Source organism: Micromonospora sp. NPDC047812, assembly GCF_040704175.1.
Taxonomy (GTDB): Bacteria; Actinomycetota; Actinomycetes; order Mycobacteriales; family Micromonosporaceae; genus Micromonospora.
In genome coordinates this window covers 736,463-848,285 of the sequence record NZ_JBEYRY010000002.1, presented here as the reverse complement: position 1 = coordinate 848,285, position 111,823 = coordinate 736,463, and the positions used below count along the sequence as shown (strand labels likewise).

Genomic DNA, 111,823 nt, shown 5'->3' with positions numbered 1-111,823 from the left:
CAACGAGGGGCCACGCACCTTCAACGCCACCCTGGTCGCGCTGAACGGCGATCGGATCGCCACCGGCAAGGACTTCGAGCCGACCACCGGCCGGGTGAAGGCCGGCGCGGGCGTCGTGCACCTCGACTCCGGCGGCGCCCGGGGCCTCGCGGCCCGCCTGGAGGGGCGTCCGTTCACCGTCACCCGGGTCGAGGAGAAGCCCTACCGCCGCCGCCCGTACGCGCCGTTCATCACCTCCACCCTCCAGCAGGAGGCGGCCCGCAAGCTGCGGTTCTCGTCACAGCAGACGATGCGCACGGCGCAGCGGCTCTACGAGAACGGCTACATCACCTACATGCGTACCGACTCGGTGAACCTGTCGGAGACCGCCATCGCGGCGGCCCGCCGGCAGATCGTCGAGCTGTACGGCGAGCGCAGCGTGCCGCCGGAGCCGCGTCGCTACACCGGCAAGGTGAAGAACGCGCAGGAGGCGCACGAGGCGATCCGCCCGGCGGGGGACAACTTCCGCACCCCGGGCGACGTGGCCAAGGAGCTCTCCGCCGAGGAGTTCAAGCTCTACGAGCTGATCTGGCGGCGCACCATCGCCTCGCAGATGACCGACGCCGTCGGCTCCAGCGTCTCGGTGCGTATCCGCGCCGTCTCCTCCGCCCAGGAGGAGGCCGACTTCGGCGCCACCGGCAAGACCATCACCGACCCGGGCTTCCTGCGGGCGTACGTCGAGTCCAGCGACGACGAGAACGCCGAGGCCGAGGACGCCGAGCGTCGCCTGCCCAACCTGGTCAAGGACCAGCCGCTCACCGCCGACGAGCTGGCCGCGCAGGGCCACCACACCCAGCCGCCGTCGCGCTACACCGAGGCGTCGCTGGTGAAGGCCCTCGAAGAGCTGGGCATCGGCCGCCCGTCGACGTACGCGTCGATCATGCAGACGATCCAGGACCGCGGGTACGTGACCAAGCGCGGTCAGGCGATGATCCCGACCTTCCTGGCCTTCGCCGTGATCGGCCTGCTGGAGCGGCACTACCCGCGCCTGATCGACTACGACTTCACCGCCAGCATGGAGAACGAGCTGGACGAGATCGCCGGCGGCGACCACGCGGCCGTCGACTTCCTCACGGCGTTCTACTTCGGCAGCGCCAACGGCGCCGGCGACCGGGACATCGCCCGCTCGGGTGGGCTGAAGAAGCTGGTCACCGAGAACCTCAACGAGATCGACGCGCGCAGCGTCAACTCGATCCCGCTCTTCACCGACGACGAGGGCCGCGAGGTCGTCGTGCGGGTGGGCCGCTACGGGCCGTACCTCCAGCGGGCGGTGCCGGGCGAGCAGCAGGCGCCGGCCGCCGAGGGCGAGGAGGGCGGCGGTCAGGGCGACCGGGCACCGATCCCCGAGGGGCTGGCGCCGGACGAGCTGACCCCGGAGAAGGTGCACGAGCTGTTCCTCGGCGGCGGGGGCGAGCGCAAGCTCGGCGACGACCCGGCCACCGGTGAGCCGATCCTGCTCAAGTCGGGCCGCTTCGGCCCGTACGTGGCCAGCGGCGAGCGCAAGTCGTCGCTGCTGCGCTCGCAGTCGCCGGACTCGCTGACCTTCGACGAGGCGCTGAAGCTGCTCAGCCTGCCCCGGCTGGTCGGGGTGGCCCCGGACGGCACCGAGGTCCTCGCGAACAACGGCCGCTACGGCCCGTACGTCAAGCAGGGTGACGAGTTCCGCTCGCTGGACTCCGAAGAGAAGATGTTCACCGTCACGCTGGACGAGGCGCTGGCCCTGCTGTCCGCCCCGAAGGCCCGCCAGCGCCGGGCCGCCGCGCCGCCCCTGCGGGAGATGGGCGTCGACCCGCTGACCGAGAAGCCGCTGGTCGTCAAGGACGGCCGGTTCGGCCCGTACGTCACCGACGGCGAGACGAACGCGTCGCTGCGGCGCGGCCAGACCCCGGAGGCGTTGACCATCGAGGAGGCCTCCGAGATGCTCGCCGAGAAGCGGGCGAAGGGGCCGGCGCCGAAGAAGACCGCGGCGAAGAAGACCGCCGCGAAGAAGGCGCCCGCCAAGAAGGCCACGGCGGCGAAGAAGACGGCCGCGGCGACCAAGTCGACGGCGGCCAAGAAGACCACGACGGCCAAGACCACCACCGCCAGGAAGACCCCGGCGAAGAAGGCGACCCCCAAGAAGGCCACCACCAGCCCCGACTGAGCACCTCGGCTCGCCAGCCGGCAACTGCTGCCGCAAAAGATCTTGGCAGGCCCCGGCCCCGTGAAGGGCCAGCGCCTGCCAAGATCTTCTGCGTTGTCCACAGGGGCGGCGCGCGGCGGTGCCGCGTTGACAGGGTGGAGGGCGTGAGAGCGCGCTTCACGGAATCCCTGGCGGCGCTGGGCCGGGCGGTGCCCGGCGACGACGCCGACGAGTTGACCTGGTTGCTCTTCCGGCAGGACGAGGTGATCAGCCTCGACCAGGCGCTAAGACACCTGTCCCGCAAGGCGATCCGGCACCGGGTGACCAGCGGGCGGTGGCGGCACGTCCACCGTGCCGTCTTCGTCGCCCACAACGGGCCGATCGGTCCCGCACAGCTTCGGTGGATCGCGGTGCTGGCCGCCGGTCCGGGCGCGATGCTCGGTGGGCTCACGGCCGCCCAGGTGGGAGGCCTGCGCGGCTTTCCCGAGCCGGCGATCCATCTCCTGTTGCCGGCTGACCGACGGCGGGAGCTGCCGCAACGAGTGGTGGCACACCGGACGACCCATCTGCCGGAGCGAGACGTGCTCGCGGTCGGGCAGCCGCGTCGGACGATGCCCGCCCGTTCGGTCGTGGACGCGGCGCAGTGGGCGCGTACCGACGCGGAGGCCCGGGCGATCGTCGCGGCCGGCTTTCAGCAACGGATGGTGTGCGAGGAGGACCTGCGCGAGGTCCTCGACCGGATGCCACGGCTGAGTCGCCGGAAACTGATCCTGAGCGTCGTCACGGACGCGGCCGGGGGAGCGCACTCCCTGGCCGAGTTGGACTTCCTGAGCTTGACGCGCCGTGCCGGACTGCCCGAGCCCACCCGACAGAAAATCAGGTACGACGCCACCGGGCGGCGCCGCTACCTCGACGCGTACTTCGAGGAGTGGAGGATGCACGTCGAGATCGACGGCGGCCAGCATCTCGACCCGCGTGTCGCCTGGAGCGACATGCGCCGCCAGAACGACCTGTGGGTCGAAGGGGACCGCGTCCTCCGCTTCCCGTCCTGGGCTCTCCGCGTCCACCCCGCCGAGGTCATCGCCCAACTCCGCACGGCACTTCGCAGAGCGGGCTGGCGGGGCTGACGTCCGCAACGAGATCTTGGAAGCTGTCGGCCCCTGGAGGGGCCGTTCTTCGCCAAGATCGCGCCGAGTGCATTTGCGCGAGCAGGGCGACGAGGGTCAGCCCAGGATTCGGGTCAGGTGGGGGTTGGTGAAGAGGTGGTGCGGGTCCAGGCGGGCGCGCAGCGCCTGGAAGTCCGCCCAGCGGGGGTAGGCCGTCGCGAGCGACTCCGCGTCGCGCCAGTGCAGCTTGCCCCAGTGGGGTCGGCCGCCGAGGCTCGCGGCGACCTGCTCGAACGCCCGGAAGTACGGCTCGTACGGCATGCCGACGTACTGGTGGACGGCCACGTACGCCGACTCGCGCCCGTAGCCGTGGGAGAGCCAGATGTCGTCGGCGGCGGTGAAGCGCACCTCGACCGGGAAGAGCACCTTGAACGGCAGCCCGTCGACGATCCGGCGCAGCGCGTCGAGCGCCTCGCGCAGGGCGTCGCGCGGCAGCGCGTACTCCATCTCCACGAAGCGGACCCGGCGCGGGGTGCAGAAGACCTGGTCGGAGCGGCCGGTGTAGCGGCGCTCGGTGAGCGCGCGGGCAGAGACGGCGCTGATGCCGGGGGCGAGCGCCGGCACGGCGCGGCCGAGGCGGCAGGCCGCGGCGAAGAGGGTGTTGGAGAGGAACTCGTCGTCCAGCCAGCCGCGCCACCGGGGCAGCGGCCGGTCGTCGACGGCCACCCGGTCGTTGGCCTTGACCTGCACGCGCTCGGTGTACGGGAACCAGTAGAACTCGACGTGGTCGTGCCTGTCGATCAGCGAGGGCAACTCGTCGAGCACGGCCGCCAGTGGCGCCGGCCGCTCGTGCGCGCGCAGCACGAAGGCGTCCACGCAGCGCAGGGTCACCTCGACGAGCACACCGAGCGCGCCCAGCGACACCCGGGCGGCGGCGAAGACGTCGGGGTGCTCGTCGGCGGAGCAGCGCAGCACCTCGCCGGTGCCCGTGACGAGGGTGAGCGCCTCGACGAACGTCGACAGGCAGCCGTACCCGGCGCCGGTGCCGTGGGTGCCGGTGGAGATCGCGCCGGCGATCGTCTGCGCGTCGATGTCGCCCAGGTTGGGTAGGGCCAGGCCGTGTGCGGCGAGCAGTTCGTTGAGCGCGCGCAGGGTGATCCCGGCCGGTACGGTGACCAGTCGGCGGTCGACGTCGACGCGTACCCCGGTGTCCAGGTCGGTCAGTTCCATGCGTCGTCCGTCGGTGACCGCGACGCCGGTGAAGGAGTGGCCGCTGCCCACCGCCCGGATCCGGTCCCCGGTCGTCGCGGCGGCGCGGACGGCCTCGGTGACGTCGGCGAGGGAGGTGGGGCGCAGGATGGCGCTGGCGTTGGCGCGTTGGTTGCCGGCCCAGTTGGACCAGGCTGTCAGGGTTGGCGGTGCGGTACCGGCCATGCGCACTCCTTGACATGAATGTGAAGTGACTTCATATCAGCAACGTTGTCGCAGGTAAATACCGCAATCGAGGTTTGCTCGTTGTACCGGTAGTCACGAACCCGTGACGTGCAGATATGTTCATCCGTCGAAGGGGGGTGGCGAGTGTCCACACCAGCCGCCACAGCCGGGCCGCTGCGCCGCGTACCGGTGCAGGGTCGAAGTGTCGCACGGGTCCAGCGGATGCTGGACGCCTGTGCCGAACTCGTCGACGAGGTGGGGTACGAGGGTCTGACCACGACCCTGCTCGCCGAGCGTGCCGAGGTGGCGATCGGGTCGGTCTACCAGTTCTTCCCGGACAAGCGGGCGATCGTGCAGGCGCTGACCCTGCGCACGATGGAGTCCTACCTCCAGCGGCTCGACGAGCGGTTCGCCTCCGACGACCTGACCCACTGGTGGGACGGGGTCGACGCGGGCATCGACGAGTACATCACGATGCACCGCACCGTTCCGGGCTTCCGTACCCTGCACTTCGGCGACGTGGTCGACCTGCACCTGCTCGACGAGCAGCGCGACAACAACGGGGTGATCGCGGACCAGTTGGCCCGCGTGCTCGCCGAGCGCTTCGGGCTGGACGTGCCCGACCTCCGGTTCCACCTGGAGATCGCCGTGGAGGCGGCCGACGCGCTGATCAAGTTGGCGTTCCGCCGGCTGCCCGAGGGCGACGACCGCGTGCTGGCCGAGGCGAAGGCGCTGATCCGGGAGTACCTGCACCGTCAGGTCGACGCCCCGGCCGGCGCCGACCAGCCCGGCTGACCGGGATCGCGCCGGCACCCGGGGCCGGGCGGCGGCCGGGGCGCGAACGGCCCGGGGTGGCGGCCGGACAGGGTAAAGGTGACCCGGGGTGCGCCGGGCCGGTGGATCAGAGGAAGGCGTGGCCCTCGCCCCGGTAGGTGGGCACGGTGGCCACGACCGCATCCCCCTCGACCAGGTGCAACTCGTTGACGTGCTCGCACAGCTCGCCGGCCTTCGCGTGCCGGAACCACACCCGGTCGCCGACCCGCAGCGCGCCGGCCGCCGCGCCGGCCAGCGGGGTCTGCACCTCGCCGGCCCCCTCGGTGCCGATGAACCTGAGGCCCTCCGGCAGCCACGGCCGGGGCAGCCGGCTCTTCTCGGCCGGGCCGGAGGCGATCCAGCCGCCGCCGAGCACGGTGGCCAGGCCGGGCCCCGGGCGGCGGACCACCGCGCAGGCGAAGGAGGCCGCCGGGGTGGGGCGCCAGGCGCGGTACGCGTCGAACAGCGTCGGCCCGTACAGGCCCGATCCCGCGGTGACCTCGGTGACCGCGGGGTCGGCGCTGGTCGCGGCCACGCTGCCGGTGCCGCCGCCGTTGACGAACTCCAGGTCGGCGTGTTCGCGTACGGCGGCCACCGCCGCGCCCCGGCGGGCCAGCAACTCGCGGTACGACCCGCGCTGGGCCAGCCGGATCGCGGAGCCGAGCACCGCCCGCCCGGGCGGCGCGTCGCCGAGGCCGGCGATCTGCGCCTCGTACGCCATCAGTCCGACCAGCCGGAAGCCCGCGCGGGCCGCGACGGTGGCGGCGAGCGCGCCGGCGGCCCGGGCGCTGTGCACCGGCGACCGGCGCACGCCGACGTGCACCCGCCCGCCCAGCGGTCGCCAGGAGGCGTCCAGGTCCAGGCAGACCCGCAGCTCGGGGCGGCGTCCGGGCGGGCACACGGCGTCGACGAGGTCGAGCTGGTCGGTGCCGTCGACCATCAGCGTGACGGCCCCGGCGAGCGCCGGGTCGGCGGCGAGCGCGGCGAGTGCCCCCCGGTCGGCCGTGGGGTACGCCACCAGCGCGTCGTCGGTCACGCCGGCGCGGACCAGCCAGATCGCCTCGGGCAGGGTGAAGGCCATCACGCCCCGCCAGCCGGGTCGCGCCAGCGCCCGGCCGATCAGGTCCCGGGCGCGGACCGACTTGCTGGCGATCCGGACCGGCTTGCCGCCGGCCCGTTCGGCCAGCGCGGCGGCGTTGCCGTCGAAGGCCGCGAGGTCCACGACGGCGTACGGCGGGTCGAGGTGCGCGGTCGCCCGGTCGAGGCGCTCACGAAGTTTGTCGCTTTCGATGGCCACGTGTGCACGCTAACTGTCTGGGAGGCAATGCGAAATACCCTCGCGTCTGTCCGGGCTGCGGGCGGTGGTCGCGGCGGCCTAGGCTCGGCGAACAGGAGAATGTCGCGGCGGGGTGGGTCCCCGCCGGGTCTAGAGTGTTCCACCGGGACTGCCCAGCGATGGGCCGGCACGTGGAGGTACGGCCATCGAAAGCCAGTTCAACGGCGAGTCGCCCGGCGTGTCGTCGTCCTCGTCCAAGCCCGGTGGCGCCGCCGAGAAGCCCGGCGCGGACCACTCCGGTTACGCCGCCATCCGCTCGGTGCTGCGGATCACCCCGTTCCGCCGGCTCTGGATCGTGCTCGGCGCGGCCTCCTTCGGCGACTGGTTCGGCCTGCTCGCCACGTCGGTCTTCGCCGCCTCCCAGGTCGAGGGGAGCACCGCCCAGGGCGCCGCCTTCGGTGGCGTGATCGCCATCCGGCTGCTGCCGGCGCTGGTGCTCGGCCCGATCGCCGGCGTGTTCGCCGACCGCTTCGACCGGCGCTGGACCATGGTCATCTGCGACGTGCTGCGGTTCCTGCTCTTCGCCTCGATCCCGCTGGTCGCGCTGCTCGGCGCCCCCGGCGGGGCGGTGGTCGTCTGGGCGGCGATCGCCACGTTCCTGATCGAGTCGATCACGCTGCTGTGGATCCCGGCCAAGGAGGCCGCGGTCCCCAACCTGATCCCGCGCGCCCGGCTGGAGGCCGCCAACCAGCTCACGCTGATCACCACGTACGGCCTCACGCCGGTCCTCGCCGCGCTGGTCCTCGCCGCGCTCGACGGCATCGTGCGGGCGGCCACCGGGGGCGCGACGCCGGACTGGGCCGCGCCGGCCGACCTGGCGCTCTGGTTCAACGCGTTCTCCCGGCTGGCCACCGCGCTGGTGGTGGCGTACGGCATCAAGGAGATCAGCCAGGGGCAGTCCGCCGAGCGGGAGGGCACCGAGCAGAGCATGCTGCGCCAGTTCAAGGAGGGCTGGCGCTACATCGGCCAGACCCCGCTGGTCCGCGGCCTGGTGCTCGGCATCTTCGGCGCGTTCGCCGGTGGCGGCATCGTGATCGGCACCGCCAAGTTCTTCGCCACCTCGCTCGGCGCCGGTGACGCCGCCTTCTACCTGCTCTTCGGCGCCATCTTCATCGGCCTCGCGCTGGGCATCGGGCTCGGCCCGATGATCGTCAAGGACATGTCCCGGCGGCGCTGGTTCGGCATGAGCATCGTGCTGGCCAGCGCCTCGGTGATGGCCCTGGCCTTCGCCATCCACCTCTCCATGGCGATGGTCGGCGCGATCCTGGTCGGCGCGGGCGCCGGCATGGCCTTCCTCTCCGGCACCACCCTGCTCGGCGGGGAGATCGCCGACGAGGTGCGCGGCCGGGTCTTCGCGGTGGTGCAGATCGGCACCCGGCTGGTGCTGATCCTCGCGATCGGCCTCAGCAGCCTGCTCGCCGGCGTCGGCGGCTCGCGCCGGCTGGAGCTGGCCGACCTGGGCATCTCGATCTCGTCCACCCGACTGCTGCTGCTCGCCGCCGGCGCCGCCGGCATCTTCGCCGGGATCAGCGCGTTCGGGCAGATGGACGACAAGAAGGGCGTTCCCGTCCTGGCCGACCTCTGGGGCTCGATCCGGGGCCGCCCGCTGATGCCGGCCGAGCCGTTCGTCTCGGCCGGCCTCTTCGTGGTCTTCGAGGGCGGCGAGGGCGCCGGCAAGTCCACCCAGCTCGCCGCGCTCGCCGAGCGGCTGCGCGGGCAGGGGCGCGACGTGGTGGTGACCCGCGAGCCGGGCGCCACCGCCGTCGGCGAGCGGATCCGGTCGCTGCTGCTCGGCGCGCCCGGCTCCGACGTGCCGTCGCCGCGCGCCGAGGCGCTGCTCTACGCCGCCGACCGGGCGCACCACGTGGCCACCGTCGTCCGGCCGGCGCTCGTCCGGGGCGCGGTGGTGATCAGCGACCGGTACGTCGACTCGTCCCTGGCGTACCAGGGGGCGGGGCGCACGCTCCCCGTCGACGAGGTCTCCTGGCTCTCGTCGTGGGCCACCGGCGGGCTCAAGCCCGACCTGGTGGTGCTGCTGGACGTCGAACCGCACACCGGCCTGGCCCGGGTGGCGGCCCGCGCCGAGGCGGCCGACCACCTGGAGGCCGAGTCCGTCGCCTTCCACGAGCGGGTCCGGTACGCCTTCCTCGACCTCGCCGCCGCCGACCCGAAGCGCTACCTGGTGCTCGACGCGTCCCGCCCGGTCGAGGAGATCGCCGGGCAGGTGGCCCGGCGGATCGAGGAGATGTTCGGCACCCCCGGCGGCATCGTGCACCCCCGCCCCGCGCACGGGCCGGACACCTCGGTGCAGCCGGAGTTATCCGAATCGGAGCTGGTACCGATGGAGCACCGGACCTGATGCCCGACGTCTTCGCCGACCTGGTCGGGCAGGACGAGGCGGTCGACACGCTGCGCCGCGCCGCCGCCGCGGCGTCCGCCGTGCTGCGTGCCGCCGCCGTCCCGTCCACGACCGACGCCGCCGGGGACGGGCTCGACGCGCTCGCCGAGGAGTCCGACGGCGGTCAGCCGACGGCCGCCGTCGACGCGGGGGCGGGGATGACGCACGCCTGGATCTTCACCGGGCCGCCCGGGTCGGGCCGGTCGGTGGCGGCACGGGCCTTCGCCGCCGCCCTCCAGTGCGCGTACGGCACCGGCTGCGGCGAGTGCCCCGGCTGCCACACCACGATGACCGGCACCCACGCCGACGTCCGGATGGTGGTGCCGGAGGGGCTCTCCATCGGCGTCAACGAGATGCGGGCGCTGGTGCTGCGCGCCGCCAGCACCCCGTCGGGCGGGCGCTGGCAGGTGGTGGTCATCGAGGACGCGGACCGGCTCACCGAGGCCGCCGGCAACGCGCTGCTCAAGGCCATCGAGGAGCCGCCGCCACGGACGGTCTTCCTGCTCTGCGCCCCGTCCACCCACCCGGACGACATCTCGGTGACCATCCGGTCGCGCTGCCGGGTCGTTCCGCTGGCGCAGCCCGCGCCGGAGGCGGTGGCCGAGGTGCTGGTCCGCCGCGACGGCGTCGCGCCCGACGTGGCGCGGTGGGCGGCGGCGGCCGCGCAGGGGCACGTGGGGCGGGCCCGCCGGCTGGCCCGCGACCCGGAGGCGCGTAAGCGCCGGGAGGCCGTGCTCGCGGTGCCGCGCCGGCTGACCGGCGTGGGTGCCGCGTTCGACGCGGCCTCGGCGCTGATCGAGGCGGCCGAGGCGGAGGCCGAGGCGTCCGTCGCGGAGGCCGACGCGGCCGAGCGGGCGGCGCTGGAGACCGCGCTCGGTGCCGGCGGCACCGGGCGGGGGGCGGCCGGCGCGATGCGGGGCGCCGCCGGGCAGCTGAAGGACCTGGAGAAGCGGCAGCGGTCGCGGGCCACCCGGGCGCAGCGGGACGCGCTGGACCGGGCGCTGGTCGACCTGGCCGGCTTCTACCGCGACGCGCTCACCATGGCGCTGCGCGCCCCCGTGGCGCCGGTGCACACCGACACCGCCGCGCTGGCCGGGGCGGGCGCGCAGAAGTGGGACGCCGAGGGGGCGCTGCGCCGCCTGGAGGCGGTGCTGGAGTGCCGGGCGGCGATCGAGGCGAACGTCAAGCCCCGGATCGCCGTCGAGGCCATGATGCTCTCGCTCTGGAAGGGCTGAGCCCCGACCGGCCCGCCCGAGCCGGGCCGTGAGCGGTCGACCCACCCCACGGAGGTCTCCCCGGCCGGACCGGTTGTCCACAGGCATCGACAGGCGCAATTGCTGTGCGGTACGGTCCGGTGTGCCGTGGTGACGGTGGCGGCACGCACAGTGATGTCCTGGTCCGGGAGGAGTCCGCCGATGCCGCGGGGGGAGATCGACGAGGCCTGGATCGAGGAGGCGGTGCGGCGCTACCGCCGGATCGAGTCCCTCCAGACCGAGTTCGACCAGGCGGTGTCGACCGTCGAGGTCACCGTGCGATCGCCCGACGGGCTGGTCGAGGTGGTGGTCACCGCCGGCGGGCGGATCACCGACGTGCGCTTCCTGGGCCCGCTGCACACCCGCAACCCCCGCGACGTCGCCGGCTCGGTGCAGGCGGCGGTGACCGCGGCGGCCGACGCCGCCCAGTGGGCCCGGGAGAAGCTGCACAACGAGACCTTCGCCGCCTACCGGCCGCTGGCGGGAGCCTGAGATGGAGAGCCTGCGCGCCCTCGCCGCCCGGCTCGACGAGGCGAGCGAGACCATGACCGCCGTGTCCCGCACGGTCACCGCCGGCGATCCGGCGCAGGCCGCGTTCGGCGTCGACGCCCCCGGCCGGCCCGGCGAGATCGGGCGGGCCCTGCACCGGCAGTGGACCGCCGCCACCGGTGACCGGGCCCGGGAGGCGCACGTCGCCGCCCAGCGGCTGGCCGCCGCCGCGGCGGCGGTGCGGGCCGCCGCCGACCACTACGCCGACGTCGACCGCGACGCCCGCCACCGGCTGACCGGGGAGGCGTGATGGACGCGCTGGACCGCCTCGCCGAGCCCGGCCTCGACCTGCTCCGCCGGGTCGACACGGTGCTCGCCGCGGGGGCACCCGAGGGGCACCGCGTGTGGCCGCTGCTGCGCCGGATGCAGGTGCTCCCCGGCGAGGCCGTCCGCAACTTCCTCGACCTGCATCCGGCACCGCTGGCCGCCGCCGGCCACACCGCGCGCCGCCTGATGCGGGGCTACGACGACGCCTGCGCCGCGCTGACCGACCCGGTGCTCTGGTCCGGCCCGGCCGCGTCGTCGTACGGGCAGGCCCGGGCCGCCCTGCTGCGCCACCTCGACGAGGGGCCGGAGAGCCTGGTCGGCCGGCTGGAGTCGACGGCCGGCTACGCCGACGCGCTCGCCGACTGGGTGGAGGGCAGCCGGCTCGCACTGGCCCGGACGCTCGCCGACGTCCTCCGCTGCGCCGAGGCGGTGACCGTGTTCGCCGCGACGTCGACGCCGGCCGGCGCACCGGGGCACCAACCGGCGGCGGGTCCGGGCGGGACCGCGGCAGCCGAGATCGCCGCGCGGGTGCTGGCGGTGCTCTGCGTCGCGTACGACGGGGCCGAGACCCTGCTGCGCCAGTGGGCGCCGAGCCTCGCCGAGTCCCGCTGGCGGCCGCCGGTGGTCGACCGCCCCCGCTACGACACCCCTACCCGCGTCGGCTGGTGACCCGCCGGTGTGGACGTGCAGTAGTCGGTCGGCGACTGCCGGCCCGGTCGTCCCGGCCCGCGCGTCGTAGGGTGTGAGGCATGGGCATGCTCTGCGCGGTCAGCTTCCAGCGGTACGGGCGCCTCTACTACCTGGACCCGGGCGAGCTGCGTCCCCAGGTCGGCGACAAGGTGCTGGTGCCCACCGACGACGGGCCCGAGGTGGCCGAGTGCGTCTGGGCGGCGCAGTGGGTCACCGAGGAGACCGAGGGCTTCCCCCGGCTGGCCGGCCTGGCCGGCGAGGAGGACCTGCGCCGCGACGAGGCGGTGCGCCGCCGCAAGGCCGAGGCGAAGGTCGCGGCGAAGCGGCTGATCCGGGAGCACGCACTGCCGATGAAGGTGGTGGCGATCGACCACGTGCTGGGGGCCGCCGAGGGCGGCGGCGAGCGGAGCACCATCTACTTCACGGCCCCGCACCGGGTGGACTTCCGCGCGCTGGTCCGGGACCTCGGTGCCACCCTGCACTGCCGGGTGGAGCTGCGCCAGCTCTCCGCCCGGGACTCGGCACGGGTGCAGGGCGGCATCGGCTCCTGCGGCCGGGACCTCTGCTGCGCCACCTTCCTGACCGACTTCGAGCCGGTCACCATCCGGATGGCGAAGGACCAGGACCTGCCGCTCAACCCGCTGCGCATCTCCGGCGCGTGCGGCCGGCTGATGTGCTGCCTGAAGTACGAACATCCGTTGTACGCCAAGTTTGCCGAGTCTGCCCCGGCCATCGGCGCCCGCGTCACCACGCCGGAGGGGGAGGGCCGCGTGGTCGGCCACAGCGTCCCGAGAGACGCGGTGACCGTCCGCCTGGACGCCGACGGCTCACGCTCCATGTGCTCCCGCGCCGACGTCTGCGGCTCCCGCCGTGCCTACGAGAGCCGTGACCTGTCCGGCCCGGAGGGCACAGCGCGCTGACCGGGCTCCCCTCCCTCCCCTCCCCTCCCCTGACCCCTCCCCCTCCCCCCTCCCCCGGCCTCTCCGCGTCGATCATGAGGTTGGCGGCGAAGTCGATCGCGAACAGTGCCGCCAACCTCATGATCGACGCGGAGAGGCCGGGGGAGGGGTGGGAGAGGGGTCAGGGGAGGGTGGTGGGGGGTTCGGCCAGGCGGGGGCGCAGCGGCTGCTTCGGAGCCAGCCACGAGGAGCCGGGGGACTGGTCGGGGTTGATCTGCCAGTCGCGGGCCACCCGGTCGACGGCGATCGGGTAGATCGTCAGGGTGCCGTCGGGGTCGATGCGCAGCCGCAGGAAGGCCTTCGCGTCCTCGATGCCCTGGCCCGCGAAGAGCTCGTTGAGGTTCACCCCGAAAGCGCCGGCCACCAGCAGGTACGCGGCCACCAACTGGCTCGCCGCCAGCCCGCTCACCGGGCCGTAGAGCACCGCCGCCGCGACAGCCGGCAGCGGCCACGGCCAGTCGTAGAACGGCAGGGCCAGCCAGGCCCAGGTGCCGGCGGCGCCCAGCGCGATCTGGGCCAGCCCGTGGCCCACGCCGAGGATCCAGTGCCGGGCGTGCCGTTTGCCGCCGGAGCTGGGCGGCTTGGCGAAGAACGCCGCCGCGAGCATCGTGACGATCAGCATCGCCATCAGCGGCACGCTGAACAGCCGCTGGTCCGTCCCGCTCGGGTTGGTCACGACGCCGGCCATCGCCAGCATCAGCAGCGTGTGCAGGGTGCCCAGCAGGGTGGTGAAGCCCGGGTTGCGCAGCGGCAGGCGGGGGAAGATCCCCCAGGCGTACCGCCGGGAGCGGGCCTTCTCCGGGTAGCGGCCGGCCAGCTCGTACGGATGGGAGACGCTGGCCCGCCGGGCGAGGGTGTCGCGCGGCGGCACCTCGATCCGCTCGGGGAGCTTGTGCGTCGGGTAGAGGTACGCGCCGCCGCCCCCGCAGGTGATCAGCTGCCGGTCCGGTCCGGCGTACCGGGCGTAGTGGTGCAGGTCGCCGGAGATCAGCAGCCGCACCTGCGCCCCGGTGGGCGCGACGATCGTGCGGACGAAGTAGTCGATCGAGTCGTACGCCGTGGGGTGGTCGACGGCCTTGACCCATGTCGGCGCGGGCACGGCCAGGATCACCCGGCTCTCCGGGCCCAGCCGCTCGGCGACCCGGTCGAAGTAGGTGAGCTGCGGATCGTCCAGGTACGAGCCGGACTGGTCGTCGAGGCCGAGCAGCCACCAGCCGGCGGGCAGCTCCACCGCGAAGTACGAGCGGGACTGCCCGGTCTCCCAGCCGCCGAAGTGCCGGTCCCGGGACCGGACGAAGAGCCGCAGGAAGGCGGTCAGGCCGTCGTACCAGTCGTGGTTGCCGGGCACCGCGAACAGCGTGGGCCGCTCGGGCGGGGTGACCGGCAGCGCGGCCTGGTACGGCCCCTTGCACCGGTCCTCGTACGCCTCGAAGGCCGCCGACGGGTAGACCTGGTCGCCGCCCATCACCAGGGTCTGCGCGCGGGGCAGCCGGTGCCCGTCGACCTCCAGCTCCGGCTGGGCGAGCAGGTAGGCGACCGAGTAGGTGGCGTTGAAGCCGTCGCCCAGGTCGGCCACGTAGTCCAGCCAGAGACCGCCGTCCGGACCGACCTGCCGGGCGATGCCCGCGTCGAGGGAGTTCTGCAGCTCCCGCTTGTCCAGGTACGCCCCGAAGAGCATCGCCAGCAGCGTACGGATGCCGGTGCTGATCAGCAGGAACGGCGCGAGCCACGGCACGGGCTTGCGCGGGGTGAAGCCCAGCTCCCGGGGGTCGATGCCGCGCGGCCGGCGCGCCGCCCGCCCGCCGGCCGCCTCGCTCGTGTGCGCACTCTCCGGCGCGCCGTCCTGCGGATCCACGTCGGGGACGCGATCGTCGTTCACCCGCCGCAGCGTAGTCCCGGCCGGCGGAGGACGCTGTCCGGCGGACGACGGCTCGGGGCCGGATGTCCGAATGGGGATCCGGTTCGGCCGCCGGGCGGTTCGTGCCGTACACTTGGCGATCGTTGCCGCCTTAGCTCAGTCGGCTAGAGCGACGCACTCGTAATGCGTAGGTCGACGGTTCGATTCCGTCAGGCGGCTCGGGACGATGCCCTGACCAGCGGAGACGCGGGTCAGGGCATCGCTTGTATCGATGATGATTCGAGTCATCCCCCGAAGACTCCGCCACGCGACCAGGCGTCGCCGATGGTCTGACCAGGACCCTGGCGCGACGGGCAACTCTCGAGGCCCTGCTGCGCCGCGCCGCGCCGGCTGGCGGGTTCTGCTGGCGGGGATGGGCCGCCCGGTTCCACCGGGGCCTGCGCGCCCTAGGCGGTTGGGCCCGCCTTCTCGCCGAGCCCGGCTGGGCCATCGCTTCCGCTCCTGACAGGCCAGTATTCGGTACTACCGCATAGCGGTACTCGGTGCTACGGTATACCAGTACCCGGTATTACCAGATACCGGATCGGAGGGAGCCGCAGTGGAGGATCTGACCGAGATGCTGAAGGGCACGCTCGAGGGCTGCGTGCTCGAAATCATCGGCCGTGAGGAGACCTACGGGTACGCCATCACGCGCCGGCTGAACGAGCTCGGCTTCACCGACGTCATCGACGGCACGGTGTACACCATCCTGTTGCGCCTGGAGCGCAACGGGCTGGTCCAGGTGTCGAAGCGGCCGTCCGAGGTGGGTCCGCCGCGCAAGTTCTACACGCTCAACGACGCCGGGCGCAGGGAGCTCGCGACGTTCTGGACGAAATGGCAGTACGTCTCCTCGCGTATCGACAAACTCAGGGAGGGTGGGGCATGAGCTTCTGGGAAACCATCACGGGCAGCGATCTGACCCGGGAATGGAAGTTGTTTGAAGGCCGGGCGCAGGCGTTGCCGGCCGACTACCAGGCCGCGTGGAGACAGATCGTGGCGCACCTCTTCCCGTACGGAAGCTTCACGGGCCGCAACCTGACCCCGATCGCCGACGCCGCTCTCGGGTTGCTCGAGGAAGCCGCAGCCGACGGACAGCACATCGACGAGGTGCTCGGCGACGACATTGCCGGCTTCTCGACGGCGCTGGCCGGCGGGGCGGGGGCGCGCAGCTACCGCGACCGGTGGCGGGAGCAGTTGAACCGGAACGTCGCACGCAAACTGGCCCGGCTGGGAGACTGACATGAGCATCCAGGACATCATCGAGGGCAAGAAGCAGTGGCGGGCGCACGTCGCCCGGGTCAAGGCACTCCCGCCCGACTACCGGATCGTCTACCAGGAGATGCAGCGCTACCTGTTCAAGGTCGGGCCGACCGACCTGCTCGACGGGGGCCTGCTTCCCGGAATCGTCGATTTCTTCGAGGAGGGCGTCGCGGCCGGCAAGGGCGTCCTGGAAGTCACCGGCACTGACGTCGCCGCCTTCTGCGACGACCTGATCAAGGACTCGCGCACCTACGCCGACGTCTATCAGGAGTCCCTCGCCCGATAGTTCCAGCAGTGCGTGTACGCATAGATGTGCGTACGGTCCCATCACGCCCAACAAGACCATCCACGTGTCCGACGACGACCTGCCGCTCTTCCGCCGCGCCCAGGAACTCGCCGGCGGCACGCTGTCGGCGGCCATCGCCGCCGCGCTGCGCCGTTACGTCGAGGGGGAGGAGGGTAGGAAGCCTCCCCCAGTAGCGCGGAGGGCGATCTGCAGGGCGGCCTGGGCGGGAGTGAGGTGCGTGGTGTCGACGACCTCGGCCTCGGCATGCAGCCACGTGCGGGCCGCCTCGGCGTAGGGCTCAAGGTATCTGAGACGGAACGGGGACGGAACGGGGTGCTCCCCCCCGATACGCCCGCGGAGGGTGTCTTCGTCAGCGTGGAGGACGAAGTGCCTTACCGGGATGTCGTGTTGGGTGAGGCCCGCACTGATCTCGCGCCAGTACTGCTCGACCAGGACAGTCATGGGCACCACCAGAGTGCCGCCGGTGTAGTCGAGCACACGGCGGGCGGTCTCGACGACGAGTTGCCGCCACGGCGGCCAGTGCTGGAAGTTGTCAGTTTCAGGCAGCCCCGGCGTGATGTCCATGAGTGTCTCGCCGACCTTCTCGGCGTCGAAGACCCGGGAACCCGGGATCAGTTGCTGCACGAGGACGCTGGTCGTCGTCTTGCCCGCACCGTGTGTGCCGTTGAGCCATACGATCACGGGGCACATTAACGCGCGTGGGCGACCGTGCGGCGTCATGGACGGGACCCTGAGGCGGGACGATCGCCGTAGGGGTTGGGGCGGTCGGCTGCCGCTCGGCGGAGCTGCTTGCCCCTGGACTCTCGTGGGCACAACCGCCCGCAGTTCGATGACGACGAGGACGGACGAAGCCGGTCACCGCCGCTCGGCGCGCCGGTCGCCGAAGAACTTGAAGCCGAGGTCCGCGACCAGTTGGGGCCCGATCAGCCGAACCTTCGCGTCCGGGGCCGCCCGGCCCACCTCGTTCACGAAGCCGACAAGGCCCTCGCCCGACAGGATCTTCCAGGCCCGCCCGTCGCGCCGGACCACCTTGACCACGCCCCTGCCGGCTGGCGCCCCGATCTCCGCCAGCTCGTCGAGGGCGAGGGGGGTGATCACGCCAAACGCGGCCATCGATCCCTGAGTCCAGCTGGCCGTACCTGCACGAGATCGGCCGCTCCGACCTGGACGGTCCCCGCCGGGCGGGTGAGCGCGGGGGACGGGCCGGCCTGCTCCGGGGGAGCGCACGTGGGCCAGCCGGGTGTCGTACGGTCGAGCCATGTCCGCACCCGATGACGTCCTGGCTGCCATCCGCGACTTCGTGGCCCGCGTCGACGCGCTCGATCCGGGCGCTCCGCCGCAGGGCGAGTTGGTGCTCGGCCTGCGTGGCGCCGAGTCGAGGCTGGCGCTGAGCGCCCCCGTCGCCCGCGCCCTGGTGGAGGCGTTGCGGGCGTACCACGACCCGCGCGACCGGGGCCGCTGCGACCACTGCGGCGGCGGGCGGCTGGACGACAACTTCCTGTGCGGCGACTGCGGCCGGCCCAGCGGACTGTTCGGGAGGTTGATCTCCGAGCGGGCCGCCCGGCACACGGAGCAGCCTGCGGTTCCGGCGGCACCCGCCGCGGGTGGCCGGCACGCCCGCGACGACGGCCGCTGACCCCGCACAGGGGCCGCCCGGGCGGTGACGCGATCCGCCCGGTGGCGGCTGCGGCGACCAGGGCCGGGAGCTGCGGGTACGCCGACGGTCCACGGTTCCCTGTCGGGGGAGTCCGGCACAATCCGGCGGCTGGAGCGCCTGACTCACGCGCCCACCGTCGGGTGGGAACCGTGGGTTCCGGCCGACGGCATAAATACTGACCGTGCGCAGTCGTCAACCCTCCGGAGGCAGCCCATGCAGTACGCACCCGTCGTCGTCGCCCTGCCGATCGCCGATCGCCGGACCTCGTACCGCTTCTACTCGGAGGGGCTCGGCCTGGAGGCCGTCGGCGAGCTGGCCGACGACGGCGTCCCCGAGCCCTTGCAGTACGCCGTCAACGACGGTCTGCGCGTCATGCTGGTGCCCACCGGTGGCTTCGGCTGGGCCATCGGTGGCCGCGAGGTGGCCGGGCGCGGGCAGAGCGAGTGCGTCGTCAACCTTCCCGCCGCGACGCCGGCCGAGGTCGACGAGATCGTCGGGCGGGCCCGGGCCGCCGGCGCGGAGGTCGTCGTCGAGCCGGGTCAGCAGCCGTGGGCCTACACGGGCACCTTCGCCGACCCGGACGGTCACCTCTGGACGGCGTCCGCGGACGCGCACTGACGGCTGCCCGGCCCGACTCTCGCCGGGCCCGGGAGGCAGGGCGCGGGCCAGGCCGGGTTGCAGGGTGTGCGCCGGGCTCAAGGGGCAGGGCGTGCGCCAGGCCGGGTGGCAGGGCGTGTGCCAGGTCGCGGACGAGCGGACGGCCCGGGTCGCGAGGACCCGGGCCGTCCGCTGACAGGGGCAGGCGTGCGAGAGCTGAATCAGAGGGTGCGGTGCGGGTAGCCGGCGGTGCCGGGCTCCGGGACGACCTCGACCTCGGTCACCACGTACTCCGTGTCGGTCGTGGCGGTGGTCGGCCGGCCGTCCTCGTCGGTGTCGGAGCGCCGCTTCGCGGCCACGGCGGCTCCGGCCGCCGCCGCTCCGGCCACCGCGGCGCCCGCCGCCACGGCCTTACCGGACACGCCGGCGCTGCCGCTGTCGCCGCGGGTGGCGGCGGCGTGCTCGACGCCCGGTGTGCCGACACCGACGCCGCTGTCGACCGTGCCGCGCCATGCGCCGGTCTCCACGCCCCGTTCCTCGATGTACGTCTTGAACTTCCGCAGGTCGGATTCGGCCTGCCGCTCGATGATGTTGAGCTTGTCGCCGGCCTTCTCGAGCAGGCCCTCGGGCTCGTACTCCAGGTGCAGGCGGACCATCGTGCGGTCGGCGTCGACGGGCTGGAAGTAGACCGCGCCGGCATTGGTCACGCCCTCGGTGGCCGCCCAGGCCACCTTCTGGTCGGGCACCTGCTCCAGTACCTTGGCGTCCCACTCGCGCTGGACGCCACCGATCTCGGCGACCCAGTGCATCCGCCTGTCGTCGAGCTGGCGGACCTCACGCACGCCCCCCATGAAGCGGGGGAACTCCTCGAACTGCGTCCACTGGTTGTACGCGGTGCTGACCGGAACCTGTACCTCGATGGACTTCTCGACCTTCGTGGTCATGGGCAATCCTCCTCGTCAGGTCGAACCGCTCTCGTCGTTGGAAAGAGCCGTCCTCGTCAATAGGCCTCCTACCCCCGGCGAGGGCCCTCAACCGCCGGACCTGCCGGGACACCACATCGGACGTCGGCCAGGCACCGGGACCGGGCCGGTCAGCCGGCCTGCTCGGGGAGCCCGCGCAGGTGGCGGACCGGCGAGAACACCACCCACAGCACCCCGGCGAGTGCGCCCGCCGTGGCGATCCAGAGCGCCGGCCGTACGCCGAGGGTGGTGCCGAGCGTGCCGCCGAGCAGCGCGCCGATCGGCCGGATGCCGTAGTTGACGGTGCGCCGCGCCCCGGTCACCCGCGCCAGCAGCGCCTGCGGGGTGAGCGCGGTCTGCACCGAGCCGCCCACGATGTCGAGCATCATCACCCCGACGGCGGAGAGGAACTCCGCGCCGAAGAGCATCCCGAGCACCAGCGGGGTCGGCCCGCCGGCCAGCGGGACGAGCAGCAGGGGAGCGGGGAAGAGGACGAACGAGGCGACCAGCGCCGGGCCGACGCCGAAGCGGCGTACCAGCCGGCCGGTGACGGTCGCGCCGATCAGCCCGCCGACCGCGCCCGCGCCCAGCACCGCGCCCAGCAGGCCGGGCGCGAGGCGTAGTTCCTGCGTCGCGTAGAGCACGAAGAGCGCGATGAACATGAAGTTGAACAGGTTCACGGTGGTGGTGCCGAGCAGGATCGCGCGCATCATCGGCGTCCGCGCGATGAACCCCAGCCCCGCGCCGAGGGCGAGGCCGCCGCCGCGCGCGGGCGCCGGCTCCGTCGGCCGGATCCGCCCGAGGAGGTACGCGGACACCACGTACGACAGCGCGTCGGCGACCAGGGCGATCGGGGCGGTGAGCACCTGCACGAGGACGCCACCGATGCTCGGCCCGGCCACCAGGGACATCGCCCGGCTTCCGTTGACCAGGGTGTTCGCTTCCACGTAGTCGGGTCGGGCCACGATGGACACGAAGAGCGGCCCCCGGGCGACCTCGAAGAACACGGCGAGCGTGCCGACGGCGAAGGCCGCCGCGTAGAGCTGGGCCATCGTGAGTACGCCGAGCAGGTGGGCGACCGGCACCGCGACGAGCAGCAGCGCGCGGCCGAGGTCGGTGAGGATCATGACCCGGCGCTTGTGCGGGTACCGGTCCACCCAGGCGCCGGCGAGCAGCGGGAAGAGCAGGTTCGGGGCGAGCGCGGCGGCGGTCAGGTAGCCCATCTCGGCGGCCGTCGCGTCGAACACCAGCACGGCCAGCAGCGGCAGGGCCAGGGTGGAGATCTCGTCGCCGAAGTACGACACCGTCTGCGCGGACCAGTACCGGCGGAACACCCGCTCGCGCAGCAGCCGCGGCAGCGGACCGCGTCGGGCCGGGCCGCCGGGCGGGGCGGTGCCCGGGGCGACGGTGGCCCCGCCGCTCACGGCTGGCCGCCTGGTTCCTTGCCAGCGGACCCGCCGCGCGGGGTGCCCGCCTCGGCGGCGGTGGGGCCGACGGGCCCGCCGCGCGGGGTGGCCGGTACTGCGGTGGGGCCGGCAGGCCTGGCGTGCGGGGACGCCGTCTCGGCGGCGGTGGGGCCGACGGACTTGGGGCGTGGGGTGCCCGGTACTGCGACGGGCCGGGCGTGCGGGGACGCCGTCTCGGCAGGCGGTTCGGCGGGGGGTTCCGCCGGTGGTGGGTCGGTGAGGACGGCCAGCTGCACGAGGGTGACCTTCCGGCTGTCGGCCGGTCGCTTCGTGGGGTCGGTGACCCGGTCGTCGTACTCGGCGAGCAGCGCCTCGATGCGCTCGGTCAGCCGGCCCATCTCGTCGGCTGTCACGTACAGCGGCCGGTCGGCGAACCCGGTGACCGCCCGCCAGGCCGCCGGCTCGTCGGCCCGCCGGGCGAGGAACTCCTCGGCACGGCGGGTGTAGAGGGCGAGCTGCGTCGCGCTCAGGGCGTCGGTGGCGGCACGCACCTGCGGGTCGTCCGAGGCGTCGTCCCAGGAGGTGTTGTGCGCGGTGGCCCGCCAGGGCCGCTCCCGGGCGTCGGCGCCGGGCACCCGCTCGGCGAGCCCGTACTTGGCGAGCTGCCGGAGGTGGAACGAGCAGTTCGGCACGCTCTCGCCGAGCCGCTCGGCGGTCTGGGTGGCGGTCAGCGGGCCGTGCTGGCGCAGCAGCCCGATGAGGGCCATCCGCAGCGGATGCGCGTAGCCGCGCAGGGCCTTGGGGTCGGAGAGCTTCACCTCGGGCAGCGACATATGCTAAAGCTATCTTTATAAAGATGTCTATAGCAATGCCGCAGGGCGCACCACAAAGGACGACGCCTGCGCCACGCACCCGCCGCCGCCGTCCCGAAGGCATCAGTCAAAGGTGATCAGGACGCCATGGACGTCAAAAGTGCCCGGTAGCGTCCATGGCGTCCTGATCACCAGGGAAATCGCCGGGGGAGGACGCCTGGCGGGGCAGCGGAGTGGCCCCCGGGGCGCCCGCGCGGGCAGCCAGGGGGATGGCCCGGAGTAGGGGCGGCGACGGGGGGCCTCAGGCTCTGGGTGGCGGGGCGTGGGGCGGGGGCCTCAGGCGTTGGCGGCGGGCCTCGGGGCGGGCGGGGGCCTGCCGCGAGGCGCCGGGGCGGGTGGGGGCCTCAGGCGTTGGCGGCGGGGTCTCGGGGCGGGCGCGGGGCGGCTTCAGGTGTAGATGGTGGTGGCGTATTGCGGGCCGTAGTAGCGTTCCAGGTCGGCCAGGCTCTCGGCCGGGTTCTCGACCTCCTTGATCAGCCGGGCCCGGGACGGGAGCGCGTCCGGCTGCCAGCTCTCCGGCTGCCACAGTTGCGAGCGCAGGAACGCCTTGGCGCAGTGGTAGAAGATCTGCTCGATCTCCACCACCACGGCGAGGATCGGGCGGTGCCCCTTGACCACCATGTCGTCGAACCACGGCGCGTCGCGGACCAGCCGGGCCCGGCCGTTGATCCGCAGCGTGTCCGTGCGCCCGGGGATCAGGAAGATCAACCCGACGTGCGGGTTGTCCAGGATGTTGCGGTAGCCGTCGGCGCGCCTGTTGCCCGGTCGCTCCGGGATGGCGATGGTCCGCTCGTCCAGCACCATCGCGAAGCCGGGCGGGTCGCCCTTCGGTGAGACGTCACAGCTGCCGTCCGCGCCCGCCGTCGCCACCAGACAGAACGGCGACGCGGCGAGCCAGTCCCGGTCCCGGGCGTGCAGGACGGGCCGTTCCTTGGTCACCGCGCGCGGCATCGGCGCCCCGAGCAGCTCGCGCAGTTCCTCGTGCGAGGTGATCTCCACCGTCACGTGATCCTCCCCCGTGCGTTGACTCCGGTGGCGGCGTGTCCGCCATCAGTCAGCGTAGAGCGCGACCAGCGCGAGGTTTGTCCCTCCGGGGTGGGGGTACCGCCTCATTCGACCCGCCCGGAGAAACCGAGCAGTGGAGGCCCGATGGAGAGCCGACTCAAGGTGCTGGGTCATCCCGTCCACCCGATGCTTGTCATGTTCCCCGTCGGCCTGCTGGTCACCGCGGTCCTGTTCGACCTGGTGGACACCGTCGGCGGGCCGGACTTCCTCGGCGAGGTCGCGTACTGGAACATCACCGTCGGCCTGATCGGCGGCCTGCTGGCCGCGGCGGCCGGGACGTTCGACCTGCTGGCCATCCCGCCGGCCACTCGCGCGAAGCGGGTGGCGCTGACCCACGCCGCCGCCAACGTGGCGGTGATCCTGCTCTTCGCCGCGATCTGGGTGGTCCGGCTCAACGCCGACTCCCGGGCCGCCGGGGGCGCGCTGATCGCCATCGAGGTGGTCGCGCTGGCCATCCTCGGCGTCAGCGCCTGGCTGGGCGGGGAACTGGTCGACCGGCTCGGCGTCGGCGTGGACCGGGAGGCCGGGCTGGACGCGCCCAGCTCGCTGCGTCCCCCGGCGGCCACGCACCGGATCGGGGAGGCGCGATGAGCGGGCGCGGCGGGCGGATCGTCGAACTCGGCGGGGCATGAGCGAGCGCAGCGGAGGATCGGCATGAGCGAGCAGAGCGGCGGGGCTGGCCGGGGCTGGCGCGGCCGGCAGCAGGGCTGGGACCCGATGGGCGAGCTCCAGTCCCTGCGTTCGGAGCTGCGCCGGCTGGTCGGCGGCCGGACCGGGCCGCCGGACGTCGAGATGGCCGAGACCGCCGACGGCTGGGAGGTCGTCGTGCGGCTGCCCGGGGTGGCGCCGGAGGAGGTGGCCGTCGAAGTGGACGACCGCGAACTCTGCGTCCGGGCCCGCTCCGAGGCCGAGGTCAACGCCGACCACGGCATCCCCGGCGGCTTCGAGACCCGGGGCTTCGAGTACCGGGTCGACCTGCCGTCCCGGGTGGACCCCGACAGCATCGACGCGGTCATGGACCACGGCCTGCTCCGGGTGCGGCTGCCGCGGGCCGCCCGGCCCGCGCCGCGCACCATCACCGTCGGCCGCACCGGCCCCCGGTCCGCCGGCCCCGACGGGGGTACGCCGAGCGTCCTCGACCCGGCTGCGGACCGGGAGATGCACCGCCCGGACATCGCCGTCGGCGAGACCGACCGGGCGTAACGAGCCGCGTGGGCATCCCGAGCATGCTCGGCCCGGCCACCGGGCGCGTGCCCGGCGTCGAGCGGATCGCCGTGCTGCGCGCCAACGCGCTCGGGGACTTCATCTTCGTCCTGCCGGCGCTGGACGCGCTGCGGGCCGCGTACCCGGAAGCGGAGATCGTGCTGCTCGGCGCGCCGTGGCACGCGAAGCTCTGGCGCGACCGGCCCGGGCCGGTGGACCGCGTGCTGGTGGTGCCGCCCGTGCCGGGGATCCGGGGCCCCGATCCGGGCGAGCCGGAGTCGGCGCCGGACGACTTCCTCGCCGCGGCCCGCGAGGAGCGCTTCGACCTGGCGGTGCAGCTGCACGGCGGCGGCGCCAACTCCAACCCGTTCGTCGGTGCCCTCGGCGCGCGGGTCACCGCAGGGCTGCGGGCCGAGGACGCGCCGCCGCTGGACCGCTGGATCCGGTACGTCTACTACCAGCACGAGGTGATCCGCTACCTGGAGGTGGTCGGCCTGGTCGGCGCGGACGCCACCACGATCGTGCCGGCGCTGACCGTGACCGACGCCGACCGGGCCGAGGCGGCCGAGGTGCTCGGCCCGGCGGAGCGGCCGAGGGTGGCGCTGCACCCCGGCGCCACGGACACCCGCCGGCGGTGGCCCGCCGAACGCTTCGCCGAGGTGGCCCGCGAGCTGGTCGGCGACGGGTACGAGGTGCTGGTCACCGGCACCCCCGCCGAGCAGGAGGTGGTGGACCGGGTGGTCGCGGCGGCCGGCGTGCCGGTCCGGCCGCAGGTGGGCACGCTCAGCCTCGGCGGGCTGGCCGGCTGCTACGCCGGCTGCGAGCTGGTGGTCTCCAACGACACCGGGCCACTGCACCTGGCCGCCGCCGTGGGCACCGCGACCGTCGGCATCTACTGGGTCGGCAACCTGATCACGGTGGCGAACCTCCTGCGCGGCCGGCACCGCCCGATCAGCTCGTGGACGGTGCTCTGCCCGGTCTGCGGGGTGGACTGCACCCCGGGCATCTACCCGCACCGCCCCGGCGACGGGGAGTGCCCGCACCGGGACTCCTTCGTCATCGACGTGCCGGTGGTCGAGGTCCTGGAGGCGGCCCGGGAACTGCTCCGCCCGGAGCCCGGCGCCCCCTGAGCGCGCCCGCGTCCCCCGACGCCGCCGCGCCGCGTGCTGCGGCGCCGCGCTGCGTGCTGCGGTGCCGCCGCGTCGGGCGATCGACCGCTGCCGACGGCCGCGCCGCCGGCCTCAGGCCGGCTGGGCCGTCCCCTCCTCGGCGAGCACGACCTCCCACGCCTCCACCTCCCGGTCGGTCACCGTGGTCGGCGACTCCAGGTGGTACGCGCCGCTGGGCAGGACGCCGGCGCCGCCGAAGCGCGCCAGCACGGCGAGCTGGGCGGCGACGTCCTCGCCCTGGTGCTTCTCGTGCACCCGCCGCCAGAAGTCGAACCCGCCCGAGTCGACCAGCTTCGCCCGGTCGTAGAGCACGCAACCGCCGATCCAGGACACCTTGTACGCCCGCCAGGCACCCGCCGGCAGGTCCCGCTCGCGCGTGACGTGCAGCAGGTTCGCCGCCGAGTGGATCGACGCCCGGTCCCACTGCGGGGTGCCCGGCCGGATCCGCTCCGGGGTGGGCGGCCCGGTCCACTCCTCGTAGTGCCGGTGCGTCTCCGGCCGGACGTCGTCGGCGTACGACAGCCCGTGCACCGCGTTGCCGACGAAGCCGCAGCCCAGTTTTTCGATGGCGGTGACCAGCCGGCGCAGCGTCCCCGGCTCCAGCCAGACGTCGTCGTCGAGACAGAGCACGTACCGGGCGGCGGACGCGGCCAGCAGGTACGCCCGGTGCTCGGCCAGCCCGCGCCGGGGCAGCCGACGGGTCAGCAGCACGGGATGCCCCCGGTGGCGCAGCACCCGGACCATGGTGGCCGCCGCCGGGTGCCGGTACGCGGCGTCGCCGTCGGACTGGTCGCTGACGACCACCCCGAAGCCGGGCACGCCCTCCTGGGCGGCCAGCCCGGAGAGGGTGACCGCCAGCTCGGCGGGGCGGTCGCGGGTCGGGATCAGCACGTCGAGCAGCCGGTCCGCGCGGAACCCCCCGGCCGCGCCGAGGTCGAGCGGGCGGTTCACGACGGCTTGCTCGTCAGGGGGATGTCCTCCTGGGGCTCCTGGCCGTGCGCCCGGATCCGGTCGATGATCGCCGAGGTGGACCGGTCGGGCACGTACCCGAGGGTGCGTACCTGCCCGCCGAGCCGGCGCACCAGCGGCGCCTCCGGCACCATCTCCGGCGGGTAGTCGCCGCCCTTGACGTACACGTCGGGGCGGACCGTCTCGATGAGCCCCGCCGGGGAGTCCTCCTCGAAGACCACCACGTGGTCGACGCACGCCAGCGCGGCGAGCAGGGCGATGCGGTCCTCGACCGGGTTCACCGGCCGGTCCGGGCCCTTCAACCGGCGTACGCTGCCGTCGGAGTTGACCGCCACCACCAGCAGGTCGCCGAGCGCGCGGGCCTGCTCCAGGTAGCGCACGTGGCCGCGGTGCAGCACGTCGAAGCAGCCGTTGGTGAAGACGATCGCGCGGCCCGCCCGGCGGTGTTCCGCGACGAGCGCGGCCAGCTCGTCGGTGCCGACCAGTGCCCGGTGGCCAGTCCCGTCGACCGGTGCGTCCAGCGCGACGAGCAGGTCCTCCCGGCGGCACACGCAGGTGCCGGTGTCCGAGACGGTGATGGTCGCGGCGAGCTGGGCCAACTGGGCGGCGGTGGGCAGCGGCGCGTCGGCGGCCAGCGCCAGCGTCATCGCCGCCAGGTACGCGTCGCCCGCCCCGACCGCGTGGCTGGCCGGCACCGGGGTGCTGTGGCTGCGCCGGGGCTCGCCGTCCGCCCCGCCGACCACCGCGCCGTCGGTGTCCAGGGTCACCGCCACCACGTCCGCGCCGGTGTGCGCGCGCAGCTCGGCGAGGCGGGACTCGGCCAGCACGGCCCGGTCGACGCCCGCGCCGGCCGTGGCGTTCACGGTGACGCCGGTACCGGTCACGGTGAGCCCGTCCCCGGTCATCGCCACCCGGCCCTCGCCGGCCGTCGGCTCGCCGGTCGCCCCGAGCCCGGCCAGGCCCGCCGTGCCGCCGGTGCGGCCCGTCGTGTCGTCGGTCGGGGCGGCTGCGTCGCCTGTGCGCTCCGCCGCGCCGCCGGTCGGGCCCGGCGCGCCGGGCCGGTGGCCGTCCTGGTGCGCTCCGGCGCCGCCGGGGGCGACGCCCACCGTGAGTTCGGAGGGGCCGTCGGCCGGGTCGCCGTCCGGGTGGTCCAGGTGCAGCCCCGCGCCGGGTGCCGGCCGGGCGCCGGCGGCCCGGGCGAGCAGCCGGGTCGCCTCGGCGAAGCTGGGGGTCACCACCGTCGGGGCCAGGCCGCGCCAGTCGGCCAGGTCGTGGGCGTCCAGCGCGACCGTCGCGTACCGCTCCCGGTGGGTCACCAGCCAGGCGCGCACCGGTGCGGGCAGCGCGCCCAGGCCGTAGTCGCAGACCACCAGGGTGGGCGCCTCGCCACCCGCGGCGCGCAGCTCCTCGGTGGCGCAGTCCAGCGCGGTGAGCAACCGGCCCACCCCGTCGGCGTCGAGCGCGTCGTCGGCGTCGCCGGAGTCCTCCCGGAGCAGGATCTGGTTGCCGGCCAGCATGCGCCGCTTCACCGGCGTCGGACGTGCGGGCTGGTTGACCGTACGGTCCCAGACGCCGGCCCGGTCCAGACAGTCGTGCAGTTCGTCGCCGGCGACGTCCGCGCCGACCGGCGCCACCAGCACCGCCCGACCCCCGAGCGCGGCGACGTTGACGGCGGTGTTCGCCGCCCCGCCGGCCGCGGAGATCCGCCGGCGCAGGGTGAGGACCGGGGCGGGTGCCTCCCGGCACAGCCGGTCGGACTCGGCGAAGCGCCACTCGTCGAGCATGGCGTCGCCGACCACCAGGACGGGACGACCCAGCCAGCCCTCCACCACCGCGGCGAGCCGGCGCTGTTCCGCTGCTCCTCCTGCCATGCCGTCCCGGGTCCCCCGGGGCATCCGGGCCAAACCTGCCTCCACCGGGGACGGGTTTCGGGCACCGGGCCCCGGGAAGGGACGGACGGTACCCCCGGAGAGGAGAGACACCGAGATGGCAGCGACGACACTTCAGGGCAAGCGGATCGCGTTCCTGGCCGCCGACGGCGTCGAGGAGGTCGAGTACGTCCAGCCCCGCGAGGCGGTGGAGCAGGTCGGCGCCACGGTGGAGCTGGTCTCGCTCAGGCCCGGCACCATCCAGTCCTTCAACCACCTGGACCAGTCCAAGACGTACGACGTGGACGTGACCGTGGCCGACGCGGACGCCGGCGGCTACGACGCGCTGGTGCTGCCCGGCGGGGTGGCGAACCCGGACTTCCTGCGGGCCGACGCGGACGCGGTGCGCTTCGTCAGGGCGTTCTTCGACGCCGGCAAGCCGGTCGGGGTGATCTGCCACGGGCCGTGGACGCTCGTCGAGGCGGACGTGGTGCGGGGCCGTCGGATCACCTCCTGGCCCAGCCTGCGCACCGACCTGACCAACGCCGGCGCGGACTGGGTCGACGAGCAGGTCGTCACGGACGGCGGTCTGGTCAGCAGCCGTAAACCGGACGATCTGCCGGCCTTCTGTGCCAAGATCGTCGAAGAGTTCGCCGAGGGCCCGCACTCGTCCCGCTGACCGATCGTTGGTCGTGAGGTCGGTGGCCGCCAGCGGCCTCACGACCGACGAGGTGCCCGCCGGTCCGCACGCATGTTTCGGGTGAGCGGGGAAAGGAGGCGGGATGACCACGGAAGCCCCGGCACTCGGCGGGCGGCAGATCCGGCTGCTGATGTTCGGCCTGATGACCGGCATGCTGCTGGCCGCGCTCGACCAGACCATCGTCGGCACCGCGCTGCCGACCATCGTCGGCGAGCTGGGCGGGATCAACCACTACTCGTGGGTGGTGACCGCGTACCTGCTCGCCTCCACGGCCTCGACGCCGCTCTACGGCAAGATGGCCGACCTGTACGGGCGACGCCCCGTCTTCCTCTTCTCCATCGGCACGTTCCTGCTCGGCTCGCTGCTGGCCGGCCTGTCGCAGGACATGACCCAGCTCATCGTCACCCGGGGGGTCCAGGGCCTCGGCGCCGGCGGCCTGATGACGCTCGCGTTCACCATCATCTCGGACGTGGTGTCGCCCCGGGAGCGCGGCCGCTACCAGGGCCTGTTCGGGGCGGTCTTCGGCCTCTCCTCGGTCGCCGGCCCGCTGGTCGGCGGCTACTTCGCCGAGACCGACTGGCGGTGGATCTTCTACATCAACGTGCCGCTGGGGATCCTGGCGATCATCGTTTGCTCCCGGGTGCTGCGGTTGATCCCGTTCACCCGGCGCGACCACTCGATCGACTGGCTCGGCGCGGCGCTGCTGGTCGCCGGGGTGAGCTGCCTGCTGCTCGCGCTGAGCTGGGGCGGCAACGAGTACGCCTGGGGCTCCGGGGTGATCATCGGCCTCTTCGTCGCGGGCGCGGTGCTCGGCGTGCTCTTCGTGCTCCAGGAGGCCCGGGTGGCCGAGCCGATCCTGCCGCTGCGGCTGTTCCGCAGCGCCACGTTCGCGCTGGCCAACTCGGCCGGCTTCGTGCTCGGCCTGGTGATGTTCGGCTCGATCATCTTCATCCCGCTCTACCTCCAGATCGTCCGGGGCGCCTCGCCCACCCGCAGCGGCCTGCTGATGCTGCCGATGATGGCCGGCATCATCGTCACCTCGGTGCTGACCGGCCGGGCGATGAGCCGGTTCGGGCGGTACAAGTGGTTCCCGGTGGCCGGCGCGGCGGTGCTGCTGGTCGGCATGCTGCTGTTCACCCGGCTGGAGGTGGACACCTCGCTCTGGGTGGCCTTCGGTTTCATGGTCGTGATCGGGGTCGGGCTGGGGCTCTGCATGCAGTCGCTGATCCTGGCCGTGCAGAACTCCGTGTCGATGCGGGACCTGGGCGCCGGCACCTCGTCGGCGACGTTCTTCCGGTCGCTGGGCGGCTCGTTCGGCGTCGCCATCCTGGGCGCGGTGCTGTCGTCGCGGCTCACCTCGGAACTCGCCGACCGGCTGCCGGGCGCGATCGCCGTACTGCCGCCGGAGCAGCAGGCCGCCGTCGCGGCGAGCGGCGGGGCGGACGTCTCGGTCAACGACCCGGCGACCATCCTGGCGCTCCCCGCCCCGGTGCGCGCGGCCGTCCAGGCGGCGTTCGTCGAGTCGCTGCACCTGGTCTTCCTGACCACCGGCCTGATCGCGATCGTGGCGGTGCTGGTCACCCTGGCGCTGCCGAACGAGAAGCTGCGCGGCGCGGGCCCGGGTGGCGCCACGGGCGGCACGGACGGCCTGGGCGGCGAGGGCCCGGCGCCCGGCGGCAAGCCGCTGTCCAAGGAGTCGAAGCAGGAGGCCGCCGCCGAGATGGAGGCGAAGAGCCAGACGATGCTCTGAGCCGATCCGGTCGCCGGCAGCACCGCGTCGGTGCCGTCGACGGAGTCTTGCGCGAGGCGCTGAGCCGGGCCGGCGGGCCTGGCGTGCGGCTCTGCGGCGGGCCGACGGCCTTGCAAGGCTCTGCGGCGGGCCGGTGGGCCTTGCCGGCCTCGTGTGCGGCTCTGCGCCGGGCCGGCGGGCCTGGCCGTGAGACGCCGTCCGGCCTACTTGAGGATCAGCCGGTTGGTCTGCTCGAAGACGTCCAGGTCGGCGACGGTTTCGGCGACGCTCGCGGAGAGCGGGGCCGGCAGCTGCGCCCGGTGGAAGAAGCCCGCGTCGGTCGTCTCGTCGGTGACCCGGGTCAGCTCGCCGTCCCACTCGTCGACACGGAACGCGGTCGTGAAGATCTGGTACGTGTGGCCGTACATGTTGGTGTGGGTGCGGTCGGGGCCCGTGTAGAGGGCGAAGGCGCTGACCCGCAGCGCGCGCAGCCCGGTCTCCTCGCGTACCTCCCGGACGGCGCAGTCGGCGATCGACTCGCCCAGCTCCATCGCCCCGGCTGGCAGGGCCCACTGCCCGTTGTCGGAGCGCTGGATCAGCAGGAGGCGTCCCGCGTTGTCGCGGACCACGGCGCGGGCGCCGACGAACATCAGCGTCCGGTCACCGGCGAGCGCGCGCAGCTGTCCCACGTACGAATCGGCCCAGGAGATGCTCACCCGGACAATTTACGGGGTCGGTCCGGGAGTGACGGGCTTTCCAGGGTTCCCAACCTGTGACCGCCGACACTACTTTGTTACCCATGCGTAGCACGATGATGGACGCCCCGCTCCAGGTCTCCCGGATCCTGCACCACGGCGCCACCGTGCACGGCACGGCGGAGGTGGTCACCTGGACGGGCGGCGAGCCGCGCCGGATGACGTACGCCGAGGTCGGGCGGACGGCGGCCCGGCTGGCCCACGCGCTGCGCGCCGAGTGCGGTGTCACCGGCGACGAGCGGGTCGCCACCTTCATGTGGAACAACGCCGAACACCTGGTGGCGTACTTCGCGGTGCCCAGCATGGGCGCGGTGCTGCACACCCTCAACATCCGGCTCTTCCCCGACCAGGTCGCCTACATCGCCAACCACGCCGAGGACCGGGTGGTGCTTGTCGACTCGACGCTCATCCCGCTGCTGGCCCGGGTCATCGGCGAGATGACGACGGTGCGGCACGTGGTGGTGGTCGGCGGCGGCGACCCGGCCCCGCTCACGGCGGCGGCCGGCGACCGGATCGCCGTACACCACTGGGACGCGCTGCTGGCCGACCGCCCGGACGTCTTCGACTGGCCCGAGGTGGACGAGCGTGACGCCGCCGCCCTCTGCTACACCTCGGGGACCACCGGCAACCCGAAGGGCGTCGCCTACTCGCACCGCTCGATCTACCTGCACTCGCTCCAGGTCTGCATGCCGGAGGGGTTCGGCCTCGGCCCGACCGACCGCGAGCTGGCCATCGTGCCGATGTTCCACGCCATGTCCTGGGGCCTGCCGTACGCGGCCTTCCTCTCCGGGGCGTCGCTGATCATGCCGGACCGGTTCCTCCAGGCCGCGCCGATCGCCGACATGATCGCCGCCGAGCGGCCCACCCTGGCCGGCGCGGTGCCGACCATCTGGAACGACCTGCTCGCCCACCTGGACGCCCACGACGTGGACAGCTCCTCGCTGCGGGAGGTGATCGTCGGCGGCTCCGCCTGCCCGCCCGCGCTGATGCACGCGTTCGCCGACCGGCACGGCATCGACGTCATCCACGCCTGGGGGATGACCGAGATGTCCCCGCTCGGCTCGGTCTCCCGGCCGCCGGCCGGCGCGACCGGCGAGGAGGCCTGGCGCTACCGCTACACGCAGGGCCGGGTGCCGGCCGGGGTCGAGGCCCGCATCGTCGGCCCGCTGGGCGAGCCGCTGCCCGCCGACGGGGCGTCCGTCGGCGAGCTGGAGGTCCGCGGGCCATGGGTGACCGCGCGGTACGTCGGCGACGACGTGCCGGACGAGGAGAAGTTCCGCGACGGCTGGCTGCGTACGGGCGACGTCGGCACCCTCTCGCCGGACGGCTACATCACGCTCACCGACCGGGCCAAGGACGTCATCAAGTCCGGCGGCGAGTGGATCTCATCGGTCGAGCTGGAGAACGCCCTGATGGCCCACCCGGCGGTGCTGGAGGCCTGCGTGGTGGGGGTGCCCGACGAGCGCTGGGGCGAGCGGCCGCTGGCCACGGTGGTGCTCCGTGAGGGGGTGGCGGCGTCGGTCGAGGAGCTGCGGGAGTTCCTCGCCGGGTCGGTGGCCCGCTGGCAGTTGCCGGAGCGCTGGGCCGTGATCGACGCGGTGCCGAAGACCAGCGTGGGCAAGTTCGACAAGAAGGTGGTGCGCTCCCGGTACGCCGGGGGCGAATTGAGTGTCCGGGAGCTTACCGTCCCGTAACGTTCTCAGGCGCACTGTCGCCTGTTGGGGTAGGGACCACTCCTGAACTCCCTCCCCAGGGGCGGCCCCGGCGTTCGCACCGCGCCGGGGCCGCCCGCTCCACGCGGTTACCCGCACCGTCATTGTTGCGAAACTTGTTCGCCTCTGTGTCCACTACCGGGAAATTTGCCCAGCTCAGAAGGCTTTTCGGCCCTCGCGTCGGCCGTCACTCGCCCTCGCCGGTGGTGAGTCACTCGCCCTCGCTGGTGGTGATCAGCACCTTCCCGACCACCGAGTTCTCCACCGCCTGGTGCGCCGCGACGGCCGCCGAGAGCGGGTGACGGTGCAGCGGCAGCCCCGCGTCCTCGCCCACCCGGATCCCGCCCTGCGCCGCCGCGGCGGCTACGTCCACCACCGCCTGGGCCTTGGCCGCCTTCGGTTCGGTGTAGACGAGGACGAACTGGAACCGCGCGTTCGGCGCCATCAACGGCCGGATCGGCAGGGTCACCTCGTCCCCGCCGTCGTCGGCGTAGACGCAGACCGCGCCGCCGCGCCGGAGCAACTGGACGTCGACGGCGGCGTTGCGCGCCGCCGAGACCTCGACGACGGTGTGCACCCCGTCGGGGGCGATCTTGCGGACCTCCTCGACCACGTCCTGCTCCCGGTAGTTGACCACGAAGGACGCGCCGGCCGCCGCTGCCAGCTGCGCCTTCTCCGGGCTGCTGACGGTGGCGACCACGCAGGCGTCCGCCCAGCGGGCGAGCTGGATGGCCGCGTTGCCCACCGCGCCCGCCCCGCCCTGCACGAGCACCGTGTGGTCGCTGAGCGCGCCCGCGTGCAGCCTGTCCGGCGTGTACTCGCCCGCGGTCAGGCACCGGTGCGCGGTGAGGAAGGGAATGCCCAGGCAGGCTCCCAGGTCGAAGGAGGCGTCGCCGAGGGGCACCGCCTGCCGGACCGGCACCACCGTGTACTCGGCGGCGGTGCCCCAGGGCCGCTGCCACGCGGCCTCCCACAGCCAGACCCGCTCGCCGGCCAGTTCCCGGTCGACGCCCTCGCCGACAGCCTCGATCACCCCCGCACCGTCCTGCCCGGGCGTCTGCCATTCGCCCGGTATCGGCCCCTGCCGGCGCGCCTTCCAGTCCGTCGGGTTCACCCCCGACACGGCCACCCGCACCAGGACCTCGCCGGGGCCCGGCTCCGGCACCGGCCGGTCGACCAGTTGCAGCACCGAGGCGTCGCCGGTGCGCTCGTACACGATCGCCTTCATCCCCGTCTCCTCACCCGGCGGCCCCGGCCGGGGCGCCGTCGGCTGCGGTACCCGACGGAACCGCGCTCATGCCGACACCGACCGGCGCGAACCGGACAACCCGTCAGCCCACCGGCCCCGGCCACCCGCACGGACCGACCGCCACCCACCGCGAGCCCGCTGCGCGCGACGGCGACGGCGGAACGGCGCCGCCCACCGCGAGCCCACTGCGCGCGAGCCCGCTGCCTGCGGCGGTGCGGCGGCGACCCCACTGTCCGCGGCGGCGACGGGCAGTGCCACTGCCGGCGACAGCGGCGTGGCGCAGAACTACTGCCAGGGCAGTAACGCGTGAGCATCTCGGTGATCAGGACGGCATGGACGTTACCCGGCGGTTTTAGGGTCCATGGGGTCCTGATCACCGTTGGTCGGGCGTGGTGGTCCTGGCTTGCGTTGCGGATCAAGCGGGCAATTCGGGGCGGTCGCTCCGGCGAGACTGGGGACGACCTCGGCAGCCGGGTGGTCACCGTCGGGGTGGTGTGTCGTCCGCCGTGGAGCGCAGCATCGACCAGCCGCGTGCAGCGCGTCTGGTCGGGTGACACGCGTCGGAAGGGGGTGCGCCCCTGTGGGGAAGCAGTGACGGGAGAGCCGTGACGGGAGCGTGGTGACCATGTGCGCCAACGGCGGGTGTCGGTGGCGGGGCGTCAGGTCGTCGACGTGGCCGCCCGTCCGCGTCGAGCCTGCCTACCCGAGCCGGTCCACGGCCTCCGGGGTCAGCTCCCCGACCGAGCCCAGCACCAGCGCCGCGAGCCGCTCGGCGTCCGGATCCAGCGGGTACGCGCCGTGCGGCACCGCCACCACCGTCATCCGAGCGGCGGCGGCCGACCGGACGCCGTTGGACGAGTCCTCCACGGCGACGCAGCGGGTCGGGTCGACGCCCAGTCGCTCGGCGACCGCCAGGTAGACGTCCGGCGCCGGCTTGCCCCGCGCGGTCTCCTCGGTCGACAGCGTGGCGCCGAACGCGTCGGTCAGGCCCGTCGCGGCCAGCGCCGCCGCGATCAGCCGGGTCGGCGACGAGCTGGCCAGCCCCAGCGGCCACCGTTCGGCCAGCCGGCGCACGACCTCGTCGGCCCCGTCGATCAGCGGTACGCGGGCCGCGTACCGCCGGGTCATCTCCTCGACCACCTCGGCGGCGACCTGCTCGGCGCTGCGGTCGACGCCCAGTTCCCCGCTGAGGTACCGGGCCCACTCGCCGGTGCTCATGCCCATCAGCCGGCGCTGGGTGTCGGGCTGCCAGGTCCCGCCGTGCGCCGCGACGTACGCCCGCCGGACCTCCTCCCAGACCGGCTCGGAGTCCACGATCACGCCGTCCAGGTCGAAGACCACCGCATCCGCCACGAACCCATCCTGCCCCATCGGCGGCGTCCGGGCCGGCGGGCGGGGGTCAGGTCCGCAGCGCGGGCAGGCCGATCGGGTTGCCCTCCGGGATGACGGTGTGGGCGGCGCGGGCGATCGGTTCGAGCAGCTCCCGCAGCCGTTCGGTGCGCTCCGGGCCCAGCGTCCGCCACGGGCGGGCGGCGGCGGCGTCGGTGGCGTCCTCGACCGCCTGGAAGCGGGACCGGCCCTGCTCGGTCGGCTCCCCGTCCGGGGTGAGCCAGCCCCGCTCGGCCAGCCGGGCGCGGGCGGCGGCCCACTGCTCCTCCGACCAGCCGCGCCCGAGCAGGTTCAGCGGGGAGATGTCGACCGCGACCCGCCAGGCCAGCGTCTCCACCGGGTCGAGGTCGGCCGCGACCAGCGCGGCGATGTGCCCGTCGCCGCGCTGCTCGCGCAGCGTGGTGGCGGCCTGCCAGAGCCGGGCCAGCGGGTACTCGCCGCGCGGCAGGGCGGCATTGGCGGCACCCAGCACCCGGCCGGCGGGCTCCGCCTCGGCGGCGGCGGCCTCCAGCAGCTCGGCCGCCTCGACCAGGTGCGACTCGGGCAGCTCGTAGGTCAGCTCGGCCAGCGCCTGCACCGCGCCCGTGAGCCGCGCCCGCAGCGCCTCCTCCGGGGTGGCCAGCCGCCAGACGGCCGGCAGCGCCCGCGCCACCGTGTGCGGGGCGAAGTTGAAGAACGCCGCGGTCACCGGCGCGGGCTCGGCGGGCCCCAGCGGCGCGGCCCGGCCGGCGAAGTAGCCGCGCCAGAAGCCCCGCAGCCCGACCGCCTCGAAGGCGGCCCGGGCGCGGGGGTGGAAGTAGGTGATCGCGTGGACCGGCTCGTAGTGGGTCCACAACACCCGGGCGGTCCGCCCCGCGTCGTCCAGCGCCGTCACGTGCACCTCCGCGTCCGGTCCGGTCATCACCCCGGACGGCCGGACCGCCCGGGGTGACGCTGAACCTACTGCCGGTGCATGAGGGGCCGGAAGCCCTGTGTGGGCTACTGCATCAACGGCGGGCGACATCCCGGGCGAACCGGGCCGCTATCGCGTGGCAACGGCCCGGTCACGAGGGCCGACCGGGCCGGTTCGCGGGTCACTGGGCCGCGAGCACGTCCACCACGAAGCGCAGCGGGCCGGCCGGGCGGCCGCCGGCGGCGTCGTTGCCGTACGCCAGCTCGGCCGGGATGTCGAGCTGGACGCGGCTGCCGACGGTCACCCCGACGAGGCCCTGGTCCCAACCCGGGATGACCTGACCGACGCCGATGGCGAAGGTCGCCGGCTGGCCGCCGCTCCACGACGAGTCGAACTCCTTGCCGTCCTTGTAGAAGACGCCGACGTAGTTCGTGGTGATCGTCTGGCCCTTCTGCACCGCCGGGCCGGTGCCCTTGATCAGCGGGGTCACGGTGAGCTTCTTCAGCTCGCCCTTGCCGGCGGCGACGGTCGGCTTGCTGCCCAGGGCCGGGTCCGCCCCCTGCGGGAGCTGCGGGGCGGGGGGCGCGTCGGCGGCGGGGGCGCTGGCGGTCGGGGCCGCCGACGGGGCGCCGGCCGTCTGGTCCTTGTCGCCGTCGCTGTTGCGCCCGATCGTCACGAAGACGGTGATCAGCACGGCGACCACGGCGACCCCGGCGAGCCCGCCGGCCCAGGCCTGCCGGCGGCGCTTCGCCTCGGCCGCCTTCTGGGCGGCCAACTGGGCGGCCAGCCGCCGCTCCGACTTCTGGGACCGGTTCTGCGTACGCTCGCTCACGGCGTCGACTCCCTGCTGCGAAGGTGGTGGCCGGCATCGGAGTGCCGGGGGAAAGCCGACGCACACGGTACCCGCCCGGCCGCCCACCGCGCCGCCTCGACCGTGGCCGTTCCGGCCGCACGGGTCACGCGGGCCCCGGCACCACCATGAAGTCGGTCACGAACGAGGTGACCCGGCCGTCGGCGGTCCGCCCGATCCAGGTGCCGTAGCAGCCGTCGCCCCAGCCGGACCAGACCGTCACCACATTGGCCCCGGTCGTCTCGTCGAGCACCGCGGCGACGTACCCCGGCACCGGCCCGTCGGTCGGCTCGTCCGCGACGAAGACGTCCGTGACCGCGTCCTCGTCCCACGCCTCCAGGGCGGCCAGCGCGGTCGGGTCGGCCAGGGTGCCGATGCCGGTGTCCACCCCGTAGCCGAACCACCCGTCGGGCTTGAGGGTCGCGACGTCCTGGTCGCCGACCAGCGCCATCTCCCAGTGGACCGCAGGCTCGTCGTGGATCACCAGTTCGAGGGCGGCCACCCGCCGGTCCGTCTCGGTGTCCTCGCCCCGTACCACCGCGACCCAGGCCCGCGCCGGGTAGCGGCCGGGGGCCACCCCGACCGTGAACGGTTCGTCCTCGGGGCAGGCCACCGGGTCGCAGCCCACGACCTGCCCCGTCGGCAGCACGACGTCGCCCACCGGGTGCACCTCCATGACGTACGTGGCGTGCTCGTCGGCGAAGCGGGCGCCGGGCGTCAGCAGCCGGTGCAGGTCGGGGGTGTACGGCATGGGGTTCCTCTCGCGGCGGGGGCCGGCGGAGCGTACCCGCGGTGGACCTCGCCGGGCGAGACCGCCCGCGGGCTCAGCCGTCGAGATGCCGGGCCAGGGCCTGGCGCAGGTGGTGCTTCGGGCGGGAGCCGACGACCGAGCCGACCACCTCGCCGCGGCGGAAGACCAGGAGGGTGGGCAGGGACATCACCCCGTAGGTGCGGGTGGCCGTCGGGTTGGCGTCGGTGTCGATCGTGGCGACGACCATCCGCCCGGCGAACTCCGTGGCGAGTTCCGCGAGGCTGCGGGAGACGGCCCGGCACGGCGGGCACCAGTCCGCCCAGAAGTCGACCACCACCGGCCGGTCGGCGGCGAGCACCACGGTGGCGAAGGTGTCGTCGGTGACGACGGTCAGCGAGCCGTCCGGCGCAGTCTCGAGCATGTTTCCTCCCGGTGGGTGATGGCGTGGGCGAGCTGGTCGCGCAGCTCGCGGCGGACCGCGTGCAGCCGGTCGATGCCGGCGTCGACCTCGGCCAGCTTGCGCCGCAGCACGGCCACCGAGTCGGGGCAGACGTGACCGGAGGCGTTGCCGGCCCGCAGGCAGGCGACGAACGGGCGGATGTCGTCCAGGCCGAAGCCCACCGCCAGCAGCGCCCGGATCTCGCGTACGACGTGCAGCTCCGCCTCGTCGTAGACCCGGTATCCGTTGGCCGATCGGGCCGCCCGGACCAGGCCGTGCGTCTCGTAGTAGCGCAGGGCCCGGGTGCTCGTGCCGGCGCGTTCCGCCAGCTCACCGATCAGCATCCGACCTCCCTCGTCCGACCCGACCGACGCTAGACCTTGTCACCGGCGTCAAGGCAAACGTCGGACCGCGCGGTGCCTTCGGCGTACGCCACGGCTCCGACCGGCGGGACGCGACCCGCCGGGGTCAGGCGGTCTTGCGGGCCGTCTTCTTCGCGGCGGCCTTCTTGGCGGCGGGCTTCTTCTCGCCCTCGGCGGCCTTCTTCGGCGCGGCCTTCTTGGCGGCGGCCTTCTTCGGCGCGGCCTTCTTCTCGGCGGTCTTCTTGGCCGGGGCCTTCGCCGCCTTCTTCTCGGCGGCCTTCTTCTGCGCCGAGCGGGCGGCCGAGATGGGGGTCGGCTCCCCGCCGCCGCCGGCCGGCGCCTCGCCCCGGGCGGACCGGGCGCGCTCGACGGACGCCTTCAGCGCCGCCATCAGGTCCACCGCCGCGGCCGGGGCCTCCTCGACCTCCTCCGGCTGGACCACCTCGCGGCCCTCCACCTTGGCGTCGATGACCTCCTGCAACGCCGCCCGGTAGTCGTCGGTGAAGGCGTCCGGCTCGAACTCGCCGGCCATCGAGTCGATGAGCGAGCTGGCCATCGCCAGCTCCGGCGGGCGGACCTTCAGGTCCTCGTCGAGGAAGCCGAAGTCGGGCTTCCGGATCTCGTCCGGCCAGAGCATGGTGTTGAGCAGCAGCACGCCCTCGCGGACCCGCAGCGTGGCGAGCTGCTCCCGCTGGCGCAGCGCCACCTTGACGATCGCCACCCGCTCCGAGTCGGCGAGCGCGTCGCGCAACAGCACGTACGGCTTGGTGGCGGTGCCCTCCGGCTCCAGGAAGTACGCCTTGTTGTAGAGGATCGGGTCGACCTGCTCGGCGGGGACGAACTCCAGCACGTCGATCGCGCGCGAGCTGGACAGCGGCAGCTCGGCGAAGTCCTCGTCGGTGAGGATCACCATCTCGCCGCCGCCGATGTCGTAGCCCTTGGCGATGTCGTCGTAGGTGACCTCCTCGCCGCAGACCTGGCAGGTGCGCTTGTAGCGGATGCGGCCGCCGTCCTCCCGGTGCACCTGGTGGAAGCGGATGTCCTTCTCCTCGGTGGCCGAGTAGAGCTTGACCCCGATCGAGACGAGGCCGAACGAGACGGCTCCCTTCCAGATGGCCCGCATCCCCGTGCTCCTCTCGCCGGTACAGCCCAGGATCGCAAATGATCGAAGGCCACGCGAGCGCTTCCGTGCGCAAGTACAGTCGGAACGTGCCCGGCGCGCCGCTCAAGCCGATGCTCGCGATGACCGGGCAGCTCCCGGCGGGTGCCGGCTGGGCGTACGAGTTCAAGTGGGACGGCGTCCGCGCGCTGGCCGACATCTCCGGCGGCCGGCAGCACCTGTACGCCCGCAGTGGCGTGGAGATCACCGCCGCGTACCCCGAGCTGGCCACCCTGCACGAGCAGGCGGGTGACGCGCTGCTCGACGGCGAGGTGGTGCTGCTCGGCGAGACCGGCCAGCCCTCGTTCACCGCCCTGGCGGAGCGGATGCACGTCCGGGACCGGAACAAGGCCGCCCGGCTGGCGGCGGTCGCCCCGGTGACGTACATGATCTTCGACCTGCTCCGGCTCGACGGCGAGGACCTGACCGGCCGGTCGTACGCCCGCCGGCGGGAGGCCCTGGACGGCCTGGCGCTCGGCGGCGCCCGGTGGGCGGTGTCGCCGCTCTTCGGCGACGGCCCGGCCACCTACGAGGCGGCCGGCGAGCACGGCCTGGAGGGGGTGATGGCCAAGCGGGTCGACTCGGTCTACCGGCCGGGCGTGCGCTCGCCGGACTGGGTGAAGGTCAAGCTGGAGGTCACCGGCGACTTCGTGGTCGGCGGCTGGCGGCCCGGAGCGCGCAGGATCGGCGGCCTGCTGGTCGGGGTGCCGCGCCCGGACGGGCGGCTCACCTACCGGGGGCGTGTCGGCGGCGGCATCGGTGCGGCCATCGAGCGGGAGCTGCTGCGCGAGTTGGAGCCGCTGCGCGTCGGCGCGTCGCCGTTCGCGGGCGACGTGCCGCGCGAGGATGCCCGGGGCGCGATCTGGGTAACACCCTTGGTCGTGGTGGAGGTGAAGTACGGCCAGCGCACCCCGGACGGGCGACTGCGGTTCCCCCGGGTGCTCCGGCTGCGGCCGGACAAACCCGCCGAGGAGGTCGACGATGCCGGCTGAGCGTTTCCGGGTGGACGTGGAGGGACGCGCGCTGGAGCTGTCCAACCTGGACAAGGTGCTCTATCCCGACGCCGGGTTCACCAAGGGCGAGGTGATCGACTACTACACCCGGATCGCCCCGGTGCTCCTGCCGCACCTCGCCGACCGGGCGCTCACCCGGATCCGCTTCCCCAACGGGGTCACGGGCGGCTCCTTCTTCGAGAAGAACGCCCCCGCCGCCACCCCCGGCTGGGTACGCACCGAGACGCTGCCCGCGCCCGGGTCCAGCAAGGGCCGGGACACCATCGACTACGTGGTCGCCGACGACCTGCCCACCCTGGTCTGGCTGGCCAACCTCGCCGCGCTGGAGCTGCACACGCCGCAGTGGAAGGTCGGCGGGCACCCCGACATGATGGTCGTCGACCTCGATCCCGGGCCGCCGGCGGCGCTGCGCCAGTGCTGCCAGGTGGCGCTGCTGATGCGCGACCGGCTCGCCGAGGACGGCATCTCCTCGTATCCCAAGACCTCGGGCAAGAAGGGCATGCAACTCTGCTGCCCGATCGCCGGCACGCAGTCCTCCGACCTCGTGTCCGACTACGCCAAGCGGATCGCCCAGGAGCTGGAACGGGCGCACCCGAAGCTGGTCGTGTCGAAGATGGCGAAGAACCTGCGGCCGGGCAAGGTCTTCATCGACTGGAGCCAGAACAACGCCGCCAAGACGACGGTGTCGCCGTACTCGCTGCGGGCGCAGTCCGTGCCGTCCGTCTCCACCCCGCTGACGTGGGACGAGGTCGAGGCGGGCGCGGCGGGGAAGCGGCCGGCGACCAGGCCGTACACGGCGGGGGAGGTGCTGAAGCGGGTGGAGAAGCAGGGCGACCTGCTGGCCCCCCTGCTCGACGACGGCCCCGAACTGCCCGCCGGCTGAGGCGTCGGCGGGTCGTGCATCAATCGACGTCCATAGTTCTAACTGTTAGTATCCGACGACATTCGCGGCCGGCGTGAAAGAAATCTCAGCCGAGGTCGGCGCGCGTCCAGTCGGAGGATCGCCCATGAAACGGCTCATCGCCCGCCTCCTGGCCCTCGCGTGCGTCCTGCCGCTGCTGGCCCTGCCGGCGCAGCCCGCCGCCGCCTCGACCCTGTTCCGCGGCCAGCTCAACGGGGGCGCCGACCCCACCATGACCTACTTCAACGGCGCCTACTTCCTGTCCACGACGCTCGGCGACCGGATCGGCATCTGGACCTCCCCGACGCTGGCGGGCCTGGCCACCGCGCCCGAGCGGACGGTGTGGCGGGACCCGGACCCCAGCCGCAACAAGCAGGTCTGGGCCCCCTCGATCCACCGGTTCGTCCGGCCCGAGGGACCCCGCTGGTACATCTACTACACCGCCAGCGACGGCGTCGACGCCAACCACCGCAACTACGTCATCGAGTCCGAGGGCGACAACCCGCTGGGCCCGTACCACTTCAAGGGGCGGATCGCGGACTACGGCGAGTACGCCATCGACGGCGAGCCGGTGACGCACAACGGCCGGACGTACTTCGCCTGGACGGGCCCCGGCCGGGGAATGGGCGGTCCGGCGCAGCTCTACCTGCGGCTGATGACGTCGCCGTGGACCACCACCGGCAACCGCGTCGCGCTGCCGGCCGACGGCGGCTGCCACGAGGTACGCGAGGGGCCGACCGGCCTGCGCGGCCCGGGGCGGCTCTTCCTCGTCTACTCCGCCTGCGACACCGGCAAGCCGGACTACCAGCTCTGGATGAAGTCCATCGCGGACGGCGCGGACCCGCTGGTGGTGTCGAACTGGCGCCAGCACCCCGGGCCGGTCTTCTCCCGCAACGACGCGGCCGGCGTCTTCGGCCCCGGGCACAACGGCTTCTTCCGCTCGCCCGACGGCACCCAGGACTGGATCGTCTACCACGGCAAGACCAGTTCGGCGTACACCTACGACGGCCGCACCACGCGCGCCCAACCGGTCGTCTGGAACGCCGACGGCACGCCGAACTTCGGCCGTCCGATCTCCCTGAGCACGCCGCAGGTGCCGCCCTCCGGCGACCCGTGGGCCAGCCAGGAGCCGGGCGCGTCGCGCGGGTACGTCTCCGGCGAGCAGCGGCACCACTTCGAGCGCGCCCCCGACGGCATGCTCTCGCACTGGTGGCGGGAGCCGGCCGACGGCTCGATCCACCGGGACACCTGGGGCGGTCCGATCGCGGGCCGGCCGACGGGCTACCCGGTCGGCGGCGAGCAGCACGTCTTCGCCCGTACCCCCGAGGGGAACCTGCGGCACTGGTGGTGGGCCCCGGGCGGCACCGTCCGCCAGGAGGACTGGGGCGCGGGCCTGGCCGGCGACCCGACCGGCATGCTCTATCTCAACGGGCAGAAGCACGTGTTCGGCCGCGGCACCGACGGCAGGCTGCACCACTGGTGGCAGGAACTCGACGGCACGGTCCGCCGGGACGTCTGGCACGGCGGCGACGTGGTCGGCAACCCGGTCGCGTACGCGTTCCACGACGAGCAGCACGTCTTCGCCCGCGGCAGCGACAACACCCTGCGCCACTGGGTCTGGTACCCGAAGATCGCGAACAACCTGCCCAGGCTGGACGACTGGGGCGGTGTCGGGAAGGTCCACTCCGACCCGACCGGCTTCGCCTTCGGCGACCAGCAGCACGTCTTCTACCGGGCCGCCGACGGCAGCGTCGAGCACCGCTTCTACTCGCACGACCTGGACCGGGTCTTCACCGACAACTGGGGCGGCAACGTCGTCGGCACGCCCTGGGCCATCCGGCAGGGCCAGACGCAGCAGGTGTTCGCCCGCTCCGCCGACGGCACGCTGTGGCGCATGTCGTGGCGACCGGGCGGCACGGTGACCACCGACAGCGGCGGCACCGGCGCCACCACCGACCCGGTGGCGCTGGCCTGGCGCGACGAGACCCACGTCTACACCCGGGGCGCCGACGGGACGCTAGTCGACCGGCACTGGCAGCCGGCCGGCGGCGCGGTCCCCACGTCGTGGGGCGGCCAGGTCGCACCCTGACCCGCGCGTCGGCGTCACCCGGCCGCGTCGGCCGCCGGCCGGACCGGGTGACGCCGCGCCACGTCGCGCGGGTGGGTGTGGGCCGCCGGCGGCGTCGCCCGGCCGCCGAGGTGACCGCCGGTCAGGCGGCCGGCCAGGTGGTGTACGAGATCCGCGCGTTCAGGTTGGCCGGCACGCCCAGCCAGGTGTAGCAGTTGACCGAGACGACGGTGTCGGCCCCGGACGGGGACCACCCGGCCAGTACGCAGTAGCCGCGCGGCGGACGCTGGAGACTGGTCACGAACGAGTTCACGAAGGCGGTGCCGTAACCGGTGCCCGTGCCGGCGAAGCGCGCCTGGTAGCGGCCGGTGCCGAGCACCGTGCCCGTCGCGCCGCCGAAGCCCGGGATCGTCGAGTTGTAGCTCTCGCCGCCGATCCAGGTGCCGCTGACGTTCTCGCCGTGGAACACGCCACTGGCGAAACGCGACCCGAACGCCCGGCCCAGCAGGTCCACCCGGGAGCCGTACGTGACCACGAAGCGGGCGTCCACCGGGTTGCCGGCGGCGTTCGCGCAGTGGACCACCCACCCGTCCGGCGGATCGAGCTGGCAGTTGACGGCGGTGCCGCCCAGCGCGGTCACGTGCGCCATCGGGAAGACCGCCCCGCCCTCGCTGGGCGGGTTCGGGTTCATCAGGAAGCGGTACCGGCCCTTGTCGAGGCGCTCGTAGGAGACCGTCCCGCCGGTCGAGTCGTAGCGGTAGGCGGCGGGCAGCGTGCGTACGCCGGTCGGCTGCGCCTGGTCGGTGACGAACCACGCCAGCCGGCCCTGGCCGACCTGCCGGACGTTGGTGAAGGTGGCCACGAAGCGGCTGTCCGCCGGGCTGCCGGTCGCGGCGAAGCAGCGCACCTGGATCAGCAGGTCGGGCGCGCCGATCGGGCTGCGGTACCAGCTCGCGACCGTGCAGAGGACCGGTCCGCCCCCGTACGCCACCGCGTGCGCCACCCCGCCGCTGGTCGCCGCCCCCTCCAGCGTCACCGTGTACGCCCCGGTGCCGGTCCGCCGCACCACGACGTCGCCGTCGCCGGAGTGGGCGCTGTAGCCGCCGGTGATGCGGTACTCGGTCGTGGTCGGGGCGTACGCCCAGACCGTGGCGGTCACGGTGGGGTCGGGGTCCGGCAGCGGGTCCGCCGCGGCGGGCCGGGCCAGTGCCGCCCCGGCGAGCAGTACCGCCAGCGCCACGGCGCCCCGCAGCGTCCCGCCCCGCCGGGTCCGGGGCGCGCGTTCGTCTGTCTGCATGACGCAGCCTCCCTGGCCTCGGCGGACCGTCCGCGCCACGAGTGTGGCAACGCCGGTCAATGCCCGAACCGGTGCGGCGGCGCTGCCTGCCCGACCCGGTCACGGTGTCCGGGAGCGGTACGCCCGGTGCCAGTGCCCGTGCGGTGCCTCTGCGGTGTCCGCGCGGGTGCCCGGGATCGCGCGTCGGTGCCCTACCGGCCCGTAACCCGTTGAGTAGGGTGGCGGCAGCCTGCCGAGGAGTGCGACATGAACATGACCGATGCCCTCGTCCGGGAGCCGCTGACCGGTGGCCGGGCGGCGGAGGTGGACCGGCCGCTGCTCACCTACCTCGACGACGCGACCGGTGAGCGGGTCGACCTGACCGCGACGGAGCTGGGCGGCTGGGCGGCGCGGGCCGCCGGGCTGCTGCGCGAGGGCTGCGGGCTGGGCGTCGGCGACCGGGCGGCGGTGCTGCTCCCGGCGCACTGGCAGAGCGCCGCGGTGCTGCTGGGCGCCTGGTCGGCCGGGGTGGCGGTGTCCTTCCGTCCCCGGGCGACCGCCGGCCTGCCGCCGGTCGAGCCGGGCGCCGACGAGCCGTACGACGCGGTCTTCGTCAGCGCCGAGCGGCTCGACGACTGGCTGGAGGACGTGCCCGAGGCGCGGCACCGGTTCGTCCTCGGCCTCGGCGTCACGCCGCGCGCCCCCGCCCCCGAGGAGTACCGGGACTGGCTCGCCGCGGTGGGCCGGCACACCGACGCGCTGCCCGCCTCCGCCCCGCTGACCAGCGCCCACGCGGCCAGCCCCGACGGTACGAGCTACCGCGAGTGGGGCAGCGTCGCGCTGGCCGTGGCGGAACGGCTCGACCTGCGGGCCGGCGACCGGCTGCTGGTCGACGTCGCCGAGCACGAACAGCCCGTGTACTGGCTGCTGGCGCCCCTGGCCGTCGGCGCGTCGGTGGTGCTCTGCGCCAACCTCGACCCGGCCCGGCTCGACGCCCGGATCGCCGCCGAGCAGATCACCCGGGTGCTGTAGATGGCCGGGTCGGCGACGTCGCCATCCCGACCGCCGAGCCAGAGATGACGTTCCGCACCTCGCGGGCGAGCGTCGGGCACCTGCGGCACACCCTGGTCGTCGAGGGCGACCAGGTCACCCACCTCTACTGCCGGGTCCGCCGCCCGTAGCCGTCTGAAAGGACGAAACGAGCCTCGCCGGTACGCCCCGGGGCGGCCCGGCGGGGCCCGCGGAACGCGCCGCGCGCCTTCGATCAGCGCTCCCCGGCCCCCTGGCGTTACAGGGAAAACGGGCCCTTTCCGCAGGTCTGTTGCATGCGCGATCGACGTGGTCTCATACCGGGGAGACGACGTCATCGACCTGGTCGTGGCACCCCCGCGTCGTCTCCGCACCGCCTCCAACCTCCTGAAAGGTGCACCGATGCACAGGAGACCGATCTTCCGACTTGCGGTCCTCACCGCCACCGCCGCGACGCTCCTGGCGTCCGGTGGCGCCTACGGCGCGGTATCGGCGGCGCCCGTGACCGTCTCCCCGGGTGTCGCCGAGTGCGAGCCGGACGCCCACGGGCACGGCGCGGCCCGGCTCGCCGAGGGCGCCACCGCCCAGGAGCCGGAGCTGTACTCCAAGAACGAGGCGAACGCCTACGGCGTCATCAAGGACGCCCCCCGCCTGGCCAACGGCAGCGTCAGCGTGCCGACGGTCTTCCACATGATCTCCGACCACCCGCTCACCGCGGCCGAGACGACCAGGTGGAACACCCTGATCGCGGCTCAGATGAAGGTGCTCAACGACTCGTTCGCGGGCCGCACCGCCGCCAACGCCTCCGACACGCCGTTCCGGTTCGACCTCGTCGACACGACGTGGACGGTGAACAGCAACTGGTACACCGTCGTGCCCGGCAAGAACGAGCGCGACATGAAGAAGGCGCTCTACACCGGCGACTCCCGCACCCTGAACGTCTACGCGGCCAACATCGGCGGCGGCCTGCTCGGCTGGGCGTACTTCCCGAAGGGCTACAACAACGGCCGCGACTACATCGACGGCGTGGTGATGCTCGACGAGTCGATGCCGGGCGGCACGGCGGGCAAGTACGCCCTCGGCGACACGCTGACGCACGAGGTCGGGCACTGGCTGATGCTGGAGCACACCTTCGCGCACGGCTGCTCCGCCGCCGGCGACTTCGTCGCGGACACCCCGCGCGAGGCGGCGCCGCAGTTCAACTGCCCGGTGGGCGCGGACACCTGCACGGCACCCGGGCTGGACCCGATCCACAACTTCATGGACTACACGCAGGACTCCTGCATGAACATGTTCACCGCCGGACAGGCGGACCGGATGAGCGACGCCTGGGTCGCGTTCCGGGCCGGCGGCGCCGGCTGACGCAGTACGTGGGTGGCGGCCGGTCGTCGACCGGCCGCCACCGTCGGCCCCGGACCTGCTGATCCCGGGCCGGACCTCGGTTCAGTCGATCGCGGCGGCGAACATGCCCGGCTGGTAGGAACCGCCCCGCTGATGCACGATCACGGCGAGGCGGTTGGCCGCGTTGATCAGGGCGACCAGCGCGACCAGCGCGGCTACCTGGTCGTCGTCGTAGTGCCTGCGCACCTCGGCCCAGGTCTCGTCGGACACGCCCTGGTAGGCGTCGGCGAGTCGGGTGCCCTCCTCGGCGAGCGCCAGCGCGGCCTGCTCGGCCTCGGTGAAGACGGTGGACTCGCGCCAGGCGGCGACCAGGTTGAGCCGGACCGCGCTCTCGCCGGCCGCTGCGGCCTCCTTGGTGTGCATGTCGATACACCAGCCGCAGCCGTTGATCTGGCTGGCCCGCAGCGACACCAGCTCCTGCGTGGCCTTGGGCAGCGGCGACTGCTGGATCACCAGGCCGGCGTTCGCGAACCGCTTGGCGAACCTCATGGCGATCTCGTTGTCGAACATGTCGAATCGGGCGTCCATGCTTCCGTCCTTCACTCCAGGTGTTCGGTGGACGAACACGAGATGCCGGCGAGTAGCGCCACGTGACGCTGCGACCGGGTGACGACTGCCACAGCCGGAGGTGTCACAGAACGGCCGGGTCCGGCATCTGATGGGTGACGTAGTCGCGAGGGAACAGGAGCCACCCATGGTGGGTACGCCGCAGGCCGCCGCCGACGATCGCCCGGGCCCGGCCACCGAGGCGTTCCTCGCCCACCGCAACCTGCTCTTCACCGTCGCGTACGAGATGCTCGGCTCGGCCGCCGACGCGGAGGATGTCCTCCAGGAGACCTGGCTGCGGTGGGCGGACGTCGACCTGGGGACGGTCCGGGACCGGCGCGCCTACCTGGTCCGCATCACCACCCGCCAGGCACTCGTCCGGCTGCGTACGCTCAGCCGCCGCAGGGAGTCCTACGTCGGCCCCTGGCTGCCCGAGCCGCTGCTCACCGCTCCGGACGTCGCCGAGGACGTCGCGCTGGCCGACAGCCTCTCGATGGCGATGCTGCTGGTGCTGGAGACGCTGGCACCGACCGAACGGGCGGTGTTCGTGCTGCGCGAGGTGTTCGACCTCGGTTACGACGAGATCGCCGAAGCCGTCGACAAGAACCCCGCCGCTGTCCGTCAGATCGCCCACCGGGCACGGGCACACGTCGCGGCGCGCCGGCCCCGCCGGGTCGTCTCCGCGGCCGAGACCCGGTACGCGCTCGACGCATTCCAGCGGGCGGTCGAGACCGGCGACCTGCAGAGCCTGCTCGACATCCTCGCGCCGGACGTGGTCCTGCTCGGCGACGGTGGCGGCATCAAGCAGGCAGTCCCGCGGCCCATCCTCGGAGCCGACAAGGTGGCCCGCCTGCTGGCCGGCGGGTGGGGCAGGGTCGCGGGCAGCACGTCGTGGCGGCCGGCACAGGTCAACGGCCACCCGGCGCTGATCGTCCAACTCGAGGGCGAGATGGACACGGTCCTGGCCGTGCGCATCGACGGCGGCCTCATCACCGGGATCTACGCGGTACGCAATCCCGAGAAGCTGTCCCACATGGAACGGGAGACCGTCCTGAGCCGGTGAGCCGGCAGGGGTGACCTGAGGGTGGGAAGTGCGCGGATCTTGGTCGGCGTGACCGCGCTGCTCAACGCGTTGAGCCAGCCACCGACGTCCTGCGAGCGGCGCTTCGCCCCCGATCCAGCTTGATAGCGTGCCTCGTGCGTCCGTCCCTGTTGCTGTTCGCCGGTGGCGCGTTGGGTCTTGCGCAATCAGCAAGCGGAGCCCGCATCGTCCTGCGTGACGCGATTGACGCGGAGGCGATGTACGGCGGCGGACTGGATGTCGTCCTGCTGCTGATGCTGGTGGCCACCTCAGTAACCAGCGCGGCCGTTCTGATCGTCGCCGGTGGGCTGCTGGTTCGTCATTGTCCCAGGCCCGGCCGTGCCCTGCTTCATCTGTGGATCGGTCCGATCCTCGTCCGATCGGCATATGGCGGCTTTCTCGTGAGCGTCCCGAACGACGGTGGCCCGTTTCCGGCCTGGGCTGTCGTGACGGAGGTCGTGGCGGGTCTCGCTCTGGTGATGCTGGTGATCACTGCAACGTGGTTGCTGTTCGGCTGGTCTGGGAAGTCCTCCCCTCGATCGGGGTAGAGCCAGGGCAGGATCGGAGCGAGGGCTGTCCGAGGCGTACTCAGTTGCCGTTAGGAGTCTGACCGCTCCGCCATACCTCGCCCTGCGCACCGTGACGCTCGGCCGCGTATTGCGCCTGGGCGGATGTCGCATCGCGCACCGCAGCCGAATCCTCAGGTGAGGAAAACCGGTTCCGGTCTCGCCAGCCGACAAAGACGAACGCCGCGATCAGCACCACCACGAACACTGCGAGGGACACCACCACAGCCGTCATGCCATCGACACTACGACATGTCCACCAAGGTCCGAGCCGTCATCGAGGGCGCTGGTGCTGCGTGCGCTACGACCAACCTGCCCTCACCTCGCACAGATCGGCAGGGTTGACCCCACGGGAATGCGTAGCCGCGATTGCCGAATCGCGAGACGCTGGCGGATGAGTCGTTTACGACATCAGGTCTACAGCGCGCGAGGGACACCAGGCTGACGGTCAGTCGACCGTGGGGAGCTTCGGGCCGAGGACGTCGTCGGCGTCCACGATCGTGTACGCGTACCCCTGCTCGGCCAGGAAGCGCTGCCGGTGGGCCGCGTACTCGGTGTCGATCGTGTCCCGGGAGACGACCGTGTAGAAGTGCGCCTGGCGGCCGTCGGCCTTCGGCCGCAGCACCCGGCCGAGCCGCTGCGCCTCCTCCTGGCGGGAGCCGAACGTGCCCGACACCTGGATCGCCACCGCCGCCTCGGGCAGGTCGATGGAGAAGTTGCCGACCTTCGAGATGACCAGCGTCCGCACCTCGCCGGAGCGGAACGCGTCGAAGAGCCGCTCGCGTTCCTTGTTGGTGGTCGAGCCCTGCACGATGGGCGCGTCGAGGTACTCGCCGAGCTGGTGGAGTTGGTCGATGTAGCCGCCGATCACGAGCACCTGGTCGTCCGGGTGCCGGTCGACCAGCGCCTTCACCACGGGCAGCTTGGTGCGGGCGGTGGCCGCCATCCGGTAGCGCTCCTCGGCCTCCGCCGTCGCGTACGACATGCGCTCCGCGTCGGTGAGCGTCACGCGTACCTCGGTGCACTCGGCCGGGGCGATCCAGCCCTGCTGCTCGATGTCCTTCCACGGCGCGTCGTACCGCTTCGGGCCGATCAGGCTGAACACGTCGCCCTCGCGGCCGTCCTCGCGTACCAGAGTCGCCGTGAGGCCCAGCCGGCGGCGGGCCTGGAGGTCCGCCGTGAAGCGGAAGATCGGCGCGGGCAGCAGGTGCACCTCGTCGTAGACGACCAGGCCCCAGTCGCGGGCCCCGAACAGGTCCAGGTGGGTGAACGTGCCCTTCTTGCGCGAGGTGAGCACCTGGTACGTGGCGATGGTGACCGGGCGGATCTCCTTGCGCTCGCCCGAGTACTCGCCGATCTCCTCCTCGGTCAGCGACGTGCGCGCGATCAGCTCCCGCTTCCACTGCCGCCCCGCCACCGTGTTCGTGACCAGGATCAGGGTGGTCGCCTTCGCCTCGGCCATCGCCGCCGCCCCGACCAGCGTCTTGCCGGCGCCGCAGGGCAGCACCACGACGCCCGACCCGCCGGCCCAGAACGCCTCCACGGCCTCCCGCTGGTACGACCGCAGCGTCCACGGCTTCCGGCCGTCCTTGCCGGCCTCCGCCAGCTCGATCGGGTGCGCCTCGCCGTCGACGTAGCCGGCCAGGTCCTCGGCCGGCCAGCCGAGCTTGAGCAGCGCCTGCTTGAGCCGGCCCCGCTCGGACGGGTGCACCGCGATCGTGTCGTCGTCCAGCTTCGCGCCGAGCATCCCGGCGAGCTTCTTGCTCTTGGCGACCTCGATCAGCACCAGCCGGTCCAGCGCCCGCAGGACGAGGCCGTGCGCCGGGTCGTTGGCGAGCTGGAGGCGGCCGTACCGGTCCATCGTCTCGGCCACGTCGACCAGCAGCCCGTGCGGCACCGGGTAGCGGGAGTACTTGATCAGGGAATCCACCACGCCCTCGGCGTCGTGGCCGGCGGCGCGCGCGTTCCACAGCCCGAGTGGCGTCAGCCGGTAGGTGTGCACGTGCTCGGGGGAGCGCTCCAGCTCGGCGAAGGGCGCGATGGCCATCCGGCATGCCTGCGCGTCCGGGTGGTCGATCTCCAGCAGCAGGGTCTTGTCCGACTGCACGATCAGGGGTCCACCGCTCACGCCAGTGCCTCTCCTCCGCCTCGGTCGCCGGCTGTCCGGGAGGCGACTGACCCGCCCAGGCCGACCCACCAGTGTTGCACGCACCCGGGTGACGGCAGAAAAATCTGCTCACCTGGAGCAACCGGAGCGGTACTCGCAACGTCTAGCAAAGGGAACACCTGTCAGGGAGGCAGCATGAAACATGTCCGGATCAGCAGCCGGCTGGTCGCCCTGGCAGTGGTCACGCTGGTCGGTGCCGGTGCGTGCACGTTCGATCCGCAGGCCGACGGCGGCGGGGGCGGGGGACCCGTCGCGGCCGGGGCTGCGGAGCGGGTAACGGGGGCGAGCGGTGCGCCCGGGCCGGACCAGCGGGCGCAGCCGAGCACGGCGCCGCCGAAGCCCAGGGTCAAGCCGACGCGGAGCACACCGGCACCGACGCGCCCCACGGTGGAGCCGACGCGCACCGCGACGAAGCCCACCGGGTCGCCGTCCGCCGCCGGCTGCCCGCAGGGCGAGCACCAGCGCGAGGTGGAGGCGCACCTGGCCCGGCTGGGCGGGTTCGGGCGCGTGACCGTCGACGGCCGGCAGTCCGCCGCCGACTGCGTCGCCATCAAGAAGTTCCAGAAGCGGTACGACATCCGCCCCGCCCACGGCCGCGCCGGGCCCACCACCCACGACGTGGCGAAGCGCCTCGCCACCACCGACACGGCGCGCTGCCGGGCCGGCTCGGGCACCACCTTCTGCATCGACCTGACCCGGCAGACCACCTGGGTCATGCGCAACGGCAAGGTGCTCGTCAAGCCGACCGTCACCCGCACGGGCATGCCCGGCTACCGCACCCCCGCCGGCACGTTCACGATCAACTACCGCAACGTCAAGGAGTGGTCCGACCCGTACGAGGTGTGGCTGCCGTACTGGCAGCACTTCACCCGGGGGATGGGCTTCCACCAGACAACGACCTACCTGCACAACAAGGCGATCGGCTCGCACGGGTGCGTCAACCTGCTGCCCGGCGACGCCGTCCGCTTCTGGGAACTGGGCAAGGTCGGCAGCAAGGTGGTGCTGATGGGGCGGCGCCCCGGCACCTGAGCCACCCGGGGCACCTGAGCCGACCCGATACGCCTCCGACGCATCGCACAACTCGTCCGATCCGGGTTTTATCCCCTGTCACTCCCGCCACCGGGGTGTCACGCTGGATGCCAGGCGTCGCACCGGACGGGGAGGTCGGAGATGACGGTCGATCGCGAAGTGGCCCGGGAACACACCCTCGATCGCGACCCGTCCCCCGCCGAGGAAGTCTCCACCGCCACGGTCGTCGCGTACGCGGTCGCCGGGGTGGTGCTCTTCGGCTGGTTCCTCTTCGGCTGGCTGGTGCTCCAGCAGGGCTTCGTCGCCTCGGTCGGCGAGTCGGTCGGCACCGGGTTCGCGCTGCTGCTGATCGTCTCCGTCGTCGGGACGGTACGCCGCAGCCGGCGCTGACCCGCCCCCGCTCAGTCCTCCAGCACCGCCGCCGTGATCCGGTGCAGGGCGAACGTGTGCAGCATCTCCGTCCGGTCGTCCTCGGCGCGCAGGTAGCCCGCGCCCATCGAGACCGGCCGGACGAGCCGGGACGCGGTCGCCCCGTGCGCGTCGACGTACCCGACCCAGACCAGCGCCCGGTCCCGGATCGCCTGCTGGAGCACCGCGAGGGCGTCGCTGTGGGAGGGCACCGGCGCCGGACCGGTGCGCCCGACCCCGCCCCGGACCACGGCCGGTGCCCGCCGCGCGGCCCGGGCCGCCGCGTCGCCGCGCCGGATCTGCTCCACCACGCCGAGCAGGCGGGGCATGGCCAGCTTCGGTGTGGTCAGCGGGTCGAGCGTGCGGGTCGTCACCGGCACCCGGGCCGGGGCCCGCCGGGTCTTCGGGCGGGCCAGCACCGCCGAGCCGCTCGCGTCCTCCGGCACCGGGGCGTAACCGGCGTCGCGCAGCACCATCAGCATCCGACCCACCTGGTACGGCGTCGACAGCACCGTCGGCGCCAGCCGGCGCAACGCCAGCGGCTCCAGCCGCCGGTCGGCGAGCACCTCGGTCAGCAGTGCCTCGTCGTCGCTGCGCACGTACGCCCCGGCGGAGCCGACCCGCAGCCCGCCGTGCTTGCGGGCCACGTCGTCCACCAGGTACGTCAGTCCCTGCGGGACGGGGGTGCGCGACCGCCGGCGGAACAGGGCATGCAGGTCGTCGGCCGAGTAGCCGGCGTCCAGGGCCCGGCGCACGCTGGCCGGGGTGACCCGGTGCACGCTGGCGCCGCCGGCCGACTCGTGCTCCGCCACCACCTCCAGTTCGGCGGCCAGCGCCGGGTCGGGCGGGCCGGGCACCACGACGGTCAGGTCCGCCTGCACGAGGAAGTGGTCCACCGGGGCGGGGAGCAGGGCGTCCAGCGCGCGTACGGTGCTGGTCGGGTCGCCGCTCTCGGTGTCCGCCCGCAGCCCGAGGGGGTCGTCGCCGCCCCGCTCGTCGGCGGCGGTCACGTCGGCGAGCAGCAGCCGCCCGTACGAGGTGAGCGCCCCCAGTCCCGTCACGCCCAGCGTGGCCGCCTCGGCCAGCACCTCGCGGTGCGCGGCCTCCCGCCCCCGGCTGCGCCGCGGCGCCCGCCAGTCGAGCAGGGCCAGCACCTCCTCGGGGGTGGGCCCGGTGGCCGGCTCCAGGTCGGCGAGGACCTCCAGCACGGCCCGTCGGGCGGCCGGCGCGCCGGCGCGTTCCGCCTCTGCGGAGAGCACCGTGATCGGCCGGTCCCGGTCGTCGCGCTGCCCCACCAGCCCGGCCTGCCGCGTCATGGTCAGCCAGGCCCGGGCGAGCTGCTCCCAGCGCTGTGCGAGCGTCCCGGCCCGCCACACCTCGTACCCGGCGGTGGGCAGGACCTGCTGGTCGGCGCCGTGCCGGGTGGTGGTGGCCCCGGGGAGGTCGACCTCGCCCACGAGCCCGCCCGCGTACGCCGCCTCCAGCAGCAGGGCCGCCGTCGGCTCGTCCACTCCGACGGCCTTGGCGAGCCGGCGCAGGTCGCGGACGCCCAGGCCGCCCGAGCGGAGCACCGGCGCCGGTTCGGCGGCGAGCTGCTCCAGCAGCCCCTCGGTGTGGCGTACCACCTCCATGGTCTGCCCGGCCCCGGCGGAGTCGGCGGTTTTCGGCTCGCGCGGCGCGGTGGCCACCGGCGGCGGGCTGCTGCGCAGCGGGCCGAGCGGGCCGCTGTCGCGGCGCAGCAGCAGGCCGACCTCGCGGGGCAGTTCGACGGTGCCCGTGGCGCCGGCCCTGCCGCCGGAGACCGGCACCAGCAGGTGGTGGTCGACGAGCCAGCGCACCGGCGAGCCGGTGGGCGCGCCGCCGTTGGTCGGGTCCGGCGGCAGGTCGTCCTCCGCGCCGAGCGGGGGCGCCTGCAACGCGCCCGCCGGCACGCTGCCGACCGGCGGTCCGGCGGCCAGCCGGTCCAGGATCGCCCGGGCCGAGGGCGGCGCGGCCAGCAGCGTCCGCCGCAGCTTCGCCGGGTCCGCGCAGAGCGCCGCCGTCCGCGGGCCGAGTTCCGCCGCCGGTCGACCCAGGCCCGCCGGGTACGGCGACACCTCGTCGACGCTCGCCACCACGCGCAGGGCGCTCTCGGGGCCGTACAGCACGAAGAGCGCGCGCAACCGGTTCACGGCGGCGCGGACGGTGGTGGGGGCGGGCGGCTGCGGGCCGGCGGTGGCCATGGCGAGCACCGCGTCGGTGGAGGTTGTCCCGTCGGCGGCGTCCCGGGTCAGCCGGGCGGCGTCCAGCATCAGCAGGGTGAACTGGTCCAGCACGTCGAGGGCGCGGGCCACCGAGACCCGCGACTGGGCCCGGGTGGCGAGCGCGGAGACGTCGGCCGGCACGGGTACGACGAGGTCCGGCCGCAGCTGGAGGAGGGCGGCGAGCGACTCGTCGGGCAGCGACCGCAGGTGGTCGGCGAGTGAGGTGGTCATCGTCGTTCCACGCTAGCCCGACGGAGGGCCCTCCCGCCCCTCGGACGTCCGGCCGACCCGGGGATGGGCGGGTACGTTCTCCCGCATGGCAGCGCTGACGGTCGGCTTCGACCTCGACATGACCCTGGTCGACTCGCGTCCCGGCATCGCCGACGCCTTCCGGGCGTTGACGGCCCGGACGGGGGTGCACGTGGACGCGGAGGCCGCCGTGGCGCGGCTCGGCCCGCCGCTGCGTACGGAGATCGCCCGCTGGTTCCCGCCGGAGCAGGTCGACGAGGCCGTCCTGACGTACCGCGAGCTGTATCCGGCGTACGCGATCACACCCACCATCCCGCTGCCCGGGGCGGTCGCCGCGATCGACGCGGTACGCGGACGCGGCGGGCGGGTGCTGGTGGTCACGGCCAAGCAGGGCCGCCTGGCCCGGCTGCACCTCGACCACCTCGGCCTGGTGGCCGACGAGGTGGCGGGCGACCTGTTCGCGGAGGAGAAGGCGACCGCGCTGCGGCGGCACGGCGCGACCCACTACGTCGGCGACCACGTGGCCGACATGGTGGCGGCGGGGGCGGCGGGCGTGCCCGGCATCGGGGTCGCCACGGGCCCGTGCACCGCCGACGAGCTGCGCGCGGCCGGGGCGGAGGTGGTGCTGGATGATCTCACCGGATTCCCGGCGGCGCTGGACGGCATGATCCGGCTAGCCTTGGAGCGGTAGACGTCTCAAGCTCAAGCGAAGCAGGGGTTCTCAGGTGCCGACGGGTCGAGTGAAGTGGTTTGACGCGGCCAAGGGATACGGATTCGTCACCAGCGACGAGGGTGGCGACGTGTTCCTTCCCAAGGGCGCGCTACCGACGGGTGTCACCGACCTCAAGGGCGGCCAGCGGGTCGACTTCAGCGTGGTGGACAGCCGCCGGGGCGCGCAGGCGATGGGGGTCAAGCTGCTCGACGCCCCGCCGTCGATGGCGGAGCTGCGTCGCAGGCCGGCGGAGGAGCTGCACGGCCTCGTCGAGGACATGATCAAGGTGCTGGAGGCGAAGGTCCAGCCGGACCTGCGCCGCGGCCGCTTCCCGGACCGCAAGACGGCGCAGAAGATCGCTCAGCTGGTCCACGCGGTCGCCAACGAGCTGGAGGTCTGAGGCACCAGCCCGGCGTCGGCGGCCCGGCCGAGCAACGCCTGGACGGCGGCGAACCCCGCGTCCCCCAGGTCGGCGGTGAACTCGTTGACGTAGAGCCCGATGTGGCGGTCCACCACGTCGGGCTCCATCTCCTGCGCGTGCGCCAGCACGTACTCGCGGCTGGCGGCCGGATCGGCCCAGGCCTGGCGTACCGACTCGCGGATCCACCCGGCTGCGGCCTCCGGGTCGACCGCGCCGCGCCGGGCCAGGATGGCCCCGAGGGGGATGGGCAGGCCGGTGTCGGCCTCCCACCACTCGCCGAGGTCGACCAGGGCGGTCAGGCCGTGCCGCGGGTAGGTGAACCGGGCCTCGTGGATGACCAGGCCGGCGTCGTACCGGCCGGCGGCGACGCCCGGCATGATCTCGTGGAACGGCACGACCTCGATCCGTGCCGGGGGCCGCTCGGCCGCCCAGAGCCGGAAGAGCAGGTACGCCGTCGTCCGGTCGCCCGGCACCGCCACCGTGGCACCGCTCAGATCGGCGCGACCGGGGCCGTCGGGCCGCTCGGGCTGGCCGGGGCTGTCGGGCTGGTCGCCACGGGTCAGTACCAGTGGGCCGCAGCCGCGGCCCAGTGCACCCCCGCAGGGCAGCAGATGGTAGTCGTCCAGCAGCCACGGCAGCGCCGCGTAGCTCACCTTGACCAGGTCGAACGCGCCACGCTCGGCGGCCGTGTTGGTGACGTCCACGTCGGCGTACGTGACGTCGACCGGCGGCGCGCCGGGCACGAGACCGTGCGCCAGGGCGTGGAAGACGAACGTGTCGTTGGGGCAGGGCGAGAAAGCCAGCGAGAGCGCCACGCCCTCACCGTATCCCCGCCGCCAGGGGCCCGGCTTCGCCCGGGCCTCACGACTGTGACCTGCCCCGCGTGGTGGCGCTGCCTCGCGAGGTGGGGGGCGCGGAGGTGGAAGTGTGCGCGGTGACGGTGCACGCGACGATGCGATCGGGAGACGTCCCCACGACGACGAGCCGCGTCCTTTCGAGCAGCTAGCGTCCGCCGAGCGGGAGCTCTGACGCCACGAGCACGAGCCACGGGCCGAGTGGAGGCGACGGCGACAACCAGGGCGGCAATGGTGTCCTGTTCGGCCCCCTGTCGAGCTGCCCTTACAGATGGGGCAAGCCGCGATCCGGCAGATGACGCAAGCCGCGCTGCGGCAGATGGAGGCAAGTTGCAATCCGGCGAGTGCCGGCCGCACCAGCACGGGAGCGGCCTGGGGCCGGTCAGCCCGGTGCGGCGCGCGCCGAGTGGGCACCGCCCCGATCGGCACGACGTGGACCGGCACCGCCGCCCGGTTGCGGCCGTCGCACCCTTGCTGCCGGATGACCCGGCTGATGCCCGAGGGCACCCACATCGCACGCCGGGACCAGCGCGGACGGTCCATTCCTGGACACCCGGTCGCTCAACGGTGCCGGCGTCTCCCTAGGCCGGTGGTCTTACGAACGGGGCAGCTCGACAGCGTGCCGAAGAGCACCCGTTGCACAGCACCAAACCAGTTGTCCACAGGCTTATCCACAGGTGTGTCGCGCTTGTTGACGGTTGCTCGTGGCCGTCGCAAGGATCGACGTGTGACGGAGCCGACCGGACCGATCGAGGTGGGGGCGGCGCTGCGTGCTCTCCGGCGCCAGGCAGACCTGAGCCAACGGGAGTTGGCGCGTCGGTCGGGCGTGCCCAAGAGCACGCTGGCGCGGATCGAGGCCGATCCGGGAGCCGATCCGAAGTTGCGGACGGTGGAGCGGTTGGTCCGGGCTGCTGGCGGAGAGCTGGCGGTGGGCGTCCGGACCGCTGATCAAGGGAGCACGGACGGCGAACCGAGGGCCGTCGCCGTGCTGCCACCCGTCCCTCACGACGGACGACGCGACGAGGGAGGCCGCCGCTATCCCGCCCACCTCGACGTCCGGGAGGTCCGGACGCTGAAGGACTGGCCTGGTGTGTGGTGGGGGCACTGGTACGTCCCACCGGAGCAGTGGCCGGTGCGGGTGCCGGAGAGGACGTACGACCTCCACCGTGGTCGACGCGACGAGCGACGGGTACGGGAACGGGCCCGCGCCGCCGTCAGTTTCCGTCGGGTGACGCAGGGGGTGCCGGACGGGTGCTGGCGGTTCGTGGCCCAGTTGCCGGGCGGTGAGCTGGTCGGCGAACTCCGGGCACACGAACGCAGCGAGGACCTGCTGCTCGGTGAGGATCTGGGCGACCTGCGGGAGATGGTGCTGGACGGTGTCCTCGTCGCGCCCCAGCTGCGCTTACTGGGCATCGGCCGCCGGCTGCTTCAGCTCCTCGGCGAGGAACTGGACAGGGCCGGTGTGCGGACGGTGCGCGCCGTCGCCCACATCGGTGGGGCCGGCTTCCTGATCGCCTGCGGCTACCAGGTGGAGGCGAGCCGACCGACGGCTCTGCGGTTCGACCGGCGATCGACGTCCGGAGGGTGATCGCCGGGCCGGGCCAGGGCGGGCCAGTGCGCGGGGCGGGCAGGCGGGCGGGCAGGCTCAGGGCAGGCCGGGTGAGGCCAGGGCCGCGGCGGCGGTGGTGAGGGCGGCGAGCGCCTCACGCATGCGCCAGGCGTCGCGGTCGCGGGGGCCGATCGGGTTGGAGACGGTACGCAGCTCGACGAAGGGGACGCGGGCCTGCGCGGCGGCGACGGCCACGCCGTACCCCTCCATGGCCTCGGCGACCGCGTCGGGATGACGCCGGCGCAGGGCGTCCGTGCTGGCGGCGCTGCCGGTCACCGTGCTGACGGTCAGTACCGCGCCCACCGTCGCCGTCGGCAGCGCGGCCCGCAGGGTGGCCAGCAGGTTGGGATCGGCGGCGAGCGCGATGCCGCCACCGAGCCACTCCGGGGGCATGCCCAGCTCGTCCACCGGGAGGAAGCCCGCCGGCGACTCGGCACCCAGGTCGGCGGCGACGGACACGGAGCCCAGCACCGTCGCGCCGACCTCCACCCGGCCGGCGAAGCCGCCCGCCACGCCCGCGCTGACCACCCCGCGGTACGGGCGGCCGGCCGCCTCGGCGAGCACCAGCAGCCGAGCGGTGGTGGCGGCGGCGACGGCAGGCCCGACCCCCGCCGGCAGGACCGTCGTCGACGCGTCCGGCAGGCCCGCGCGCACCGCCTCGGCCTCGGCGGGCACCGCCGTGACCACCAGCAGTCCCGTCACGGCAGGGGCCCCTGCGGTTCCCGCCGGGTCTCGTCGTCCGCCCCGCCCGCCCCGCCGACGGCCGACGACGGCCGGTAGATGTGGTACCCGGGCGGGGCCAGGGCCGGGTCGTCCAGCGGCGAGCCGCCCTGCGCCGGGGCGGGCGACACGGGTGCCACCCCGGTGTCGGAGCCGCCCCCGGCCTCGGCGCGGGTGTCGGCGCCGGCGCCCGTCCCGTCGCTCCTGCCCGGGCCGTCGTCGTTGCCCGTGCCGTCGTCGCTGCCGGCATCGTCGGTGTCGTCCGCCAGTTCCCCGTCGGCGAGCGGGCGACCGGCCAGCCGCTCGGCGCGCAGGCGGCTCGCCACCACCACGCCCCGCACGGCGGCCAGCGTGCCGACCCCGGCGGCGACGGCGATGCCGATCCGGCCGTCGAAGGGTACGAGCCCCAGCCCGCCCCCGGCGACGAACGCGAGCATCAGCACCGTCTCGGAGTGGGCGAAGGAGCTGGCCCGCAGCCGCTCCGGGATGCGCTCCTGGATCGAGGCGTCCACGGCGAGCTTGGCGATGCCGCTGATCAGCGCGGCCACCAGGCAGAGCAGGGCGACCATCGGCAGCGAGAACATCAGCGCGGCGAGGACCGCCACCCCACCCACGATGATCATGCCGCTGGACTGGATCGCGACGGGCCGATGGATGCGCAGCCGGGTGCCGATCGCGGTGGCGAGGAAGGTGCCCACGGCCAGCGCGGCGCCGACGAGGCCCAGCGCCCCCTCGTCGCCCAGGTCCCGGCCGAAGACGACGGTGGTCAGGTCGCCGGCCTTGATCGCGAAGGCCAGGAAGAGCAGCAGGAACCCGTACAGCCCGCGCAGCGTCGCGGCGCCGATCAGGGTGGCGATCACGAGCCGGCCGGCCGGTCGCCCCCGGCCCAGCGGGCGGTCACCGGTGCGCCGGCCGAGCGCCCGCAGCGGTCGGGGCACCCGCTCCGGCGGCTCGGAGTCGGCCTTCGGCGGAAGCCGCAGGGAGATCACCATGCCGACCAGGAAGATGATCGAGGCGACCCGGAGCGGCCACTGCGGCCCGAACCAGAAGGCGGCCAGCCCGATCGGAGCGACCAGGGCGCCGGCCACCGTGCCGTAGACGCTGGCCCGGGCACCCACCTGGGAGAGCCCCAGCCCCTCCGGCAGCAGCCGCGGGACGGCCGCCGAGCGGGCCACCCCGTACGCGCGGGAGAGGGCCAGCACGCCGAAGGCCGCCGGGTAGAGGCCGAAGCCGTGGATGTAGTCGGAGATCAACCAGGCCAGGAAGGCGCGGCCGAGCATGGTGGCGGCCAGCGCGTACCGGCGGCCGTGGCGGAAGTGGTCGAGCAGCGGGCCCACCACCGGGGCGAGCATGGCGAACGGCACCATGGTCACCAGCAGGTAGAGGGCGACCTTGCTGCGCGCCTCGCCGAGCGGGACGTTGAAGAAGATCGTCCCGGCGAGGCCGATGGCGATCAGCGTGTCCCCGGCGCAGGAGACCGCGTGCAGGTCGAAGAGGCGGACCATGCCGACCTCGCCCCCGGCGCCCCGCGCGCGGGCCCGACCCGCCCGCCGGGTCATCCAGCGACCACTGCTGACCGAGCCACGGAACAGCAGGCGGACGGCCTTGATGCCGGTGCCGACGGTCCGCCCGAGTACGGACCGCCCGGAGCGGGAGAACAGCGGCATGTCCACCATCCTCACCCATCCGGTCCGTCCGTGCCGCACCACTGTCCCAGAACGTCGTCGGCGGGTGCCTGTCGGTCGGCCGTACGCATGGGGAACAATGGTCTGGTGACCAGGCCCGCCTCCGCCCGTGCCGCTCGTCTCGACCAGGTCTGCGCCGCCGCCGTCGAGGTGGCACGTGACGCCATCACCGAGGTCGACCCCTCGGACATCGGCGACCACCTGCAGGCCGTCGCGGAGGGCGACCGACTCGTCACCCACTACTTCGAGTGCCGGCTCGCCGGCTACCGGGGCTGGCGGTGGGCGGTCACCGTGACCCGCGTGCCGCGCAGCCGGCACGTCACCGTCTGCGAGACGGTGCTGCTCCCCGGCACCGACGCGATGCTCGCGCCCGGCTGGCTGCCGTGGCAGGAGCGGCTCAAGCCGGGCGACCTCGGCCCCGGCGACCTGCTGCCCACCCCGGCGGACGACGACCGGCTCCAGCCCGGCTACCTGCTCTCCGACGACCCGGCGGTCGAGGAGACGGCCTGGGAGCTGGGTCTCGGCCGGGCCCGGGTGCTCTCCCGCGAGGGGCGCAGCGAGGCCGCCCAGCGCTGGTACGACGGCGACCACGGCCCGTCCGCCGCGATCTCGGCCGCCGCCCCCGCCGCCGCCCGCTGCGGCACCTGCGGCTTCTACCTGCCGCTCGCCGGCGCCCTGCGGCAGTCCTTCGGGGCCTGCGGCAACTTCTACGCCCCCGACGACGGTCGGGTGGTCAGCGCCGACCACGGCTGCGGGGCCCACTCGGAGACCCTGATCGAGGCCGCCGAGACCCCGGTCGAGGAGATGCCGACGGTCTACGACGACAGCGCGGTCGAGCCCGTGGCGGTCAGCCGGGCGCCGGGCTCGGTCGAGGCCGCGGAGCCGGCGGAGCCGTACGGGCACCCCTGACGCGACCGGCGCGGCACCGGCCCTGCGGGTCGGTGCCGTCGCAGGTCAGCGGCCGGCGCGGCCGGCGCGGCGGCGGCGCCGGTTGGCGTCGTGCCGCATCATCACGGCGAGACCGGGGAAACCCCACAGGAAACCGGCCAGGCAGGTCCACAGCCAGTCCTGGTGATCGTGCGCGCTCAGCCAGTCCCGGAAGAAGACCAGCAGCACCAGCCCGGCGAGCGCCCAGGCCGCCATCCCGGCGAGGGCGAACGGCACCATCGGCGGGTCGAGCGGCTCGGGCCGCGGTGGCTGCTCCTTCGGCACGCGGCAAGCGTACGCGATCAACTTTTCCTGCTGGCCGGTGATCTGCGACGATGCGCGCGACAACGGAAGATCACCTGCGAGGACCTGATGTCAGTAGCGCCGCCCGAGAACGGCACACCACCCGACCCAGCGCACCCCCGTAACGGTTTCGACCGGTACTTCGAGATCTCCGCCCGCGGCTCGACGATGAGCCGCGAGGTACGCGGTGGCCTGGCGACCTTCTTCACGATGGCGTACATCGTGGTGCTCAACCCGCTCATCATCGGTGGTGCCGTCGACGGCGACGGCAAGAAGCTCTCCATCGCCGCCCTCGCCGCGGCAACCGCCCTGGTCGCCGGCCTGATGACCATCCTGATGGGCGTGGTCGGCCGGTTCCCGCTGGCGCTCGCCGCCGGTCTGGGCGTCAACGCGCTGGTCGCGTACGAGATCGCCCCGGAGATGACCTGGGCCGACGCGATGGGCCTCGTGGTGATCGAGGGTGTGATCATCGCGGTGCTGGTGCTGACCGGCCTGCGTACGGCGGTGTTCCGCTCGGTGCCGACGCAGATGAAGACGGCGATCGGCGTCGGCATCGGCCTCTTCCTGACCATCATCGGTCTGGTCGACGCCGGCTTCGTGCGCCGGGTGCCGGACGTGCAGAACAGCACCGTCCCGGTCAGCCTGGGCATCGGCGGCAAGCTCGCCAGCTGGCCGCTGCTGGTCTTCGTGGTGGGTCTGCTGCTGACCATCGTGCTGCTGGTGCGCCGCGTCAGGGGCGCGATCCTGATCGGCATCCTCGGCTCCACCGTGCTGGCGATCATCGTGGAGGCGGTGGCGAACATCGGGCCGTCCTTCGTCGACGGCAAGCCCAACCCGAAGGGCTGGGCGCTGAACGTCCCGGAGCTGCCGAAGACCTGGGTGGACGTGCCGGACCTGTCGCTGCTCGGCAACTTCAACGTGTTCGACTCGTGGGGCCGCGCCGGCTGGGTCGTCGTGCTGATGTTCGTGTTCACCCTGCTGATCACGGACTTCTTCGACACGATGGGCACGATGGTCGCGGTCGGCCAGGAGGGGAACATGCTCGACGAGCGGGGCACCCCGCCGCGGGCGAAGGAGATCCTGCTGGTCGACTCGATCGCGGCGGCGGCCGGCGGTGCGGCGAGCACGTCCAGCAACACCTCGTACATCGAGAGTGCCGCCGGTGTCGCCGAGGGCGCCCGCACGGGCGTGGCCAACCTGGTCACCGGCGGTTTGTTCCTGCTGGCGATGTTCCTGGCGCCGCTGGTCGTGGTGGTGCCGTTCGAGGCGGCGTCCACGGCGCTGGTGGTGGTCGGCTTCCTGATGATGACCGCGGTGCGGACGATCGACTGGTCCGACTACGAGATCGCGATCCCGGCGTTCCTGACGATCGTGCTGATGCCCTTCACGTACTCGATCTCGAACGGCATCGGGGCCGGCCTGATCTCGTACGTGGTGGTGAAGCTCGCCAAGGGCAAGGCCCGGGAGATCCACCCGCTGCTGTACGGGGTGGCCGCCCTCTTCGTGCTCTACTTCCTGCGTGGGCCGATCGAGTCCGTGGTGCTCTGAACACCCTTCGCTCCGGGCCGGTGACCGAATCGGGTACCCGGCCCGGAGCAGGACAAACCTCGCGTGAGCGTGGTCATATCGGTGGTCATTCGCCAAGCTAATTAGTTAGGCTAACTATCGTGACGGAGCGGACGGTGACGGCGAAACGCGTGCCACCGGCGCAGCTGGCACCGCAGCTGCGTGATGCGATCACCCGGCTGAACCGACGGGTCCGCCAGGCCCGGCCGGTCGGCGACCTCACGGTCACCCAGCTCTCCGCGCTCACCAGCCTCCGGCTGGCGGGTGCGTTGACGCCTCGGGAACTGGCCGACGTGGAACGGGTGCAGCCGCCCACGATGACCAGGATCGTCGCGAAGTTGGAGGAGCGCGGCCTCGTGCAGCGCACCCCCCATCCGACCGACGGCCGGCAGGTCATCCTGGCGGCGACCGAGGGGGGACGGGCAGTGCTCGACCAGTTCGAGCGGGTCCGTGACGAGTGGCTGGCCCGCCGGCTGGCCGAGCTGACCGAGGCCGAGCGGGAAACTTTGCGGCAGGCCGCCGAGATCCTCCAGCAGGTCGCCCGCGCCTGACCCGCGCGTCGTGCCACCGCGCCGTCCGACGTCGATGACGCGTACGACCGCGAGGAGGCGCACCGAGAGTGCAGGCGAAGCTGAGCACGATGTTCCAGTCCCTACAGGTCCGCAACTACCGGCTCTTCGCATCCGGGCAGCTGATCAAACTGATCGGCGTCTGGATGATGTTCATTGCCCAGGACTGGCTGGTCCTCGAGCTCTCCGACAACTCCGCCACCGCGCTCGGCGTGGTGACCGCGCTCCAGTTCACCCCGGTGCTGCTGCTCACCCTGCTCTCCGGGCGGCTCGCCGACCGCTACGACAAGCGGATGCTGCTCTTCGTCGCGAACGCGTTCTGGACCGTGCTGGCCCTCGCCATGGCCCTGCTGGTGATCACCGGCCTCGTGCAGCTCTGGCACGTCTTCGCGTTCGCGGCCCTGCTCGGCGTCGCCAACGCCGTGGAGACCCCGGTCCGGCAGGCGTTCGTCTCCGAGCTGGTCGGTACGTCCCTGCTGCCGAACGCGCTCTCGCTGAACGCGGCCGTGTTCAACTCCGCCCGGATCGTCGGACCGGCCGTCGCCGGCCTGGCCATCGCCGCCTTCGACGTCGGGCCGGTCTTCCTGTTCACCGCGCTCAGCTCGATCGCCCCGCTGGTCACCGTGATCCAGATGCGCCCCGCCGACCTGCACCGGGAGGCGCTGCTGCCGCGCGACGAGCGGGCGTCGGCCAAGGTCGTCGACGGCCTGCGCTACGTCTGGCGCCGGCCCGACCTGCTGCTGCCCATGGCGGTGATGTCGGTGATCGGCATGTCGCTGTTCAACTTCCAGCTCACCCTCGCCGCGCTGGCCAAGACGGTCTTCAAGACCGGTGCCGCCTCGTTCGGGCTGTTCAGCACCGCGCTGGCGGTCGGCGCGCTGGTCGGGGCGCTCGCCGGCACCGGGCGGCGCAGCCGCCCGTCGGTCTGGCTGGTGCTCGGCGCGGGGGTCGGCTGCGCCAGCTTCGGCACGCTGGTGGGGCTCGCCCCGGCGTACTGGATGGTGGTGACGCTGCTGCTGCCGACCGGGTTCTTCATGGTCTTCTTCGCCCAGGCGGCCAACCAACGGGTCCAGCTCGGCACCGACGCCGCCTTCCGCGGCCGGGTGATGGCCCTGTGGGTGCTGGTCTTCCTCGGCACCAACCCGGTCGGGGCGCCGCTCATCGGCTGGGTCGCCGAGACCTACGGCGCCGGTGCCAGCATCTGGATCGGTGGGCTGATCTCGCTGGCCACCATCCTGATCGCGCTCACCTGGCAGCTGCGCCGCTCCGGCGCCCGGCTGCGCTTCCGCATCCTGCCGATGCCGCGCTTCTACGTCACCTCCGCCGACTGCTGAGCCCGTCGCCCGGGCCGGGCAGGTCGCTCCCCTCCTGCTGCGGGCGGATGACACGAAAGCGGTGGCGGTAAGGGGGAAAGAGGCTTAGCGTCGATACGTGGAGCTCGGGCGCGCGCTGCTGCTGATCCTGGCCATCGTCGCCATGGCCAGTCTGCCGGCGGTGATCGCCCTGGTCTTCTGCGCGGACGAGATCATCGACCGGGTCGCCTGCGGGTACGCCGAGTGGCGTGAGCGCCGGCGGGAGCGGCGCACCATCGCCCGGCTGGACCGGGCCGTCGAGGCCGACGCGCTGACCCGCGACATCGACCTCACCGACTTCGACCGGCCCGACCGGCGCCCCCTGGAGGAACTCGCCGCCGACCTGCGCCGCCTGCGCAGCCAGGGGGTGGGTTTCGACGGTCGCCAGCCCGTCTGGCACGGCATGGTCCTCCAGGCGTACGACGACCGGCTCCGGCTGGCCTGTCGGGCCCTCGGGCTGGCCGAGCACCTGACCGAGCTGGAGGGCGTCGACCTGGAGCTGGAACGCGTCCGGGTGGAGGGCCTGCTGCACGCCGCCGGGCTGACCCTGCCCGCCGCCCGGGCAGGCCACCGGCAGCGTCACCGCTGAGGGCGGGCCCGGCGTGAGGCTCTTCGTCGCGCTCTACCCGCCGCGCGAGGCGATCGCGCACCTCGGCGCGCAGGTCGCCCGGCTGCGGGTCGGCGCGGCGGCCGCCGCCGGGACCAACGTCCGGCTCGCCGACCCGGCCAACGCGCACGTCACCCTCGCCTTCCTCGGCGACGTCGAGGCGGACCGGCTGGTCGCCGTGGAGAGCGCGCTCGGGCTCGCCGCCGAGTGGTCCCGAGACGGCCGCCAGGCCGCGCCCCGGCTCCGGCTGGCCGGTGGCGGACGGTTCGGGCGGGGCCGGTTCACCGTGCTCTGGGTCGACCTGCGGGGCGAGGTGGAGCCGGTACTGGTGCTGGCCCGGCTGATCCGCTCCCGGCTGCGGCACGCCCGCCTGCCGCACGACGAGAAGCCGTTCCGCCCGCACCTGACGATCGCCCGCCCCGGCGACCGGGTGCCCCCGGTCGACGTGGCCGCCGACGTGGCCACCCTCGACGACTACGAGGGCCCGGAGTGGCCGGCCGGCGAGATGGTCCTGGTGCGCAGCCACCCCGGCCCTCGCCCCACCTACGACCGCCTGGCCGCCTGGCCCCTCTGACGCTCCCCGGTCACCAAACCGCGGCACCGACCAGGGCGCCACCACGGACGCGACGCCGCCGACCATCACCCAGCTCCCGCCGGCCGCCGCCCTGGGCGCACCAGCGTCCGATGATCTGCTCGGTGATCCCCTCACCGGTCCGCCAGCCTCAGCCGTAGACGTTGGCGGTGTCGGTGTCGGAGAAGTCGATCCCGTGTTCGAGTGCCTCGTGTTGACTCCGGCGACCGGATGGTCGCCGGAGTCAGGCGGTCACGAGGACTCGCGGGCCGCCGGGCCGCTGCCGAAGAGCACGTCGTCCCAGCTCGGCAGGCGCTTGCGCGGCTTGCCGCCGGCGTCGGTCGACTCACCTGCCGCTGCCGCCGGCGCGCCCGTGCGCCGGGGCCGGAGCACCGCCAGCGACGGCACGGCCGGCACCTCCTTGGGCGCGTCCGAGTCGTCGTCGAAGGCGGAACCCTGACCACCGCCGAGCAGCGCCGCCGCCCCGCCGCCGACCGGCCGCTGGCGCGGCGCGTCCTGCCCGGCGAGGGCGGCCGGGGTGCGGGGTTCGAGCCCGCGACCCGAGGTCGAGCCGAGCGGACGGTCGAGGGAGGCGAGCAGGGCGTCCCGCCCGGCACGGATCGGGTCGCGGCCGGGACGGCTGTGCTCCGCCGCCGCCGGCAGGCCGTGCCCGCCCCGGCTCGGCTCGCCGCGCGACGGGCCGGGCAGCGCGTGGCCGCCCCGCTCCGGCGTCGGCTCCTGGCCGAGGATCGGGGTGGGCCGCTCGGCGCACAGGTACTGCGCCATGTCGTCGTGCGGGGTGACCGCCTGCCGGGTCTTGTCGAGATCCCAGATCGCCTGCGCGGTCGCCTTGCCCGAGGGCCAGGTCGCCACGATCCGCCAGGTGCCGTCGTCGCGGCGCCACGCGTCCCAGGAGATCTTCTCGGTGTCGATCCCGTGCTGGGCCAGCCGCCCGTTGACCACCTCGGCGAGCGGGGTGGGCTTCTCCGCGCCCTTCAGTCGGGTGCGCCGGGCGTGCTGGGCGAGCATGGCCCGCTCCTGGAGCACCGGGCCGGCGTAGCGCAGCACGCGGTCGACCGGCACGCCGGCGATCCGGGCGACGTCCTCGGCGGACTCGCCGGAGCGGATCTTCGCCTGGATGTCCCGTGGGGAGAGCGAGGGCACCGGGTCGGCGCTGGCTGCCGGGGCCACCGCGAGCGGAGGGGCGCCGGGCTCGGCGTGCAACGCGCCGGCGATCCGCTCGTCGATGGGCAGGGCGAGCAGTCGCCCGACCTCGTCGGCGAGCACCAGGGCCTGGCCGTCCTCGGAGAGGGCGACGAAGCGTACTGGGCGCATGGCGTAGCCTCCGTCCCGCTTCGCTGGCCGTCACGCCACGAGCCGGCCACCCGGGCGTCCTCGCACCACCGTACGCGCATCTGTCCGCAGGTGGGGGATGCGACACCCGCATGTCGCGACTGAGCTGCGGCGATGATCACGGTCGGTGGCCGCAGGGCGCGTCGGCGGCCACCGACCGTGACGGCGATCAGAGTCGCTCGACCACGTAGTCGATCGACGCGGTCAGGGCCTCGACGTCGGCCGGCTCGACGGCCGGGAAGAGCGCGACGCGAAGCTGGTTGCGGCCGAGCTTCCGGTACGGCTCCGTGTCCACGATGCCGTTGGCGCGCAACGCCTTGGCGATCGCGGTGGCGTCGACGCCCTCGGCGAAGTCGATGGTGGCGACCACGTTGGAGCGCAGCGCGGGGTCGGTGACGAACGGCGTCGCCACCTCGGAGCGCTCCGCCCAGCCGTACACGATGGACGCGCTCTCGGCCGTGCGCTTGGCCGCCCAGGCCAGCCCGCCCTGGGAGTTCATCCAGTCGGTCTGCTCGGCGGCCAGGAAGATGGTGGCCAGCGCCGGGGTGTTGTAGGTCTGCTCCAGCCGCGAGTTGTCGATCGCGGTGACCAGGTCGAGGAAGGCCGGGATGTAGCGGCCGGACGCCTTGATTTCGCCGGCCCGCTCCAGCGCGGCCGGCGACATCAGGGCCAGCCACAGGCCGCCGTCGGAGCCAAAGCACTTCTGCGGGGCGAAGTAGTAGACGTCGGTCTCGCCGACGTTGACGTCCAGGCCGCCGGCGCCCGAGGTGGCGTCGACCAGCAGCAGCGAGCCCGGGTCGGCGCCGGCCACCCGGCTGATCGGCACCGCCACACCCGTCGAGGTCTCGTTGTGCGGGGTGGCGTAGACGTCCACCCCGGCCTCGGCGGTCAGGGTGGGCGCGGTGCCGGCCTCCGACTTGCGGACGGTGGGCTCGCCGAGGAACGGGGCGTCCTTGACGGACTTGGCGAACTTCGCGCCGAACTCGCCGAAGCTGGCGAACTGCGCCCGGTCCCGGACCAGGCCGAACGTCGCGACCTCCCAGAAGGCCGTGGTGCCGCCGTTGCCCAGCACCACCTCGTAGCCCTCGGGGAGGGAGAAGAAGTCGGCGATGCCGCGGCGCAGCCGGGCCACCTCGTCACGGACGGTCTTCTGCCGGTGCGAGGTGCCCAGGTAGCTCGTCGCCACCTCGGCGAGGGCGGAGACCGCCGCCGGACGGACCTTGGACGGCCCGCAGCCGAACCTCCCGTCGGCGGGCTTGAGGTCGTCGGGAATCCGGATGGTCGGTGCGTCAGCCACGGTTGTTGAGATCCTTCCGCAGGGGCGAGGGCGGGCCCGGTGTTCAGGCGGGCGCGGATCGACGGCGGACGCGCGCTCAGGCGCACGACGTGGCCGGGACCCGGGCCCGGTCCGGCGACACTGCCGGCCTTCATCCTCCCACCCGCCCCGGCTGCGGCGACCGCTGGTCCCACGCCCGGCGGTGAGGCGTCCACCACAACCCCCGCCCGGGGCGGCCCCGGGCGTCGCGCCTGGTCGCGCCCACGGAACAGCCCGGCAGCGGCCGGGCGGCCACCGGTGGTCCCGCTGCGCGGAAGGGGCCCCTTCCCGTCGACGGACGACGGGAAGGGGCCCCTGCGCAGCTCTCAGACGCCGTGCGGGATGGCGTCCCAGCCCTCGACCTCGCTGGGCTTGCGGGTGCCCGGCCCGACGTAGCGGGCCGACGGGCGGACCAGCCGCTGGAGCTTCTTCTGCTCCAGGATGTGCGCGCTCCAGCCGCCCATCCGGGCACAGGTGAACATGGAGGTGAACATGTGCGCCGGCACCTCGGCGAAGTCCAGCACCACGGCCGACCAGAACTCGACGTTGGTGGCGAGCACCCGGTCCGGGCGGCGGGCCTGGAGCTCGGCCAGGGCGGCCTTCTCCAGCGCCTCGGCGATCTCGAAGCGCGGCGCGCCCAGTTCCTTGGCGGTGCGGCGGAGCACCCGGGCGCGCGGGTCCTCGGCCCGGTAGACGCGGTGGCCGAAGCCCATCAGCCGCTCGCCCCGGTCGAGGACGCCCTTGACGTAGCCCTCGGCGTCGCCGCTGCGCTCGACCGCCTCCAGCATGCTGAGCACGCGGGACGGGGCGCCGCCGTGCAGCGGGCCGGAGAGGGCGCCGATGCCGGAGGAGATGCAGGCCGCGGCGTCGGCGCCGGTGGAGGCGACGATCCGGGCGGTGAAGGTGGAGGCGTTCAGGCCGTGCTCGGCGGCCGAGATGAAGTAGGCGTCGACGGCCTTGACGTGCCGCGGGTCCGGCTCGCCCCGCCAGCGCTTCATGAAGCGCTCGACGATGGTGGACGCCTTGTCGATCTCCTTCTGCGGCACCGCCGGCAGGCCCAGGCCGCGCGCCGACTGGGCGACGAAGGAGAGCGCGGTGACCGACACCCGGGCGAGGTCCTCGCGGGCCTGCTCGTCGGAGATGTCGAGCAGCTGGTTGAGACCCCAGTACGGGGCGAGCATGGCGACCGCGGACTGCACGTCGACCCGGATGTCGCCGGAGTGCACCGGCACCGGGAACGGCTCCGCCGGCGGCAGACCCGGGCCGAACCGCCCGTCGACCAGCAGCGCCCACACGTTGCCGAAGGAGACCTGGCCGATCAGATCCTCGATGTCGACTCCGCGATAGCGCAGCGCGCCGCCCTCGCGGTCGGGTTCGGCGATCTCGGTCTCGAAGGCCACGACGCCCTCAAGTCCGGGTTTGAAATCGGCCATGTCGCTCTCCTGGATCTGCTCGGTGCGCCCGCCCGGGGCTCCGGTCCCGGCCCAGCCGGGCGAGCGCCTTAGGCGACCCTCAGGGATGTGTTCGTGACATCTTGCCTGCTGGGTAACCGGATTCGCGACCCACGGCGACTGTGCCGCACACGACATCCCCGGTCCGGACGTCCCGGACCGGGTCGGTGACACTGTGCGGTGCGGGCTGGCCAGCGCCGCAGGCAGTGGGCCGGGTCGACGAGGAGGAGGGGGAACGTGACGGGGGACACAGTTCGGCCGGCGGGTATGCGTAACGAGTACGCCCGGGACCTGGGCCTTTCCGAGGCGGACCTGGCGGCCGACTGGCACGGCCAGTTCGCCCGCTGGTTCGCCGACGCGGTCGCCGCCGGGCTGCCCGAACCGAACGCGATGGTGGTCGGCACCGCCGACGCCGAGGGCCGCCCGAGCGCGCGCACCGTGCTGCTGAAGGGGTACGACCCGGAGGGCTTCGTCTTCTTCACCAACTACGGGTCCCGCAAGGGCGCCGAGGCGGCCGTCAATCCGTACGTGAGCCTCGTCTTCCCCTGGTTCCCGATGCACCGGCAGGTGGTGGTGGCGGGCCGCATCGAGCGGGTCGACCGGGCGGAGACGGAGGCGTACTTCGCCAGCCGGCCGCGCGGCTCCCAGCTCGGCGCCTGGGCCAGCACCCAGTCCCGGGCGATCCCCGGGCGGGCCGTGCTGGACGAGGCGTACCGGGCGGCGGCGGAGCGGTTCGCCGAGGTCGAGCCGATCCCCGCCCCGCCGTACTGGGGCGGCCTGCGGGTGCGGCCCGAGTCGGTGGAGTTCTGGCAGGGCCGGGTCAGCCGACTGCACGACCGGCTGCGGTTCCGGCTCACCGGGACCGGGGAGTGGACCGTCGAGCGGCTGGCGCCGTGACCCAGCTCAAGGACGGGCGGCCGAACGGGCTGCGCCGGTTCGCGATCGACGTGCGCCCGCTGGCCGTGCCGGCGTACCGGCGGATGTGGCTGGGCAACGGCATCGCGATGTTCGGCATCCAGCTCACGGCGGTCGCCGTGCCGGTGGAGATGTACGCGCTGACCGGCAGCTCGCTCTGGGTCGGCCTGATCGGGATCGCGGCGTTCGTACCGCTGCTGGTCTTCGGGCTCTGGGGCGGCGCGGTGGCCGACGCGCACGACCGGCGCAAGGTGCTGCTGGGGACCGCGGCGGTGCTCTGGACCGCCACGTTCGGCCTGGTGGTGCAGGCGGTGCTCGGGATCGGCAGCCCGCTGCTGCTGCTCGTCCTGGTGGCGGTGCAGTCGATCGCCTTCGCGGTCAGCTCGCCCACCCGCAACGCGGTCCTGCCCCGGCTGGTGCCCGCGGAGCTGGTGCCGGCGGCGACCACGCTGAACTTCACCACCCACACGGCCGCCGCGGTGTTCGGCCCGCTGGTCGCCGGCCTGATCTTCGCCGCGTGGGGCACCGACCTCGGCCTGCCGATCGCGTACGCGGCCGACGCGGTGCTCTACACGGTCGCCGTCTGGGCGACGATGAAGCTGCCGGCCATGCCGCCGGAGCCGGACCCGGACGCGTCCGCCGCCCCGCGGCGGGCCGGGCTGGCCAGCATCGTCGACGGCCTGCGCTACCTGGCCACCACCCCGGTGCTGATGCTCTCCTTCGTCATCGACCTGATCGCGATGGTGCTGGCGATGCCCCGGGCGCTCTTTCCGGAGATCGCCGAGTCCCGGTTCGGCGGCGGGGCGGCGGTCGGCTGGCTCTACAGCGCGATCGCGGCGGGCGCGATGCTCGGCGGGCTGACCTCCGGGTGGATCGGGCGGCTGCGCCGGCAGGGGCTGGTGCTGGTGGTGGCGGTGGTCGGCTGGGGGCTGGCGGTCGCGGCGGCCGGGCTCGCCGGCCAACTCTGGCTGATGGTGCTGCTGCTCGCGGTGGCCGGCGCGGCCGACCTGGTCAGCGCGGTGCTGCGACAGTCGATGCTGCTGGTCTACGCGCCCGACCGGATGCGCGGGCGGCTGATGGGCGTCAACACGGTGGTCATCGCCGGCGGCCCGCGCCTGGGCGACCTGCGGGCGGGCGCGGTCGCGGCCGGTTTCGGCGGCGGCGTCGCCTGGGTCGGCGGCGGGCTGGTCTCGGCGGCGCTCGCGGTGCTGCTCGCGGTGGCCTTCCCGGTGCTGCTGCGCTACCGGGCGGCGACCCCCTCCGGCGGTGACAAGGCGTGAGGGGCCGGGTCGGGGCGAGCGACGGCGGGGCGGGAACCGTTAGGGTCGCCCGCATGGACACCCCCGACCAGCGTCCGCCCTCGGGCGCACAGTGGACCATTTCCGCCGCCGGCCACGAGGCCGTCATCGTGGAGGTGGGCGGTGGGGTCCGGACATACCGGCACGACGGGACCGACCACCTCGACGGGTACGCCGCCGACGAGATCTGTCCGGGTTGCGCGGGGCAGGTGCTGGCCCCCTGGCCGAACCGGATCCGCGACGGGCGCTACACCTTCGGCGAGCGGTCGTTGCAGCTCACCCTCAGCGAACCGGACCGGGGCGTGGCCATCCACGGGCTGGTCAACTGGGTGCCGTGGCGGCTGGTGGAGCAGTCCTCCGACGCGGTGACCGTCGGCTACGACCTGCCGCCGCAGCCGGGCTACCCGTGGCCGCTGCGGCTGCTCACGCGGTGGAGCGTCGGCCCGGACGGGTTGCGCGCGGAGCACGAGGCGACGAACCTCGGCGCCGAGCCCGCGCCGTTCGGCTTCGCGGTGCACCCGTACCTGCGGGTGCCCGGGGTGGCGGTCGACGACCTGTCGATGCGGCTGCCGGCCCGGACGCGGTTGCAGGTGGACGGGCGGCTGCTGCCGATCGGGGGCACCCCGGTCGCCGGCACCGAGTACGACTGGACCAGCCCCCGCCGGATCGGCGGCGCCCGGCTCGACCTCTGCTTCGGCGACGTGATCCGCGACGACGACGGCGGCTCGGTGGTCAGCCTGGCGGCCCCGGACGGCGCGGCGGGCGTGCGGATCTGGGCGGACCGGGAGTTCGGCTGGTGGCAGGTGTTCACCGGCGACGCCCTGCCCGGCGAGCGGCGGCGCCGCTCCGTGGCGGTGGAGCCGATGACCTGCCCGCCGGACGCGTTCCGCTCGGGCCGGGACGTGATCACCCTGAAGCCGGGCGCGACCTGGCGGGGTGCCTGGGGCGTACGGCCCGGGGCCTGAGCGGGGGAGCGCATGGAGTTCAGCGAGGTCCTCCGGCGGCGCCGGATGGTGCGCAACTACGACCCGGACCGCCCCGTCCCGCCCGACGTGGTGGAGCGGCTGCTAGACCACGCGGTCCGCGCGCCGTCGGCCGGCTTCGCCCAGGGCTGGGGTTTCCTGGTGCTGGAGACGCCGGAGGACCGGGAGCGCTTCTGGGCGGCGACCACCCCGGGCGGCGGCGGCCGGGAGCGGTGGCTGGCGGGGATGCGCCGGGCCCCGCTGATCGTCGTCCCGCACGCGAACCGGTCGGCCTACCTTGAGCGGTACGCGGAACCGGACAAGGGCTGGGCGGACCGCTCGACGGAGCGCTGGCCGGTGCCCTACTGGTACGTGGACACCGGCTTCGCCGCCCTGCTGATGCTGCTGACCGCCGTCGACGAGGGGCTGGGGGCGTGCTTCTTCGGCATCCCCGCGCAGCGCCTCGACGCGTACCGGGAGGCGTTCGGGGTGCCGGGGGAGTACGAGCCCGTCGGGGCCGTGACGGTGGGCTATCGTGCGCCTGACCACCGGTCACCGTCGTTGCGCCGGGGGCGCCGCCCGGTGGACGAGGTGGTCCGGCGGGGGCGGTGGAGCTGACGGCACCGGATGTCCCGTCAGGTGTTTCGTCCGGTGGCGAACCGGACGGCGGGTAGTGAAACTGACATCAGGGAGCAGAACGCGGTGTGGTGCAGCCGGCTACGCTGGCACGGTCATCGGTGCCGCGGGTCGCGGCGCCGCGCCGCGACCCGACCCGGTGTCGTGGGTCGGCCGGGCCAGGGGGAGGGGAGCGTGCCGTCGTGATCTTCAGAGCGGTCCGGGACGGGCGTCCCTACCCGGAGCACAACCTGACGCTCAAGCAGTGGGCGGAGATTCCGCCGAGGCCGCTGCGCCTGGACCAGTTGATCACCACCAAGCGCGAGCTGGCGCTGGACAAGCTCCTCGCCGAGGACTCCACCTTCTACGGCGACCTCTTCCCGCACGTGGTGCAGTGGAACGGCGGGCTCTACCTGGAGGACGGGCTGCACCGCGCCCTGCGGGCGGCGCTCCAGCAGCGCAACCAGATCCACGCCCGGGTGCTCGTCCTCTCCGGCCCGATCGAGTGAGCACGACCCGCCGGCCGTCCTGACCTGCGGTTTCTCCGGATCGGCGCGGCGGCGCGCCCTTCGACGAGCGGCTGTCGCACCGGAGCCGTACCGTCATCTCCAGACGACGTGTCTGACGAGGACGGTGAGGGCCATGGCCCGCGACGGTGACATCAACGAGCCCACGAGGGAGTTCCCCGGTTATCCGACCGGCGAGGCGCTCAAGGAGCGGTCGGCTGTCACAACCGAGCCGGAGCCGGGTGCGCCACCGCCGGCGGGCGGGCCCGCCCGCGGCCTGCTCTGGGTGCTCGGCGCGGCGGCGCTGGCGGTGGTGGTGCTGCTCGGCGTGCAGGCCACCGGCCTGCTGCCGGACTTCCGCAACCCGTTCGCCAAGGAGCAGACCGACCGCAGCCAGCCGCCGCTGCTCAAGTCGATCCAGGATCTCAGCCGCTACGTCGCGGCCGAGGGCAACTTCCAGGTGGTCGTCGATCTCCAGAACGACCGGCGCAACGTGCCCGACTGGTTGCTCAGCCAGCGCACCCTCTTCGTCGGGGCGGGCAGCGTCGAGGCGTACGTCGACTTCGCGAAGATCTCCGAGGGCGCGGTGGTCGAGTCGGCCGACGGCAAGTCGGTGGAGATCAGACTGCCGGCGCCGCAGCTCGGCAAGACCAACCTCGACCTGGAGAAGAGCTACGTCTTCGCCGAGGAGCGCGGGCTGCTCAACCGGGTCGGCGAGCTGGTGAAGGGCGACCCCAACCGCCAGCAGCAGGTCTACCAGCTCGCCGAGGAGCGGATCACCACCGCCGCCCGCGACAGCGGCCTGACCCAGCGGGCCGAGGAGAACACCCGCAAGATGCTGGAAGGGCTGCTCCGCTCCCTCGGCTACGAGAAGGTGACGGTCACGTACACCGCCCCGTGACGGCGGACCCACGACGCGACGGCGCCCGCCCCGGTCGACGGGACGGGCGCCTCGTGCTCACCCCCGCGTCGGGCGGGGGCGGGTGGGCTCAGTAGCGGGCGGCGGCGTAGCGGTCCTCGTTCGGCATCAGGACCCAGAGGACCAGGTAGACGACCACCTGGGTGCCGGGCAGCAGCAGCGACAGCAGGAACAGCAGCCGGATGAAGCCGGCCGACCTGCCGAAACGCTGGGCCAGGCCGGCGCAGACACCGGCGATCATGCGCCCCTGACGGGGGCGGACCAGTTTGCGACTCATCGTCGTACTCCCACTCTGCGGCGTTCGCCGCCTCTGCCCCCAACGGTAGAAAGGGGTGGCCACCGCGCCCTCGGTCGCGAGGAGGATCGGCGGTGCCCGTACCCGTAGGTGGTTACCCGGGAACCGGGCCCGCGACGCTTCCGGCCGCCGGGGGAGCGACGACCGGTCGCGGCTGGCGGCAGGGTGCTGAGCTGGGCGGGTAGGCTCGCCGGTCGGGCACCCACACCCCCGGGTGCCGGACGGCCGCCCGGACCGGGCCGGCCACGACCGTGCCGCTGACCCACGAGGTACGACGGCGAGGAAGTGCAGCCATGATCAGTGTTTTCGATCTCTTCAGTGTCGGCATCGGGCCGTCCAGCTCCCACACGGTGGGGCCGATGCGGGCCGCCCGTACCTTCGTCGCGGGCCTGAAGGCCGACGGGTTGCTGGCCGGTACCGTCCGGGTGCGGGCGGAACTGTTCGGCTCGCTCGGCGCGACCGGGCACGGCCACGGCAGCGACCGGGCGGTGCTGCTCGGGCTGGCCGGGGAGGCCCCGGAGACGGTCGACACCGACGCGGTGGACGGGCGGGTCGCCCGGATCCGTGCCGAGGGGCGGCTGGGTCTGCTCGACGCGCACGAGATCGACTTCGATGCGGACCGCGATGTGGTGCTGCACCGGCGCCGGTCGTTGCCGTACCACCCGAACGGGATGACCTTCGTGGCGTACGACGACCGGGGCGTGGAGCTGCGGGTGCGGACGTACTACTCGGTCGGTGGTGGTTTCGTGGTGGACGAGGCGGCGGCCGGGGCGGACCGGATCAGACCCGACGCCACCCGGGTGCGGCATCCGTTCCTCACCGGCGCGCAGTTGCTCGGCGTGACCGCGTCGACGGGGCTGTCGATCAGTGGGGTGATGCTCGCCAACGAGCTGTCCTGGCGCAGCGAGGGCGAGGTGCGCGCCGGTCTGCTGGAGATCTGGCGGGTGATGCGCGAGTGCGTCGAGCGGGGCTGTTCGCGTGACGGGGTGCTGCCGGGTGGGTTGAGGGTCCGCCGTCGCGCCGCCGAGTTGCGCCGCAGTCTGGAGACGGAGTCCGACCCGGCCGATCCGCTGCGGGCGATGGACTGGGTGACCCTCTTCGCCCTGGCCGTCAACGAGGAGAACGCCGCCGGCGGCCGGGTCGTCACCGCGCCCACCAACGGGGCGGCCGGCATCATCCCGGCGGTGCTGCACTACTACACGCGGTTCGTGCCGGGCGCCTGCGAGGAGGGCGTGGTGCGGTTCCTGCTGGCGGCGGGTGCGATCGGGGTGTTGTTCAAGGAGAACGCGTCGATCTCCGGCGCCGAGGTGGGCTGTCAGGGTGAGGTGGGCTCGGCCTGTTCGATGGCCGCCGCCGGGCTGGCCGAGGCGTTGGGCGGCACCCCCGAGCAGGTGGAGAACGCCGCCGAGATCGGCATGGAGCACAACCTCGGGCTGACCTGCGACCCGGTTGGTGGTCTGGTGCAGATCCCCTGCATCGAGCGCAACGCGGTGGCTAGCATCAAGGCGATCACGGCCGCCCGGCTGGCGCTGCGCGGCGACGGGGTGCACCACGTCTCGCTGGACAAGGTCATCAAGACCATGCGCGAGACCGGCGCGGACATGAAGGTGAAATACAAGGAGACGGCGCGCGGCGGACTGGCCGTCAACGTGATCGAGTGCTGAGGGGGCGTTCGTTCCGCGACTGCTAGCCTGTCGTCCGTCCGGTCAGGCGGGAGGCGGCGGTGACCTCTGGCGTCGCGGCGTTGTGGTCGCACCGCGCCTCGCTGCGCCTCCTCGTCCGGCGCGACCTCGCCGTGAAGTACCAGCAGTCCGTGCTCGGGTACCTCTGGTCGCTGATCGAGCCCCTCGGCATGGGGGCGATCTACTGGTTCGTCTTCGGCGTCCTCTACTCCCGCGACACCAACCGCCACCTCGGTGACGCGGCCGACTCGTACCCGCTGTTCCTGCTCACCGGGATCTTCGCCTGGATGTGGACCAGCTCGGCGCTGAGCGAGGCGACCAACGCGCTGACCGGCCAGGCCCGGCTGATCACGACGATGAACCTGCCCCGGCAGGTCTTCCCGATCGGCCGGGTCACCGGCCGCTTCGCCGAGTACGCCGCCGGCCTGCCGATCCTGATCGCCGTCGCCGTCGGGTACGCCGCGTCCGGCCGGGTCGGGCCGGGCTGGTCGCTGCTGGCCCTGCCGCTCGCGGTGGCGGTGCAGGCCGTCCTGCTGGTCGGGCTGGCGCTGCTGCTCTCGGCGGTCAACGTGCTGATGCGCGACGTCGAGCGCTTGATGCGGCTGGTCATCCGGGTGCTCTTCTACGCCACCCCGATCATCTATCCGCTGAGCCTCGTGCGGGACGCCGACCTGCCGGGCTGGCTGAAGGTCGCCTACGAGCTGAACCCGCTGGTCGGCATCTTCCAGCTGCACCACGCGGTCTGGTACCCGGACGAGTTCCCGGACGCCCGCCTGCTCGCCACCGCCGTCGGCGTCAGCCTGCTGGTGCTGGCCGCCGGCTGGTGGTCGTTCCGCCGGCTCGAACCCGCCGTGCTCAAGGAACTGTAGGGATGGCCGATCCGATCATCGAGGCGGAGGGGCTCGGCATCCGGTTCGTCCGCAACCGGCGGCGGCAGTTGCGGCTGCGGGAGCTGTTCATCCACCGGGGGCGGCGCGCCGCGACCGACGACGGCCGGTTCTGGCCGCTGCGGGACGTGTCGTTCTCGGTCCGGGCCGGGGACACCGTCGGCGTGGTCGGCCGCAACGGCACCGGCAAGAGCACCTTGCTGCGGCTGATCGCCGGCGTGCTCATCCCCGACGAGGGCCGGATCCGGGTGCGCGGGGACGTCGCGCCGCTGCTGGAACTCTCCGCCGGGTTCTCCAACGACCTGACCGGGCGGGAGAACCTCCACCTGGTCGGCGGCCTGCACGGACTGTCGTCGGACTACCTGCGGCGGCACTTCGACGACATCGTCTCGTTCGCCGGTGAGCAGGTGGAACGGGCCGTCGACACGTCGGTGCGGCACTACTCGTCCGGCATGAAGGTCCGGCTCGGCTTCGCCATCATCTCGCACCTGCCGCACCCGATCCTGCTCATGGACGAGGTGACCGCGGTCGGGGACGAGGAGTTCCGCAAGAAGTGTTATGCGACGATCGACCGTCTGCTCGGGGAGGGGCGCACTCTGGTGCTGGTGTCACACAACGAAAAGGACCTGACCCGGTTCTGCCGTCGGGGGCTGTACCTCGACGGGGGCCGGGTGGGCGTCGACGGCACGATCGCCGAGGCGCTGCACGCGTACCACGTCGCGGTTCCGCGGTGACGCTCGCGATCGTGCTCGCCGCCGACGCCCCGGCCGCGAGCCTGCCGACCCGCACGGGCGAACGCCTCGCCGACCGGCTGGCCGACCAGCTCCGTCGCGCCGGGGCGGACGAGGTGCGCCACGCCGCCGACCTGGACGAGCTGGCCGCCCTCGTCGACGCGGCCACGCACCCGGTGCTCGTCACCGGCGCCGACCTGGTCGCGCACACCGCCGTACTGCGGCACCTGGCCACCAGCCCCGTCGGGCCGACGGTCGCCCTGGTGCTCACCGACCCGCCCGGCGACGGCCACACGGCCGTGCGCGAGGAGCGCGGCCAGGTGGTCGGGGCCGGGCCGCCGGAGGCGCTGGACGGCGGGGCCACCGGCGTGTTCGGCGGCGCGCTGCGGGTCGGCGTCGACGACCTGCCGTCGCTCGCCGCCGCCGCGCGCGCGGCCGCCGGGGCACCGCCGGTCGCCGGGCCCGCCGTGGACCGGCTCTTCGCCGACCTCGCCGGGCGCGGCGTGCTGACCTTCGCCCAGCGCGTACGCCTGCTCGTGGCGCACCGGGTGGGCGACCCGGCGGGGCTGGCCGCGGCGGAGGCGGCCGTGGCCGCCGTCGACGAGGACCGGGCCGAGCTGAAGCTCTCGGTGAAGGAGCGGGACGACTTCTTCACCACCTTCTTCGTCAGCACCTGGTCGCCGTACGTGACGAAGGCGTCGGCGAAGCTCGGGCTCGGCCCGACCGCCGTCACGATGATCTCGGTGGCCTTCGCGGTGGCCGCCGCCGTGCTCTTCGGCACCGGCGGCCGGCTGGCGCTGGTCGCCGGGGCGGTGCTGCTCTACCTCGGCTTCTTGCTGGACTGCGTGGACGGCCAGCTCGCCCGCTACACCCGGCACTTCAGCGCCTGGGGCGGCTGGCTGGACACGATGGCCGACCGGGCGAAGGAGTACGTGGTCTACGCCGGCCTCGGCTACGGGGCCACCCAGGCCGGTTTCCGGTACGGCTGGGCGCTGGCGATCGCCGCGATCACCCTGCAGACCGTCCGACACATGACGGACACCTGGTACGGCGTGCTGCACGACGAGGCGGCCCGCCGGCCGAAGGCGGTCGGCACCTCCGGCGGCGGCATCGGCGACAAGCTGAACGCCGCCTCCAACCGGGTGCAGGCCGACACGGGTTCGGTGTCGTACTGGCTGAAGCGCACGGTGGTCTTCCCGATCGGGGAGCGGTGGGCGCTGATCGCGATCACCGTGGCGCTGTTCGGCCCGCTGGTCAGCCTGTACGCGGTGCTGGCCTGGGGGGTGCTGGCCTTCGCCTACACCGGGGCGCTGCGCACGCTGCGGGCCCGCTGGATGCGGGTGCCGGTGCTGGACACGGTCGACGCCGGCCTGCACCGCGACGACGGGCCGCTGGCCCGGCTCCTGCCGGCGCTCCGGCCGGTGGGGCCGCTGACGCTGGCGGTCGTCGCGGCGTTGGGCCCGGCGGCGCTGCTGGTGGCGGCGCTGCTGACCCGCGACGGGGCGGCGGGCCTGCGGTGGGCGGTGCCGGTCGCGCTGCTGGTGCTGCTGGTCGCCGGTCTGGGCGCCGGCGCGGCGCACGCCGGGCCGCTGGACTGGCTGGTGCCGGCCGCGCTGCGGGCGGGGGAGTACCTCTTCGCCATCGCGGTGGGGGTGGTCGGCGACGTGCCGCCGTGGCTGGTCTTCGGGTACGTCTTCGTGCTGACCCTGCACCACTACGACCTGACCGCGCGGCTGGAGAAGCGGCAGTCCGCCCCGCCGCTGCACGGCGGCACGCTGGGCTGGGAGGGCCGGTCGGTGCTGCTGGCCCTGGCGGCGATCGTCGGTTTTGCGGGTATCGGGATGGCTACACTCGGTACGTACCTTCTCGTGGTTTTCGTGGGGAGTGTCGCCCTCGCCTGGGTCGTCCTGCCCGCCCGCGCCGCGCGGGCGTCGGTGGGCCTGGTCGGCGCGGGAGGTCGCTCGCCGGGCTGACGACAGGGGCCGGCCGATGACACTGATCAGCTTCGTCGTGCCGGCCTACCGGGTGCAGGGCTACCTGCGCGAATGCCTGGACTCCATCCTCGGGCAGCCCGTCGCCGACATCGAGGTGATCGGCGTCGACGACTGCTCACCGGACGACAGCGGCGAGATCCTCACCGAGTACGCGGCCCGCGACCCGCGGCTGCACGCCGTCCGGCTGACGGAGAACGTCGGGCTCGGTCCGGCCCGCAACATCGGGCTGGACCGGGCCGCCGGGGAGTACGTCTGGTTCGTCGACGGCGACGACTGGCTCGCCCCCGAGTGCCTCACGGAGGTGGTCGGGCGCCTCCGCGCCACCCGCCCCGACGTGCTCCTGGTCGACCACGTCCGGACGCACTGGAACAACGCCACCAGCCGCAGCGCGATGGCGGAGGTGTTCCCGGAGCCGCCCGGCGAGGAGACCTTCCGGCTGCGGGAGCGGCCCGAGACGCTGCGGCTGCTGCACACCGCCTGGAACCGGCTGGTCCGCCGGCAGTTCCTGCTCGACGAGGGGCTGCGCTTCGCCCCCGGCTGGTACGAGGACGTCTCGTTCAGCTACCCCGTGCTGATGGCCGCCGAGCGGATCGGCGTGCTGGACCGGGTCTGCGTCAACTACCGGCAGCGCCGCACCGGGGCGATCACCAGGACCAGGGGCGAGCGGCACTTCGAGGTCTTCGACCAGTGGCACCGGGTGTTCCGGCTGATGGACGCCTGGGGGCCGGCGGTCGACGACCTGCGCCCCGCGCTGTTCGAGCGGATGATCTGGCACTACCTGAGCGTGCTCGGCAACGGGGAACGGATCGACCCCGGGCTGCGGCCGGCCTTCTTCGCCCAGATCACCGCCGACCACGCGCGCTGGCTGCCACCCGGCGGCTATCCGGCGCCGGCCGGCGCGGAGGGGCTCAAGCACCGACTGGTGGCCGCGGGCCGCTGGCGTACCTTCAGCGCGCTGCGCACCGCCTACCGCGCGCGGGACGTCGCCCGGCGTACCGCGCGGAGCGCGAAGCGGCGGGTCGCGCCCCCGGCCCGGCACGCGGCGCGGCTGGCCCGGGACGCCCTGCTGCGGGAGTACTACCGGGCCGAGCTGCGCCGGCCGGTCGACCCGACGCTGGCCGTCTACGCGGCCTACTGGTACCGCGGGTACTCGGACAACCCGGCGGCCGTCTTCGAGGCGGCCCGGCGGCTGGCGCCGGAGATCCGCGGGGTGTGGATCGTCCGGCGCGACCGCGTGCACACCGTGCCCGAGGGCGTCGCCTACGTGGTCGCCGGGACGCCCGCGTACTACCGGGCGCTGGCCCGGGCGCGCTGGCTGGTCAACAACGTCAACTTCCCGGACTTCGTCCGTAAGCGGCCGGGAACGGTGCACGTGCAGACCCACCACGGCACGCCGGTGAAGGTGATGGGGCTCGACCAGCAGCGGTACCCGGTCGGCGCGGTCGGGATGGACTTCGCCGGGCTGCTGCGCCGGGTGGACCGCTGGGACTACAGCGTCAGCGCGAACAGCTTCTCCAGCCAGATGTGGGAGCGCGCCTACCCGGCCGCGTACACCACGTTGGAGGTCGGCTACCCGCGCAACGACCGGCTGGTCACCGCGACCGCCGAGGAGGTGCTCCGGCTGCGTGCCGGGTTCGGCCTCGGGCCCGGCGACCAGGTCGTCCTGTACGCCCCGACGCACCGGGAGCACCTGCCCGGCTACCGGCCGCCGTTCGACCCGGAGCGGCTGCTCGACGTGCTCGGCCCGACCGGCCGGCTGCTGATCCGCAGCCACTACTTCCACGACCGGGACCGACGCGCCCGGCGCCCCGCCGAGCGGGACCGGGTACGCGACGTGAGCGGCCATCCGCACGTGGAGGACCTCTACCTCGTCGCGGACGTGCTGATCACGGACTACTCCTCGGCGATGTTCGACTACGCCGTGCTCGACCGGCCGATCGTCGTGTACGCCCCCGACTGGGAGGCGTACCGGCTGGCCCGCGGCGTCTACTTCGACGTGACCGCGGAGCCGCCGGGCGCGGTGGCCACCAGTTTCGCCGACCTGCTCGACCTGTTCCGCGCCGGCGGGGTCGACTCGGCGGCGGCGCGCACGGCCCGGCAGCGGTTCCGGGCCCGGTTCTGCGCGCTCGACGACGGCCACGCCGCCGAGCGGGTGGTCCGTCGGGTCTTCCTCGGCGAGCCGGCCACGGCCGGCCGGCCGGCGCGGGGAGCCGGCGCGCTGGCCCCGGCGTCGCCGACGGGAGGCGGACGCCGCTGACGGTGGGCTCGTCCCGCCGAATGGGCGTCACAGGGCCGTCACAAGCCGAACATGGCACGTTTACCCGATGTGCGAACCGCATGATCCTCGTCACAGTCATTCGGGGTTCGGCCGACGAGGTAGGGGGAGGGCACGGTGACAACCGTCGCGCTCAAGGACGTCACGAAGGTGTTCAGGGACGGCACCCTCGCCGTCGACAGCGTCAATCTCGACGTCAACGACGGCGAGTTCATGGTGCTGCTCGGCCCGTCGGGCTGTGGGAAGTCCACGGTGCTGCGGATGGTGGCGGGGCTGGAGGACCCGACGTCGGGCGCGGTGATGCTCGACGGCGAGCTGGCCAACGACCTGCCGCCGCGCGACCGGAAGATCGCCATGGTCTTCCAGGACTTCGCGCTCTACCCGCACATGACCGTCGGCGACAACATCGCCTTCCCGCTCAAGCTGGCCGGGTTGGAGCCCGAGCCGCGTGGCGAGCGGGTCACCGACGTGGCCAGCGCGCTCGGCATCGGCGACGTACTCGGCCGCAAGCCCAGCCAGCTCTCCGGCGGGCAGCGCCAGCGGGTCGCGATGGGCCGGGCGATCGTGCGCCGCCCGGGCCTGTTCCTGATGGACGAGCCGCTGTCGAACCTCGACAGCGGGCTCCGGGCCGAGCTGCGCGCGGAGATCTCCGGCCTGACCCGGGAGCTGGGCGTCACCACCATCTACGTCACCCACGACCAGGCCGAGGCGCTGACCATGGCCGACCGGGTCGCCATCATGCGCAAGGGCGTGCTCCAGGACGTCGGCACCCCCACCCAGGTGTACGGCCGCCCGGCCACCCTCTACGTGGCCGCGTTCCTCGGCAGCCCGCGGATGAACCTGCTGGAGGCCTCGGTCTACGTCCACCTCGACCGCTACGTCACCCTCACCCTCGGCGACCAGGCGCTGCACCTGCCGTGGGACGACATCCGCAGCCGGGCGGTCGCGCACTACCACGGTGAGCGGATCGTGGTCGGGATGCGGGCCGAGGCGCTGACCCCGGTCACGCCGGACACCCAGGGCGCCGTGTTGCACGGCCGCATCCGCTACCTGGAGCACCACGGGCACGAGTCGCTCGCCTTCCTCGACATCGGGGCCACCGCGATCGTGGTGGACGAGATGGGCACCCGGGCCGAGGCGCCCACCGGCCAGCGCGGGCTGCGCCGCTTCGGGCAGGTGATGCAGCGGCTCACCGGGCGCGCCGCCGAGGAGGAGACCGCCCCGGTGGCCGCCACCCGCACCAGCGTGCTCAACGACCCGGGCCGGCACCACCGGCGTCCCGCCGAACTCGCGGTCCGGCTCGCGCCGTACCCGGGGATCGCCGCGGGTCACCCCCTGGCCGTCTCCGTACGCATGGACGCGCTGCACTTCTTCGACGAGCGCGGCGACCGGATCGACGTGGGCTGGCGCTGACGGGGCGGTCCTTGCCGGGAAAGTTACCGGCTAGTAACGTCGGGCCATGACCATCGACTCGCGCCAGGTGGCGGCCGGCATGCTGGAGGCTGTGCCGTTCGCCCGTACGCTCGGCATCGAATTCGTCGAAGTGGCCCCCGAGGCGGAGGGCGGGGTACGGGTGACCGTCCGGCTGCCCGACTCGCCGGCCACCCACAACCACGTCGGCGGCCCGCACGCCGGGGCCATGTTCACCCTCGGCGAGACCGCCTCCGGCGCGGTCGTGCTGGCCGCGTTCGGACATCTGCTCGACCGGGCCACGCCGCTGGCGGTGCGGGCCGAGATCGCGTACCGGAAGCTGGCCATGGGCGCAGTCCGGGCCACCGCGCGCCTCGACCGGCCGGTCGCCGAGGTGGTCGCGGAACTGGAGTCCGGCCGCCGGCCGGAGTTCCCCGTCCAGGTGGAGATCGCCACCGAGGAGGGCAAGCCGACCGGCGGGATGACCGTGGTCTGGACGCTGCGCCCGAACTGAGCCGGGCGGCAAGCGGACCGAAAGCGGTTTGCGGGCACGGAGGTCTGGATAGATTCGTACCGTGTTGGGCCTGCCTGCTCACGTGACCGCCTGTCTCTTCGATCTGGACGGTGTGCTGACGCAGACCGCCCGGGTGCACAACGCCGCCTGGACCGAAACCTTCGACGGCTTCCTGCGCCGCCACGCCGCCACCACCGGCGGGGAGTTCCGTCCCTTCGACCCCGGGCCGGACTACAACCGCTACGTCGACGGCCGGCCGCGCGCCGACGGGGTACGCACCTTCCTCGCCTCCCGGGGCATCGTGCTGCCCGAGGGTTCGCCCGACGACCCGCCAAACGCCGACACCGTCAACGGGGTCGGCAACAGCAAGAACGTGCTGCTGCTGGAGCGGCTGCGCACCCACGGCGTGGACGTCTACCCGGGCTCCGTCGCGTACCTGGAGGCGGCGGCCGCCGCCGGCCTGCGCCGGGCGGTCGTCACGGCCAGCGCGAACGGCCGGGAGGTGGTCGCCGCCGCCGGGCTGGAACCGCTGCTGGAGGCGCGGGTGGACGGGATCGTCGCCCGCGCCGAGGGGCTGCGCGGCAAGCCCGAGCCGGACACGTTCCTGGCCGGCGCGAGGCTGCTCGGGGTCGACCCGCGCAACGCCGCCGTTTTCGAGGACGCCCTCGCCGGGGTCGCCGCCGGCCGCGCCGGCGGGTTCGGGTACGTGATCGGGGTGGACCGGGTCGGCCAGGCCGCCGAGCTGCTGGCCCACGGCGCCGACGTCGTGGTCACCGACCTCGCCGACCTGCTCGAATCCGGACGACCCACGTGATCCGGGAACGGGCCTATCCGGTCGAGCCGTGGCACGTCCGGGAGACCCGGCTGGACATGGACGTCCTGGCCCAGTCCGAGTCGGTCTTCGCCCTCTCCAACGGGCACGTCGGGCTGCGCGGCAACCTCGACGAGGGAGAACCGCACGGCCTGCCCGGCACGTACCTCAACTCCTTCTACGAGCTGCGCCCGCTGCCGTACGCCGAGGCCGGCTTCGGGTTCCCCGAGTCCGGCCAGACGGTCGTCAACGTGACCAACGGCAAGCTGATCCGGCTGCTGGTCGACGACGAGCCGCTCGACGTCCGCTACGGCGAGCTGCTCGCCCACGAACGGGTCCTCGACCTGCGCGCCGGCACCCTGCACCGGGAGCTGCACTGGCGCTCCCCGGCCGGGCGCGAGATCAAGGTCCGCAGCACCCGGCTCGTCTCGTTCACCCAGCGCGCCGTCGCCGCGATCGACTACGAGGTCGAGGCGGTCGACGGCCCGCTGCGGCTGATCCTCCAGTCGGAACTCGTGGCGAACGAGGCGCTGCCCGCGCAGAGCCGGGATCCACGCGTGGCGGCCGTGCTGGAGTCGCCGTTGCAGGCCGAGGAGGAACTCACCACCGCCGACGGCGGGTTGCTGATCCACCGGACCAAGGTCTCCGGGCTGCGGGTGGCCGCCGCCATGGAACACGAGGTGTACGCCCCGGGGCGCACGACCAGCCAGTCCGAGGGGTACGAGGACTGGGTGCGTACCACGATCGGGTGCGTGCTCCGGCCCGGCGAGACGCTGCGCGTGGTCAAGTACCTCGCGTACGGGTGGTCGAGCCGCCGGTCGCTGCCGGCGATGCGCGACCAGGTTGAGGCCGCCCTGACGGGGGCGCGGCTCGACGGCTGGGACGGGCTCCGCCGCGAACAGCGCGAATACCTCGACGAGTTCTGGGACGCCGCCGACGTGGTGGTGGAGGGCGACCCGGAGATCCAGCAGGCCGTCCGGTTCGGCATGTTCCACGTCCTCCAGGCCGGCTCCCGGGCCGAGCGGCGGCCCATCGCCGCGAAGGGACTGACCGGTCCGGGGTACGACGGGCACGCGTTCTGGGACACGGAGATGTTCGTCCTGCCGGTGCTCACCTACACCCAACCGGCCGCCGTGCGGGACGCCCTGCACTGGCGGCACGGCACCCTGGCCGCCGCGCAGGAGCGGGCCCGGACGCTCAACCTGGAGGGCGCGGCGTTCCCCTGGCGCACCATCGAGGGACCGGAGTCGTCGGGGTACTGGCCGGCCGGCACCGCGGCCTTCCACATCGCGGCCGGCGTCGCCGACGCGCTGCGGCGCTACGTCCAGGTCACCCAGGACACCGATCTGGAACGGGAGATCGGGCTGGAACTGCTGGTGGAGACCGCCCGGCTGTGGCGGTCGCTGGGCCACCACGACCGGCACGGCCAGTTCCACATCGACGGGGTCACCGGCCCCGACGAGTACACGGCGGTGAAGAACGACAACATCTACACCAACCTGATGGCGCAGCGGAACCTGATCAGCGCGGCCGAAGCGGTGATGCGCTACCGGGACGAGGCGTTCCACCTCGGCGTCACCGACGAGGAGGCGGCGGCCTGGCGGGACGCGGCGGCGTCCATGCACATCCCGTACGACGAGGAGATCGACGTCCACGAGCAGGTGGAGGGCTTCACCCGGCTCCAGGAGTGGGACTTCGCGCACACGCCGCCGGAGAAGTACCCGCTGCTGCTGCACTACCCGTACTTCGACCTCTACCGCAAGCAGGTCGTCAAGCAGGCGGACCTGGTCCTGGCCATGCACTGGCGCGGCGACGCCTTCACGCCGGAGCAGAAGCTGCGCAACTTCCTGTACTACGAGCGGCGTACGGTGCGCGACTCGTCGCTGTCGGCGTGCACCCAGGCGGTGCTGGCCGCCGAGGTGGGCCACCCCGAACTGGCGCACGTCTACCTGCGCGAGGCCGCGCTGATGGACCTGCACGACCTCAACGAGAACACCCGCGACGGCGTGCACATGGCCTCGCTCGCCGGCGCATGGATCGCCCTGGTGGCCGGGTTCGGCGGGCTGCGCGACCACGACGGCAACCTCTCCTTCGCGCCACGGCTGTCCAGCCGGCTCGAACGGCTGGAGTTCTCGCTCCAGTGGCGCGGGATGCGGCTACGGGTCGACGTCCGGCCGCACCAGACCACGTACGCGCTGCGCCACGGCGACCCGGGCGACATGCTGGAGTTGCGGCATCACGGTGAGCCGGTCCGGGTCACCTGCGAGGAGCCCGTGACGATGCCGATTCCCGCGGCGGAGGTGTCGGGCCCGGCCCCGGAGCAGGCCCCCGGCCGGGCTCCCCTGCTCCGCCTGCCGGAGAGCGAGCCGTGACCGACCGCCGGCCCGCCGTCGACGACGGCGGGCCGGCGGCGCAGGGTCCTGTCACGGGCGGCCGGCGGTGCCGGTCGGCGTGGGCCCGTGCGGTGACCGGCGGCCCGATGGTGCCGGTCGGCGTGGCCCGCGCGGTGCCGGTCGGCGTGGGCCCGTGCGGTGCCGGTCGGCGTGGCTCGCGCGGTGCCGATCGGCGTGGCTCGCGCGGTGACCGGCGGCCGGCGGGGTCGGTCAGAGCGGCCTGCCCTGTGACGGGCGGTCGGCCGCGTCGCGGGGCGCCATCGCCCTCGGGTCGTCGGCCGTGCGCGCCTGGGCGGCGTCGTCCGCCCAGTCCCGGCCGCGTTCGGTGTCCTGTTCCCGCCGGTCCCGGTCGGTGGTCTGCTGCCGGGTCTCTCGCTGCTGCTGCGCCATGGCGATCCTCGCGATCCGTCGGGGCGCGGTTGCGCCGGTACGGTCTGCGGTCACCCGCCGCCTACCCGGGCCCTCCGGCGACAAACGCCGGGGGCGCCGGGGCCGCTTGCCGGCGCCGGGGACGGGTATGCGGCCGGAACGGGGGACGACCGAGGACGTACGGAGGCGAGATGGACGTGCGCAGTAGTGCGGTGGCGATCCCGGCGGGGGACGCCGAACTCCCGGCCGACCTGCTGGTCCCGGCGGACCCGGCCGGCGTGGTGCTCTTCGCGCACGGCAGCGGCAGTTCCCGGCACAGCCCGCGCAACACGGCCGTGGCGCACGTGCTCAACCGCAGCGCCCTCGGCACCGTGCTGGTCGACCTGCTGACGCCGGCCGAGGACCAGGTGGATGCCCGGACCGCCGAGCTGCGCTTCGACATCCCCCTGCTCGCCCGTCGGCTCGCCGCGATCGTGGACTGGCTGGCGGCGGAGCGACCCCTCGGCGCGGTGCCGATCGGGCTGTTCGGGGCCAGCACCGGGGCCGCCGCCGCCCTGGTGGCGGCCGCGGCCCGACCGGACCTCGTCGGCGCGGTCGTCTCCCGGGGCGGCCGTCCCGACCTGGCCGGCGCCGCCCTCGACCAGGTACGCGCGCCCACGCTGCTGCTGGTCGGCGGCCTGGACGAGCAGGTGATAACGCTCAACGAGCAGGCGCAGGAGGCGCTGCCGGACACGGCCGAGCTGACGATCATCCCGGGGGCGACCCACCTATTCGAGGAGCCCGGCACCCTGGAACAGGTGGCCCACAGCGCCGCCGACTGGTTCACCACCCACCTCCCCACCCCCCACTGAGAACCCCGCCCGCCCTCCCGCCCTCCCGCCCTCCCCTCCCCACGTGCGGTGATCATGAGGTTTGCGGCGAAGTGGATCTCCATTGCTGCCGCAAACCTCATGATCACCGGCTGAATCGGGGCCGGGGTGGGTCGGGGTCGGGGTGGGGTCAGGCGGGGGTTGGGGGCGGGGGGGCGGGGGTCTGGCGCTGGCGGTGTTGCTGGATGGTGTCGATGACCCGCCAGACGACGGCGGTGATCGGCACCGAGACGAAGGCCCCGGCGATGCCGGCGATCAGGGTGCCTGCGGTCACCGCCACCAGGATCACCGCCGGGTGCAGGCGTACCTGACGCTTCATGATCAGCGGCTCCAACAGGTTGCCCTCGACCTGCTGGACGGTGATCACGGCGGCGAGGACGAGCAGCGCGGTCACGGGCCCCTTCGCCGCGAGCGCGACCAGCACCGCCACGGCGCCGGCCACGGTCGCCCCGATGATCGGGATGAAGCCGCCGAAGAAGGTGATGAGCGCGAGCGGAAAGGCCAGCGGTACCCGGAGCACCACCAGCGCCAGACCGATGCCGATGGCGTCGATCGCGGCGATCATCATCGTGCCCCGGCTGTACGCGCCGAGCGTCCGCCAACCCACCCGGCCCGCCTCGGCGGTGACCTCCCGGTTCGGCCCGGTAGTGCGGGACAGCGTCCAGCGCCACATGGACCTGCCGTCCTTGAGCAGGAAGAACAGCAGGACGAGCGCGAGCAGTGCCGAACCGAGCACCTCCGCGGCCGTCCTGGCACCGGAGACCGGGTCGACCGAGCCCTGCCCGAGCCCCTGGCGGGCCTGGTCGAGCAGCTGGTCGAGCTGTCGGTCGCTGACCGGCAGCGTCGAGGTCACGAAGTCCCGGGTCCGTTGCAGGCCCTGCACCAGCTCCTGGCTCAACTCGCTGAACTGGTTGGCGGTGAGGCTCCACACCAGCGCGCCGACGCCGAACAGCAGGCCGAGCAGCAGCAGTACGGTGAGCAGGGCGGCCAGTGCGGCGGGCAGGTGGAGCCGGCGCAGCGCGAGCTGCACCGGGTCGAGCAGCGCGGTGAGGAAGATGGTGACGGCCAGCGCGATGGCCAGCGGCGCGAGCAGCACCGCGATCTTCCCCAGCAGGTACAGGCCGGCGACGATCACCACCAGGCAGGCGCTCCACGCCACGGCCGAGCGGACCAGCCACGGGAGCGCCGCCCAGGTCTGGCGGGAGCCCGCGCCCCGGCCCGTCGTCCCCTCGGGCGTACGCCCGGCATCGTCTGCGACCACGTCGGCCCTCCTCGATCTCCGGCGAGTCGGTACCCGGCCGGCGTCCTTCCGACACCCGCGTCCCCTTTCACGCTAGATGGGCGGCCGGGGCGTCGGGGACGACCGGCCGTTTCCCGATCGCCCTCCGGCCGCTTCTCCGTCGCGTTTGCGCCCCTGGACCCAGGGAAGGCAGAGATCGGACCCGCATTCGAGGAGGACCCCGATGAGCGACTTCATGGACAAGGCCAAGGACTTCGCCGACAAGCACGACAAGCAGGCCGACCAGGGCCTGGAGAAGGGCGGCGACATGGCCGACAAGCGCACGGGCGGCAAGTACGACGAGCAGATCGACAAGGGCGTCGACCAGGCCCAGGCGCGCACCGGCGAGGGCGACGAGGTCCGCTGAACCCTTCGTGGCGTCCCGGGTCGCCCCGCACGGCTGGCCCGGGACTGTCGCTTCCTGACGGATCGACGCGTACCGCTAGCCAAGGATCGACCACTCTCGCTACTATCCGCAGTCGGAACATGACTCAACGTGGAGTCGTCCCCGACCGGACCGGTGCCCACCCCTTGGGGCGCCGTGACGAGAGGAAGTCATCCGGTGACCGAGGCCCCCGAGACGACCGTCCCCCACCGCTATCCGTTCAGCGACCCCGACCGGCTCAACCTCGACCCGCGCTACGCCCGGCTGCGCCGGGACGAACCGCTCACCCGGATCCGGATGCCGTTCGGCGAGCCGGCCTGGCTCGCCACCCGGCACGCCGACGTCCGGACCGTGCTCGGCGACCCGCGGTTCAGCCGGGCCGCCTCGGTGGGCCGGGACGAGCCTCGCAACTCGCCACGGCAGCAGGAGGGCGGGATCCTGTCGATGGACCCGCCGGAGCACACCCGGCTGCGTCGGCTGGTGGCGAAGGCGTTCACCGCCCGGCGGGTGGAGGAGCTGCGGCCGCGGACCAGTGAGGTGGCCCACGAGCTGGTGGACGGCATGCTCGCCGCCGGTCCGCCGGCCGACCTGGTGGAGCACCTGGCCACCCCGCTGCCGATCCGGGTCATCTGCGACCTGCTCGGCGTTCCGGTGGCCGACCAGGACCGCTTCCACACCTGGTCCGAGGCGATCGTGTCGACCACCTCGCTGAGCCCGGAGCAGGCCCAGGAGTACATCGACAGCCTCTTCGCGTACATGGGCGAGCTGATCGCGCGGCGGCGCGAGCAACCCACCGACGACCTGCTCGGCGCGATGGTCCGGGCCCGCGACGCCGACGACCGGCTCGCCGAGGACGAGGTCGTACGCCTGGCCGCCGGGCTGCTCGCCGCCGGGCACGAGACGACCGTGACCCAGATCCCCAACTTCGTGTACGCCCTGCTCACCCACCCGGACGAGTGGGCCCGGCTACGGTCGCGGCCCGACCTCGTGCCGGCGGCCGTCGAGGAGCTGATGCGGTTCGTGCCGCTCGGCGCGTCCTCGGCCTTCGCCCGCTACGCGTCAGAGGACGTCGAGCTCGGCGGCGTGCTGGTACGGGCCGGCGAGCCGGTGGTGGTGTCGATCTCGTCGGCCAACCGGGACGAGACGGTCTTCGCCGACGCGGACCGGCTCGACGTGACCCGACAGGCCAACCCCCACCTCGGCTTCGGGCACGGGGTGCACCACTGCGTCGGCGCGCAGCTCGCCCGGATGGAGCTCCAGGTCGTCCTGGAGACGTTGATCGCCCGCACGCCCGACCTGAGGCTGGCCGTGCCGGAATCCGAGCTGACCTGGAAGAGCGGCCTGCTGGTCCGAGGGCTGGTGGCCATGCCGGTGAGTTGGTGAACCGATGAGTGCGACGAACGAGCAGTGGCGGGTACACGTGGACCCGACCCGGTGCATCGGGTCGGGGATCTGCGCGGGCACCGCGCCGGGGCACTTCGTGCTGGTGGACGGGCTGGCCCGCCCGCTGGCCGAGCGGGTGGCGCCGGACGACGCGTTGGTGGACGCCGCGGACTCCTGCCCGATGGAGGCGGTCATCGTGTCCGAGGCGGACGGCCTGCACCGGATCGCGCCGGAGCCCTGAGCGGCCCCGGCGGCCAGGGGCCGGAGCCCGAGCGGTCCCGGCGGCCAACGACCGAGCCTGAGCAGCCCCGGCGGCCAACGACCGAGCCCGAGCGGCCCCGGCGGCCAGGGGTCGGAGACGTGAGCCGGCCCGGCGGCCAGGGGCCGGAACCCTGCGGCCGGCCGGTGGGACGGCGGTGGCCACGCCCCGGGCCGGGCGTGGCCACCATGAGCGGTTGCGGTCAGCGCTGGTTCTGGCCCAGCTCCGCCGTCGACGTGATGCGGCCGCTCAGCGCGTCCCGCATCCGGTCCACCAGACCGGCGCCGGGGTTGAGCAGCCGGTTCGCCGGCGGCCGGTCGGGTGCGGCCGGGTGCGGTCGGGTCGGGGCGGTCTTCTTGGCCGCCTCCACCTTCCCGGCCAGCTCGACCATCTCCTCGGCGGCGACCGCGGCGCGCAGGCGGGGGAAGAGGTCCGACTCCTCGTCCTTGACGTGGTGCCGGATCGTGCTCGTCAGGTGCGCCAGCAGCTCGTCGAAGCGCGGGTCGGACGGGTCGACCGACTCCAGCTCCTTCATGGTCCGCTCGGCGTCGGCGTGCTCGGAGATCTCGTGCTCGGCGATCTGGTCGCCGTCCGGCAGCGCCTTGCGGGCGGTCGGATAGACGTGCATCTCCTCGGCGACGGCGTGCCGGACCAACTCGGCGATCACCACGTCGGCCAGCTGCCGGCGGTGCTCGGGGGTGCCCTGCCGGCTCTCCAACTGCACGAAGAGTGCCTCGACCTCGCGGTGGTCGGCGGTCAGGACGTCCACCACGTCCTGACTCCTGGTGTCCTGTGGGTTGGTCATGTCTGCCCCTTACCGGTTGCGGAACGGTCGGCTGTGGGCCAGGTACCCGGGAACCGTCGACCGAACCCACCGGCCATCGATCCGTCGACCCCGGATCACGGGCTCGACAGGCGCCCGTTCCGCGGGGACGGCCGAGGGCCGGCCCTCGCGGAAGGGCCGGCCCTCGTCGGGGTCGGATCAGGACGAGTAGCCGCGCTCGGCGATCCAGTTGGCGACCTTCTCCAGGGTCATCCAGTACTCGCCCTCGGGAGCGGCCGGGTCGGCGATCCGGATCAGGTCGCCGCCGTCCCGGTAGCCCACCAGGGTCAGGTAGTGCCCGCCCTCGTACGAGTGCGGGTTGCCGACGGTGTCGACCGCGGTGCCCTTGATGTTGGCCACCACCGGCCGGCCCCTGTCGAGGGCCGCGACGACGTCGGACCGCAGCCGGTCGACCTGCTCCGGCTTGGCCACCGGATCCGGGATCTCGGTGGTCCGGTACCCGCCGCCGGTCAGCTCGTTGAGCACGCGGGTGATGTCCAGGGCCGAGTCGGTGCCGGCCTCGGTGGTGCCCAGTTTCTTCGCGACCTCGTCCTGGGAGAGCGCCCTGCCCAGTGCCGACAGGGCGATCCGGGTCGCGGCCGGGCCGCAGTAGTAGAAGTTGGGCTGGGCCTGGTACTCGATGCGCACGGTGCGCTCGGCACGCCGGTCGACGCGGCCGTTCTTGGCGGCGCGGTCGTTCTTGGCGGCGCGGTCGTCCGTGTGCACCGCACCGACCGGGGTGGTCGCCGACGGCGCCGCCTGGGCGGTCGCCGCCGGGCCCGCGAGGCATCCGCCGGCGACCAGCAGGCCGGCGACGGAGAGGCCGCTCTTCTGGACGATCGGATTCATGGTCGGGCTCCAATCGGGGGTCGACGCCTCCGGGGGGACCGGGGCGCACAGCACCGGGAAAGGCGCTCGGCTCGGGGACTTCGACGGCCCGGAGCGGTCGGCCCACGGGCGTACTCAGGGATGCAACGGCCCTGCTCCGGCGGGCATTCCGGCCCTCGACCGGGGCGTGCCGGCCGCACGCCGGGGTTCAACCGGGCCACGGGCGGCAGGATTCCGGCGTACGGATGCCCCGCGTCACACCCCCGCCGGGGTCGCCGGCGCCGGTGTGTCGCGCGGGGACACCGGACGGACCGGTCAGGCGTACGTGGGCGGCACGCGACGGGACAAACCGGTCAGCCGGTCACAGGCTGCCCAGCAGGCGGGTCACCGCGATCTCGATGACGACCCGGTCGGGATTCGGGCGGGGCGTCCGGTAGCGCTCGGCGTACCGGCGCTCGGCGTCGGCGACGGCCGTCCGGTCGGAGCGCACGACGGCCCGCCCCTCGATGGTGAGCCAGCGTCGCCCGTCGACGTGGCAGACGGCCACCGGGGCGCCCCCGGGGCCGGCGGCGGCGACGTGCCGCGCCTTGCGGGACGCGCCGCCGGTGATCACGCGGGCCAGGCCGGTCGACGCGTCGAAGGTGACCCCCACCGGTACGACGTGCGGGGTGCCGTCGGGGCGCAGGGTGGTCAACGTGGCCAGGTGCCGTTCCCGGCAGAACGCCACGACCCGCTCGTCGTGGGGTGCCAAGCGATGGTCACCGGGCATGTCCGTCCCCCGTCTCGCGCGGCACCGATCATGGCACGCGGCGGTGCGCCCGGTCGGGGGCGGACGGTGCGTCGGGTGCCCCGGGCAGCGGTGGCTTCGCGGCGCGGCGCTGCCGGACCAGCCGGCCGAGGTAGAGCAGCGTGCCGGCCAGCACCGCCATGTCGTCCAGGTAGATGGGGTCGGGAATCAGGTCGAGCGGCAGGACGGTGTAGAGCAGCGCGCCGTAGAAGGCGAGCTTGCCGTTCACCCCGAGCGTGCCGAGCAGTCGGCGGGTGCGGATCACGCGGACGGCCAGCACCACCGCGCCGACCAGCGTGGCGACCGCCACGACGCCGACGAGAACCCACGCCTCCCTGGACATGCCGTCACGCTAGCCCAGCGGGACCGGTTCCGCCCGGCTCTGCCGGTCAGTACGCGGGGACCGCCGCCCGGCCCCGGGCCACCGCCGGCACCTCGCGGCCGGTCACCGCCGGGAACTCCCGGGTCTGCTCCGTCACCCCGGCGCCCTCGACCAGCGGCAGCAGGGACTGCGACTCCTCGGGTCGGCGGTTGACCGCGGCGAACGCCTCGTCCCGCAGGCTGCGCGCGGCCTCGGCGGCGGTCTCGGCGGCCCGCCACGCGGCCTGCTCCCGCTCCCGGGCCGCCCGCTGCCGGGCGAGCAGGTTGTCCCGTACGGCCCGGCGCAGCACCAGCTCCTGCTCGACCGGGTGCAGCCGGGGATCCCAGCCGTCGCGGTGCGCGAAGACGTCGCTGAGCTGCTCCACCGACAGTTCCTTGCGCCAGTACGCGTCGAGGGCGGCCCGGTGCAGGAAGCGCTCGCGCTCGGCGTACTCGGCGGGCGTCCGGACGGTACGCGGAAGGGGCATCGCCTCGGCGACCGCCAGCCGGCGGACGTCCGCCTCGGCGGCCTCGTACGCCTGCCAGGCCGCCTCGACCTCCTCCTGCGCGGCCAGCCACTCGGCCCGCAGCCGGGCGGCGGTGGTGGCGGCCCGCTCCGCGGCGACCGAGACCTCCCCGGCGTACCGGGAACGTTCGCGCGCCTCCTCGGCCCGTTCCAGCTCGCTCGGCATCGCGGCGCGCCGGATGCGGGAGCCGGCGTCGAAGCGGAGCCGGCCGGGACGCAGCAGCAGACCGGCCACGGTGGCGGCCACGACGCCGAGCAGGCTCAGCCAGATCACGGCGGCCCGGGGCACGTCGAGCAGGACGGAGGAGAACATGTTTTCCATGGTCAGCACCTCGCGGTCGATCGAGGGAATCGACAGGGTCTGTGCCCGGCGTACGGGCGGGTGGGCATCGTGGGCGCGCGTGCGGGGCGTACCGCGGCGGTGGCCGCTCCGGCGACGGACGGCGACGGACCGACGGGTGAACGCCGGTGACGTGCGGCCGGAGCAGGGGGCCGGGGCGGACGGACGCCGCGTGACGGCGGTCCGTCGCGGCCGGCGATCCCGGATGCGGAGCCGGTGGCCGACGGTCAGGCGGCGGGCGGACCGCGCCGGGCGGGGACGCCCCGGCCGGGGTCGCGGGCGGGGCCGTCCTGGCGGGCGACCGCCACGGCGGAGGTGCCGGCCGGAGTGTCGTCGCGCCGCACCGCCGGCGGGGCGGCGAAGCCGTCGACCTGCTCGGCCGTCGGCTCGCGGCGCGACAGCGGTGGGATGAGCCGGGCGCCCGCGACGGTCGGAGCGGCGGCCGTGACGGCGGCCGGAACGGTGACGGCGGCCGGTGCGGCGGCGGACGGTGCCGGTGCGGCGGTCGTGCCCCCGAGGCCCACGGCGAGCACCAGCGCGGCGATCGCCAGCCGGGTCAGCTCACGCAGGGAGCGCAGCGTCACCGACCGGAACGGGTCGAGGGACGCTACGGAAGGCACCCGTCCAACCTATCGCCCGGGCCCGGCTCCCGCAGCGCGCCGGCGACCCGGGATCGGGTGACCGCTGCCACGATGTCCGAAAAGGATCGTCGGGCGGGTGCGACCGCGCCCGCCGGGACCGATGCCGGACGTGCGACGGCCCACCCGGTGGTACGCCCGCCGGGTGGGCCGTCGTCGTGCTGGTGCGGTCAGCTGTCGGTGCCGAGCACGGGCGGAGCGGCGGCGGCGCCGTCCCCCCAGACCATGTCGTCCTCCGTCAGCCAGGTCAGCCGGCCGTCGGTGTCGTCGTCGTGCGCGCCCTGAACGCCGCCCAGGACGCCGGGGCGGTTCGCCCCGGCGCGTGCGCCGCCCGCGCGCCCCGTCCCGCTGACCGCCCGGTCACCGGCGGCGCCCTGTCGTGCCCCGTTGTCGAAGCGCCGGCCCATCCCGGTCGCGGACCGGTTGTCCGCCACCGGAGTGCCGCCGGCGGACCGGACCGCCGTGGCCGGTGCGTTACCGCTCGCCGCGAGGGCTCCGGTGCCGAGCACGCCGCCCTGGGGACCGAACTGGAGGCCCGCCCCGGTGCCGGCCGAGGCCGTCGAGGTGCCGCCCAGCCCGACGGGACCCGTCGTGGGGGTGGTGCCGGTCAGCACCGTGGCACCGGCGAGGGAGGTGCCGGTCGTGACGCCGCCGGGAGCGCCGTCGACCGTGCCCCCGATGCCGCCGCCGCCCGGGTGTCCGCCGCCGACGGCACCCGGGACGAGCGTCCCGGTTCCGCCGCCGCCCGGTCCGGAACCCGGCCGGTCGGGGGCCGCGACGGTGGCGCCGCCCGGTTGCCCGGCGAGGCCGGAGGTCTTCGGCGCGGCCGTCGGCGTGTTGGCGCCCGGGCCGCTGCGCGGGGTCGTCGAGGAATCGCGGCTGGTCGTGCCGGGCGTGTCCGGGTGCGGTGGCGGCGGCGGGACGAGCCGGCCGTAGGCGGAGAGGTCGTAGCCGGCGGCCAGCTCGGCCACCACGTTGACCATGCGCTGGTGCGCCTTCTCCTTCTCGGCCTTGTCCTGCTGGTGACCCAGCAGCCCGCCGACCACGATGCCCGGCACGCCGAACACGGCGCCCTTGGCCGCGCCGGAGAGCGCCTGGTCGTGGTCGTCGGTCTCGGCCGGGCTCTCCGCCTGCTCGCGGGCGGTGCGCAGCTCGCCGGCCATCAGGGTCAGGCCCCGGCTCACGTCCGCCATGCCCTCGCCGAGCTTGTCGGCGTAGTCGGTGACGAGCGTCAACCGCCGCTGGAACTCCTGCGAGGCCGAGCCCGTCCAGGTGTTGGCGAGCTTGTCGAGGTCGCCGCTGAGCTCGCGGGACAGCCCGTCGAGCATGCCCTTGAGCGCCGTCCACTGCGCGGCGACGCCGTCGATCTGGCCGGGCTGGCCGGCCATCACGCCGTCGTAGAGCTGCTGGTGGCTGACGTGCTGGTAGCGCTGGGTGTACTCAGACACGCGGATCCTCCTTCCGCTTCAACGCGTCGTCCACCCCGTTCAGCGCGGCGGCGATGTCGGCGGAGTTGGCCGCGTTGCGCTCCTCGGCGGTGCGGTAGTTGGCCAGGATCGTCGCGGTGGCGCTCTGCGCCGCCTTCACCGCCGCACGAAGCCGGTCGACCTGGTCCACGTAGGACTGGTGGATGTCGGAGTAGCGGCGGGAGTTCTCGGTGGCGTCGGCGAACGAGCCCAGCGCCGGGGGCCGGCACTGCATCTCGGTGCTCAGCTTCCGCAACGCCTTCTCCGCCTCGGTCAGCCGGTGGGCCAACTTCTGGTGGAAGTCTTCCAGGGACAGCAGGTCGACTGTCGTGCGCCCGGTCATGGCAGCATCCCCGTACGTCATCGTCGATAACCGTTGGCAGGGCTCAGGTTAGTCGACGGGTGCGACTCGGGCGACCCGCCACCGGTGTCGATCCACCGGGTGCGGGCTCAGCCGTCCGTCTCCGGGCTCGGCGACGACGCGCCGGACGAGGCCGGCGACCCGGCATCGGGCTCGTCGGAGGGCGTCGCCGACGCGCCGGACCTCTCCGGGGTGGGGCTGCCCGTCGGCTTCGCCGGGCCGCCCGCCGGGGCCGACGGCGCGGGGCCGGGCGCGAAGTGGGCGAGCGCGTCGTCGCGCGAGAGCGTCGGCCCCATGGGCACCAGGGCCAGCAGCGACGCGGGTACGGCCAGCGGGGTGACCCCCTCGTAGCCCAGCGCCGACATGGCGCCGACGCCGAGCGGGTAGCGGACGCCCTGGGCGCTGATCAGGTGCACGGTCGCGCCGGGGGCGGCCGTGCCGCTCTCGCCGGATCCGGGCGTGGCCTGCACGAGCACGCCCTTGCCGCCGGGCAGCAGCACGCCCTCGGCGGTACGTACGCCGTCGCGCGCGCTCTGCCGCACGGGCACCCCGCCGGGCGCGGCCAGCTCCGCCGGCACGCGGTCGAAGACCTCCAGCGTGGTGGTGGGCGGCCCGCCGTCGGCACCCGCCCGGTAGGTCGCACAGACCGCCGTCCGCCCCGCGGTGACCGGGTGCAGCGCGGGCAGGGCCTGCGGCATCCCGGCCTCCTCCGCCCGCTGGTCGGTCAGCAGCTTGCCGGCCTGCGCCGGGGTGATGTCGGTGACCTGGCCGCCGTCGCGCAGCAGCAGCAGCGCGCTGATCTCGCCGATCGCGGAGAGGCCCTCCCGGGTGAGCACGTAGTGCTGGCCCGCCGCCCGGAAGACCTGACCGACCTTGGCCGGGCGCTCGGTGAGCGTGCTGGCCTCGTCCTCGCCGGCGATCGCCGGCTTGCGCAGGACCGGCCCGGCGGGCACGGCGTTGAGCAACTGCTGCCCCACGGGCAGGCGGGGCGCGTTGGCCATCCGCAGCGCGGCGAGCGCGGAGTCGCCGCCCGTCACCTGCAACCGCGTGTCGCCGGTGAGCAGGTGCCGCTGGCCGTCGGCCTCCACCAGCACGGCCCGGTCGCCGAGCGGCGCGCCACCGGGCAGCGGTCGGTCGATCACCACCCGGGTGCCGGAACGGCGGGGATCGGCCGGGTCCGGTACGTCGCAGACGGACCAGGGCAGGCCCGTCAGCGACTTCCGGTCCGGCAGCGCGTCGGGGGCGCCGACGATGCCGACCGTACGGCCCCGGGGCCGGTCCCGGATCGACGCCTGGGACATCGTGCGCACCTGCGGGGCCGGCTCGTTGATGATCAGTCGGGCCGAGGCGTAGTTGAGGGTGGGGTGCAGCTGCCCGTCAACGAAGACGTACGTCGCCCCGGTCTCCCGCTCGATCACCAGGGTGTTCGGCTCCAGCGGCGCCGTGTTGCCGGTGAACTGCCCGTACGCGCCGACGCCACCGAGCACCACGGCCGCGGCGATGACGCTGCCGAAGACCGCCATGCCGAGCCGCCGCATCGGCAGGTTGCTGGTCTCCGGGTCGCCCGACAGCAGCGCCGAGACGATCCGGCGGGTGACGAAGCGGTACGCCTGCACCTGATCGCGGCGGGTCCGCATGACTTACCTCCGGCGGGGGGTGGGTCCGCGACGAGCAGGTCCGAGTCGGTGTCGCGGGCTTCCCTACGATAAGGGGCCGTCGACGGGTCACCGGGACCAGCGCCCGACCCGATCCGGCGGACGCTCCGCCGTCCAGAAAGGACTGTCAGCGATGACGCAGGTTCAGGCGCCACCCGGTCGTCCGGCACCGCAGCCGTCCGGCGTCGCCCAGCGGCCGGTCGTCCCGGCCGACCGGCGCGACCGTGGTCGGATCGGGCCCGTGGCCGTGGGGCAGCTCGTGGTGCTGGAACTCTGCGCCCTGGCCGTCTGGGCGGCGCTGGGCGGGCCGGTCTGGCTCGCCGCCGTCGTCGGGGTGCTGTCGCTGGCGGTGGTGGGCGCGGTCTTCGCCCGGCGGGGTGGCCGCTGGTGGTACGAGGACCTGCTGCTGCGCCGGCGGCTGCGGCGGCGCCGGGAGGCGGCCAGGAGCACCGTGGCGGCCGGCGGCGGGACCGACCCCAGGCTGGCACCCCTGGCCCCGGAGCTGACAGTGACCGAGCTCACGGACCGCGGCACCCGCCTCGGCATCGGGCAGGACGCGCAGGGCTGGTTCGCGGCCGTGGCGTTGCAGGGCCACGCCGGGGCTCCCGCCGGTTCGGTCGAGGCGTCGGTGATGGACCGGGCACTGCGGGTGCTCGCCGACTTCACCGGCCCGGTCACCCGCGCCCAGGTCGTCTCGCACACCCTGGTCTGGTACCCGGCGCCGGGAGCGCCGCCCGCGGCCCACCGGACGGTCTGGCTGGCGCTGCGGCTCTCCGTACGGGACGCCCGCGTCGAGACCGTCAGCCGGGGCGGGGGCATGCCCGGCGTGCACCGCACGCTCTCCGCCGGCATCGGCCGGCTGGGCAAGGCGCTGACCGCGGCCGGGCTCGCCCACCGCCCCCTCAGCCGCGACGAGCTGCGCGCGGCGGTGGTCTCCGCGGCCGGGCTGGACCTGGCGCCGGCGCCGCCGGCGGAGACCTGGACGGGACTGCGCGGCGGCGGCTGGACCCAGCGTTGCCTGGTCCTGCGGCCCCGGGCCGACGCGCCGTTCGGCCCGCTGGTGGACGCGGTGACGGCGACGTCCGCCCCCTCGCACACCCTGGCCGTCGCGGTGCTGCCGGGCGGGCGCGTCGCCCCGCCGATGCTCCGCGTGGCGGCGCTCGACGACCACGTGGAGGCGCTGGTCAAGGCGGTGCGGGAGGTGGCCCGCCGGTCCGGCGCCCCGGCCCGCCCGGTGGACGGCCAGCACGGTCCCGGCGTCTACGCCACCGCCCCGGTGGCCACCATCGTCACGACCCTGCACCCGACCGACTGAGAGCGGGGACGAAAGAGCCGCTCAGGGGCGGAGGTTGACGATCCAGCCGTAGAGGCCGACGACCCAGACGGCCAGCGGGACCAGCGCGATGATCAGCATGATCTCCACGATGTCGAGCAGCCGGCCCCAGACCGGGGAGATCCGCTTGCCGGCCACGGTGAGCCCGTAGATCAGGCTCACCACGGCCGCGAGCACCAGGCCGCCGAGGATCACGCCGAGGCGTACCGCCGTGGAGCCGTTGCCGAACGTGGCGGCGGCGGTCAGGCCGAGCCCGGCGGTGCCGGCGAACAGCACCGGGGTGCGCTGGGCGCGGCCCAGGAACGGCCGGGCCCGCAGCAGCGACAGCAGGGCCAGCACGAGGCAGAGCAGCACCGCCGGCAGGCTGCCGTGCAGCGCGAGCACGACCTGGGCGCCGAGCACCAGCAGCGACACCGTCCAGAGCAGGCCGGTCAGGAACTCGTCGGCCCGCTCGCTGAGCTGGAGGACCTGCCGGCCGTCCACCGACTCGGTGTCGGTCTTGAGGTCGTCGGGCCCGGTCGGGATGGACGGCACCGGCAGCCGGGCCAGCCGGTACGCCGCCATCGGCAGCGCCGGCACCGCGCCGAACGCGATCGCGGCCACCACCGCGGCGGCTGCCGGCGCGTCGGTGTCGAAGGCCAGGCTGACCACCGCGCCGAGGCCGGTGACGGCGCCGACCGCGACCGCGCCGAAGAAGAGCGGCAGCCGGTCGCCGACGGCCAGCGCGGCCACCGCCGCGCAGAGCACCACCGCCGTGGCGCCGAGGAGCACGTGCGGGGCGGCCAGCTCCGTCAGCGGGCGGTCGCCGGCGAGCAGCAGCAGGCCGCCGACCCCCGCGTACGCCAGGCCGACGACCCCCAGCACCGACCCGGTCGCGCTGTCGGCGGCGGCCCGGGACAACACGGCCGCGGCGACCACCAGGGCGACCGCGACCACCAGCGCGGACAGCGCGCCCAGCAGGTGCGGCGGCCCGGTGAACAGCGCCGCCACCGCGCCGGCGCCGAGCGCCGCGGCGGCGAAGAGCACCGCGAAGGACCGGGTGGTGCCGACCTGCCAGGCACCCGGGCGCTGGTTGGTGGCGGTGGCGACGGCGTCGACCACGTCGTCGAAGACGATCTCCGGCGCGGTGGCGGACCGGGGGTTGAAGTAGAGCACCTCGCCGTCGCGGATGCCGAGCTGCGTGGCGGTCCGGCCGCCGTCCAGCGGCTGGCCGCCCAGCCGGGCCAGGCTCCAGCCGCCGTGCCGCACCCCCTCGTCGGCCAGGTCCTCACCCGCGTAACGGAGCAGGGTCGGCAGCAGGTCGGCCAGCGGTACGTCCGAGGGCAGCGCGAGGTCCATCCGGGTGCGGGGCGCCACGATGGTGATCCGGCTCAGGCCGCCGGTCGCCGTCTTCGTCGCCACAGTGGCCTCCTCGCGCTCTCTACGATCACCCCTGGCCGGAGACGCCGACGCACGGGTTCCTGACGCCCACGGGAGATTACCTACGATGGCGGGCACGTACGATGCCCACCCGACGACTCCGGTCGCTCGCCGAACTTCATCAGGGCCGCTTCTGGGGAGGAGACAGCCGTGAGCACGGTGGTGTTCCGCCGGCTCCCGCGTCAGCCGGGGCCTGCGCTGCCGCGAGGCGAGGTGCTGCTGGAGTCGCCTCCGGAGCTGCCCGAGCCCACCCCGCGCGGGATGGGGCAGCTGCTGATGATCCTGCCGATGGTCTGCGGCGTGGGCGCCATGGCGTTCCTCTACGCCGGCCGGGGCGGCGGCACGATGACCTACATCGCCGGCGGCCTCTTCGGCGTCTCGATGCTGGGCATGGCGATCGGGTCGCTGAGCAACGGCAACAACGACAAGGCCGAACTCAACGCCGACCGGCGCGACTACATGCGCTACCTCGCCCAGATGCGCAAGCGCACCCGGCGCGCCGCCGAGCAGCAGCGGGCGGCGATGGCCTGGCGGCACCCGGAGCCGGACGCGCTCTGGTCGATCGCCGCCTCCCGGCGGCTGTGGGAGCGGCGGATCACCGAGGACGACTTCGGCGAGACCCGGATCGCCACCGGTCCGCAGCGCCTGGCCGTCGAGATCGTCCCACCGGAGACCAAGCCGGTCGAGGACCTGGAGCCGATGAGCGCCATCGCGCTGCGTCGCTTCGTCCGCGCCCACTCGAGCGTGCCGGACCTGCCGACCGCGCTCTCCGTGCGGGCGTTCAGCCGGGTGGTGCTGCGCGGCGACCGGGAGCCGGTGCTCGACCTGACGCGGGCCGCGCTCGGCCAGCTCGCCACCTTCCACGCCCCGGACGACATGGTCGTCGCGATCGTCGCCGCGCCCGACCGGCAGCCGTCCTGGGACTGGGTGAAGTGGCTGCCGCACAACCACCACAGCGCCCGGAGCGACGCGGCGGGCGCCCGCCGGATGGTCTTCGCGAGCCTCGCCGAGGCCGAGGAGGCGCTCGCCGGCGAGCTGGCCGGCCGGCCCCGGTTCGCGCCGGAGGCGAAGCCGCTGACCACCGCGGCGCACCTCGTGGTGGTCATCGACGGCGGTGAGGTCTCGGCCGCCTGCCAGCTCATGGGGCCGGGGCTGCTCGGCGCGACCGTCATCGACCTCTCCGGCACCGTGCCCCGGGACGCCGGCCGCTGGCTGCTCTGCCTCGACGTGGGCGACGGCAGCTCCCTCGAACTGGTCCGCGGCACCTCCTCGTCCCGGCTCGGCCGGCCGGACCGGCTCACCGAGGCCGCCGCCGAGGGGCTGGCCCGGCAGATCGCCCCGTACCGGCTGTCGCAGCAGCAGACCACGTCGGAGGAGCCGCTGGCCAAGAGCATGGAGCTGCCGGACCTGCTCGGCGTCGGCGACGCCGCCGCGGTCGACGTGCAGCAGACCTGGCGCCCGCGCAGCCACCGCGACCGGCTGCGCATCCCGCTCGGCGTCGGGCCGGACGGCAACGTGGTCGAGCTGGACTTCAAGGAGTCCGCGCACGAGGGCATGGGCCCGCACGGCCTGATCATCGGCGCGACCGGTTCCGGCAAGAGCGAGCTGCTGCGCACGATCGTCGGGGCGCTGGCGGTGACGCACTCCTCCGAGGAGCTCAACTTCGTCCTGGTCGACTTCAAGGGCGGCGCCACCTTCGCCTCGCTGGACGCGCTGCCGCACACCAGCGCGGTGATCACCAACCTGGCCGACGAGCTGCCGCTGGTCGACCGCATGAAGGACGCGCTGGCCGGTGAGATGACCCGCCGCCAGGAGGTGCTGCGGGCCGCCGGCAACTACGTCTCCCGCTACGACTACGAGAAGGCCCGGGCGGCCGGCGAGCCGCTGGACCCGATGCCCAGCCTGCTCATCATCTGTGACGAGTTCAGCGAGCTGCTCGCCGCGAAGCCCGACTTCATCGACCTCTTCGTGATGATCGGCCGGCTGGGCCGGTCGCTCGGCGTGCACCTGCTGCTGGCCAGCCAGCGGCTGGAGGAGGGCAAGCTGCGCGGCCTGGACACCCACCTGTCGTACCGGATCGGTCTGCGTACCTTCTCGGCGGTGGAGAGCCGGATCGTGCTCGGCGTGCCGGACGCGTACGAGCTGCCCAACGCCCCCGGCCACGGCTACCTGAAGACCGACACCAGCACCATGCTGCGGTTCCGGGCCGCGTACGTGTCCGGGCCGTACCGGGCCCCGGGGCAGGCCGCCGCGTCGTCGCGGGCGCTGGTGCAGCGCCGGATCGTCCGGTACGGGGTGGACTTCGTACCGGTGCAGAACCCGACCCTGCCGGTGCCGGACGCGCCCGAGCCGGAGCAGCCCGCCGACGGCAAGGTCGTGGCGATGCTGGACGTGCTCATCGACCGGCTGAAGGGGCGGGGCCGCCCGGCGCACCAGGTCTGGCTGCCGCCGCTGGCGGAGCCGCCGGGCCTGGGCGAGCTGCTGCCGCCGCTGAGCGTCGACCCGAGGTACGGCCTCTGCACCGCCTCGTGGGGTGGCCGCGGTCGGCTGGCCGCTCCGGTCGGCATCGTGGACCGGCCGTACGAGCAGCGCCGTGACCCGATGCTCGTGGACCTGGCCGGCGCGGGCGGCAACGTGGTGATCGTCGGCGCCTCGCTCAGCGGCAAGAGCACGATGCTGCGCTCCATGCTCGCCTCGCTCGCGCTCACCCACACCCCGCGCGAGGTGCAGTTCTTCTGCCTGGACTTCGGTGGTGGCGCGCTGCGCAGCCTGGACGGGCTGCCGCACACGGCCGGCGTGGCCGGGCGGCGGGACACCGAGGCGGTGCGCCGTACGGTGGCCGAGGTGGTGGCCGTCCTGGACGAGCGGGAGAACCGGTTCGCCCAGCACGGCATCGACTCGGTGGCCAGCTACCGCCGGCGCCGGGCGGCCGGGGAGTTCGCCGACGACCCGTTCGGCGACGTCTTCCTCGTCGTCGACGGCTGGAACACGCTGCGCCAGGAGTACGAGGAGCTGGAGCAGACGATCACCACCCTGGCCAACCGTGGCCTGGGCTTCGGCGTGCACGTGGTGCTGACCGCCGTGCGGTGGGCGGAGATCCGGATCAACATGCGGGACCTGCTCGGCACGAAGCTGGAGCTGCGTCTCGGTGACGCCAACGAGTCGGAGATCGACCGGCGGGCGGCGGCGAACGTCCCGACCGGCTCGCCCGGCCGCGGCCTGACCCGCGACAAGCTGCACTTCCTGACCGCCATCTCCCGGATCGACGGCCGGCGCGACATCGACGACCTGACCGAGGCGTCCATCGCCCTGTCCCGGCACGTCGCGGAGGCATGGAAGGGCCAGCCGGCGCCGAAGGTACGACTGCTGCCGCGTAGGCTGCCCCTCAGCGAGCTGGCCCGGGTCGTCGACCGGTCGGCGCCGGGCCTGCCGATCGGCGTCAACGAGTCGGCGCTGGCCCCGGTCTACCTCGATCTCGTCAACGAGCCGCACCTGACGGTCTTCGGCGACGCCGAGTGCGGCAAGACCAACCTGCTGCGGCTGATCGCGCGGGGCATCACGGAGCGGTACACCCCGGCGCAGGCCCGGCTGGTCATCGCCGACTACCGGCGCGGTCTGCTCGGTGCGGTCGAGGGGGACCACCTGCTCGACTACGCGCCGTCGAACCAGGTGTTCGCACAGGGGCTCGCCTCGATCCGCAGCGCGCTGTCCAACCGGCTGCCCGGTCCGGACGTCACCACCGCGCAGTTGCGCGACCGCAGCTGGTGGAAGGGGCCGGACCTCTACATCCTGGTCGACGACTACGACCTGGTCGCCTCGGGCGGGAACAACCCGCTCAGCGCCCTGCACGAGCTGCTGCCCCAGGCCCGCGACATCGGCCTGCACCTGATCGTCACCCGGCGGGTGGGTGGCGTGGCCCGGGCGCTCTACGAGCCGGTCCTGCAACGCCTGCGCGAGCTGGACCAGCCCGGCCTGCTGATGTCCGGCAACCGGGAGGAGGGCGCGGTCTTCGGCACGCTGCGGCCGAGCCCGCAACCGCCCGGCCGGGGCACGCTGGTGCGCCGCCGCGACGGCCAGCAGCTCATCCAGACCGCCTGGTCGGAGCCGGCCTGAGGGTCCCCCCCCCCCCCGCCGAGGCGGCGGTCGGCGGGACCGCCCCGGTGTGACGGCATCCGGTAACCTGCGGCACGAGCGTCGCAGCCGACGAGAGGACCGTTTTGAGCACATCGTGGACGCCCGGCGGCATGGGCGGGGCCGGACTCGAGGGCATCCTGCGCCAGGCGCAGGAGCAGCAGCGCCGGCTCGCGGACTTCCAGCGGCAGCGCGCCGAGCTGCGGGTCGTCGGGGAGAGCCCGGACGGCCTGGTCCAGGTCACCGTCGACGGCGACATGAAGGTCGGCGACGTCCAGATCGACGCCCGGGCGATGCGGCTGGACAGCTTCAGCCTGGCCGAGTCGCTCCAGGCCGCCATCGACGCCGCCTACGACGCGCACGCGGAGCGGCAGCGCGAGCTGCTGGAGGAGATGCTCGGCGGTGCCGACCTGGTCCGGCGGGCCGAGGCGGGCAAGGTCACCCCGGAGGAGTGGTTCCAGCAGTTCGGGGTGGATCTCAACGACCCGCTGCGCCGGCTGCGCGGCTGACGAGAGGAGAGGGTCCAGTGGCCAACGTCGTCGACGTCGACGCCATCCGCAAGGCCGGGCAGAAGCTCGCGGCCGCCGACGGCCCGATGGCCTACCTGCGCAACGCGCAGCGGGCGCTGGAGGGCGTCAAGCTGTCGGGCATGTCCATGACGCTGCTCGGCCTGTCCGCCGTCAGCGCGCACAACGATGCCGTCGACGGTCACCTCGACAACCTGCGCACCGGCGTCGAGCACCTGGAGAGGGCCGCCGCCAACCTCGAACAGAGCGCGCTCAACTGGGAGAAGTCGGACCAGCCCTGGGTGGTCAAGTGACCTCGCGGGTGCCGGACGCAGGGAGGGCTCGATGCCGGAGATCCTGATCGCGAATTCCTCGGGCTCGGTGGTGGGGACGCACAGCGTCGCCGCGCAGACCGCGCCGGTCCGCTCGCTGGCCGGGGCGGCCCGGGCCAACTGGGTGTGGCTGGTCGGCGCCGCGTTCCTGACCGCCGCCATCATCCACCTCGAGACGTTCGACAACGACGAGGTCAACCAGTCCATCAAGGAGTGGGGCGACGCGGCCCGCTTCCTGGGCGGCGACCAGTTCGGCGCGGCAATGGAGAGCGTGATCCCCTCCAGCGACGAGTGGGACTTCGAGGACCGGGACGCGTTCGACGCCTTCGTGCAGAAGCTGAACGCCGAGATCGGGGCGCTCGCGGAGGCGCTCAACGCCAACAAGGAAGCGCTGACCGCCGTCCGCGACCACTTCAACGCCTCGATCGACGCCCTGGTCGGCGCGTTGGTGCCGATCCTCATCGCGGTCATCGCGGCCGTGGCCCTCCAGGCGTTCCCGGCGACCGCGCCGCTGGCGCAGGCGATCGGGGTGGCCGGCCTCACCGCCACCGCCGCGATCCTCGGGCTCATCTTCACGGACATCGGCGCGCTGTTCTCCACGGTGGCGTCGGCGTTCCGCGGTAACAGCCAGTACAACTTCGTCTCGGACTCCCGTCCGGGCTGGGCGACCGGCGACGCCGACCCCGACATCCAGGACATCCAGATCGACTGGGTGCAGGATTCGGGCTTCTACCGGGCCTGAGCGACCGGGCCGAGAGGTTGGGTGGCACCGTGTGGCAGAGCACGTTGTTCGGGTACGCGCTGGCGACCGTCCCGGTCTTCATCGTCCTGGGGGTGGTCGCGCAGCTCGCCCGGTCGCGGGTGGCCCGCAGGGCGATGGAACTCGTCCTGCTCAGTGGGGTGGCGGCGTTCGCGCTGGCCCTCGGCACCCTCGCCGACGACGCGGTGCAGTGGGTGCTCGTATCGATGCTCGCCCTCCTCTTCGTGGTCGGCCTGGTGATGCACGTCCGCTCGTACTCCCGTTCCTCCTAGTCGGACGGGTTCTCCGGCGGGCGTCCGCGCACCGCGCGGGGCAGGGCTGCGCGTGGTGGACACCGTCCGCTACGGTCTTGACTGAGTGTCCGTCGGTGGGGTGATTGCCTTGCGGCGGGGGAGGACGCGGCGACTGCGCCGCCACAAGAAGACGGAAGGGTGTGAAGCATGGCGTTCGAGGTCGAAGCAGCGACTCTGCATACCGCCGCGGGTGACGTGCGCTCCACGCGCAGCGAGGTCGACGGCGAGCTGAAGAAGCTGTGGAACGTGGTCGACGACCTGGCCATCGCCTGGAAGGGGCAGGCGTCCACCGGCTTCCAGTCGCTCATGCAGCGCTGGAACGAGGACACGGGCAAGC

General features: G+C 73.8%; 108 protein-coding genes, 1 tRNA gene and 1 pseudogene (2 of these 110 cut by a window edge). 65 read left to right on the top strand and 45 right to left on the bottom strand.

The genetic code is table 11. The features are described 5' to 3' along the window. Together topA and AB0883_RS11690 are read left to right on the top strand one after the other, a co-directional pair. Positions 1–2,182, top strand: the 3' portion of a protein-coding gene (topA, locus tag AB0883_RS11695; protein ID WP_366641157.1) for a type I DNA topoisomerase. Its footprint begins 659 nt before the window's first position; only the last 2,182 of its 2,841 coding nucleotides appear in the window; its start codon lies off the left edge, out of view; it ends in the stop codon at positions 2,180–2,182. Positions 2,183–2,325: 143 nt separating this feature from the next. Continuing rightward, the gene (locus AB0883_RS11690) at positions 2,326–3,288 is read left to right on the top strand and encodes a DUF559 domain-containing protein (protein ID WP_366641156.1); all 963 of its coding nucleotides are present in this window, start codon (positions 2,326–2,328) and stop codon (positions 3,286–3,288) included. Positions 3,289–3,384: 96 nt separating this feature from the next. On the opposite strand, the gene AB0883_RS11685 is transcribed toward AB0883_RS11690, so the two are convergent. Next, positions 3,385–4,701, bottom strand: a complete 1,317-nt coding sequence (locus AB0883_RS11685) for a D-arabinono-1,4-lactone oxidase (RefSeq protein ID WP_366641155.1) — start codon at positions 4,699–4,701, stop codon at positions 3,385–3,387. Positions 4,702–4,923: 222 nt separating this feature from the next. Here AB0883_RS11685 and AB0883_RS11680 point away from each other — a divergent pair, with 222 nt between their 5' ends. Next, complete coding sequence (locus AB0883_RS11680; protein WP_366641154.1) at positions 4,924–5,496, top strand: TetR family transcriptional regulator; 573 nt, start codon at positions 4,924–4,926, stop codon at positions 5,494–5,496. Positions 5,497–5,602: 106 nt separating this feature from the next. On the opposite strand, the gene AB0883_RS11675 is transcribed toward AB0883_RS11680, so the two are convergent. Then, positions 5,603–6,811 carry an alanine racemase gene (locus AB0883_RS11675; RefSeq protein ID WP_366641153.1) on the bottom strand — a complete coding sequence of 403 codons (1,209 nt, stop codon included), beginning with the start codon at positions 6,809–6,811 and terminating at the stop codon, positions 5,603–5,605. 298 nt (positions 6,812–7,109) lie between these two features. Here AB0883_RS11675 and tmk point away from each other — a divergent pair, with 298 nt between their 5' ends. From tmk to ricT, 6 genes are all read left to right on the top strand, one after another. Further along, the gene (gene tmk / locus AB0883_RS11670; RefSeq protein WP_366641709.1) at positions 7,110–9,209 is read left to right on the top strand and encodes a dTMP kinase; all 2,100 of its coding nucleotides are present in this window, start codon (positions 7,110–7,112) and stop codon (positions 9,207–9,209) included. Beyond that, positions 9,209–10,483, top strand: a complete 1,275-nt coding sequence (locus AB0883_RS11665) for a DNA polymerase III subunit delta' (protein WP_366641152.1) — start codon at positions 9,209–9,211, stop codon at positions 10,481–10,483. The genes tmk and AB0883_RS11665 overlap by 1 nt, the downstream gene beginning before the upstream one ends. Positions 10,484–10,663: 180 nt before the next feature. After that, positions 10,664–10,993 (top strand): YbaB/EbfC family nucleoid-associated protein, encoded by a 330-nt coding sequence (locus tag AB0883_RS11660; RefSeq protein WP_121397041.1) that lies wholly within the window; start codon positions 10,664–10,666, stop codon positions 10,991–10,993. 1 nt (position 10,994) lies between these two features. Further along, complete coding sequence (locus tag AB0883_RS11655; protein WP_121397040.1) at positions 10,995–11,300, top strand: hypothetical protein; 306 nt, start codon at positions 10,995–10,997, stop codon at positions 11,298–11,300. After that, on the top strand, positions 11,300–11,986 hold the full coding sequence (locus AB0883_RS11650) for a hypothetical protein (RefSeq protein ID WP_366641151.1): 687 nt from the start codon (positions 11,300–11,302) through the stop codon (positions 11,984–11,986). The genes AB0883_RS11655 and AB0883_RS11650 overlap by 1 nt, the downstream gene beginning before the upstream one ends. An 80-nt stretch (positions 11,987–12,066) precedes the next feature. Next, positions 12,067–12,927: a regulatory iron-sulfur-containing complex subunit RicT gene (gene ricT / locus AB0883_RS11645; protein WP_366641150.1), complete on the top strand. Its 861-nt coding sequence runs from the start codon at positions 12,067–12,069 to the stop codon at positions 12,925–12,927. Positions 12,928–13,087: 160 nt separating this feature from the next. Here ricT and AB0883_RS11640 read toward each other — a convergent pair whose 3' ends face one another. Continuing rightward, positions 13,088–14,923: a metallophosphoesterase gene (locus tag AB0883_RS11640; RefSeq protein WP_366641708.1), complete on the bottom strand. Its 1,836-nt coding sequence runs from the start codon at positions 14,921–14,923 to the stop codon at positions 13,088–13,090. A gap of 46 nt (positions 14,924–14,969) precedes the next feature. Between AB0883_RS11640 and AB0883_RS11635 the strand changes: the two genes are divergently transcribed. The 4 genes from AB0883_RS11635 to AB0883_RS11620 all read left to right on the top strand — a co-directional run bounded on the left by AB0883_RS11635 (position 14,970) and on the right by AB0883_RS11620 (position 16,409). Continuing rightward, positions 14,970–15,043, top strand: a tRNA-Thr gene (locus AB0883_RS11635). Between the two features lie 379 nt (positions 15,044–15,422). Next, on the top strand, positions 15,423–15,749 hold the full coding sequence (locus AB0883_RS11630; protein ID WP_366641149.1) for a PadR family transcriptional regulator: 327 nt from the start codon (positions 15,423–15,425) through the stop codon (positions 15,747–15,749). After that, positions 15,746–16,102: a DUF1048 domain-containing protein gene (locus AB0883_RS11625; protein WP_366641148.1), complete on the top strand. Its 357-nt coding sequence runs from the start codon at positions 15,746–15,748 to the stop codon at positions 16,100–16,102. The genes AB0883_RS11630 and AB0883_RS11625 overlap by 4 nt, the downstream gene beginning before the upstream one ends. A 1-nt stretch (position 16,103) precedes the next feature. Continuing rightward, on the top strand, positions 16,104–16,409 hold the full coding sequence (locus AB0883_RS11620; protein ID WP_366641147.1) for a DUF1048 domain-containing protein: 306 nt from the start codon (positions 16,104–16,106) through the stop codon (positions 16,407–16,409). A gap of 153 nt (positions 16,410–16,562) precedes the next feature. Here the strand turns inward: AB0883_RS11620 and AB0883_RS11615 are convergent, their stop codons facing one another. Both AB0883_RS11615 and AB0883_RS11610 read right to left on the bottom strand, forming a co-directional pair. Beyond that, positions 16,563–17,111, bottom strand: a complete 549-nt coding sequence (locus AB0883_RS11615; protein WP_366641146.1) for an AAA family ATPase — start codon at positions 17,109–17,111, stop codon at positions 16,563–16,565. A 174-nt stretch (positions 17,112–17,285) separates the two neighbouring features. After that, positions 17,286–17,543: a hypothetical protein gene (locus AB0883_RS11610; RefSeq protein ID WP_366641145.1), complete on the bottom strand. Its 258-nt coding sequence runs from the start codon at positions 17,541–17,543 to the stop codon at positions 17,286–17,288. Positions 17,544–17,688: 145 nt separating this feature from the next. Between AB0883_RS11610 and AB0883_RS11605 the strand changes: the two genes are divergently transcribed. Beyond that, the gene (locus AB0883_RS11605; RefSeq protein ID WP_366641144.1) at positions 17,689–18,066 is read left to right on the top strand and encodes a hypothetical protein; all 378 of its coding nucleotides are present in this window, start codon (positions 17,689–17,691) and stop codon (positions 18,064–18,066) included. A 234-nt stretch (positions 18,067–18,300) separates the two neighbouring features. Continuing rightward, on the top strand, positions 18,301–18,705 hold the full coding sequence (locus AB0883_RS11600) for a VOC family protein (RefSeq protein ID WP_121397033.1): 405 nt from the start codon (positions 18,301–18,303) through the stop codon (positions 18,703–18,705). Between the two features lie 473 nt (positions 18,706–19,178). On the opposite strand, the pseudogene AB0883_RS11595 reads toward AB0883_RS11600, so the two are convergent. The 4 genes and pseudogenes from AB0883_RS11595 to AB0883_RS11580 form a co-directional block, all read right to left on the bottom strand. Next, positions 19,179–19,628: pseudogene (locus AB0883_RS11595) on the bottom strand (SRPBCC family protein); the annotation flags it as partial. A gap of 149 nt (positions 19,629–19,777) precedes the next feature. Further along, positions 19,778–21,004, bottom strand: a complete 1,227-nt coding sequence (locus tag AB0883_RS11590) for an MFS transporter (RefSeq protein WP_366641707.1) — start codon at positions 21,002–21,004, stop codon at positions 19,778–19,780. 62 nt (positions 21,005–21,066) lie between these two features. Next, complete coding sequence (locus tag AB0883_RS11585) at positions 21,067–21,885, bottom strand: helix-turn-helix domain-containing protein (RefSeq protein WP_366641143.1); 819 nt, start codon at positions 21,883–21,885, stop codon at positions 21,067–21,069. Between the two features lie 426 nt (positions 21,886–22,311). After that, positions 22,312–22,929: a pyridoxamine 5'-phosphate oxidase family protein gene (locus tag AB0883_RS11580; protein ID WP_366641142.1), complete on the bottom strand. Its 618-nt coding sequence runs from the start codon at positions 22,927–22,929 to the stop codon at positions 22,312–22,314. Between the two features lie 144 nt (positions 22,930–23,073). Here AB0883_RS11580 and AB0883_RS11575 point away from each other — a divergent pair, with 144 nt between their 5' ends. The 3 genes from AB0883_RS11575 (at position 23,074) to AB0883_RS11565 (ending at position 25,322) form a co-directional block, all read left to right on the top strand. After that, entirely contained in the window at positions 23,074–23,580 is a 507-nt protein-coding gene (locus AB0883_RS11575; RefSeq protein ID WP_366641141.1) for a DUF2231 domain-containing protein, read from the top strand. A 63-nt stretch (positions 23,581–23,643) separates the two neighbouring features. Next, complete coding sequence (locus tag AB0883_RS11570) at positions 23,644–24,192, top strand: Hsp20/alpha crystallin family protein (RefSeq protein ID WP_366641140.1); 549 nt, start codon at positions 23,644–23,646, stop codon at positions 24,190–24,192. A gap of 8 nt (positions 24,193–24,200) precedes the next feature. Beyond that, positions 24,201–25,322, top strand: a complete 1,122-nt coding sequence (locus AB0883_RS11565; RefSeq protein ID WP_366641139.1) for a glycosyltransferase family 9 protein — start codon at positions 24,201–24,203, stop codon at positions 25,320–25,322. A gap of 111 nt (positions 25,323–25,433) precedes the next feature. On the opposite strand, the gene AB0883_RS11560 is transcribed toward AB0883_RS11565, so the two are convergent. Both AB0883_RS11560 and rfaE2 read right to left on the bottom strand, forming a co-directional pair. After that, a complete protein-coding gene (locus tag AB0883_RS11560; protein ID WP_366641138.1) occupies positions 25,434–26,312 on the bottom strand; it encodes a glycosyltransferase in 879 nt (292 codons plus the stop codon). Then, positions 26,309–28,201 (bottom strand): D-glycero-beta-D-manno-heptose 1-phosphate adenylyltransferase, encoded by a 1,893-nt coding sequence (gene rfaE2 / locus AB0883_RS11555; RefSeq protein WP_366641137.1) that lies wholly within the window; start codon positions 28,199–28,201, stop codon positions 26,309–26,311. The genes AB0883_RS11560 and rfaE2 overlap by 4 nt, the downstream gene beginning before the upstream one ends. 115 nt (positions 28,202–28,316) lie before the next feature. Between rfaE2 and AB0883_RS11550 the strand changes: the two genes are divergently transcribed. After that, the gene (locus AB0883_RS11550; RefSeq protein ID WP_366641136.1) at positions 28,317–28,877 is read left to right on the top strand and encodes a type 1 glutamine amidotransferase domain-containing protein; all 561 of its coding nucleotides are present in this window, start codon (positions 28,317–28,319) and stop codon (positions 28,875–28,877) included. Between the two features lie 103 nt (positions 28,878–28,980). Beyond that, positions 28,981–30,648, top strand: coding sequence for an MDR family MFS transporter (locus AB0883_RS11545; RefSeq protein WP_366641135.1), 1,668 nt, complete (start codon positions 28,981–28,983; stop codon positions 30,646–30,648). A 203-nt stretch (positions 30,649–30,851) separates the two neighbouring features. On the opposite strand, the gene AB0883_RS11540 is transcribed toward AB0883_RS11545, so the two are convergent. Further along, the gene (locus AB0883_RS11540; RefSeq protein ID WP_121397023.1) at positions 30,852–31,343 is read right to left on the bottom strand and encodes an NUDIX domain-containing protein; all 492 of its coding nucleotides are present in this window, start codon (positions 31,341–31,343) and stop codon (positions 30,852–30,854) included. Between the two features lie 98 nt (positions 31,344–31,441). Here AB0883_RS11540 and AB0883_RS11535 point away from each other — a divergent pair, with 98 nt between their 5' ends. After that, positions 31,442–33,076 (top strand): fatty acid--CoA ligase, encoded by a 1,635-nt coding sequence (locus AB0883_RS11535; protein WP_366641706.1) that lies wholly within the window; start codon positions 31,442–31,444, stop codon positions 33,074–33,076. Between the two features lie 229 nt (positions 33,077–33,305). Here AB0883_RS11535 and AB0883_RS11530 read toward each other — a convergent pair whose 3' ends face one another. From AB0883_RS11530 to AB0883_RS11495, 8 genes are all read right to left on the bottom strand, one after another. Further along, on the bottom strand, positions 33,306–34,322 hold the full coding sequence (locus AB0883_RS11530; RefSeq protein ID WP_366641134.1) for an NADPH:quinone reductase: 1,017 nt from the start codon (positions 34,320–34,322) through the stop codon (positions 33,306–33,308). Positions 34,323–35,042: 720 nt separating this feature from the next. After that, positions 35,043–35,696, bottom strand: coding sequence for an HAD family phosphatase (locus AB0883_RS11525; RefSeq protein ID WP_366641133.1), 654 nt, complete (start codon positions 35,694–35,696; stop codon positions 35,043–35,045). A 46-nt stretch (positions 35,697–35,742) separates the two neighbouring features. Continuing rightward, positions 35,743–36,633: a hypothetical protein gene (locus AB0883_RS11520; RefSeq protein WP_366641132.1), complete on the bottom strand. Its 891-nt coding sequence runs from the start codon at positions 36,631–36,633 to the stop codon at positions 35,743–35,745. 172 nt (positions 36,634–36,805) lie between these two features. Further along, positions 36,806–37,456, bottom strand: a complete 651-nt coding sequence (locus AB0883_RS11515) for an FKBP-type peptidyl-prolyl cis-trans isomerase (protein ID WP_366641131.1) — start codon at positions 37,454–37,456, stop codon at positions 36,806–36,808. Between the two features lie 124 nt (positions 37,457–37,580). Continuing rightward, positions 37,581–38,225 (bottom strand): DUF4241 domain-containing protein, encoded by a 645-nt coding sequence (locus AB0883_RS11510; protein WP_366641130.1) that lies wholly within the window; start codon positions 38,223–38,225, stop codon positions 37,581–37,583. Positions 38,226–38,298: 73 nt separating this feature from the next. Next, positions 38,299–38,646 (bottom strand): thioredoxin, encoded by a 348-nt coding sequence (gene trxA / locus AB0883_RS11505; protein ID WP_366641129.1) that lies wholly within the window; start codon positions 38,644–38,646, stop codon positions 38,299–38,301. Then, the gene (locus AB0883_RS11500; RefSeq protein WP_121397016.1) at positions 38,616–39,008 is read right to left on the bottom strand and encodes a MerR family transcriptional regulator; all 393 of its coding nucleotides are present in this window, start codon (positions 39,006–39,008) and stop codon (positions 38,616–38,618) included. Before AB0883_RS11500 ends, trxA begins: the two co-directional genes overlap by 31 nt. Before the next feature lie 124 nt (positions 39,009–39,132). After that, complete coding sequence (locus tag AB0883_RS11495) at positions 39,133–40,149, bottom strand: Ku protein (RefSeq protein ID WP_366641128.1); 1,017 nt, start codon at positions 40,147–40,149, stop codon at positions 39,133–39,135. A gap of 86 nt (positions 40,150–40,235) precedes the next feature. On the opposite strand from AB0883_RS11495, the gene ligD (AB0883_RS11490) reads away from it, so the two are divergent. From ligD (AB0883_RS11490) to AB0883_RS11480, 3 genes are all read left to right on the top strand, one after another. Then, a complete protein-coding gene (gene ligD, locus AB0883_RS11490) occupies positions 40,236–41,177 on the top strand; it encodes a non-homologous end-joining DNA ligase (RefSeq protein WP_366641127.1) in 942 nt (313 codons plus the stop codon). After that, positions 41,167–42,081 carry a non-homologous end-joining DNA ligase gene (gene ligD, locus AB0883_RS11485; protein WP_366641126.1) on the top strand — a complete coding sequence of 305 codons (915 nt, stop codon included), beginning with the start codon at positions 41,167–41,169 and terminating at the stop codon, positions 42,079–42,081. Before ligD (AB0883_RS11490) ends, ligD (AB0883_RS11485) begins: the two co-directional genes overlap by 11 nt. 124 nt (positions 42,082–42,205) lie before the next feature. Then, positions 42,206–44,188 carry a family 43 glycosylhydrolase gene (locus AB0883_RS11480; protein ID WP_366641125.1) on the top strand — a complete coding sequence of 661 codons (1,983 nt, stop codon included), beginning with the start codon at positions 42,206–42,208 and terminating at the stop codon, positions 44,186–44,188. Between the two features lie 121 nt (positions 44,189–44,309). Here the strand turns inward: AB0883_RS11480 and AB0883_RS11475 are convergent, their stop codons facing one another. Further along, on the bottom strand, positions 44,310–45,464 hold the full coding sequence (locus AB0883_RS11475) for a hypothetical protein (RefSeq protein ID WP_366641124.1): 1,155 nt from the start codon (positions 45,462–45,464) through the stop codon (positions 44,310–44,312). Positions 45,465–45,710: 246 nt separating this feature from the next. On the opposite strand from AB0883_RS11475, the gene AB0883_RS11470 reads away from it, so the two are divergent. Together AB0883_RS11470 and AB0883_RS11465 are read left to right on the top strand one after the other, a co-directional pair. Continuing rightward, positions 45,711–46,475, top strand: a complete 765-nt coding sequence (locus AB0883_RS11470; RefSeq protein WP_366641123.1) for a TIGR03089 family protein — start codon at positions 45,711–45,713, stop codon at positions 46,473–46,475. A 399-nt stretch (positions 46,476–46,874) separates the two neighbouring features. Continuing rightward, the gene (locus AB0883_RS11465) at positions 46,875–47,834 is read left to right on the top strand and encodes a zinc metalloprotease (RefSeq protein WP_366641122.1); all 960 of its coding nucleotides are present in this window, start codon (positions 46,875–46,877) and stop codon (positions 47,832–47,834) included. A gap of 81 nt (positions 47,835–47,915) precedes the next feature. Here the strand turns inward: AB0883_RS11465 and AB0883_RS11460 are convergent, their stop codons facing one another. Then, complete coding sequence (locus tag AB0883_RS11460; protein WP_366641121.1) at positions 47,916–48,401, bottom strand: carboxymuconolactone decarboxylase family protein; 486 nt, start codon at positions 48,399–48,401, stop codon at positions 47,916–47,918. A gap of 166 nt (positions 48,402–48,567) precedes the next feature. Here AB0883_RS11460 and AB0883_RS11455 point away from each other — a divergent pair, with 166 nt between their 5' ends. Both AB0883_RS11455 and AB0883_RS11450 read left to right on the top strand, forming a co-directional pair. Then, positions 48,568–49,482 (top strand): RNA polymerase sigma-70 factor, encoded by a 915-nt coding sequence (locus AB0883_RS11455; RefSeq protein ID WP_366641120.1) that lies wholly within the window; start codon positions 48,568–48,570, stop codon positions 49,480–49,482. Positions 49,483–49,616: 134 nt separating this feature from the next. Next, complete coding sequence (locus AB0883_RS11450; protein ID WP_366641119.1) at positions 49,617–50,048, top strand: hypothetical protein; 432 nt, start codon at positions 49,617–49,619, stop codon at positions 50,046–50,048. A gap of 40 nt (positions 50,049–50,088) precedes the next feature. On the opposite strand, the gene AB0883_RS11445 is transcribed toward AB0883_RS11450, so the two are convergent. After that, positions 50,089–50,301 (bottom strand): hypothetical protein, encoded by a 213-nt coding sequence (locus tag AB0883_RS11445; RefSeq protein ID WP_366641118.1) that lies wholly within the window; start codon positions 50,299–50,301, stop codon positions 50,089–50,091. A gap of 213 nt (positions 50,302–50,514) precedes the next feature. After that, positions 50,515–52,194: a DNA repair helicase XPB gene (locus AB0883_RS11440; RefSeq protein WP_151456858.1), complete on the bottom strand. Its 1,680-nt coding sequence runs from the start codon at positions 52,192–52,194 to the stop codon at positions 50,515–50,517. 174 nt (positions 52,195–52,368) lie between these two features. Between AB0883_RS11440 and AB0883_RS11435 the strand changes: the two genes are divergently transcribed. Together AB0883_RS11435 and AB0883_RS11430 are read left to right on the top strand one after the other, a co-directional pair. Continuing rightward, positions 52,369–53,262 carry a L,D-transpeptidase gene (locus AB0883_RS11435; protein WP_366641117.1) on the top strand — a complete coding sequence of 298 codons (894 nt, stop codon included), beginning with the start codon at positions 52,369–52,371 and terminating at the stop codon, positions 53,260–53,262. 141 nt (positions 53,263–53,403) lie between these two features. Further along, on the top strand, positions 53,404–53,652 hold the full coding sequence (locus tag AB0883_RS11430) for a hypothetical protein (RefSeq protein WP_366641116.1): 249 nt from the start codon (positions 53,404–53,406) through the stop codon (positions 53,650–53,652). An 11-nt stretch (positions 53,653–53,663) separates the two neighbouring features. Here AB0883_RS11430 and AB0883_RS11425 read toward each other — a convergent pair whose 3' ends face one another. Further along, positions 53,664–56,144: a helicase-associated domain-containing protein gene (locus AB0883_RS11425; protein ID WP_366641115.1), complete on the bottom strand. Its 2,481-nt coding sequence runs from the start codon at positions 56,142–56,144 to the stop codon at positions 53,664–53,666. A gap of 85 nt (positions 56,145–56,229) precedes the next feature. On the opposite strand from AB0883_RS11425, the gene AB0883_RS11420 reads away from it, so the two are divergent. Both AB0883_RS11420 and AB0883_RS11415 read left to right on the top strand, forming a co-directional pair. Beyond that, positions 56,230–56,853, top strand: a complete 624-nt coding sequence (locus tag AB0883_RS11420; RefSeq protein ID WP_121397001.1) for an HAD family hydrolase — start codon at positions 56,230–56,232, stop codon at positions 56,851–56,853. A gap of 34 nt (positions 56,854–56,887) precedes the next feature. Further along, positions 56,888–57,274, top strand: a complete 387-nt coding sequence (locus AB0883_RS11415) for a cold-shock protein (RefSeq protein ID WP_101413859.1) — start codon at positions 56,888–56,890, stop codon at positions 57,272–57,274. Here AB0883_RS11415 and AB0883_RS11410 read toward each other — a convergent pair. Beyond that, entirely contained in the window at positions 57,235–58,110 is an 876-nt protein-coding gene (locus AB0883_RS11410; protein WP_366641114.1) for a 1,4-dihydroxy-6-naphthoate synthase, read from the bottom strand. The two genes, AB0883_RS11415 and AB0883_RS11410, sit on opposite strands and share 40 nt — an antisense overlap. Positions 58,111–58,876: 766 nt before the next feature. Here AB0883_RS11410 and AB0883_RS11405 point away from each other — a divergent pair. Continuing rightward, entirely contained in the window at positions 58,877–59,737 is an 861-nt protein-coding gene (locus AB0883_RS11405; RefSeq protein ID WP_366641113.1) for a helix-turn-helix transcriptional regulator, read from the top strand. A 57-nt stretch (positions 59,738–59,794) separates the two neighbouring features. Here the strand turns inward: AB0883_RS11405 and AB0883_RS11400 are convergent, their stop codons facing one another. Together AB0883_RS11400 and AB0883_RS11395 are read right to left on the bottom strand one after the other, a co-directional pair. After that, positions 59,795–60,460, bottom strand: coding sequence for a futalosine hydrolase (locus AB0883_RS11400; protein ID WP_366641112.1), 666 nt, complete (start codon positions 60,458–60,460; stop codon positions 59,795–59,797). Next, entirely contained in the window at positions 60,457–62,145 is a 1,689-nt protein-coding gene (locus AB0883_RS11395) for an MFS transporter (RefSeq protein ID WP_366641111.1), read from the bottom strand. The genes AB0883_RS11400 and AB0883_RS11395 overlap by 4 nt, the downstream gene beginning before the upstream one ends. Before the next feature lie 87 nt (positions 62,146–62,232). Between AB0883_RS11395 and AB0883_RS11390 the strand changes: the two genes are divergently transcribed. Then, a complete protein-coding gene (locus tag AB0883_RS11390; protein WP_121396996.1) occupies positions 62,233–63,072 on the top strand; it encodes a DUF3027 domain-containing protein in 840 nt (279 codons plus the stop codon). Positions 63,073–63,117: 45 nt separating this feature from the next. On the opposite strand, the gene AB0883_RS11385 is transcribed toward AB0883_RS11390, so the two are convergent. Further along, a complete protein-coding gene (locus tag AB0883_RS11385; protein ID WP_366641110.1) occupies positions 63,118–63,375 on the bottom strand; it encodes a DUF2530 domain-containing protein in 258 nt (85 codons plus the stop codon). 87 nt (positions 63,376–63,462) lie between these two features. Between AB0883_RS11385 and AB0883_RS11380 the strand changes: the two genes are divergently transcribed. From AB0883_RS11380 to thpR, 5 genes are all read left to right on the top strand, one after another. After that, entirely contained in the window at positions 63,463–64,941 is a 1,479-nt protein-coding gene (locus AB0883_RS11380; protein WP_366641109.1) for an NCS2 family permease, read from the top strand. 119 nt (positions 64,942–65,060) lie between these two features. Continuing rightward, entirely contained in the window at positions 65,061–65,510 is a 450-nt protein-coding gene (locus AB0883_RS11375) for a MarR family transcriptional regulator (RefSeq protein WP_366641108.1), read from the top strand. 68 nt (positions 65,511–65,578) lie between these two features. Then, on the top strand, positions 65,579–66,862 hold the full coding sequence (locus AB0883_RS11370) for an MFS transporter (protein WP_366641107.1): 1,284 nt from the start codon (positions 65,579–65,581) through the stop codon (positions 66,860–66,862). Positions 66,863–66,959: 97 nt separating this feature from the next. After that, positions 66,960–67,469 (top strand): hypothetical protein, encoded by a 510-nt coding sequence (locus tag AB0883_RS11365; protein WP_366641106.1) that lies wholly within the window; start codon positions 66,960–66,962, stop codon positions 67,467–67,469. A gap of 13 nt (positions 67,470–67,482) precedes the next feature. After that, a complete protein-coding gene (gene thpR, locus AB0883_RS11360; RefSeq protein WP_366641105.1) occupies positions 67,483–68,061 on the top strand; it encodes an RNA 2',3'-cyclic phosphodiesterase in 579 nt (192 codons plus the stop codon). A 249-nt stretch (positions 68,062–68,310) separates the two neighbouring features. On the opposite strand, the gene sepH is transcribed toward thpR, so the two are convergent. The 3 genes from sepH to AB0883_RS11345 all read right to left on the bottom strand — a co-directional run bounded on the left by sepH (position 68,311) and on the right by AB0883_RS11345 (position 72,159). Next, complete coding sequence (gene sepH, locus AB0883_RS11355) at positions 68,311–69,393, bottom strand: septation protein SepH (protein WP_366641104.1); 1,083 nt, start codon at positions 69,391–69,393, stop codon at positions 68,311–68,313. Positions 69,394–69,580: 187 nt separating this feature from the next. After that, positions 69,581–70,708, bottom strand: a complete 1,128-nt coding sequence (gene serC / locus AB0883_RS11350) for a phosphoserine transaminase (RefSeq protein ID WP_366641103.1) — start codon at positions 70,706–70,708, stop codon at positions 69,581–69,583. 344 nt (positions 70,709–71,052) lie between these two features. Beyond that, positions 71,053–72,159: a citrate synthase 2 gene (locus AB0883_RS11345; RefSeq protein ID WP_121396987.1), complete on the bottom strand. Its 1,107-nt coding sequence runs from the start codon at positions 72,157–72,159 to the stop codon at positions 71,053–71,055. A gap of 285 nt (positions 72,160–72,444) precedes the next feature. Between AB0883_RS11345 and pdxH the strand changes: the two genes are divergently transcribed. The 6 genes from pdxH to AB0883_RS11315 all read left to right on the top strand — a co-directional run bounded on the left by pdxH (position 72,445) and on the right by AB0883_RS11315 (position 77,374). Next, complete coding sequence (pdxH, locus tag AB0883_RS11340; protein WP_366641102.1) at positions 72,445–73,074, top strand: pyridoxamine 5'-phosphate oxidase; 630 nt, start codon at positions 72,445–72,447, stop codon at positions 73,072–73,074. Next, positions 73,071–74,372, top strand: a complete 1,302-nt coding sequence (locus tag AB0883_RS11335) for an MFS transporter (protein WP_366641101.1) — start codon at positions 73,071–73,073, stop codon at positions 74,370–74,372. Before pdxH ends, AB0883_RS11335 begins: the two co-directional genes overlap by 4 nt. Positions 74,373–74,425: 53 nt before the next feature. Beyond that, on the top strand, positions 74,426–75,355 hold the full coding sequence (locus tag AB0883_RS11330) for an aldose 1-epimerase family protein (protein WP_366641100.1): 930 nt from the start codon (positions 74,426–74,428) through the stop codon (positions 75,353–75,355). 12 nt (positions 75,356–75,367) lie between these two features. After that, positions 75,368–75,970, top strand: coding sequence for a nitroreductase family protein (locus tag AB0883_RS11325; RefSeq protein ID WP_366641099.1), 603 nt, complete (start codon positions 75,368–75,370; stop codon positions 75,968–75,970). Positions 75,971–76,170: 200 nt separating this feature from the next. Then, a complete protein-coding gene (locus tag AB0883_RS11320; protein ID WP_089002310.1) occupies positions 76,171–76,476 on the top strand; it encodes a type II toxin-antitoxin system VapB family antitoxin in 306 nt (101 codons plus the stop codon). A gap of 133 nt (positions 76,477–76,609) precedes the next feature. Then, positions 76,610–77,374, top strand: coding sequence for a DUF4230 domain-containing protein (locus AB0883_RS11315; RefSeq protein ID WP_358086135.1), 765 nt, complete (start codon positions 76,610–76,612; stop codon positions 77,372–77,374). A gap of 88 nt (positions 77,375–77,462) precedes the next feature. Here the strand turns inward: AB0883_RS11315 and AB0883_RS11310 are convergent, their stop codons facing one another. After that, entirely contained in the window at positions 77,463–77,669 is a 207-nt protein-coding gene (locus AB0883_RS11310; RefSeq protein WP_121396981.1) for a PspC domain-containing protein, read from the bottom strand. Positions 77,670–77,980: 311 nt separating this feature from the next. On the opposite strand from AB0883_RS11310, the gene AB0883_RS11305 reads away from it, so the two are divergent. The 9 genes from AB0883_RS11305 to AB0883_RS11265 all read left to right on the top strand — a co-directional run bounded on the left by AB0883_RS11305 (position 77,981) and on the right by AB0883_RS11265 (position 90,363). Then, positions 77,981–79,351 (top strand): L-serine ammonia-lyase, encoded by a 1,371-nt coding sequence (locus tag AB0883_RS11305; RefSeq protein ID WP_366641098.1) that lies wholly within the window; start codon positions 77,981–77,983, stop codon positions 79,349–79,351. Between the two features lie 59 nt (positions 79,352–79,410). Further along, positions 79,411–80,238 (top strand): ABC transporter permease, encoded by an 828-nt coding sequence (locus AB0883_RS11300; protein ID WP_366641097.1) that lies wholly within the window; start codon positions 79,411–79,413, stop codon positions 80,236–80,238. A 2-nt stretch (positions 80,239–80,240) separates the two neighbouring features. Next, positions 80,241–80,990 carry an ABC transporter ATP-binding protein gene (locus AB0883_RS11295; RefSeq protein ID WP_121396978.1) on the top strand — a complete coding sequence of 250 codons (750 nt, stop codon included), beginning with the start codon at positions 80,241–80,243 and terminating at the stop codon, positions 80,988–80,990. Positions 80,991–81,031: 41 nt separating this feature from the next. Next, positions 81,032–82,960, top strand: coding sequence for a DUF5941 domain-containing protein (locus AB0883_RS11290; protein ID WP_366641704.1), 1,929 nt, complete (start codon positions 81,032–81,034; stop codon positions 82,958–82,960). A 16-nt stretch (positions 82,961–82,976) separates the two neighbouring features. Continuing rightward, entirely contained in the window at positions 82,977–85,238 is a 2,262-nt protein-coding gene (locus AB0883_RS11285; RefSeq protein ID WP_366641096.1) for a bifunctional glycosyltransferase family 2 protein/CDP-glycerol:glycerophosphate glycerophosphotransferase, read from the top strand. A 135-nt stretch (positions 85,239–85,373) separates the two neighbouring features. Beyond that, a complete protein-coding gene (locus AB0883_RS11280; protein ID WP_366641095.1) occupies positions 85,374–86,669 on the top strand; it encodes an ABC transporter ATP-binding protein in 1,296 nt (431 codons plus the stop codon). A 46-nt stretch (positions 86,670–86,715) separates the two neighbouring features. Beyond that, entirely contained in the window at positions 86,716–87,180 is a 465-nt protein-coding gene (locus AB0883_RS11275) for a DUF4442 domain-containing protein (RefSeq protein WP_366641094.1), read from the top strand. Between the two features lie 61 nt (positions 87,181–87,241). Then, positions 87,242–87,994, top strand: coding sequence for an HAD-IA family hydrolase (locus AB0883_RS11270; protein ID WP_366641093.1), 753 nt, complete (start codon positions 87,242–87,244; stop codon positions 87,992–87,994). Beyond that, entirely contained in the window at positions 87,991–90,363 is a 2,373-nt protein-coding gene (locus AB0883_RS11265; RefSeq protein ID WP_366641092.1) for a glycoside hydrolase family 65 protein, read from the top strand. The genes AB0883_RS11270 and AB0883_RS11265 overlap by 4 nt, the downstream gene beginning before the upstream one ends. A gap of 231 nt (positions 90,364–90,594) precedes the next feature. Here AB0883_RS11265 and AB0883_RS11260 read toward each other — a convergent pair whose 3' ends face one another. Further along, positions 90,595–90,774: a hypothetical protein gene (locus AB0883_RS11260; RefSeq protein ID WP_132231888.1), complete on the bottom strand. Its 180-nt coding sequence runs from the start codon at positions 90,772–90,774 to the stop codon at positions 90,595–90,597. Positions 90,775–90,944: 170 nt separating this feature from the next. On the opposite strand from AB0883_RS11260, the gene AB0883_RS11255 reads away from it, so the two are divergent. Then, positions 90,945–91,604 (top strand): alpha/beta fold hydrolase, encoded by a 660-nt coding sequence (locus tag AB0883_RS11255; protein WP_363620813.1) that lies wholly within the window; start codon positions 90,945–90,947, stop codon positions 91,602–91,604. Between the two features lie 148 nt (positions 91,605–91,752). Here AB0883_RS11255 and AB0883_RS11250 read toward each other — a convergent pair whose 3' ends face one another. Then, a complete protein-coding gene (locus AB0883_RS11250; RefSeq protein ID WP_366641091.1) occupies positions 91,753–92,883 on the bottom strand; it encodes an AI-2E family transporter in 1,131 nt (376 codons plus the stop codon). A gap of 202 nt (positions 92,884–93,085) precedes the next feature. Here AB0883_RS11250 and AB0883_RS11245 point away from each other — a divergent pair, with 202 nt between their 5' ends. The 3 genes from AB0883_RS11245 to AB0883_RS11235 all read left to right on the top strand — a co-directional run bounded on the left by AB0883_RS11245 (position 93,086) and on the right by AB0883_RS11235 (position 94,910). After that, a complete protein-coding gene (locus AB0883_RS11245; protein ID WP_366641090.1) occupies positions 93,086–93,268 on the top strand; it encodes an antitoxin in 183 nt (60 codons plus the stop codon). A gap of 195 nt (positions 93,269–93,463) precedes the next feature. Next, positions 93,464–94,669: a cytochrome P450 gene (locus AB0883_RS11240; protein ID WP_366641089.1), complete on the top strand. Its 1,206-nt coding sequence runs from the start codon at positions 93,464–93,466 to the stop codon at positions 94,667–94,669. A 4-nt stretch (positions 94,670–94,673) separates the two neighbouring features. Beyond that, positions 94,674–94,910: a ferredoxin gene (locus AB0883_RS11235; RefSeq protein ID WP_366641088.1), complete on the top strand. Its 237-nt coding sequence runs from the start codon at positions 94,674–94,676 to the stop codon at positions 94,908–94,910. A gap of 220 nt (positions 94,911–95,130) precedes the next feature. Here the strand turns inward: AB0883_RS11235 and AB0883_RS11230 are convergent, their stop codons facing one another. From AB0883_RS11230 to eccB, 9 genes are all read right to left on the bottom strand, one after another. After that, positions 95,131–95,733 carry a hemerythrin domain-containing protein gene (locus AB0883_RS11230; protein WP_366641087.1) on the bottom strand — a complete coding sequence of 201 codons (603 nt, stop codon included), beginning with the start codon at positions 95,731–95,733 and terminating at the stop codon, positions 95,131–95,133. A 177-nt stretch (positions 95,734–95,910) separates the two neighbouring features. Next, on the bottom strand, positions 95,911–96,600 hold the full coding sequence (locus AB0883_RS11225; protein WP_366641086.1) for a C39 family peptidase: 690 nt from the start codon (positions 96,598–96,600) through the stop codon (positions 95,911–95,913). Between the two features lie 340 nt (positions 96,601–96,940). Further along, positions 96,941–97,348, bottom strand: coding sequence for a TIGR03618 family F420-dependent PPOX class oxidoreductase (locus AB0883_RS11220; protein ID WP_366641085.1), 408 nt, complete (start codon positions 97,346–97,348; stop codon positions 96,941–96,943). Between the two features lie 28 nt (positions 97,349–97,376). After that, a complete protein-coding gene (locus AB0883_RS11215) occupies positions 97,377–97,709 on the bottom strand; it encodes a YkvA family protein (RefSeq protein WP_366641084.1) in 333 nt (110 codons plus the stop codon). Between the two features lie 46 nt (positions 97,710–97,755). Next, positions 97,756–98,574 (bottom strand): hypothetical protein, encoded by an 819-nt coding sequence (locus tag AB0883_RS11210; RefSeq protein WP_366641083.1) that lies wholly within the window; start codon positions 98,572–98,574, stop codon positions 97,756–97,758. A gap of 245 nt (positions 98,575–98,819) precedes the next feature. Next, complete coding sequence (locus AB0883_RS11205) at positions 98,820–99,212, bottom strand: hypothetical protein (RefSeq protein WP_366641082.1); 393 nt, start codon at positions 99,210–99,212, stop codon at positions 98,820–98,822. A 188-nt stretch (positions 99,213–99,400) separates the two neighbouring features. Beyond that, complete coding sequence (locus AB0883_RS11200; protein WP_366641081.1) at positions 99,401–100,678, bottom strand: WXG100 family type VII secretion target; 1,278 nt, start codon at positions 100,676–100,678, stop codon at positions 99,401–99,403. After that, positions 100,671–101,039 (bottom strand): hypothetical protein, encoded by a 369-nt coding sequence (locus tag AB0883_RS11195; protein ID WP_121396959.1) that lies wholly within the window; start codon positions 101,037–101,039, stop codon positions 100,671–100,673. Before AB0883_RS11195 ends, AB0883_RS11200 begins: the two co-directional genes overlap by 8 nt. A gap of 107 nt (positions 101,040–101,146) precedes the next feature. Further along, positions 101,147–102,694 carry a type VII secretion protein EccB gene (gene eccB, locus AB0883_RS11190; protein ID WP_366641080.1) on the bottom strand — a complete coding sequence of 516 codons (1,548 nt, stop codon included), beginning with the start codon at positions 102,692–102,694 and terminating at the stop codon, positions 101,147–101,149. Between the two features lie 151 nt (positions 102,695–102,845). Between eccB and AB0883_RS11185 the strand changes: the two genes are divergently transcribed. Continuing rightward, positions 102,846–104,027, top strand: coding sequence for a type VII secretion protein EccE (locus AB0883_RS11185; RefSeq protein WP_366641079.1), 1,182 nt, complete (start codon positions 102,846–102,848; stop codon positions 104,025–104,027). A gap of 21 nt (positions 104,028–104,048) precedes the next feature. On the opposite strand, the gene eccD is transcribed toward AB0883_RS11185, so the two are convergent. Next, the gene (gene eccD / locus AB0883_RS11180) at positions 104,049–105,446 is read right to left on the bottom strand and encodes a type VII secretion integral membrane protein EccD (RefSeq protein WP_366641078.1); all 1,398 of its coding nucleotides are present in this window, start codon (positions 105,444–105,446) and stop codon (positions 104,049–104,051) included. A gap of 168 nt (positions 105,447–105,614) precedes the next feature. On the opposite strand from eccD, the gene eccCa reads away from it, so the two are divergent. The 6 genes from eccCa to AB0883_RS11150 all read left to right on the top strand — a co-directional run. Then, a complete protein-coding gene (gene eccCa / locus AB0883_RS11175) occupies positions 105,615–109,577 on the top strand; it encodes a type VII secretion protein EccCa (protein WP_366641077.1) in 3,963 nt (1,320 codons plus the stop codon). Between the two features lie 104 nt (positions 109,578–109,681). Beyond that, positions 109,682–110,104, top strand: coding sequence for a YbaB/EbfC family nucleoid-associated protein (locus AB0883_RS11170; protein WP_233599698.1), 423 nt, complete (start codon positions 109,682–109,684; stop codon positions 110,102–110,104). A 17-nt stretch (positions 110,105–110,121) separates the two neighbouring features. Next, positions 110,122–110,415 carry a hypothetical protein gene (locus AB0883_RS11165; protein WP_121396953.1) on the top strand — a complete coding sequence of 98 codons (294 nt, stop codon included), beginning with the start codon at positions 110,122–110,124 and terminating at the stop codon, positions 110,413–110,415. 31 nt (positions 110,416–110,446) lie between these two features. Further along, positions 110,447–111,175 (top strand): hypothetical protein, encoded by a 729-nt coding sequence (locus AB0883_RS11160; RefSeq protein ID WP_366641076.1) that lies wholly within the window; start codon positions 110,447–110,449, stop codon positions 111,173–111,175. Between the two features lie 29 nt (positions 111,176–111,204). Further along, on the top strand, positions 111,205–111,465 hold the full coding sequence (locus AB0883_RS11155) for a hypothetical protein (protein WP_366641075.1): 261 nt from the start codon (positions 111,205–111,207) through the stop codon (positions 111,463–111,465). Between the two features lie 168 nt (positions 111,466–111,633). Continuing rightward, on the top strand, positions 111,634–111,823 hold the 5' portion of the coding sequence (locus tag AB0883_RS11150; RefSeq protein ID WP_121396950.1) for a WXG100 family type VII secretion target. It continues 119 nt past the right edge of the window; the window shows 190 of its 309 coding nt (coding positions 1–190); the start codon lies at positions 111,634–111,636; its stop codon lies off the right edge, out of view.

What these genes read in the sequence shown, in the direction of transcription:
- AB0883_RS11430 (WP_366641116.1), top strand. Translation starts at nt 53,404, where the DNA reads ATGACGGTCGATCGCGAAGTGGCCCGGGAACACACCCTCGATCGCGAC.
- AB0883_RS11575 (WP_366641141.1), top strand. Translation starts at nt 23,074, where the DNA reads ATGGAGAGCCGACTCAAGGTGCTGGGTCATCCCGTCCACCCGATGCTT.
- AB0883_RS11665 (WP_366641152.1), top strand. Translation starts at nt 9,209, where the DNA reads ATGCCCGACGTCTTCGCCGACCTGGTCGGGCAGGACGAGGCGGTCGAC.
- AB0883_RS11660 (WP_121397041.1), top strand. Translation starts at nt 10,664, where the DNA reads ATGCCGCGGGGGGAGATCGACGAGGCCTGGATCGAGGAGGCGGTGCGG.
- AB0883_RS11445 (WP_366641118.1), bottom strand. Translation starts at nt 50,301, where the DNA reads ATGACGGCTGTGGTGGTGTCCCTCGCAGTGTTCGTGGTGGTGCTGATC.
- AB0883_RS11545 (WP_366641135.1), top strand. Translation starts at nt 28,981, where the DNA reads ATGACCACGGAAGCCCCGGCACTCGGCGGGCGGCAGATCCGGCTGCTG.
- AB0883_RS11535 (WP_366641706.1), top strand. Translation starts at nt 31,442, where the DNA reads ATGGACGCCCCGCTCCAGGTCTCCCGGATCCTGCACCACGGCGCCACC.
- AB0883_RS11530 (WP_366641134.1), bottom strand. Translation starts at nt 34,322, where the DNA reads ATGAAGGCGATCGTGTACGAGCGCACCGGCGACGCCTCGGTGCTGCAA.
- AB0883_RS11210 (WP_366641083.1), bottom strand. Translation starts at nt 98,574, where the DNA reads ATGGAAAACATGTTCTCCTCCGTCCTGCTCGACGTGCCCCGGGCCGCC.
- AB0883_RS11315 (WP_358086135.1), top strand. Translation starts at nt 76,610, where the DNA reads ATGGCCCGCGACGGTGACATCAACGAGCCCACGAGGGAGTTCCCCGGT.
- AB0883_RS11220 (WP_366641085.1), bottom strand. Translation starts at nt 97,348, where the DNA reads ATGCCCGGTGACCATCGCTTGGCACCCCACGACGAGCGGGTCGTGGCG.
- AB0883_RS11620 (WP_366641147.1), top strand. Translation starts at nt 16,104, where the DNA reads ATGAGCATCCAGGACATCATCGAGGGCAAGAAGCAGTGGCGGGCGCAC.
- ricT (WP_366641150.1), top strand. Translation starts at nt 12,067, where the DNA reads ATGGGCATGCTCTGCGCGGTCAGCTTCCAGCGGTACGGGCGCCTCTAC.
- AB0883_RS11325 (WP_366641099.1), top strand. Translation starts at nt 75,368, where the DNA reads ATGGAGTTCAGCGAGGTCCTCCGGCGGCGCCGGATGGTGCGCAACTAC.
- trxA (WP_366641129.1), bottom strand. Translation starts at nt 38,646, where the DNA reads ATGCTCGAGACTGCGCCGGACGGCTCGCTGACCGTCGTCACCGACGAC.
- AB0883_RS11235 (WP_366641088.1), top strand. Translation starts at nt 94,674, where the DNA reads ATGAGTGCGACGAACGAGCAGTGGCGGGTACACGTGGACCCGACCCGG.
- AB0883_RS11650 (WP_366641151.1), top strand. Translation starts at nt 11,300, where the DNA reads ATGGACGCGCTGGACCGCCTCGCCGAGCCCGGCCTCGACCTGCTCCGC.
- AB0883_RS11185 (WP_366641079.1), top strand. Translation starts at nt 102,846, where the DNA reads ATGACGCAGGTTCAGGCGCCACCCGGTCGTCCGGCACCGCAGCCGTCC.
- AB0883_RS11420 (WP_121397001.1), top strand. Translation starts at nt 56,230, where the DNA reads ATGGCAGCGCTGACGGTCGGCTTCGACCTCGACATGACCCTGGTCGAC.
- AB0883_RS11215 (WP_366641084.1), bottom strand. Translation starts at nt 97,709, where the DNA reads ATGTCCAGGGAGGCGTGGGTTCTCGTCGGCGTCGTGGCGGTCGCCACG.
- AB0883_RS11605 (WP_366641144.1), top strand. Translation starts at nt 17,689, where the DNA reads ATGTCCGCACCCGATGACGTCCTGGCTGCCATCCGCGACTTCGTGGCC.
- AB0883_RS11655 (WP_121397040.1), top strand. Translation starts at nt 10,995, where the DNA reads ATGGAGAGCCTGCGCGCCCTCGCCGCCCGGCTCGACGAGGCGAGCGAG.
- AB0883_RS11160 (WP_366641076.1), top strand. Translation starts at nt 110,447, where the DNA reads ATGCCGGAGATCCTGATCGCGAATTCCTCGGGCTCGGTGGTGGGGACG.
- AB0883_RS11470 (WP_366641123.1), top strand. Translation starts at nt 45,711, where the DNA reads ATGAACATGACCGATGCCCTCGTCCGGGAGCCGCTGACCGGTGGCCGG.
- AB0883_RS11475 (WP_366641124.1), bottom strand. Translation starts at nt 45,464, where the DNA reads ATGCAGACAGACGAACGCGCGCCCCGGACCCGGCGGGGCGGGACGCTG.
- AB0883_RS11460 (WP_366641121.1), bottom strand. Translation starts at nt 48,401, where the DNA reads ATGGACGCCCGATTCGACATGTTCGACAACGAGATCGCCATGAGGTTC.
- AB0883_RS11245 (WP_366641090.1), top strand. Translation starts at nt 93,086, where the DNA reads ATGAGCGACTTCATGGACAAGGCCAAGGACTTCGCCGACAAGCACGAC.
- AB0883_RS11465 (WP_366641122.1), top strand. Translation starts at nt 46,875, where the DNA reads ATGCACAGGAGACCGATCTTCCGACTTGCGGTCCTCACCGCCACCGCC.
- AB0883_RS11310 (WP_121396981.1), bottom strand. Translation starts at nt 77,669, where the DNA reads ATGAGTCGCAAACTGGTCCGCCCCCGTCAGGGGCGCATGATCGCCGGT.
- AB0883_RS11425 (WP_366641115.1), bottom strand. Translation starts at nt 56,144, where the DNA reads ATGACCACCTCACTCGCCGACCACCTGCGGTCGCTGCCCGACGAGTCG.
- AB0883_RS11625 (WP_366641148.1), top strand. Translation starts at nt 15,746, where the DNA reads ATGAGCTTCTGGGAAACCATCACGGGCAGCGATCTGACCCGGGAATGG.
- AB0883_RS11550 (WP_366641136.1), top strand. Translation starts at nt 28,317, where the DNA reads ATGGCAGCGACGACACTTCAGGGCAAGCGGATCGCGTTCCTGGCCGCC.
- AB0883_RS11295 (WP_121396978.1), top strand. Translation starts at nt 80,241, where the DNA reads ATGGCCGATCCGATCATCGAGGCGGAGGGGCTCGGCATCCGGTTCGTC.
- AB0883_RS11610 (WP_366641145.1), bottom strand. Translation starts at nt 17,543, where the DNA reads ATGGCCGCGTTTGGCGTGATCACCCCCCTCGCCCTCGACGAGCTGGCG.
- AB0883_RS11345 (WP_121396987.1), bottom strand. Translation starts at nt 72,159, where the DNA reads ATGGCCGATTTCAAACCCGGACTTGAGGGCGTCGTGGCCTTCGAGACC.
- AB0883_RS11570 (WP_366641140.1), top strand. Translation starts at nt 23,644, where the DNA reads ATGAGCGAGCAGAGCGGCGGGGCTGGCCGGGGCTGGCGCGGCCGGCAG.
- AB0883_RS11225 (WP_366641086.1), bottom strand. Translation starts at nt 96,600, where the DNA reads ATGAATCCGATCGTCCAGAAGAGCGGCCTCTCCGTCGCCGGCCTGCTG.
- AB0883_RS11585 (WP_366641143.1), bottom strand. Translation starts at nt 21,885, where the DNA reads ATGTCGCTGCCCGAGGTGAAGCTCTCCGACCCCAAGGCCCTGCGCGGC.
- pdxH (WP_366641102.1), top strand. Translation starts at nt 72,445, where the DNA reads ATGCGTAACGAGTACGCCCGGGACCTGGGCCTTTCCGAGGCGGACCTG.
- AB0883_RS11260 (WP_132231888.1), bottom strand. Translation starts at nt 90,774, where the DNA reads ATGGCGCAGCAGCAGCGAGAGACCCGGCAGCAGACCACCGACCGGGAC.
- AB0883_RS11500 (WP_121397016.1), bottom strand. Translation starts at nt 39,008, where the DNA reads ATGCTGATCGGTGAGCTGGCGGAACGCGCCGGCACGAGCACCCGGGCC.
- AB0883_RS11305 (WP_366641098.1), top strand. Translation starts at nt 77,981, where the DNA reads ATGATCAGTGTTTTCGATCTCTTCAGTGTCGGCATCGGGCCGTCCAGC.
- eccB (WP_366641080.1), bottom strand. Translation starts at nt 102,694, where the DNA reads ATGCGGACCCGCCGCGATCAGGTGCAGGCGTACCGCTTCGTCACCCGC.
- AB0883_RS11680 (WP_366641154.1), top strand. Translation starts at nt 4,924, where the DNA reads ATGCTGGACGCCTGTGCCGAACTCGTCGACGAGGTGGGGTACGAGGGT.
- AB0883_RS11275 (WP_366641094.1), top strand. Translation starts at nt 86,716, where the DNA reads ATGACCATCGACTCGCGCCAGGTGGCGGCCGGCATGCTGGAGGCTGTG.
- AB0883_RS11195 (WP_121396959.1), bottom strand. Translation starts at nt 101,039, where the DNA reads ATGACCGGGCGCACGACAGTCGACCTGCTGTCCCTGGAAGACTTCCAC.
- AB0883_RS11285 (WP_366641096.1), top strand. Translation starts at nt 82,977, where the DNA reads ATGACACTGATCAGCTTCGTCGTGCCGGCCTACCGGGTGCAGGGCTAC.
- AB0883_RS11520 (WP_366641132.1), bottom strand. Translation starts at nt 36,633, where the DNA reads ATGACCGGACCGGACGCGGAGGTGCACGTGACGGCGCTGGACGACGCG.
- AB0883_RS11480 (WP_366641125.1), top strand. Translation starts at nt 42,206, where the DNA reads ATGAAACGGCTCATCGCCCGCCTCCTGGCCCTCGCGTGCGTCCTGCCG.
- rfaE2 (WP_366641137.1), bottom strand. Translation starts at nt 28,201, where the DNA reads ATGGCAGGAGGAGCAGCGGAACAGCGCCGGCTCGCCGCGGTGGTGGAG.
- AB0883_RS11510 (WP_366641130.1), bottom strand. Translation starts at nt 38,225, where the DNA reads ATGCCGTACACCCCCGACCTGCACCGGCTGCTGACGCCCGGCGCCCGC.
- AB0883_RS11435 (WP_366641117.1), top strand. Translation starts at nt 52,369, where the DNA reads ATGAAACATGTCCGGATCAGCAGCCGGCTGGTCGCCCTGGCAGTGGTC.
- AB0883_RS11495 (WP_366641128.1), bottom strand. Translation starts at nt 40,149, where the DNA reads ATGCGGGCCATCTGGAAGGGAGCCGTCTCGTTCGGCCTCGTCTCGATC.
- AB0883_RS11230 (WP_366641087.1), bottom strand. Translation starts at nt 95,733, where the DNA reads ATGACCAACCCACAGGACACCAGGAGTCAGGACGTGGTGGACGTCCTG.
- sepH (WP_366641104.1), bottom strand. Translation starts at nt 69,393, where the DNA reads ATGCGCCCAGTACGCTTCGTCGCCCTCTCCGAGGACGGCCAGGCCCTG.
- AB0883_RS11255 (WP_363620813.1), top strand. Translation starts at nt 90,945, where the DNA reads ATGGACGTGCGCAGTAGTGCGGTGGCGATCCCGGCGGGGGACGCCGAA.
- ligD (WP_366641126.1), top strand. Translation starts at nt 41,167, where the DNA reads ATGCCGGCTGAGCGTTTCCGGGTGGACGTGGAGGGACGCGCGCTGGAG.
- AB0883_RS11380 (WP_366641109.1), top strand. Translation starts at nt 63,463, where the DNA reads ATGTCAGTAGCGCCGCCCGAGAACGGCACACCACCCGACCCAGCGCAC.
- AB0883_RS11685 (WP_366641155.1), bottom strand. Translation starts at nt 4,701, where the DNA reads ATGGCCGGTACCGCACCGCCAACCCTGACAGCCTGGTCCAACTGGGCC.
- AB0883_RS11330 (WP_366641100.1), top strand. Translation starts at nt 74,426, where the DNA reads ATGGACACCCCCGACCAGCGTCCGCCCTCGGGCGCACAGTGGACCATT.
- AB0883_RS11395 (WP_366641111.1), bottom strand. Translation starts at nt 62,145, where the DNA reads ATGCCGCTGTTCTCCCGCTCCGGGCGGTCCGTACTCGGGCGGACCGTC.
- AB0883_RS11600 (WP_121397033.1), top strand. Translation starts at nt 18,301, where the DNA reads ATGCAGTACGCACCCGTCGTCGTCGCCCTGCCGATCGCCGATCGCCGG.
- AB0883_RS11455 (WP_366641120.1), top strand. Translation starts at nt 48,568, where the DNA reads ATGGTGGGTACGCCGCAGGCCGCCGCCGACGATCGCCCGGGCCCGGCC.
- AB0883_RS11390 (WP_121396996.1), top strand. Translation starts at nt 62,233, where the DNA reads ATGGGGAACAATGGTCTGGTGACCAGGCCCGCCTCCGCCCGTGCCGCT.